89 protein-coding genes and 1 tRNA gene (1 of these 90 running past the window's edge) are annotated in these 115,343 nt (G+C 72.6%); 42 read left to right on the plus strand and 48 right to left on the minus strand.

From position 1 onward, the window contains the following. Positions 1-11,639 (minus strand): type I polyketide synthase (locus ACIP4X_RS28395; RefSeq protein WP_401351223.1); only part of this gene is annotated, 11,639 nt, incomplete at its 3' end. Positions 11,640-11,807: 168 nt separating this feature from the next. Further along, positions 11,808-12,842 (minus strand): GDP-mannose 4,6-dehydratase, encoded by a 1,035-nt coding sequence (locus tag ACIP4X_RS28400; RefSeq protein ID WP_358730161.1) that lies wholly within the window; start codon positions 12,840-12,842, stop codon positions 11,808-11,810. 285 nt (positions 12,843-13,127) lie between these two features. Here ACIP4X_RS28400 and ACIP4X_RS28405 point away from each other — a divergent pair, with 285 nt between their 5' ends. Further along, positions 13,128-14,876: an ABC transporter transmembrane domain-containing protein gene (locus ACIP4X_RS28405; RefSeq protein WP_391454925.1), complete on the plus strand. Its 1,749-nt coding sequence runs from the start codon at positions 13,128-13,130 to the stop codon at positions 14,874-14,876. Beyond that, positions 14,857-16,734, plus strand: a complete 1,878-nt coding sequence (locus tag ACIP4X_RS28410; RefSeq protein WP_401351226.1) for an ABC transporter ATP-binding protein — start codon at positions 14,857-14,859, stop codon at positions 16,732-16,734. Before ACIP4X_RS28405 ends, ACIP4X_RS28410 begins: the two co-directional genes overlap by 20 nt. 69 nt (positions 16,735-16,803) lie before the next feature. Here ACIP4X_RS28410 and ACIP4X_RS28415 read toward each other — a convergent pair whose 3' ends face one another. After that, entirely contained in the window at positions 16,804-18,321 is a 1,518-nt protein-coding gene (locus tag ACIP4X_RS28415; RefSeq protein ID WP_401351228.1) for a PucR family transcriptional regulator, read from the minus strand. A gap of 134 nt (positions 18,322-18,455) precedes the next feature. On the opposite strand from ACIP4X_RS28415, the gene ACIP4X_RS28420 reads away from it, so the two are divergent. Together ACIP4X_RS28420 and ACIP4X_RS28425 are read left to right on the plus strand one after the other, a co-directional pair. Then, positions 18,456-19,946, plus strand: a complete 1,491-nt coding sequence (locus ACIP4X_RS28420; RefSeq protein WP_401351230.1) for a purine-cytosine permease family protein — start codon at positions 18,456-18,458, stop codon at positions 19,944-19,946. Next, complete coding sequence (locus ACIP4X_RS28425) at positions 19,927-20,802, plus strand: polysaccharide deacetylase (RefSeq protein ID WP_358730156.1); 876 nt, start codon at positions 19,927-19,929, stop codon at positions 20,800-20,802. The genes ACIP4X_RS28420 and ACIP4X_RS28425 overlap by 20 nt, the downstream gene beginning before the upstream one ends. 73 nt (positions 20,803-20,875) lie before the next feature. Here ACIP4X_RS28425 and ACIP4X_RS28430 read toward each other — a convergent pair whose 3' ends face one another. The 4 genes from ACIP4X_RS28430 to ACIP4X_RS28445 all read right to left on the minus strand — a co-directional run bounded on the left by ACIP4X_RS28430 (position 20,876) and on the right by ACIP4X_RS28445 (position 25,455). After that, a complete protein-coding gene (locus ACIP4X_RS28430) occupies positions 20,876-21,709 on the minus strand; it encodes an IclR family transcriptional regulator (protein WP_401351231.1) in 834 nt (277 codons plus the stop codon). A gap of 92 nt (positions 21,710-21,801) precedes the next feature. Continuing rightward, positions 21,802-23,031 carry an aminopeptidase P family protein gene (locus tag ACIP4X_RS28435; protein WP_401351233.1) on the minus strand — a complete coding sequence of 410 codons (1,230 nt, stop codon included), beginning with the start codon at positions 23,029-23,031 and terminating at the stop codon, positions 21,802-21,804. 75 nt (positions 23,032-23,106) lie between these two features. Next, positions 23,107-24,480 (minus strand): MFS transporter, encoded by a 1,374-nt coding sequence (locus ACIP4X_RS28440; protein WP_401351235.1) that lies wholly within the window; start codon positions 24,478-24,480, stop codon positions 23,107-23,109. Positions 24,481-24,774: 294 nt separating this feature from the next. Further along, a complete protein-coding gene (locus tag ACIP4X_RS28445; protein WP_401351236.1) occupies positions 24,775-25,455 on the minus strand; it encodes a GntR family transcriptional regulator in 681 nt (226 codons plus the stop codon). Positions 25,456-25,554: 99 nt separating this feature from the next. Here ACIP4X_RS28445 and glyA point away from each other — a divergent pair, with 99 nt between their 5' ends. From glyA to ACIP4X_RS28550, 21 genes are all read left to right on the plus strand, one after another. Continuing rightward, positions 25,555-26,907: a serine hydroxymethyltransferase gene (glyA, locus tag ACIP4X_RS28450; protein WP_401351238.1), complete on the plus strand. Its 1,353-nt coding sequence runs from the start codon at positions 25,555-25,557 to the stop codon at positions 26,905-26,907. After that, entirely contained in the window at positions 26,904-28,124 is a 1,221-nt protein-coding gene (locus ACIP4X_RS28455; protein WP_401351240.1) for a sarcosine oxidase subunit beta family protein, read from the plus strand. The genes glyA and ACIP4X_RS28455 overlap by 4 nt, the downstream gene beginning before the upstream one ends. Before the next feature lie 12 nt (positions 28,125-28,136). Further along, complete coding sequence (locus tag ACIP4X_RS28460) at positions 28,137-28,472, plus strand: sarcosine oxidase subunit delta (protein WP_358730149.1); 336 nt, start codon at positions 28,137-28,139, stop codon at positions 28,470-28,472. Further along, positions 28,469-31,372 carry a sarcosine oxidase subunit alpha family protein gene (locus tag ACIP4X_RS28465; RefSeq protein WP_401351243.1) on the plus strand — a complete coding sequence of 968 codons (2,904 nt, stop codon included), beginning with the start codon at positions 28,469-28,471 and terminating at the stop codon, positions 31,370-31,372. The genes ACIP4X_RS28460 and ACIP4X_RS28465 overlap by 4 nt, the downstream gene beginning before the upstream one ends. Further along, a complete protein-coding gene (locus ACIP4X_RS28470) occupies positions 31,365-31,982 on the plus strand; it encodes a sarcosine oxidase subunit gamma (protein WP_401351244.1) in 618 nt (205 codons plus the stop codon). Before ACIP4X_RS28465 ends, ACIP4X_RS28470 begins: the two co-directional genes overlap by 8 nt. Then, positions 31,982-33,358, plus strand: coding sequence for an L-serine ammonia-lyase (locus tag ACIP4X_RS28475; RefSeq protein WP_401351246.1), 1,377 nt, complete (start codon positions 31,982-31,984; stop codon positions 33,356-33,358). Before ACIP4X_RS28470 ends, ACIP4X_RS28475 begins: the two co-directional genes overlap by 1 nt. 199 nt (positions 33,359-33,557) lie before the next feature. After that, entirely contained in the window at positions 33,558-34,613 is a 1,056-nt protein-coding gene (locus tag ACIP4X_RS28480) for an ABC transporter substrate-binding protein (protein WP_401351248.1), read from the plus strand. 103 nt (positions 34,614-34,716) lie between these two features. Beyond that, positions 34,717-35,505, plus strand: coding sequence for an amidohydrolase family protein (locus ACIP4X_RS28485; RefSeq protein ID WP_358730144.1), 789 nt, complete (start codon positions 34,717-34,719; stop codon positions 35,503-35,505). Then, complete coding sequence (locus ACIP4X_RS28490) at positions 35,502-36,359, plus strand: ABC transporter ATP-binding protein (RefSeq protein WP_358730143.1); 858 nt, start codon at positions 35,502-35,504, stop codon at positions 36,357-36,359. Before ACIP4X_RS28485 ends, ACIP4X_RS28490 begins: the two co-directional genes overlap by 4 nt. Continuing rightward, positions 36,356-37,177, plus strand: coding sequence for an ABC transporter permease subunit (locus ACIP4X_RS28495; RefSeq protein ID WP_358730142.1), 822 nt, complete (start codon positions 36,356-36,358; stop codon positions 37,175-37,177). Before ACIP4X_RS28490 ends, ACIP4X_RS28495 begins: the two co-directional genes overlap by 4 nt. Then, positions 37,177-38,052 carry an ABC transporter permease subunit gene (locus tag ACIP4X_RS28500; protein ID WP_391454935.1) on the plus strand — a complete coding sequence of 292 codons (876 nt, stop codon included), beginning with the start codon at positions 37,177-37,179 and terminating at the stop codon, positions 38,050-38,052. The genes ACIP4X_RS28495 and ACIP4X_RS28500 overlap by 1 nt, the downstream gene beginning before the upstream one ends. Then, complete coding sequence (locus tag ACIP4X_RS28505) at positions 38,049-39,506, plus strand: amidohydrolase family protein (RefSeq protein ID WP_391454936.1); 1,458 nt, start codon at positions 38,049-38,051, stop codon at positions 39,504-39,506. The genes ACIP4X_RS28500 and ACIP4X_RS28505 overlap by 4 nt, the downstream gene beginning before the upstream one ends. Further along, entirely contained in the window at positions 39,503-40,390 is an 888-nt protein-coding gene (locus ACIP4X_RS28510) for an SMP-30/gluconolactonase/LRE family protein (protein WP_391454937.1), read from the plus strand. The genes ACIP4X_RS28505 and ACIP4X_RS28510 overlap by 4 nt, the downstream gene beginning before the upstream one ends. Before the next feature lie 71 nt (positions 40,391-40,461). Further along, positions 40,462-42,246 (plus strand): gamma-glutamyltransferase family protein, encoded by a 1,785-nt coding sequence (locus ACIP4X_RS28515; RefSeq protein WP_401351252.1) that lies wholly within the window; start codon positions 40,462-40,464, stop codon positions 42,244-42,246. 36 nt (positions 42,247-42,282) lie between these two features. Further along, entirely contained in the window at positions 42,283-43,161 is an 879-nt protein-coding gene (locus ACIP4X_RS28520; protein ID WP_358730137.1) for a gamma-glutamylcyclotransferase, read from the plus strand. A 46-nt stretch (positions 43,162-43,207) separates the two neighbouring features. Next, a complete protein-coding gene (locus tag ACIP4X_RS28525; RefSeq protein WP_391454939.1) occupies positions 43,208-44,176 on the plus strand; it encodes a thiamine pyrophosphate-dependent enzyme in 969 nt (322 codons plus the stop codon). Then, entirely contained in the window at positions 44,173-45,213 is a 1,041-nt protein-coding gene (locus ACIP4X_RS28530) for an alpha-ketoacid dehydrogenase subunit beta (protein ID WP_358730135.1), read from the plus strand. Before ACIP4X_RS28525 ends, ACIP4X_RS28530 begins: the two co-directional genes overlap by 4 nt. Further along, a complete protein-coding gene (locus ACIP4X_RS28535) occupies positions 45,210-45,980 on the plus strand; it encodes an SDR family oxidoreductase (RefSeq protein ID WP_358730134.1) in 771 nt (256 codons plus the stop codon). The genes ACIP4X_RS28530 and ACIP4X_RS28535 overlap by 4 nt, the downstream gene beginning before the upstream one ends. 159 nt (positions 45,981-46,139) lie before the next feature. Then, positions 46,140-47,315: a M20 family metallopeptidase gene (locus tag ACIP4X_RS28540; RefSeq protein ID WP_358730133.1), complete on the plus strand. Its 1,176-nt coding sequence runs from the start codon at positions 46,140-46,142 to the stop codon at positions 47,313-47,315. 26 nt (positions 47,316-47,341) lie between these two features. Next, the gene (locus ACIP4X_RS28545) at positions 47,342-49,048 is read left to right on the plus strand and encodes a PucR family transcriptional regulator (RefSeq protein ID WP_401351255.1); all 1,707 of its coding nucleotides are present in this window, start codon (positions 47,342-47,344) and stop codon (positions 49,046-49,048) included. 131 nt (positions 49,049-49,179) lie between these two features. Then, entirely contained in the window at positions 49,180-49,428 is a 249-nt protein-coding gene (locus ACIP4X_RS28550; protein ID WP_391454943.1) for a helicase-related protein, read from the plus strand. 465 nt (positions 49,429-49,893) lie between these two features. Here ACIP4X_RS28550 and ACIP4X_RS28555 read toward each other — a convergent pair whose 3' ends face one another. The 19 genes from ACIP4X_RS28555 to ACIP4X_RS28645 form a co-directional block, all read right to left on the minus strand. Next, positions 49,894-50,379 carry a hypothetical protein gene (locus ACIP4X_RS28555; RefSeq protein ID WP_401351257.1) on the minus strand — a complete coding sequence of 162 codons (486 nt, stop codon included), beginning with the start codon at positions 50,377-50,379 and terminating at the stop codon, positions 49,894-49,896. Next, a complete protein-coding gene (locus ACIP4X_RS28560; protein ID WP_358730129.1) occupies positions 50,376-50,705 on the minus strand; it encodes a plasmid mobilization protein in 330 nt (109 codons plus the stop codon). The genes ACIP4X_RS28555 and ACIP4X_RS28560 overlap by 4 nt, the downstream gene beginning before the upstream one ends. Positions 50,706-50,917: 212 nt before the next feature. Continuing rightward, positions 50,918-51,002: transfer RNA gene (locus tag ACIP4X_RS28565), tRNA-Leu, on the minus strand. Positions 51,003-51,142: 140 nt separating this feature from the next. Continuing rightward, positions 51,143-52,300, minus strand: a complete 1,158-nt coding sequence (locus ACIP4X_RS28570; RefSeq protein WP_401351259.1) for a sugar phosphate isomerase/epimerase family protein — start codon at positions 52,298-52,300, stop codon at positions 51,143-51,145. Beyond that, on the minus strand, positions 52,297-53,718 hold the full coding sequence (locus ACIP4X_RS28575) for a nucleotide pyrophosphatase/phosphodiesterase family protein (RefSeq protein WP_401351261.1): 1,422 nt from the start codon (positions 53,716-53,718) through the stop codon (positions 52,297-52,299). Before ACIP4X_RS28575 ends, ACIP4X_RS28570 begins: the two co-directional genes overlap by 4 nt. Then, complete coding sequence (gene eboE, locus ACIP4X_RS28580) at positions 53,715-54,884, minus strand: metabolite traffic protein EboE (RefSeq protein ID WP_401351263.1); 1,170 nt, start codon at positions 54,882-54,884, stop codon at positions 53,715-53,717. The genes ACIP4X_RS28575 and eboE overlap by 4 nt, the downstream gene beginning before the upstream one ends. 3 nt (positions 54,885-54,887) lie before the next feature. Continuing rightward, complete coding sequence (locus ACIP4X_RS28585) at positions 54,888-55,736, minus strand: TatD family hydrolase (RefSeq protein ID WP_391454947.1); 849 nt, start codon at positions 55,734-55,736, stop codon at positions 54,888-54,890. After that, the gene (locus ACIP4X_RS28590) at positions 55,736-56,446 is read right to left on the minus strand and encodes an EboA domain-containing protein (RefSeq protein WP_358730125.1); all 711 of its coding nucleotides are present in this window, start codon (positions 56,444-56,446) and stop codon (positions 55,736-55,738) included. Before ACIP4X_RS28590 ends, ACIP4X_RS28585 begins: the two co-directional genes overlap by 1 nt. Continuing rightward, positions 56,443-57,540 (minus strand): TIM barrel protein, encoded by a 1,098-nt coding sequence (locus tag ACIP4X_RS28595; protein WP_391454949.1) that lies wholly within the window; start codon positions 57,538-57,540, stop codon positions 56,443-56,445. The genes ACIP4X_RS28590 and ACIP4X_RS28595 overlap by 4 nt, the downstream gene beginning before the upstream one ends. Continuing rightward, on the minus strand, positions 57,537-58,679 hold the full coding sequence (locus ACIP4X_RS28600; RefSeq protein WP_401351266.1) for an SCO3242 family prenyltransferase: 1,143 nt from the start codon (positions 58,677-58,679) through the stop codon (positions 57,537-57,539). The genes ACIP4X_RS28595 and ACIP4X_RS28600 overlap by 4 nt, the downstream gene beginning before the upstream one ends. Next, positions 58,679-59,803 carry an inositol-3-phosphate synthase gene (locus ACIP4X_RS28605; protein ID WP_401351268.1) on the minus strand — a complete coding sequence of 375 codons (1,125 nt, stop codon included), beginning with the start codon at positions 59,801-59,803 and terminating at the stop codon, positions 58,679-58,681. Before ACIP4X_RS28605 ends, ACIP4X_RS28600 begins: the two co-directional genes overlap by 1 nt. Before the next feature lie 1,311 nt (positions 59,804-61,114). Continuing rightward, positions 61,115-64,270, minus strand: coding sequence for a ThuA domain-containing protein (locus ACIP4X_RS28610; RefSeq protein WP_401351270.1), 3,156 nt, complete (start codon positions 64,268-64,270; stop codon positions 61,115-61,117). A 262-nt stretch (positions 64,271-64,532) separates the two neighbouring features. Next, the gene (locus ACIP4X_RS28615) at positions 64,533-65,534 is read right to left on the minus strand and encodes a TIM barrel protein (protein WP_391454951.1); all 1,002 of its coding nucleotides are present in this window, start codon (positions 65,532-65,534) and stop codon (positions 64,533-64,535) included. A gap of 12 nt (positions 65,535-65,546) precedes the next feature. Beyond that, positions 65,547-66,767: a Gfo/Idh/MocA family protein gene (locus ACIP4X_RS28620; RefSeq protein WP_401351272.1), complete on the minus strand. Its 1,221-nt coding sequence runs from the start codon at positions 66,765-66,767 to the stop codon at positions 65,547-65,549. A 79-nt stretch (positions 66,768-66,846) separates the two neighbouring features. After that, entirely contained in the window at positions 66,847-67,887 is a 1,041-nt protein-coding gene (locus tag ACIP4X_RS28625) for a substrate-binding domain-containing protein (protein WP_391454952.1), read from the minus strand. Positions 67,888-67,937: 50 nt separating this feature from the next. Beyond that, the gene (locus ACIP4X_RS28630) at positions 67,938-68,984 is read right to left on the minus strand and encodes an ABC transporter permease (protein ID WP_358730117.1); all 1,047 of its coding nucleotides are present in this window, start codon (positions 68,982-68,984) and stop codon (positions 67,938-67,940) included. Beyond that, positions 68,981-70,537 (minus strand): sugar ABC transporter ATP-binding protein, encoded by a 1,557-nt coding sequence (locus tag ACIP4X_RS28635; RefSeq protein ID WP_358730116.1) that lies wholly within the window; start codon positions 70,535-70,537, stop codon positions 68,981-68,983. Before ACIP4X_RS28635 ends, ACIP4X_RS28630 begins: the two co-directional genes overlap by 4 nt. A 211-nt stretch (positions 70,538-70,748) precedes the next feature. Beyond that, positions 70,749-71,930 carry an ROK family transcriptional regulator gene (locus tag ACIP4X_RS28640; protein WP_358730115.1) on the minus strand — a complete coding sequence of 394 codons (1,182 nt, stop codon included), beginning with the start codon at positions 71,928-71,930 and terminating at the stop codon, positions 70,749-70,751. Between the two features lie 235 nt (positions 71,931-72,165). Continuing rightward, positions 72,166-73,113, minus strand: a complete 948-nt coding sequence (locus ACIP4X_RS28645) for a beta-ketoacyl-ACP synthase III (RefSeq protein WP_358730114.1) — start codon at positions 73,111-73,113, stop codon at positions 72,166-72,168. Between the two features lie 222 nt (positions 73,114-73,335). On the opposite strand from ACIP4X_RS28645, the gene fdhD reads away from it, so the two are divergent. Continuing rightward, positions 73,336-74,184, plus strand: a complete 849-nt coding sequence (fdhD, locus tag ACIP4X_RS28650; protein WP_358730113.1) for a formate dehydrogenase accessory sulfurtransferase FdhD — start codon at positions 73,336-73,338, stop codon at positions 74,182-74,184. 35 nt (positions 74,185-74,219) lie between these two features. Here the strand turns inward: fdhD and ACIP4X_RS28655 are convergent, their stop codons facing one another. Beyond that, entirely contained in the window at positions 74,220-75,266 is a 1,047-nt protein-coding gene (locus ACIP4X_RS28655; RefSeq protein WP_358730112.1) for a bile acid:sodium symporter family protein, read from the minus strand. Positions 75,267-75,435: 169 nt separating this feature from the next. Here ACIP4X_RS28655 and ACIP4X_RS28660 point away from each other — a divergent pair, with 169 nt between their 5' ends. The 4 genes from ACIP4X_RS28660 (at position 75,436) to ACIP4X_RS28675 (ending at position 80,150) form a co-directional block, all read left to right on the plus strand. Continuing rightward, positions 75,436-76,308 carry a LysR substrate-binding domain-containing protein gene (locus tag ACIP4X_RS28660; RefSeq protein WP_358730111.1) on the plus strand — a complete coding sequence of 291 codons (873 nt, stop codon included), beginning with the start codon at positions 75,436-75,438 and terminating at the stop codon, positions 76,306-76,308. Positions 76,309-76,549: 241 nt separating this feature from the next. Further along, a complete protein-coding gene (locus tag ACIP4X_RS28665) occupies positions 76,550-78,376 on the plus strand; it encodes an AMP-dependent synthetase/ligase (protein WP_401351277.1) in 1,827 nt (608 codons plus the stop codon). Positions 78,377-78,495: 119 nt separating this feature from the next. Beyond that, entirely contained in the window at positions 78,496-79,332 is an 837-nt protein-coding gene (locus ACIP4X_RS28670; protein WP_358730109.1) for an aldo/keto reductase, read from the plus strand. Between the two features lie 122 nt (positions 79,333-79,454). After that, positions 79,455-80,150 (plus strand): glycoside hydrolase family 75 protein, encoded by a 696-nt coding sequence (locus tag ACIP4X_RS28675; RefSeq protein ID WP_391454959.1) that lies wholly within the window; start codon positions 79,455-79,457, stop codon positions 80,148-80,150. Positions 80,151-80,190: 40 nt separating this feature from the next. Here the strand turns inward: ACIP4X_RS28675 and ACIP4X_RS28680 are convergent, their stop codons facing one another. From ACIP4X_RS28680 to ACIP4X_RS28690, 3 genes are all read right to left on the minus strand, one after another. Further along, positions 80,191-81,111, minus strand: coding sequence for a class I SAM-dependent methyltransferase (locus ACIP4X_RS28680; protein WP_401351280.1), 921 nt, complete (start codon positions 81,109-81,111; stop codon positions 80,191-80,193). A 227-nt stretch (positions 81,112-81,338) separates the two neighbouring features. Further along, the gene (locus ACIP4X_RS28685; protein ID WP_358730106.1) at positions 81,339-83,072 is read right to left on the minus strand and encodes a glycoside hydrolase family 6 protein; all 1,734 of its coding nucleotides are present in this window, start codon (positions 83,070-83,072) and stop codon (positions 81,339-81,341) included. A gap of 88 nt (positions 83,073-83,160) precedes the next feature. After that, positions 83,161-84,636 (minus strand): cellulose binding domain-containing protein, encoded by a 1,476-nt coding sequence (locus tag ACIP4X_RS28690; protein ID WP_401351281.1) that lies wholly within the window; start codon positions 84,634-84,636, stop codon positions 83,161-83,163. Between the two features lie 296 nt (positions 84,637-84,932). Here ACIP4X_RS28690 and ACIP4X_RS28695 point away from each other — a divergent pair, with 296 nt between their 5' ends. Together ACIP4X_RS28695 and ACIP4X_RS28700 are read left to right on the plus strand one after the other, a co-directional pair. After that, positions 84,933-87,851 (plus strand): glycoside hydrolase family 48 protein, encoded by a 2,919-nt coding sequence (locus ACIP4X_RS28695; RefSeq protein ID WP_358730104.1) that lies wholly within the window; start codon positions 84,933-84,935, stop codon positions 87,849-87,851. A gap of 160 nt (positions 87,852-88,011) precedes the next feature. Continuing rightward, positions 88,012-90,693 carry a cellulose binding domain-containing protein gene (locus tag ACIP4X_RS28700; RefSeq protein WP_391454963.1) on the plus strand — a complete coding sequence of 894 codons (2,682 nt, stop codon included), beginning with the start codon at positions 88,012-88,014 and terminating at the stop codon, positions 90,691-90,693. Positions 90,694-90,738: 45 nt separating this feature from the next. Here ACIP4X_RS28700 and ACIP4X_RS28705 read toward each other — a convergent pair whose 3' ends face one another. Together ACIP4X_RS28705 and ACIP4X_RS28710 are read right to left on the minus strand one after the other, a co-directional pair. Further along, complete coding sequence (locus ACIP4X_RS28705) at positions 90,739-91,482, minus strand: class I SAM-dependent methyltransferase (RefSeq protein WP_358730102.1); 744 nt, start codon at positions 91,480-91,482, stop codon at positions 90,739-90,741. A 30-nt stretch (positions 91,483-91,512) separates the two neighbouring features. Next, the gene (locus ACIP4X_RS28710; RefSeq protein WP_358730101.1) at positions 91,513-91,818 is read right to left on the minus strand and encodes a 4a-hydroxytetrahydrobiopterin dehydratase; all 306 of its coding nucleotides are present in this window, start codon (positions 91,816-91,818) and stop codon (positions 91,513-91,515) included. A gap of 200 nt (positions 91,819-92,018) precedes the next feature. Between ACIP4X_RS28710 and ACIP4X_RS28715 the strand changes: the two genes are divergently transcribed. Together ACIP4X_RS28715 and ACIP4X_RS28720 are read left to right on the plus strand one after the other, a co-directional pair. Then, positions 92,019-92,879, plus strand: coding sequence for a helix-turn-helix transcriptional regulator (locus ACIP4X_RS28715; protein WP_358730100.1), 861 nt, complete (start codon positions 92,019-92,021; stop codon positions 92,877-92,879). After that, positions 92,872-93,735 carry a helix-turn-helix transcriptional regulator gene (locus ACIP4X_RS28720; RefSeq protein ID WP_358730099.1) on the plus strand — a complete coding sequence of 288 codons (864 nt, stop codon included), beginning with the start codon at positions 92,872-92,874 and terminating at the stop codon, positions 93,733-93,735. The genes ACIP4X_RS28715 and ACIP4X_RS28720 overlap by 8 nt, the downstream gene beginning before the upstream one ends. A 34-nt stretch (positions 93,736-93,769) precedes the next feature. Here the strand turns inward: ACIP4X_RS28720 and dnaK are convergent, their stop codons facing one another. From dnaK to ACIP4X_RS28740, 4 genes are all read right to left on the minus strand, one after another. Then, on the minus strand, positions 93,770-95,629 hold the full coding sequence (dnaK, locus tag ACIP4X_RS28725; RefSeq protein ID WP_358730098.1) for a molecular chaperone DnaK: 1,860 nt from the start codon (positions 95,627-95,629) through the stop codon (positions 93,770-93,772). A gap of 152 nt (positions 95,630-95,781) precedes the next feature. Then, positions 95,782-96,207 carry an OsmC family protein gene (locus ACIP4X_RS28730; RefSeq protein WP_358730097.1) on the minus strand — a complete coding sequence of 142 codons (426 nt, stop codon included), beginning with the start codon at positions 96,205-96,207 and terminating at the stop codon, positions 95,782-95,784. Positions 96,208-96,351: 144 nt separating this feature from the next. Next, complete coding sequence (locus tag ACIP4X_RS28735) at positions 96,352-98,430, minus strand: phage holin family protein (RefSeq protein WP_391454964.1); 2,079 nt, start codon at positions 98,428-98,430, stop codon at positions 96,352-96,354. A gap of 152 nt (positions 98,431-98,582) precedes the next feature. Then, positions 98,583-99,020, minus strand: coding sequence for a hypothetical protein (locus ACIP4X_RS28740; RefSeq protein ID WP_358730095.1), 438 nt, complete (start codon positions 99,018-99,020; stop codon positions 98,583-98,585). Between the two features lie 86 nt (positions 99,021-99,106). Between ACIP4X_RS28740 and ACIP4X_RS28745 the strand changes: the two genes are divergently transcribed. The 3 genes from ACIP4X_RS28745 to ACIP4X_RS28755 all read left to right on the plus strand — a co-directional run bounded on the left by ACIP4X_RS28745 (position 99,107) and on the right by ACIP4X_RS28755 (position 100,898). Further along, complete coding sequence (locus tag ACIP4X_RS28745) at positions 99,107-99,880, plus strand: MBL fold metallo-hydrolase (protein ID WP_391454965.1); 774 nt, start codon at positions 99,107-99,109, stop codon at positions 99,878-99,880. Continuing rightward, on the plus strand, positions 99,877-100,518 hold the full coding sequence (locus ACIP4X_RS28750; protein WP_358730093.1) for a DedA family protein: 642 nt from the start codon (positions 99,877-99,879) through the stop codon (positions 100,516-100,518). The genes ACIP4X_RS28745 and ACIP4X_RS28750 overlap by 4 nt, the downstream gene beginning before the upstream one ends. A 134-nt stretch (positions 100,519-100,652) precedes the next feature. Next, positions 100,653-100,898 (plus strand): hypothetical protein, encoded by a 246-nt coding sequence (locus tag ACIP4X_RS28755; protein ID WP_358730092.1) that lies wholly within the window; start codon positions 100,653-100,655, stop codon positions 100,896-100,898. Here ACIP4X_RS28755 and ACIP4X_RS28760 read toward each other — a convergent pair. The 5 genes from ACIP4X_RS28760 to ACIP4X_RS28780 form a co-directional block, all read right to left on the minus strand. Next, complete coding sequence (locus ACIP4X_RS28760) at positions 100,873-101,253, minus strand: VOC family protein (protein ID WP_391454966.1); 381 nt, start codon at positions 101,251-101,253, stop codon at positions 100,873-100,875. The genes ACIP4X_RS28755 and ACIP4X_RS28760 overlap by 26 nt on opposite strands. A gap of 163 nt (positions 101,254-101,416) precedes the next feature. After that, a complete protein-coding gene (locus ACIP4X_RS28765) occupies positions 101,417-102,493 on the minus strand; it encodes an MBL fold metallo-hydrolase (protein ID WP_391454967.1) in 1,077 nt (358 codons plus the stop codon). Then, on the minus strand, positions 102,490-103,740 hold the full coding sequence (locus ACIP4X_RS28770; RefSeq protein WP_391454968.1) for an aminotransferase class I/II-fold pyridoxal phosphate-dependent enzyme: 1,251 nt from the start codon (positions 103,738-103,740) through the stop codon (positions 102,490-102,492). The genes ACIP4X_RS28765 and ACIP4X_RS28770 overlap by 4 nt, the downstream gene beginning before the upstream one ends. A 153-nt stretch (positions 103,741-103,893) precedes the next feature. Then, positions 103,894-104,670: a hypothetical protein gene (locus ACIP4X_RS28775; protein WP_391454969.1), complete on the minus strand. Its 777-nt coding sequence runs from the start codon at positions 104,668-104,670 to the stop codon at positions 103,894-103,896. A gap of 243 nt (positions 104,671-104,913) precedes the next feature. Further along, positions 104,914-105,708: an RNA polymerase sigma factor SigF gene (locus ACIP4X_RS28780; protein ID WP_358730087.1), complete on the minus strand. Its 795-nt coding sequence runs from the start codon at positions 105,706-105,708 to the stop codon at positions 104,914-104,916. A gap of 313 nt (positions 105,709-106,021) precedes the next feature. On the opposite strand from ACIP4X_RS28780, the gene ACIP4X_RS28785 reads away from it, so the two are divergent. Together ACIP4X_RS28785 and ACIP4X_RS28790 are read left to right on the plus strand one after the other, a co-directional pair. Next, complete coding sequence (locus ACIP4X_RS28785; protein WP_358730086.1) at positions 106,022-106,423, plus strand: DUF2795 domain-containing protein; 402 nt, start codon at positions 106,022-106,024, stop codon at positions 106,421-106,423. A gap of 589 nt (positions 106,424-107,012) precedes the next feature. Further along, a complete protein-coding gene (locus ACIP4X_RS28790) occupies positions 107,013-107,555 on the plus strand; it encodes a type 1 glutamine amidotransferase domain-containing protein (RefSeq protein WP_358730085.1) in 543 nt (180 codons plus the stop codon). Between the two features lie 24 nt (positions 107,556-107,579). Here ACIP4X_RS28790 and ACIP4X_RS28795 read toward each other — a convergent pair whose 3' ends face one another. Further along, positions 107,580-107,828: a DUF6158 family protein gene (locus ACIP4X_RS28795; RefSeq protein WP_358730170.1), complete on the minus strand. Its 249-nt coding sequence runs from the start codon at positions 107,826-107,828 to the stop codon at positions 107,580-107,582. Between the two features lie 87 nt (positions 107,829-107,915). Between ACIP4X_RS28795 and ACIP4X_RS28800 the strand changes: the two genes are divergently transcribed. Next, entirely contained in the window at positions 107,916-109,031 is a 1,116-nt protein-coding gene (locus ACIP4X_RS28800) for a Vms1/Ankzf1 family peptidyl-tRNA hydrolase (RefSeq protein WP_358730084.1), read from the plus strand. 25 nt (positions 109,032-109,056) lie between these two features. On the opposite strand, the gene ACIP4X_RS28805 is transcribed toward ACIP4X_RS28800, so the two are convergent. Beyond that, positions 109,057-110,676, minus strand: coding sequence for an ATP-binding cassette domain-containing protein (locus ACIP4X_RS28805; protein WP_358730083.1), 1,620 nt, complete (start codon positions 110,674-110,676; stop codon positions 109,057-109,059). Positions 110,677-110,718: 42 nt separating this feature from the next. Next, positions 110,719-111,372 carry a histidine phosphatase family protein gene (locus tag ACIP4X_RS28810; RefSeq protein ID WP_358730082.1) on the minus strand — a complete coding sequence of 218 codons (654 nt, stop codon included), beginning with the start codon at positions 111,370-111,372 and terminating at the stop codon, positions 110,719-110,721. A 111-nt stretch (positions 111,373-111,483) separates the two neighbouring features. Between ACIP4X_RS28810 and ACIP4X_RS28815 the strand changes: the two genes are divergently transcribed. Both ACIP4X_RS28815 and ACIP4X_RS28820 read left to right on the plus strand, forming a co-directional pair. Further along, positions 111,484-112,977 carry a phosphatase PAP2 family protein gene (locus ACIP4X_RS28815; protein WP_358730081.1) on the plus strand — a complete coding sequence of 498 codons (1,494 nt, stop codon included), beginning with the start codon at positions 111,484-111,486 and terminating at the stop codon, positions 112,975-112,977. Between the two features lie 128 nt (positions 112,978-113,105). Continuing rightward, entirely contained in the window at positions 113,106-113,924 is an 819-nt protein-coding gene (locus tag ACIP4X_RS28820; RefSeq protein ID WP_358730080.1) for a class I SAM-dependent methyltransferase, read from the plus strand. A gap of 6 nt (positions 113,925-113,930) precedes the next feature. Here the strand turns inward: ACIP4X_RS28820 and ACIP4X_RS28825 are convergent, their stop codons facing one another. The 4 genes in view from ACIP4X_RS28825 to ACIP4X_RS28840 are tightly spaced (at most 17 nt apart) and all read right to left on the minus strand, a layout consistent with a single transcriptional unit that may run on beyond the window. Beyond that, the gene (locus ACIP4X_RS28825; protein WP_263638605.1) at positions 113,931-114,194 is read right to left on the minus strand and encodes a gas vesicle protein K; all 264 of its coding nucleotides are present in this window, start codon (positions 114,192-114,194) and stop codon (positions 113,931-113,933) included. 17 nt (positions 114,195-114,211) lie between these two features. Continuing rightward, positions 114,212-114,397, minus strand: coding sequence for a gas vesicle protein (locus ACIP4X_RS28830; protein WP_100566620.1), 186 nt, complete (start codon positions 114,395-114,397; stop codon positions 114,212-114,214). Continuing rightward, entirely contained in the window at positions 114,394-115,152 is a 759-nt protein-coding gene (locus ACIP4X_RS28835) for a GvpL/GvpF family gas vesicle protein (protein ID WP_358730078.1), read from the minus strand. Before ACIP4X_RS28835 ends, ACIP4X_RS28830 begins: the two co-directional genes overlap by 4 nt. Continuing rightward, positions 115,149-115,343, minus strand: partial view of a gas vesicle protein GvpJ gene (locus ACIP4X_RS28840; RefSeq protein WP_391454970.1) — the 3' portion only. It continues 219 nt past the right edge of the window; the window shows 195 of its 414 coding nt (coding positions 220-414); its start codon lies beyond the right edge, outside the window — the gene reads right to left on this strand; it ends in the stop codon at positions 115,149-115,151. Before ACIP4X_RS28840 ends, ACIP4X_RS28835 begins: the two co-directional genes overlap by 4 nt.

The following is a 115,343-nucleotide window of genomic DNA, read 5'->3' on the forward strand; positions in this document are numbered from 1 at the left end:
ATCCGCTCCGCGAACACCGGCGACTCGTCCAGCAGTTGGGCACCCATGCCCACCCACTGCGAGCCCTGGCCGGGGAACACGAAGACGGTACGGCCCTCGACGTCGGCGACACCGCGGGCGACCACGCCCGAGGGTCCGTCCGCGGCGACGGCGCGCAGCGCCTGGAGCGGGTCGCCGCCGGCGGGCGGCACGACCACGGCGCGGTGCTCGAAGGTCGCGCGGGAGGTGGCCAGGGACAGACCGATGTCGATCGGACGGGCCGCCGGGTCGGCGGTCACGAGGTGGGTGAGGAGCCGGTCGGCCTGCTCGCGCAGCGCGGCGGCGCCGCGTGCGGACAGGGCCCACGGCACGACACCGGCGGCGACCGGCACGGGCGCCACGGCGGGCTGCTCGTCGTCGGCGGGCGCCTCGGTCTCCTGCTCCAGGATGATGTGGGCGTTGGTGCCGCTGATGCCGAACGAGGACACGGCGGCCCGGCGCGGACGACCGGTCTCCGGCCAGTCGGTGTTCTCGTCGAGCAGCCGTACGGTGCCCGGGCTCCAGTCGACGTGGCTGGAGGGCTCGTCGGCGTGCAGGGTCTGGGGCATCACACCGTGGCGCAGCGCCATGACCATCTTGATGATGCTCGCGACACCGGCGGCGGACTGGGTGTGCCCGATGTTCGACTTCACCGAGCCGAGGAGCAGCGCGGTCTCGGGCGTACGGGTGCGGCCGTAGGTGGCGAACAGGGCCTGCGCCTCGATGGGGTCGCCGAGCGGGGTGCCGGTGCCGTGGGCCTCCAGGAGGTCGATCTCCCCCGGGGCGACGCGGGCGTTGGCGAGGGCCTGGCGGATGACGCGCTGCTGGGAGGGGCCGTTGGGGGCGCTGAGGCCGTTGGAGGCGCCGTCCTGGTTGATGGCGGAGCCGCGGATGACGGCGAGCACCGGGTGGCCGTTGCGGCGGGCGTCCGAGAGCCGCTCGACGAGGACGATGCCGACACCCTCGGCGAGGGTCATGCCGTCGGCGCTGTCGGAGAACGCCTTGCAGCGGCCGTCCTGGGCGAGGGCCCGCTGCCGGCTGAACGCCACGAACGCGTTGGGGGTGGTCATGACCGTGGCGCCGCCCGCGACCGCGAGGTTGCTCTCGCCGTTGCGCAGCGACTGGCAGGCCAGGTGCAGCGCGACCAGCGAGGACGAGCAGGCGGTGTCGACGGTGACCGCCGGGCCTTCGAGGCCGAAGACGTAGGCGAGGCGGCCGGAGAGCACGCTGGGGCTGGTGCCGGTGACCAGGTGGCCCTCGGTGCCCTCGCCGGCGCCCATGCCGTATTCCTGGTAGCTGGAGCCGATGAAGGTGCCGGTCAGGCTGGAGCGGAGGGTTTCGGGGGTGAGTCCGGCGCGCTCGAACGCCTCCCAGGTGGTCTCCAGGAGAAGCCGCTGCTGCGGGTCCATGACCAGCGCCTCGCGGGGCGAGATGCCGAAGAACATGGGGTCGAACTCGTCGGCCTCGTGCAGGAAGCCGCCCTGGGTGGAGTAGGTGGTGCCGGGGTGGTCCGGGTCGGGGTCGTAGAGCCCTGCGGTGTTCCAGCCGCGGTTGACCGGGAAGTCGGTGATGGCGTCGGTGCCTTCGAGGACCAGTCGCCACAGGTCCTCGGGCGAGGCGACCCCGCCCGGGTAGCGGCAGCTCATGCCGATGATGGCGATGGGCTCGTCGTCGGCGCCGCCGGTGGCGACGGGGCCCGCGACCTCCAGTACGGAGCCGACGATCTCGGCCCGCAGGTACTGGGCCAGTTCCAGCGGGGTCGGGTAGTCGAACACCATGGTGCTCGGCAGGGAGAGGCCGGTGGCGGCGCCGAGGTGCTTGCGCAGCTCGACGGCGGTCAGCGAGTCGAAGCCGATGTCGCGGAAGGCACGGCCCTCCGGTACGGCGTCTGCGGAGGCGTGGCCGAGCACCGTCGCGGCCTCGGTGCGCACCAGCTCGGTGAGCAGGCGCAGTTGCTCCGGCTCGGACAGCGAGCGGACCCGCTGGACGATCTCGGACGCGTCGCCGGCGCCGGCGGGGGTGTTCTCGGCGGCCAGGGCGCGGACCTCGGGCAGGTCGCTGATGAGGGCGCTGGGCCGGGCGGAGGTGAACAGCGGGGCGTAGCGGGTCCAGTCGACGTCCGCGACGGCGACGGCGACGTCCTGGCGGACGACGGCGCGGCGCATCTCGGTGAGGGCGGGCGCGGGGTCGAGCAGGCGCAGGCCCTGGCGGCGCAGGGTGCCGGAGACGGCGTCGTCGGCGGCCATGCCGGTGCCGCCCCACGGACCCCAGGCGATGGAGGTCGCGGCGAGGCCGCGGGCGCGGCGGGCCAGGGCGAGGGCGTCGAGGTAGGCGTTGGCGGCGCCGTAGGCGCTCTGGTCGCCGCTGCCCCAGACGCCGGCGATGGAGCCGAACAGGATGAAGAAGTCCAGTTCGCGGTCGCCGAGGAGGTCGTCGAGGTGGGCGGCGCCCGCCAGCTTGGCGGCGGTGAGGCCGGCGAACTCGGCGGGCGTCAGCGCGTCCAGCGGGCCGTAGTGGCCGACGCCCGCGGTGTGGACGACACCGGTGAGGGGCTGGTCGGCGGGCAGTCCTTCGAGGACGGCGGCGAGGGCGTCGCGGTCGGCGACGTCGCAGGCCACGAGGGAGACGCTTGCGCCCAACTGCTCCAGCTCGGCGCGGAGTTCGGCGGCGCCGGGGGCGTCGGGGCCGCGGCGGCTGGTGAGGACGAGGTGGCCGGCGCCGGAGCGGGCCAGCCAGCGGGCGGTCTCGGCGCCGAGGCCGCCGGTGCCGCCGGTGATCAGAACGCTTCCGGAGACGCTGAACTGGTCGGCGGACGGCAGCTCGTCGACGGTGTGGCGGACCAGGCGGCGGCCGTGCACGCCGGTGGCGCGCAGGGCGACCTGGTCCTCGCCGTCGGGGGCGTCCTTGACCGCGAGGACTTCGGCGAGGCGCTGTCCGGCACGGCGGTCGAAGTCGGCCGGGAGGTCGACCAGGCCGCCCCACAGGCGGGGGTGCTCCAGGGCGACACCGCGGCCCATGCCCCAGGCGGTGGCCTGGGCGGGGCGGGTGACCGGGTCGGCGGGGCCGGTGGAGACGGCGCCGCGGGTGGCGGTCCACAGCCGGCCCCGGGCGCCGGTGTCGGCGAGGGCCTGGACGAGGGCGATGGTCAGGGCGAGGCCCTGGGTGAAGCCGGCGGTGCCGTCGGCGGGGCGCTCGTCGAGCGGCAGCACGGACAGCACGTGGGTGGTGGTGGCGGTGGTGTCGGCGTTCTCGGTGCCGGCGAGGCGGGCGCCGAGCACGGCCCGGTCGGCGCAGCCGGCGTCCAGGACGAGGCGGCGGACCCGGGCGCCGTGCGCGCCGAGCGCCTCGGCGAGGCCGTCGAGCAGCCCGGCCTCCTCGTCGGCGGTGGCGTCGGAGGCGACGAGCAGCCAGGTGCCGTCGAGGACGGGCGCGGCGGGCTTGTGCAGCCGGGTCCACTCGACGCGGTAGCGCAGCGTGTCGAGGAGCGCCTTCTCCTGGTTGCCGCGGCGCCAGGAGCTGAGCGCGGGCAGCAGGGAGTCGAGCGGGGTGAGGCTGTCCTCGTCGAGGCCGAGGACGGCGGCGAGTTCGGCGGCGTCGCCGCGCTCGACGGCGGCCCACAGCTTCTGGTCGGCCGGATCACCGGCCGGGGAGTGCGCGGCGGAGGGCAGCTGCGGCCAGTAGTGGGCGTGCTGGAAGGCGTAGGTCGGCAGGTCGGTGCGGCGGGCGCCGGTGCCGGCGAGGTACGCGGTCCAGTCGAGGTCGACGCCGTGGATCTGGAGGCGGGCCGCGGCGGTGGCGGCGGAGGTCTCCTCGGGGCGGCCGGCGCGCAGCATCGGGACGAGCGCAGTGTTGTGGTCGTAGCGCTCGTCGCCGAGGGTGTCCTCGGCCATGGCGGTCAGCAGTCCGTCGGGGCCGAGTTCGAGGAAGAGGGTGGCTCCGGCGTCGCGCAGGGTGCGGACGCAGTCGGCGAACCGGACGGCCTCGCGGACGTGGCGCACCCAGTAGTCGGCGGTGCGCACCTCGGCGTCGTCGGCCCTGCGGCCCGTCAGGTCGGAGACCAGCGGGATGCGGGGGGCGGCGTAGGACAGCGTCTCGGCGACCGTGCGGAACGCGTCGAGCATGGCGTCCATGTGCGGCGAGTGGAAGGCATGGCTCACCCGCAGACGCTTGGTGCGGCGCCCCCGGCCGGAGAACTCGGCGGCGAGCTCCTCGGCGGCGTCCTCGTCGCCGGAGACGACGACGGAGGTGGGGCCGTTGGCGGCGGCGACGGACAGGCGGTCGCCGAGCAGCGGGGCGACCTCGTCCTCGGTGGCCTGGACGGCGATCATGGCGCCGCCGGACGGCAGCGCCTCCATGAGGGTGGCGCGGGCGGCGACCAGTCGGGCGGCGTCCTGGAGGGTGAACACCCCGGCGACGTGCGCGGCGGCGATCTCGCCGATGGAGTGGCCGGTGACGAGGTCGGCGCGGACGCCCCAGCTCTCGACGAGGCGGTAGAGGGCGACCTCGACGGCGAACAGCGCGGGCTGGGTCCAGCCGGTACGGTCGAGCAGGGCGGCCTCTTCGCTGCCCTCGGCGGCGAACACGACCTCGCGCAGCGGCCGGTCGAGCAGCGGGTCGAGGACGGCGCACACCTCGTCGAACGCGGCGGCGAACCGGGGCTGGGTCTCGTACAGTTCGCGGCCCATGGCGGCACGCTGGCTGCCCTGGCCGGAGAACATCACGGCGACCCGGGCACGCCCGGCGGCCTCGCCCTCGATGACGGCCGGGTCGGGACGGCCGGCGGCGAGGGCGGCCAGGGAGGCGAGCAGTCCGTCGCGGTCCTGCGCGATCACCGCGGCGCGGCGCTCGAAGCGGGCGCGGGTGGTGGCCAGGGAGTGGCCGAGGTCGGCGAGGGACGGCTCGGGGTGGTTCTGGAGGTGGGTGAGCAGGCGGGCGGCCTGGGCGCGCAGGGCGTCGCGGGTGCGGCCGGACAGCAGCAGCGGGACAGCACCGGCGGTGCGCTCGGGGACGGCCGGGGCGGGCGCGGCGAGGGCGGGCGGCTGCTCCAGGACGGTGTGGACGTTGGTGCCGCTGATGCCGAAGGAGGAGACGGCGGCGCGGCGCGGGCGGCCGGTCTCGGGCCACGCGGTCTGCTCGGTGAGCAGTTCGACCGCGCCCTCGGTCCAGTCGACGTGCGAGGAAGGGGCGTCGACGTGCAGGGTGCGCGGGAGCACACCGTGGCGCATCGCCATGACCATCTTGATGACACCGGCGACACCGGCTGCGGCCTGGGTGTGACCGATGTTGGACTTCACCGAACCCAGCAGCAGGGGCTGCTCCGGGTCACGGTCCCGGCCGTAGGTCGCAAGCAGCGCCTGCGCCTCGATCGGGTCGCCCAGAGTGGTGCCGGTGCCGTGCGCCTCGACAACATCCACATCACCGGCCGACAGCCCGCCGCTGGCGAGCGCCTGGCGGATGACGCGCTGCTGCGACGGACCGTTGGGGGCCGTGAGGCCGTTGGAGGCACCGTCCTGGTTCACGGCCGAGCCGCGGACGACGGCGAGGATCTGGTGACCGTTGCGGATCGCATCGGACTGGCGCTCAAGGACCAGCATGCCCACGCCCTCGGACCAGCCGACACCGTCGGCCGAGTCGGAGAACGCCTTGCACCGGCCGTCGGGCGACAGACCCCGCTGACGGGCGAAGTCCACGAACACGGCGGGCGTCGACATGACGGTCACACCACCCGCCAGGGCGAGCGAGATCTCGCCCGAGCGCAACGCCTGCATCGCCCAGTGCATCGCCACCAGGGAGGACGAGCACGCCGTGTCGACCGTGACCGCAGGACCCTCCAGGCCCAGCGTGTAGGAGACGCGGCCCGAGGCGAGGCTCGGGGAGCTGCCGCTGCCCTGGAAGCCCTCGAACTCGGGGCTGCCCAGCATCGCGCTGTAGTCGCTGTACATCACACCGGCGAACACACCGGTCGCGCTGCCCCGCAGACCGACCGGATCGATACCGGCCCGCTCTATCGCCTCCCACGACGCCTCAAGAAGCAGCCGCTGCTGCGAGTCCGTCGCCAGCGCCTCACGCGGGCTCATCCCGAAGAAGCCGGGGTCGAACTCCCCCGCGTCGTGCAGGAATCCACCGGAACGCGTGTAGGCGGTGCCGGGGTGGTCGGGGTCCGGGTGGTACAGGTTCTCGACGTCCCAGCCGCGGTTGGTGGGGAAGCCGGAGACGGCGTCGGTGCCCTCGGTGACCAGGCGCCACAGATCCTCGGGCGAGGCGACCCCGCCCGGGTAGCGGCAGGCCATGCCCACGATGACGATCGGGTCGTCCGCCACGGCCGCCGTACCTCGCAGCACGACCTCCGCCTCGACCTCGGTGCCGAGGAGTTCGTCGAGGATGTACGTCGCGAGGTGGCTGACCGTCGGGTAGTCGAAGACGAGGGTGGCGGGCAGGCGCAGTCCGGTGACCGTGTTCAGGCGGTTGCGCAGCTCGACGGCGGTGAGGGAGTCGAAGCCCAGCTCGCGGAAGGCGCGGCCGGCGTCGATGTCGGCGCCGGTGGCGTGGCCGAGTACGACGGCGACCTGACCGCGGACGAGGTCCAGGACCAGTTCGTCGCGGCTCTCGCGGTCCAGGCGGGCCAGGCGCTGGGCGAGACCGCCCGCGGTGGCGGACCCGGCGACGGCGGCACGGCGCGAGCGGCCCCGGATCAGCGAACGGAGCAGCGGCGGCACGTCACCCGCGGCGCGCAGGACGGAGAGGTCCAGGCGGACGGGGGCGAGCGCGGCGTCGTCGCCGTCGAGGGCGGCGTCGAAGAGGGCGAGGCCCTGCTCGACGGTGAGGGCGGGGGTGCCGATGCGGGCCAGCCGGCGCAGGTCGTCCTCGGAGAGGTCGCCGGTCATGCCGCCGGTCCGCTCCCAGGGGCCCCAGGCGAGGGACAGGCCCGGCAGGCCGGCCGCACGGCGGTGCTCCATCAGGGCGTCCAGGAAGGCGTTGCCCGCCGCGTAGTTGGCCTGACCCGCATTGCCGAAGACACCGGCGACGGACGAGAACACCACGAACGCGTCCAGGTCCAGGTCGCGGGTGGCCTCGTGCAGGTTCCAGGCCGCGTCCACCTTCGGACGCAGCACGCCGGAGAGTCGTTCCGGGGTGAGGGAGGCGATCAGGCCGTCGTCCAGCACACCGGCGGAGTGCACCACCGCCGACACCGGATGCGCGGCCACCAGCTCGGCCACCGCCGCAGGATCCGTCACATCACACGCCACCACCGTGGCCCGCGCACCCGACTCCGCCAGCTCCGCGACCAGCTCGGCCGCACCGGCGGCCTCACCACCACGACGACTGACCAGAACCAGCTCACGCACACCGTGCTCGGCCACCAGATGACGCGCCAGCACCGCACCCAGACCACCGGTACCACCCGTCACCAGCACCGCACCCTCGCCACCGAACGCAGAGACCGACTCGGCGGAAGCAGGACGGCGGACCAGACGGGCCGCACGCAGTTCCTCGCCGCGCACCGCGAGCTGCGGCTCATCGCCCAGAAGGGCAGCGAGCGGCAGATCGGGCGTGATCTGCTCGGCGTCGAGGTCGACGAGGAAGAAGCGGCCCGGGTTCTCGGACTGCGCGGAGCGCACCAGGCCCCAGACGGCGGCCGCCGCCGGGTCGTGGCCGGTGGTCGCGCCCCGGGTGACCAGGACGAGCCGGGACGTGGCGAACCGCTCGTCCTGGTCGAGCCAGGTCTGCACGGCGGCGAGCGCGCCGGTGGCGGCGCGGTGCGCCGCGGTGACCGGGTCGGTGTCCGCGCCGGTGCCGGCGAGCGGCAGCAGGACGGTGTCCGGGACGGCTCCGTCGGCGGCGGCGAGGGCCGCGAGGTCCGGGTGGACGGCGAGGTCGCCGAACTGGGGCAGGGCGCGCAGGCCGAAGGCGTCCTCACCGACGAGGGCGGCGGTGTCGGAGGCTGCGGTCGCGGCCGTGACGGTCACCCAGTCCAGGCGGAACAGGGCGTCGCGGACGAGCGCGGCGGCGGCGTCGATCTCGTGGGCCGCGACCGCGCGCAGGATCAGTGAGTCGGCGGACAGGACGGGCTGTCCGGCGTCGTCGGCGACGGCGATCGCGACGGCGTCACCGGCCGCCGGGGCCAGGCGCACCCGCAGCGTGGTGGCGCCGCCGGCGTGCAGGCTCACGCCCTCCCAGGAGAAGGGCAGTCCGCCGGCGGCGCGCTCGTCGAGGTCGACGAACGAGGCCGCGTGCAGGGCGGAGTCGAGGAGCGCGGGGTGCAGTCCGAAGGACTGGGCGTCGGTGTGGCCGGACTCGGGCAGGACGACCTCGGCGAACACCTCGTCGCCTCGGCGCCAGGCGGCGCGCAGGCCCTGGAAGAGCGGGCCGTAGCCGAAGCCGCCGTCGGCGAGCCGCTCGTAGAGGCCGTCCACGGGGAGTGCCTCGGCGTCGGCCGGGGGCCAGACGGTGGCGTCGAAGTCGGTGGCGGCGCGGGAGGGCGAGAGCACACCGGTGGCGTGGGACGTCCAGGGGGCGTCCTCGTCGGTGTCGGGGCGGCCGTAGACGGTGACGCTGCGGCGGCCGGACTCGTCCGGGTTGCCGATCCACAGCTGCACCTGGACGCCGCCCTGCTCGGGCAGGACGAGGGGCGCGGCCAGGGTCAGTTCGTCGACGCGGTCGCAGCCGACCTCGTCGCCGGCGCGGACGGCCAGTTCCAGGAAGGCGGTGCCGGGCAGCAGGGTGGTGCCGCGGACGGTGTGGTCGGCGAGCCACGGGTGGCTGAGCAGGGAGATCCGGCCGGTCAGCAGGGCGCCCTCGGAGTCGGCGAGGGAGACCGCGGCGGACAGCAGGGGGTGGTGGGCGGCGCCGAGTCCGACGGAGCGCAGGTCGGCGGCGCTGCCCTGGACGGCGCGCGGCCAGTAGCGGCGGCGCTGGAAGGTGTACGTGGGCAGGTCGGTGCGGCGGGCTCCGGTGCCGGTGAAGCAGGCGTCCCAGCGCAGCGTGGTGCCGTGGGTGTGCAGCGCGGCGAGCGCGGCGGTGAAGGTGTGCTCCTCGGGGCGTCCCTCGCGCAGCGCGGGCACGGTGACGGCGTCGGAGCCGGCGGCGTCCAGGCAGTTCTGTGCCATGGCGGACAGGACGCTGTCGGGGCCGAGTTCGAGGAAGGCGGTGACGTCGTGCCGGGCGAGCCAGTCGATGCCGTCGGCGAACCGGACGGCCTGGCGGACGTGGTCGACCCAGTAGTCGGGCGAGGTGAGCTGGGCGACGGTGGCCGGCTCGCCGGTCACGTTGGACACGACGGGCAGCAGCGGGCTGTGCAGCGTGAGGCCTTCGACGACGCCGCGGAACTCGTCGAGCATCGGGGCCATGAGCGGCGAGTGGAAGGCGTGCGAGACGCGCAGCCTGCTCGTCCTGCGTCCGTCGGCCGCGAGGCGGGCCGCCAGTTCGGTGACGGTGGTCTCGTCGCCGGAGAGGACGACGGCGGAGGGTCCGTTGACGGCGGCGAGGGACACCAGGTCCTCGTGGCCGGCGAGCAGCGGGGCGACCTCGTCCTCGCTCGCCTGCACGGCGACCATCGCGCCGCCCTCGGGCAGCGCCTGCATGAGGCGGCCGCGGGCGGCGACCAGGGTGGCCGCGTCGTCGAGGGAAAGCACGCCGGCGACGTGCGCGGCGGCGATCTCGCCGACGGAGTGGCCGGCCAGGTGGTCCGGCTTGACCTCGAAGGACTCCAGCAGGCGGTAGAGGGCGACCTCGATCGCGAAGAGTGCGGGCTGCGCGTACTCGGTGCGGTCGAGGCGGGCGGCGTCCTCGCCCCACAGCACCTCGCGCAGCGGCACGTCCAGGTGGGGCGTGAAGGCGTCGAGGGCGGCGTCGAGGGCGGTGGCGAACACCGGGAAGCGGGCGGCGAGTTCGCGGCCGGCGCCGAGGCGCTGGGCACCCTGTCCGGTGAACAGGACGGCGAGGCGGGTCTCGGTGCGGGCGGTGCCGGTGACGGTGTCGGCGAGGGCGGCCGGGTCGGTGCCGTCGGCGATCGCGGTGAGCCGTTCGGTCAGCTCGGGCAGGCTCGCGGCGAGCAGGACGGCCCGGTGCTCGAAGGCGGTGCGGGTGGTGGCGAGCGAGTAGGCGGTGTCGAGGAGCGCGGGCGGGGTGCCGGTGCCGAGGGTGGTGAGCAGTGCGGCGGCCTGGGCGCGCAGCACCTCGGGGCCGCGCCCGGACAGCGGTACGGGCACCACGCCGGTGACGGCGGCCGGGGTGCTCGGGGTGTCGTCCTCGGGGTCGGCGGGCTCCGGTTCGGGGGCCTGCTCGACGATGGTGTGGGCGTTGGTGCCGCTGATGCCGAAGGAGGAGACGGCGGCGCGTCTGGGGGCGCCGGTGGCGGGCCAGTCGGTGTTCTCGGTGAGGACGCGGACGGCGCCCTGGGACCAGTCGACGTGGCGGGTGGGCTCGTCGGCGAGGAGAGTGCGGGGCAGTACGCCGTGCCGCATCGCCATGACCATCTTGATGACGCCGGCGACACCGGCGGCGGCCTGGGTGTGGCTGATGTTGGACTTCACCGAGCCGAGCAGCAGCGGCTTGTCCTCGTCGCGGTGCCGGCCGTAGGTGGCGAGCAGCGCCTGAGCCTCGACGGGGTCGCCGAGGGTGGTGCCGGTGCCGTGCGCCTCGACGACGTCGATGTCGCTCGCGGCGAGGCGGGCGTTGACGAGGGCCTGCTCGATGACCGCCTGCTGCGAGGGGCCGTTGGGGGCGGTGAGGCCGTTGGAGGCGCCGTCCTGGTTGACGGCGGTGCCGCGGACGACGGCGAGGATCTCGCGGCCGTTGCGGACGGCGTCGGAGAGGCGTTCCAGGACGAGGATGCCGACGCCCTCGGCCCAGCCGGTGCCGTCGGCGGTGTCGCCGAAGGAGCGGCAGCGGCCGTCCGCGGACAGTCCGCCCTGGCGGCCCATCTCGATGAAGGTGCCGGGGCCGGACATGACGGTGACGCCGCCCGCGAGGGCGAGGGTGCACTCGCCCGCGCGCAGCGCCTGGGTGGCGAGGTGGACGGCGACCAGGGAGGAGGAGCAGGCGGTGTCGACGGTGACGGCGGGACCCACCGTGCCGAAGGTGTACGAGATGCGGCCGGACAGCACGCTGCCGGTGTTGCCGGTGAGCTGGAAGCCCTCGGCGCCGTCGGCGGGGCCGACCCGGTAGTCCTGGGCCATGGCGCCGATGAAGACGCCGGTGCGGCTGCCCTTGACGGAGGTGGGGTCGATGCCGGCGCGTTCGAACGCCTCCCAGGCGGACTCCAGGACGACCCGCTGCTGCGGGTCCATGGCGACCGCCTCGCGCGGTGAGATGCCGAAGAAGTCCGCGTCGAAGTCGGTCGCGTCGTGGAGGAAGCCGCCCCGGGTGGTCGACGAGGAGGCGAGCGCCTCCATGTCCCAGCCGCGGTCGGTGGGGAACGACGTGACGCCGTTCTCGCCGGCCTCCAGCATCCGCCACAGGTCCTCGGGGCTGGTGACACCGCCGGGGTAGCGGCACGTCATACCGACGATGGCGATCGGTTCCTGGGCTGCCGACTCCAGCTCGCTCACGCGCCGCCGTGTGCGTCGGAGGTCGGCGGTGGCAAGCTTGAGGTAATCCCGGAGCTTCTGTTCGTTGTCCATCTCAACCCATCCCGACGGCCGACGGCCGTACACGCATCGCCGAAATTTCTGCGCCGTGCTGCAGAACACCGACTCGCCACATGGCTCTCCCCGGCGGGAGATGCCATGAGGCGAGTGTGGCCGGAAGTCCGGCAGGAAATCCCTAGTTGTTGGAGGGCCTTTCGCCCGTTACCAGCTGTGGGTCAGCAGGAGGTCGTCGAGTTCGTTCTGCCGGGAAACCATCGCGAGGTCGGCGTCGACCATCATTCGCATGAGTTCGGGGAAATCGACACTCGGCTTCCAGCCCAGCTGGGCCTGCGCCTTGCCGCTGTCGGCGCACAGCACCTCGACCTCGGCGGGCCGTACGAGGTCGGGGTCGATGACCACGTAGTCCTCCCAGTCGAGGTCCACGTGCTCGAAGGCGTAGCGGACCGCGTCGCGCACGGTGTGCATCTCCCCGGTGCCGATCACGTAGTCGTCGCCGGCGTCCTGCTGGAGCATCAGGTGCATGGCGCGGACGTAGTCACCGGCGTAACCCCAGTCACGGACCGCGTCCATGTTGCCGAGGGCCAGCTTGTCCTGGAGTCCCAGCTTGATGCGGGCCACCGCGAGGGAGATCTTGCGGGTCACGAACTCCTGGCCGCGGCGCGGGGACTCGTGGTTGAACAGCATTCCGGAGACCGCGTACATACCGAACGACTCACGGTAGTTGCGGGTGATGAAGTGGCCGTACGCCTTGGCCGCGCCGTAGGGGCTGCGCGGGTGGAAGATCGTGGTCTCCCGCTGCGGCGTCTCGGCGACCTTGCCGAACATCTCGGAGGAGGAGGCCTGGTAGAAGCGGATCTGGCCCTCGGCGCCCGCGGTGCGGGACATGCTCAGTCCGCTCACCATGCGGATGGCTTCGAGAACCCGCAGCACGCCCATGCCGTTCACCTCGGTGACCAGCTCGGCCTGCTGCCAGGACATCGGCACGAACGAGATCGCGCCGAGGTTGTACACCTCGTCCGGCTGTACTTTGTCGACCGCCGAGACCAGGCTGCCCTGGTCCATGAGGTCACCGTCCACGAAGGACAGTTCGGAAACGAGCCGGCTCACCCGGGACTTGCGCGGGTTGGCCTGGCCGCGGATGAGGCCCCATACCTGGTACCCCTGCGACAGCAGGTGCTCCGCCAGATAGGAGCCGTCCTGGCCGGTAATTCCGGTGATCAGTGCGCGCTTGGGCATGTCATCCCCATCTCGACCGCGAAGAGACCGTCCAAACGCTGCGCTCGGTCGACGACCTTGGCGGGAGAAAGCTGTCCGGACGATAGACACCGGCACGTTCCCAAGGGGCGGAAGTCAATGTCAACGCTTCACGAACTTACTAGGGAATTCCCGGCGGGAGGCCGGGGGCGATGCGAACACTAGGGAAATCCGGGTGCGTTGTGGGTTCGAATGACCGGGTCGGCGTGCCGGCCGACTCCGTTCCAACGGGCGGCTCCTGTCCGCCGTCAACCGGGGTGTCATTCCGTGCTGTTGAGACTCATGCGCACACGACTGCGCCCCTATGCCGGGTCCGTTGTCGTTCTGGTGGTGCTGCACCTTGTGCAGATCCTCGGCACGCTGCTCCTGCCGACGCTGGGCGCCGCACTCATCGACCAGGGAGTCGTCCGCGAGGACAGCGACCGCATCGGCGCCATCGGCGCGGCGATGGCCGTGGTGGCGCTGGTGCAGATCGCCGCGGCGCTGGGTGCCGCGGCGCTGGGCGCACGCACCTCCACCGCACTCGGGCGGGACCTGCGGTCCGCGGTCTTCCGCCGTGTGCTGGACTTCTCCGCGCGTGAGATGGGCCGTTTCGGCACCCCGTCCCTGCTGACCCGCTCGGTGAACGACGTGCAGCAGGTGCAGAACCTCGCCCAGTCCGGGCTCGGCATCTTCGTCGCGGCCCCCCTGATGTGCCTGGGCAGTGTGGCGCTCGCGCTGCGCCAGGACGTGGCGCTGGCCTCGATCCTGGTCCCGATGGTGCTGGTGGTGGCCGTCTGCTTCGGTCTGCTGCTGTCCCGCATGGCCGCGCTGTACGCCCGGCTCCAGCTCACCCTGGACCGGATCGGGCGGCTGCTGCGGGAGCGGATCACCGGGGTGCGCGTGGTGCGCTCCTTCGCCCGCGACTCCTACGAGGGCGAGCGCTTCACCCGCACCAACGAGGAACTCTTCGGCCTGTCCATGGGGGTGGGCCGGCTCATCGCGGTGATGCTGCCCTCGGTCCTGCTGCTGATGAACCTCTTCACCCTGGCGCTGCTGTGGGTGGGGGCGCGGCGGATCGACTCGGGCAGCATGCAGATCGGCTCGCTCAGCGCCTTCCTCAGCTATCTGTCGCTCATCCTGATGTCCGTGGTGATGCTCGCCTTCGTGTTCCTGAACGTGCCGCGGGCCCGGGTGTGCGCGGAGCGGATCGCGGAGGTCCTCGACGCGGAGACGGACGTCGTCCCGCCCACGACGCCGCGGCCCATGACGGCTCCGGCCGGTCAGGTCGAGCTGGTGGGCGCCGAGTTCCGCTACCCGGGCGCCGAGAACGCCGTGCTGCGGGACCTGTCGCTGACGCTGCGCCCCGGCGAGCGGGTCGCGGTCCTCGGCAGCACGGGCGCCGGCAAGACCACGCTGCTGCACCTGGTCCTGCGGCTGGTCGACGCGACCGCGGGCGAGGTGCGGATCGGCGGCACGGACGTGCGCGACCTGGACCCGTCGGTACTCGCCGGCGCCGTGGGCTACGTGCCGCAGCGGCCGTACCTGTTCGCCGGGACCGTCGCGACCAATCTGCGCTTCGGCCGCCCGGACGCCACGGACGAGGAGCTGTGGGAGGCGCTGCGGGTCGCCCAGGCGGACGACTTCGTGACCCGGCTCGGCGGCCTCGACGCGGAGATCGCCCAGGGCGGCACCACCGTCTCCGGCGGCCAGCGCCAGCGGCTCGCGATCGCGCGGGCGCTGCTGCGCCGCCCCGCCGTCTACCTCTTCGACGACTCCTTCTCGGCGCTCGACCAGAGCACGGAGGCGGCCCTGCGCAAGGCCCTCGTGCCCTGGACGGCGGACGCCACCGTGATCACCGTGGCCCAGCGTGTGGCCTCCGTCCGCGACGCCGACCGGATCGTCGTCCTGGACCAGGGTGGCATCGCCGCCACCGGCACCCATGACGCGCTGCTGCGCGACAGTCCCACCTACCGCGAGATCGCGCTCTCGCAGCGCACCCGAGAGGAAGCCGCTCATGGCGCCGGACGTCCCTGAGGAGCGCGCGGAGGCGCACGAAGAACACCAGGAAAACCAGGAAAACCAGGAACACCAGGAACACAAGGAAGCGGAGCGCGAGGCGGACCGGCCGGTCCGCCGGCTCGCCGGCCTGCTGCGCCCGCACCGCCGCTCCGTGGGCATCGCCCTGGTGGCGGGTGTCGTCGGCATCCTCCTCAACGCCTTCGGCCCGCTGCTGCTGGGCCGCGTCACCGACCTGATCGCCGACGGCGTCCTCGGAAAGGGCGGGCCGGCCCCGGGCGTCGACTTCGGGGAACTCGGCAGGCTCCTGCTGATCCTGCTGGCCCTGTACGTGCTGGCCTCGGCGTTCATGCTGGTCCAGAACTGGCGGGTGGCCTCGGTGGTCCGCCTGCTCATCCACGACCTGCGGCACCGGGCCCAGGAGAAGCTGGCGCGGCTGCCGCTGCGCCACTTCGACCGCAAGCCGGCCGGCGAGACGCTCAGCCGCACCACGGACGACGTCGACAACCTCCAGCAGACGCTCCAGCAGACCCTGACCGATCTGATCAGCTCGGTGTTCTCGCTGGTCATCATGTTGTCCCTGATGCTGATCATCTCCCCTTCGCTGGCCGGGGTGATGCTGCTGAGCGTGCCGGTGTCGGGGCTGCTCGCCACCTGGATCGCCAAGCGGGCCCAGCCGCGGTACGCCGCCCAGTGGTCCGCGAGCGGCAGTCTGACCGCGCACGTCGAGGAGATGTGCGCCGGGCACGCGCTGGTGAAGGCGTTCGACCGGCGGGCGGAGGCCGAGCGGCGCTTCGACGAGCGCAACGAGGCGGTGTACCGGGCCGGTGCCGGGGCGCAGTTCGCGTCCGGCGCGATCGAGCCCGTGATGATGTTCGTCGCCAACCTCGGCTATGTCGCGGTCGCCGTGGTCGGTGCCTGGAAGGTCGTGGACGGCTCACTGACCCTGGGCGACGTGCAGGCGTTCATCCTGTACGCACGGCAGTTCAGCCAGCCGATCGTGGAGATCGCCTCGGTCGCGGGCCGCCTCCAGTCCGGAGTGGCCTCGGCGCAGCGGGTGTTCACGCTGCTCGACGCGCCGGAGCAGGATCCCGAACCGCGCAGCCCGCTCGCCCCGGAACGCTCCGAGGGCCGGGTGGAGTTCCAGGACGTGTCGTTCCGCTACTCCCCCGACGTGCCGCTCATCGAGGGGCTGTCCCTGTCCGTGGAACCCGGCAGCACGGTCGCGATCGTCGGACAGAGCGGCGCCGGGAAGACCACGGTCGCCAACCTGCTGATGCGCTTCTACGAGATCGACTCGGGCCGCATCCTCCTGGACGGCACCGACATCGCCGAGATGAACCGCGACGACCTGCGCTCCCGCTTCGGCCTCGTCCTCCAGGACACCTGGCTGTTCAAGGGCACGATCGCCGAGAACATCGCCTACGGGACCCCGGGCGCGACCCGCGCCGACGTCGTCGAGGCGGCCCGCGCGACCTGCGCCGACCGTTTCATCCGCACCCTGTCGCAGGGCTACGACACGGTCCTGGACGACGAGTCCGGCAGTGTCAGCGCCGGGGAGAAGCAGCTGATCACGGTCGCGAGGGCGTTCCTCGCCCGGCCCGCCGTGCTCGTCCTGGACGAGGCGACCAGCTCCGTGGACACGCGTACCGAGCTGCTGATCCAGCGGGCCATGAACACCCTGCGGGCGGGCCGGACGAGCTTCGTGATCGCCCACCGCCTGTCGACCGTCCGCGACGCCGACGTCATCGTCGTCATGGACTCCGGCCGCATCGTCGAACAGGGCACCCACGACGAACTCCTCGCCGCGCAGGGCGCGTACGCCCGCCTGCACGCGTCCCGCGCCAACGCCCCGACGGCCGAGGCGACGGTCTGACCGGGGGCGGACGACCGGGCGGACGACCGGTCGGCTCGCAGTGGTGCCGCAGGCCGAAGGGGGCCGCGGTCAGACGAGTCGGCGGTGCGCGCGCAGCGCCAGGTGCACGGCGAGTGCCCGCGGTGTTCCCACCGGGTCGCCGCCCAGGAGGTCGAACGCGCGCTGCAGCCGCGCGTAGAGCGACTGGCGCTGCAGATGCAGTCTGCTCGCCGTGCGGGTCTTGTTGAAGCCGGTCTCGAAATACGTCTCAAGGGTGGTGAGCAGGAGATCGCGTTCCTCGTCGCGCAGGGTGAGCAGGAGTCCGAGCTGCTCCCGTACGAGTCTTTCCGCCGGGACACGCAGTTCGTTGTCGAGCAGCAGCCGCTCGGCGCTCAGCTCGGCGGCGTCGACCACTCCGGCCCTGAACGCGCGGGTGGGGCGCCGCAGGCACTCCAGCGCCGCGCCCAGTGAGACGGCGGCGTCCTCCAGGGACGGCATCACCGGGCCGACCGCGATCGCCGTCCGGTCGGACGTGCGCCAGGCGGTGAGGTCGGCGACGAGCCGGGTCCGGAGGTTGGCGGCCCCGTCGCGCTCACGCAGTGACACGAGCGTGTGCACGGCGAGCGGGGAAGGCACGTCGACCGCGGTGCGGCCGTAGCGGGACAACAGGTCGTCCAGGCGGCGGAGTTCGTGCGAAGGGCCGGTGGCGCGGGCGGCCACCCCGATGACCGGCGCGTCGGCGCGGAGGCCGATCGACATGCCGAGCCGGCGGATCCGCGGCGGGTGGGTGCCGTCGGCCGCGGCCAGCCGGACGAGTTCACTGGAGGCGAACTCGCGCGGGCCCGGCGGCCTGAAGCGCAGCAGCGCCAGTTTCAGGGCCTCGATCGTCCGGTCCTGCGCCAGTTCCAGCGTCTCGACATCCGCGTCGGCGTCCGGGTAGAGCACGAGGGTGGCGGCGGGGACCCCGCGGATCGTCAGACCCGTCCCCATGCCGTCGAACGGAGTCGGCGCCTCACCGGCGGCGCCGCCCCCGGGGCTGTCCGCCGGCCTGCTGGCGGCGATGAGCCGGTCGGTGGCGTCGAAGACGGCGGCCGCGGTCGACGTGTGCCGTACGAGCGCGTCCAGCACCTCCTGTACGCCGCCGCCCTCGGCGAGCGCCTCGGACTGCTCGTGGGAGAGGTCGCCCACCGAGCGCAGTCGTGTCACGGACGCGTTGACCAGGGCGCCGTTGATCACCTCGGCGACCTCGACGAACGGGACGACCCGCCGCAGCTCGACGACCGGGAAGTCCGTCGCGGCCGCTTCCTCGACCAGAGGTGCCGGTACCTCCAGGAGCTCGCCGCCGGTTTCGATCGCGACGCCCGCGACTCCCCGCAGGGCCAGGCTGCGGACGTAGGCGCGCTGCTCGTCCTCGTTCGCGCGGGCCAGCATGGTGCCGCCGGTCAGCAGCAGCTCGCCGCCGCGCAACAGCGGTGCCACATCGAGGACTTCGCTGGAGTGGAGCCACCGCACGGTCCGCCGCTCCAGACCTCGCGATCCGGTCAGGACGCGTGGCTCGGCCGGGGCGAGGCTCGGGTGGGCGAGGACCCGTTCCAGCGACATCAGCATGACGATTTGTGTAGCACAGAAGGACAACTGTATGACAGTTCGTTTCTTGTTCTGTGTGACCGCGGCCACCAGGATTGCCGGTCAAGCGGCCCGTCTCCGTGCGCGAAAGGCCGTCCCAACCTGGGGGTCCACCCATGTCAGCTTCCTCCGCACCCTCTTCCCCACCACCTTCCACCGTCCCGGAGGTCGAGGCCGCGCTGCAGCCCGTCCCGGAATCCGCCCGGTCCCACAGCGTTTCCGGCCAGTTCTGGATCTGGTGCGGCGCCAACATCGCCCCCATCAACTGGGTACTGGGGGCGCTCGGCGTCAAACTCGGCCTGGGCCTGTCCGACACACTCATCGTGCTGGTCGTCGGCAACCTCATCGGCATGGCCTTCTTCGGCGTCTTCGTCCTCATGGGCCAGCGCACCGGCGTGACCGGCATGGTCCTGGGGCGCGCCGCCTTCGGGCGTCGCGGCAACTATCTGCCGGCCGCCATCCAGGCGTGCCTGGCGATCGGCTGGAGCTCCGTCAACACCTGGATCGTCCTGGACCTGGTCATGGCCCTGCTGGGCAAGATCGGCGTGGTCGATCCGCACGGCGCCAACCATGTGTGGAAGATCGCGGTCGCGGCCGTGATCATGGTGATCCAGGTGGGCATCTCCTGGATCGGCTACCGCGCGATCTCCGCCTTCGAACGCTGGACGGTGCCGCCCACCATCGTGGTCCTGGTGGTGATGTCGGTGGTGGCCTGGTTCTTCCTCCACATCGACTGGTCGTACGCGGGCCCGCCCGGACAGGTGCTCACCGGCGGCGCGCGGCTGGCCGCGATGACCGGCGTGATGACCGCCATCGGCATCGGCTGGGGCATCACCTGGTTCACCTACGCCGCGGACTACTCACGCTTCGTCAGCAACGACATGCCCCGGCGCAGGCTCTACCTCGCCAGCACCCTGGGCCAGTTCATCCCCGTGGTGTGGCTGGGTGTCCTCGGCGCCACCCTCGCCACCAAGAACGGCTCCGTCGACCCGGGCCGCCTCATCGTCGACAACTTCGGGGCGCTCGCCATCCCCGTGCTCCTGCTCGTCCTGCACGGTCCGGTCGCGACCAACATCCTGAACATCTACACCTTCACCGTCGCCACCCAGGCCCTCGACGTCCGGGTGCCGAGGCGCACGCTGAGCAGTGTGGTGGGTGTGCTGTCCATGGCCGCCGTGGTCTTCTTCATCTACCAGGAGGACTTCGCCTCCGTCCTCGACACCTGGCTGGTCGGCCTCGTGGCGTGGGTTTCCACCTGGGGCGGCATCATGCTCGTCCACTACTACCGCGTCGAGCGCGGCGCGATCCGGGTCGACCGGCTCTTCGACCCCGTCGGCACCCGGCGGCTGCCCGACGTCAACTGGGCCGGTTACACCGCCTTCTTCACCGGCGTCTTCGCCACGTGGCTGTTCATGTACGGGCTGATCCCGTTCTTCCAGGGCCCGATCGCCGTCGCCCTCGGCGGTGTGGACCTCTCGTGGCTGGCCGGCGGGCTCACCAGCGCGGCGGTCTACGCGGTGCTCGGACCGCGCGCCGCCCGGCCGGCCCGGGTCTCTGCCCTCCCCTCCGCAGCGGAAAGGACCGACGATGAACTTCCCCTGGCCTGACGGCGTTCGCGCCGCCGCGGCGTTCACCTTCGACGTCGACGCCGAGTCGTGCGTCCTCGCCCACGACCCCTCGGCCTCGTCGCGGATGTCGCTGATGACCCATCAGGCCTACGGTCCGCGGGTCGGCGTGCCCAGGCTGCTGCGGTTGCTGCGGCGGCAGGAGGTGAGGGCCACCTTCTTCGTCCCGGGGTTCACCGCCGACACCTATCCGGACATGGTGCGGAGCATCGTCGCCGAAGGTCACGAGGTGGCGCACCACGGCTATCTCCACGAGCCGATGCAGGGGATCGACGCGGCGCGGGAGGCCGAGTACCTCGACCGCGGCCTGGAAGCGCTGGACCGGCTCGGCATCCGCCCGACCGGCTACCGCGCCCCGTGGTGGGAGATGAACTGGCACACCCCGGACCTGCTCATCGAACGCGGCTTCCAGTACGACTCCAGCCTGCTCGACGGCGACACCCCGTACCGGCTGCACGGCACCGGCACGGCGGGCGACCTGGTCGAGATCCCCGTCGACTGGGGCCTCGACGACTGGGAGCAGTACGCCTTCTACCCCGGCTGGACCGGCAGCGGGGTGATCGAGAGCCCGCGCAAGGTGCACGAGATGTGGCTGCTGGAGGCGCAGGCGCACCACGCCGAGAGCGGCTGCTTCGTCCTGACCAACCACCCCTTCATCTCCGGCCGCCCCTCCCGGGCGGCGGCGCTGGAGCGGCTGATCGAGGATGTGCGCGCCCTGGACGGCATGTGGGTCACCACGCTGGGGGAGATCGCGGCCCACACCGCCGGGGCCGTCGAGGAGATCCGGCGCATCGACCGGATCGAGGCACCCGGCGCACTCGCGACGAACCGCGAGTAGCGCGGGCCGGACACCGCCACGCGTGCGCGCCGGGCTCCCGCGGAACCGCGGGAGCCCGGCGCGTACGGCCGTCTCAGGCGGGACCGTCCTCAAGGGTTCCCGGGCCGTGGCCGCCGAGGCGCCGGGTCACTTGGTCGGCGGCGGCGCGTACCGCCTCGCCGAGTACCGGCAGTTGCTCGGGGGAGACCCGGAAGCGGGGTGCCGAGGCGAGCACGGCCGCGGCCACCTCACCGCGGTGGTCGAAGACCGGCGCCGCCACGCCGACCTCCTGCAACGAGGTCTCCCCGTAGTTGGTGGCGTAGCCCCGCTGGTGGGTCTCGCCGAGCCGGCTCAGGTACGCGTCGAGCGCCTCGTCGTCGAGTCCGGGGAAGACCAGCGTGCCGTTGGTCAGCAGGGCACGCGCGGTGTAGGCGGGCAGCTGGGCCAGGAACACCTGCACCGACGAGCTGGCCGCGGTGTTGTAGCGGGTGCCCAGAGGAGTGGTGTGCTTGACCTCGTGGCGGCTGGGCACCTGCTCGACGCACACGGACTCGGAGCCGTTCCACAGCATCAGCGCCGCGGTCTCCTCGGTGCGCCTGCTGAGCTCCCGCAGCACCGGGTGGGCGACGCGGCGTACGTCGAGGTCCGCGAGCAGCGGTCCGGCCATGGCGATGACGCCCAGGCCCAGTTGGAAACGCCGGGAGTCCTCGGCCCGTTCCACCAGGCCGGCCTGCTGCAGCGTGGCGAGGATGCGCGAGACGGTGCTCTTGTGCAGTCCGACCCGGGCGGCGATGTCGGTGACCCCGAGCCGGGGCTCTTCGGCGCTGAAGCTGAGCAGTACGGAGATGCCGTTCTGCAGGACGGAGATCCCGCGGTTCTCGCCCGCGCCCGTGTCGTCGCCGTTCTTGTCCGGCTGGTTGTCTGCCATGGTGCTCCCATCGTGCCGCATGGACGGCGACGGCACGGTGCCGCTCCGGCCCAAGTGGCCGGAGCGGCACCGTGTGGCGTCGGGTTCCCCGGTCAGACGCCCAGGATGTTGTGCTCCGGGCCGAAGGGGAACCCGGTGATGTTCTCGGCGCCGTTCTCGGTCACCACCAGGATGTCGTGCTCACGATAACCGCCGGCGCCCGGCTCACCCTCGGGCACCATGATCATCGGCTCCATGGACACCACCATGTTCGGTTCGAGCACGGTGTCGATGTCCTCACGGAGTTCGAGCCCGGCCTCCCGGCCGTAGTAGTGGGACAGCACGCCGAACGAGTGGCCGTAGCCGAAGGTCCGGTTGGGCAGCAGACCGTGACCGATGTAGATCTCGTTGAGGGTGTGGGCGATCTCGGCGCAGCTGATGCCGGGCTTGATCAGTTCCAGACCACGGCGGTGCACCTCGACGTTGATCTCCCACAGCTGAAGGGACCGGGCGTCGGGCTCGCCGTAGAAGAGGGTCCGCTCCAGGGCGGTGTAGTAGCCGGAGATCATCGGGAAGCAGTTGAGGCTGAGGATGTCGCCGCGTCCCACCTTGCGTGTGGTCGGCCAGTTGTGGGCGCCGTCGGTGTTGATGCCCGACTGGAACCACACCCAGGTGTCGCGGATCTCGGTGTGCGGGTGGGCACGGGCGATCTCGCGGACCATGGCGTTGGTGCCCGCGAGCGCGACCTCGTACTCCGAGACGCCCTCGTGGATGGCCTCGCGGATGGCCTCGCCGCCCAGGTCGCCGACGCGTGCGCCCTCCTTGATGAGGGCGATCTCCTCGTCCGACTTGACCATCCGCTGCCGCATGGCGGCCTGTGCGATGTCGGTGAACTCGGCGCCGGGGAAGGCGGCTTCGAACTTCCGCAGGGTGTCCAGCGGCAGGCTGTCGTGCTCGACGCCGATCCGGCGCGGAGCGACGCCCCGCCCCTTCAGCGTCTCCTGGATGACGTGGATGTAGTTGTCGCGGTGCCAGTCGGTGTACACGACGTTGTCGCCGAAGGTGCGCCGCCACGGCATGCCGGCGTCGATGTTGGCGGAGACGGTGACCTGGTCGTCTCCGGTGACGATCAGCGCGTAGGGGCGGCCGAAGGAGGTGTACAGGAAGTCGGAGTAGTACTTGATGTTGTGGTACGAGGTGAACAGGACGACGTCGACGCCGGCTTCGGCCATCGCCTTGCGGAGCAGCGACAGCCGGCGCCCCATCTCCGCGTCGGAGAAGGTCAGCCGCTCCTTCTCACCGTTGTGGATCAGCTTCAGGCGCTCGAGCTCGGCAGCGGACATGGTGACTCCTTTTCATGGGTTCGGTCTCTCCTCCCCGGCGGGCGAGGAGGAGTGGTGCGAGGGAGGGGCCGGTCCTCAGTCCTCGCGCAGCGGCTCGCGTGAGGTCTCCCGCGAGCGCAGGACGGCCCACAGCGAGCACAGCGCGGCGGCGACGAGGTACCAGGCGGGGGCGAGGGGGCTTCCGGTCCAGGAGATGAGCAGCGTGGCGACGAACGCCGCGGTGCCGCCGAAGAGGGCGTTGGCCAGGTTGAAGCTGATGGCGAAGCCGCTGTAGCGCACCCGGGTCGGGAACAGCTCGGCGAGGAAGCTGGGCAGTGTCCCGTCGTTGAGCGTGAGCATCCCGCCGAGCAGCACCTGGACGGCGATCACGGTCAGCAGTCCGGCGCCGTCCAGCAGCATGAACGCGGGGACGGTGCACAGCGTGAACAGGACGGACGCCGTGATCAGCATCCTCTTCCGGCCGAACCGGTCCGAGGCCAGGCCGGTGAGGAAGATGAAGGCGATGTACGTCGCGAGCGAGACGGTGGTGGCCAGGAACGACTCGGTGGCGCCGAAGTGCAGCTCCTCCGACAGGTACGTCGGCATGTAGCTGAGCACCGTGTAGAAGGCGACCGCGTTGAGCACGGTGGCGCCCATCGCGAGTACCAGCGGGCGCCGGTTGGCGCGCAGCATCTGCTTGGCGGGGGGCGGTGCGACCTCCTGGTCCTCCAGCGCGCGGAACGCCGGGGTGTCCTCCAGGCGCAGCCGGATGTAGCGGCCGATCAGCCCCATCGGAGCGGCGAGGAGAAAGGGCAGGCGCCAGCCCCAGCCGTGCATCTGCCCGTCGGAGAGGACTCCGGTGAGCAACGCCGCGAGCAGGGATCCGAGCAGCAGGCCGGACGCGGTGCTCGCCGGGACCACGGAGGCGTACAGTCCGCGCCGGCCGGGCGGGGCGTACTCGACCAGGAAGGCGGAGGCGCCCGCGTACTCGCCGGAGGCGGAGAAGCCCTGGACGACCCGGACCACCAGGAGCAGGGCCGGTGCGAGCAGGCCGACCGCGCGATAGGTGGGCAGCAGGGCGATGCAGAAGGTCGCCACTGACATGATCACGATGGACAGTGACAGGGCGCTGCGGCGGCCGACCTTGTCGCCGATGTGCCCCCAGACGAAGCCGCCGAAGGGGCGGACGAAGAAGGAGACGGCGAAGACGCTGAACGTCGCCAGCAGGGCCGTCGTGCGGTTGGTGTCGGGGAAGAAGACCGTGGAGATGGTCGCTGCCAGGTATCCGTAGGCGGCGTAGTCGAACCACTCCACGAAATTGCCGATGAAGCTGGCCGCCACCACGCGGCGGCGCGTGGCGGGATCGATGCCGGCGTCCGGCGGACCGGAGACGGTGGGTGCGGACGTGACGGACGGAACGGAGGTGAGGGGCGGGGCTTGCTGCCCGGAGAGGCTCGGCTGGTCGCTCATGGAACGGGCTCCCAAGCATGTGGTTGCGCGTACCGCAACGGTGTTGCACACCATAGGAGTGTGTACGGGAGTCGACAAGACGTGGCGGGCGGCTTCTTTTTTGTTTTGCCCGTCGACAACGTCGGTTGACCGACCAAAAACCGTGCGGCGACGTGTTGAGTTCGCCCCGTTGCACCGCGCGCATTCGGGTTGCAACAGGACTGACATCAGGCGGTGCCGGAGACAGACGAGCAGAGCCGCCGCAGCGAGGCTACGACGGCTCCACGAGGGGGCCGGCCGCCACCCTCCGGCGGCTCAGATCGCCTCGCGGATCGCCCGCTCGAAGCCCACGACATGGCTGAGCGCGAGCTCCGAGGCCTTCTCGGGGTCGCCGTCGACGATGGCCCGCAGCAGCGGTCCGTGCTCGACGACGTGTCCCGCCATGCCCGGCACCCGGTCCACGAACAGGCACCAGATCCGGGTGGCCAGGTTGTCGTAGCGGATGAGGGTGTCCTCGAAGTACGGGTTGTGGGTGGCGGCGTAGATGGCCCGGTGCACGCGCAGGTCGAGGCGCATGAGGGCGTCCGCGCCCTGCGCGGAAGTGCCCTCGCCCTCCAGGCCGCGCAGCAGCGCGCCCAACGCCTGGCGGTCGGCGGCGGTGGCGCGGTCGGCCGCGCGGCCCGCCGCCATCGGCTCCAGCTGACGCCGGACCTCGGAGATGTGGGCGAGGTCGGTGATGTTGACCTCAGTGGCGAAGGTGCCGCGCCGGGGGTAGGCCATGATCAGCCGCTCGTGCTGCAGGCGCTTGAGGGCTTCGCGCACCGGCGTGCGCCCGAAGCCGACGCTCTGCGCGAGCAGGTCCTCGTTCACCGGTGCGCCGGGCGGGATCTCCAGCATGATCAGGCGGTCGCGGATGTCGCGGTACGCGCGCTCGGCGAGAGTGAGCGTCTCCTCCTCGCCGGTTCTCCGCGAAGCCGAAGCCTCCACCTGCTTCATTCCGCCACCCCCTTGACCCTCTCCGTCAGTCTGTCCTACGTTACCGCACACACTGATATATCAGTGTTGGAGCAGTCGCATATTAAGGTGGTGCTCACTATGGCAGCGAGTCCGTCCACGACGGAGAACAGCGGCCCCCTCTCCCTCCCCCTGGCTGCACTGGACCCCGAGATCGCCGCCGCCGTCGAGGCGGAGCTCAGGCGCCAGCGGACGACACTCGAGATGATCGCGTCGGAGAACTTCGCCCCGGCGGCCGTGATGCAGGCCCAGGGCTCGGTCCTGACGAACAAGTACGCCGAGGGATACCCCGGCCGCCGCTACTACGGCGGCTGTGAGCACGTCGACGTCGTGGAAAAGCTCGCGATCGACCGGGTCAAGGCCCTCTTCGGCGCCGAGGCCGCCAACGTCCAGCCGCACTCGGGCGCCCAGGCCAACGCCGCCGCGATGTTCGCCCTGCTCGACCCCGGGGACACCATCCTCGGTCTCGACCTGGCGCACGGCGGGCACCTCACGCACGGCATGCGCATCAACTTCTCCGGCAAGCTCTACAACGTCGTGCCGTACCACGTCCGCGAGTCCGACCTGCGCGTCGACATGGACGAGGTGGCCGAGCTGGCCCGCGCGCACCGGCCGAAGCTGATCGTCGCCGGCTGGTCGGCCTATCCCCGCCAACTGGACTTCGCCGCCTTCCGGCGCATCGCCGACGAGGTGGGCGCGTACCTCATGGTCGACATGGCGCACTTCGCGGGACTGGTCGCGGCGGGCCTCCACCCGAGCCCCGTGCCGTACGCGGACGTCGTGACGACCACCACCCACAAGACCCTCGGCGGTCCCCGCGGCGGTGTGATCCTCAGCCGGGCCGCCCTAGCCAAGAAGATCAACTCCGCGGTCTTCCCCGGCCAGCAGGGCGGGCCGCTGGAGCACGTGATCGCCGCGAAGGCGGTCGCCTTCAAGGTCGCGGCGGGCGAGGAGTTCAGGGAGCGCCAGCAGCGCACCCTGGACGGCGCCCGGATCCTCGCCGGCCGGCTGCTCGCCGACGATGTCGCCGAGGCTGGGATCTCCGTCCTCACCGGCGGCACCGAGGTCCACCTCGTCCTCGTCGATCTGCGCGACTCCGCGCTCGACGGGCAGCAGGCCGAGGACCGCCTCCACCGCGTCGGCATCACCGTCAACCGCAACGCGGTGCCCTTCGACCCCCGCCCGCCGATGGTCTCCTCCGGCCTGCGGATCGGCACCCCCGCCCTGGCCACCCGGGGCTTCGGGGCCGAGGAGTTCCGCGAGGTCGCCGACATCATCGCCTGCGCCCTGAAGGAGGAGGAACTCACCGACGAGAGCGCCCTGCTGCTGCGCGACCGGGTCACCGCACTCGCCGAGAAGTTCCCGCTCTATGCCGAGCCGACCGACCCCGCCGAGCCGGCCGACCCCGCCGACCGGAACGGAGCCGCCGGATGACCGCCGCACCGCTCCCGGAGCACCCCGACTGGCTCTGGCGCACCCCCGAGCCGCGCTCCTCCTACGACGTCGTCATCGTCGGCGCGGGAGGGCACGGCCTGGCCACCGCCTACTACCTCGCCAAGAACCACGGCATCACCAACGTGGCCGTACTGGAGAAGGGCTGGCTGGCCGGCGGCAACATGGCCCGCAACACCACCATCATCCGCTCCAACTACCTGTGGGACGAGAGCGCGGCCATCTACGAGCACGCCCTCAAGCTGTGGGAGCGGCTGCCCGAGGAGCTGGACTACGACTTCCTGTTCAGCCAGCGCGGCGTGCTCAACCTCGCACACACCCTGCAGGACGTCCGCGAGGGTGTGCGCCGCGTCAACGCCAACCGCCTCAACGGAGTCGACGCCGAGTGGCTCGAGACGGACGAGGTCGCCAAGGTCTGCCCGATCGTCAACGTCTCGCCCCACACCCGCTATCCGGTGCTCGGCGGCACCTACCAGCCCCGTGCCGGCATCGCCAAGCACGACCACGTCGCCTGGGCGCTCGCCCGCCGGGCCGACGAGATGGGCGTCGACCTGATCCAGGGCTGCGAGGTCACCGGGTTCGTCAAGGACGGCGACCGGGTCGTCGGCGTCGAGACCAGCCGGGGCCGTGTCCTGGCCGGCCGGGTGGGTCTGGCGGCCGCCGGGCACAGCAGCGTGCTGGCCGAACTGGCCGGGTTCCGGCTGCCGGTGCAGTCGCACCCGCTGCAGGCACTGGTCTCCGAACTGCACCAGCCGGTGCACCCCACCGTGGTCATGTCGAACCACGTGCACGTCTATGTGTCGCAGGCGCACAAGGGCGAGCTGGTGATGGGCGCGGGCGTCGACGCGTACAACGGCTACGGCCAGCGCGGCTCGTTCCACGTGATCGAGCACCAGATGGCCGCCGCCGTCGAGCTGTTCCCCATCTTCGCCCGCGCCCATGTGCTGCGGACCTGGGGCGGCATCGTCGACGTCACCCCGGACGCCTCCCCGATCATCGGCACCACGCCGGTGGAGAACCTCTACGTCAACTGCGGCTGGGGCACCGGCGGTTTCAAGGCCACCCCGGCCGCCGGCTGGGCCTTCGCCCACACCATCGCCACCGGCGAACCGCACGGCCTGAACAAGCCGTTCGCCCTGGAACGCTTCACCACGGGCGCCCTGATCGACGAGCACGGCGCCGCGGCCGTGGCCCACTGAGAGGAGGACACCGTGCTGCTGCTGAACTGCCCATGGTGCGGTCCGCGCGACGAGACCGAGTACCGCTACGGCGGACAGGCCCACATCCCCTTCCCCGAGAGCGCCGGGGAGCTCACCGACGAGCAGTGGGCCGAGTACGTCTTCTACCGGGACAACCCCAAGGGCCCCTTCGCCGAGCGGTGGGTGCACTCCACGGGCTGCCGCCGCTGGTTCAACGTCGTGCGGGACACCGTCAGCTACGACGTGCTCGCCGTCTACCGGCTCGACGAGCCCCGTCCCGGGATCCCCGGGCTGTCCGGGCCCGACGACCGTCGCCAGTCCGCCGATCCGGCCGGAGGGAACCGATGACCCACCAGGAATTCCGTCTGCCGCACGGCGGCCGTGTCGACCGCGGCACCGTGCTGCGGTTCACCGTCGACGGACGGGAGCTGACCGGCCATCCCGGTGACACCGTCGCCTCCGCGATGCTGGCCGGTGGTGTCGTCCAGGCCGGACCGTCCCTCTACCGGGGCCGGCCGCGCGGCATCGTCTCCGCCGGCGTCGAGGAGCCCAACGCGCTGCTCCAGATCGACGGGCCGTGCTCGGAGGGCATGCTGCCCGCCACCACCGTGGAGCTGTACGACGGGCTGTGCGCCACGACCCTGTCCGGGATGGGCGTCCTCGACCCGACCCCGGACCCGGCCGTCTACGACAAGAAGTACGTGCACACCGACGTCCTGGTCGTCGGCGCGGGCCCGGCCGGACTCGCGGCCGCCGCCGCGGCGGCCGGCTCCGGCGCCCGCGTGATGCTCGTCGACGACCAGCCCGAACCCGGCGGTTCGCTGCTGTCCGGGCGCGCCGAGACGGTCGGCGGGCAGACCGCCCTGGAGTGGGTGGCCGGGGTCCGCGCGACCCTGGAGGCGGCCCCCGAGACCGTCGTCCTGTCCCGCACCACCGTCTTCGGCTCCTACGACGACAACTACGTCCTGGCGGTGCAGCGGCGCACCGACCACCTCGGCGCCGACGCCCCCGCCCCGGCCGAGGGCGTCTCGCGCCAGCGGCTGTGGCACATCCGGGCCCGCCAGGTGGTCCTGGCGACCGGCGCCCACGAGCGGCCACTGGTGTTCGCGGGCAACGACCGCCCCGGCGTGATGCTCGCCTCCGCCGTCCGCTCCTACGTCAACCGCTACGCGGTGGCGCCCGGCTCGCGCACCGTCGTGAGCACCACCAACGACAGCGCCTACGACACGGTCGCCGACCTGCACGCGGCCGGCGTGGAGATCGCCGCCGTCGTCGACGCCCGGCCCGAGCTGTCCCGGCGGGCGGCCGAGGTCGCCGCGGCCACCGGCGTCGAGGTGCTGACCGGCAGCGCGGTGACCGGCACCGCGGGCGAGAGGCGCCTCACCGGCGTCACCGTCCAGGGCCTCGACGACGGCGGCGAACTCACCGGCGGACCCGTCTCGTTCGACTGCGACCTGCTCGCCGTCTCGGGCGGCTGGAGCCCGGTGGTGCACCTGCACAGCCAGCGCCAGGGCACACTGCGCTGGGACGACGATCTCGCCGCCTTCGTGCCCGACGGCGGTGTGCGCGACCAGCGGATCGCCGGTGCGGCCCGGGGCACGTACGCCCTCGACGGCGCGCTCGCCGAGGGCGCGTGGGCCGGTGCGCGGGCCGCGACGGACGCCGGGTTCCCGGTGCCCGTCCCCGCCGAGCCCGAAGCCACCGCACACGGGCCGGTGCGCGCGGTGTGGCTGGTACCCGCCCCCGACGACGGCTCCGGTCAAGGTCCCGGCGCCTGGGACACCCACTTCGTCGACCTGCAGCGCGATGTCACGGTCGCCGACGTGTGGCGGTCCGTCGGCGCCGGCATGCGCAGCGTCGAGCACGTCAAGCGCTACACCTCGCTCGGCACCGCCAACGACCAGGGCAAGACCTCGGGCGTCAACGCGATCGGCGTGATCGCCGCCGCCCTCGGCGACGGCTCCGCACCGGGCGGGATCGGCACCACGGCCTACCGGGCGCCGTACTCCCCGGTGGCGTTCGCGGCACTCGCCGGACGCGAGCGCGGCGAGTTGTTCGACCCGGAGCGCACGACGCCGGTCCACGGGTGGCACGTCGCCCACGGCGCGCGGTTCGAGAACGTCGGGCAGTGGAAGCGGCCGTGGTACTACCCCCGGGAGGGGGAGGACATGGACGCCGCCGTGGCCCGCGAGTGCCGCGCGGCCCGCGAGGGTGTCGCTTTCATGGACGCCTCGACCCTCGGCAAGATCGAGATCTGGGGCAGGGACGCCGGGGAGTTCCTCAACCGCGTCTACACCAACGCCTTCAAGAAGCTCAAGCCCGGCTCCGCCCGCTACGGCGTGATGTGCAGGCCCGACGGCATGATCTTCGACGACGGCGTGACCCTGCGCCTGGACGAGGGCCGCTACTTCATGACCACCACGACGGGCGGCGCGGCCGGCGTACTGGACTGGCTGGAGGAGTGGCTGCAGACCGAGTGGCCCGAACTCGACGTCCACTGCACCTCGGTGACCGAGCAGTGGACCACGATCGCGGTCGTAGGACCCGAGTCCCGCGAGGTGGTCGCCCGGCTCGCCCCGGACCTCGACCTGTCGAACGACGCCTTCCCCTTCATGACCTTCCGTGAGACGACGCTGGCCTCCGGTGTCCCCGCCCGCGTCTGCCGGATCTCGTTCTCCGGCGAACTCGCCTACGAGATCAACGTCTCCGCCTGGTACGGGCTCGCCGTCTGGGAGCAGGTGTACGCGGCCGGCCGGCCGCACGGCATCACCCCCTACGGCACCGAGACCATGCACGTCCTGCGCGCCGAGAAGGGGTACGTCATCGTCGGCCAGGACACCGACGGGACGGTCACCCCTCAGGACGCGGGCATGTCCTGGGTGGTCTCCAAGCAGAAGGACTTCATCGGGAAACGCTCCTTCAGCCGCCCCGACACCGCGCGCACCGACCGCAAGCACCTGGTCGGTCTGCTGCCCGCCGACGGCACCACCCGGCTGCCGGAGGGCTCCCAGATCGTCGCGCCCGACGTCCCCGTCACCCCGCAGGCGGGTCCCGTGCCGATGCTCGGCCATGTCACCTCCAGCTACCACAGCCAGGCGCTGGGCAGGCCGTTCGCCCTCGCGCTCGTCGCCGACGGGCGCAACCGCATCGGCGAGACCCTGATCGCCCCCGTCGGCGACACCCTGGTGCCCGTCCTCGTGGCCGAACCCGTGCTCTACGACCCCGAAGGGACCAAGCGAGATGGCTGAGCCGATCGAAGCGGGACCAGCGGCGCTGCGCCGCAGCCCCCTCGCACACCTCCAGGAACGAATGCGCGGCGCCACCGTCACCGGCGCCCGGGGCGTGTCGCTCACCGAGTGGCCCTTCGTCACCATGGTGAGCCTGCGCGTGGACCCCGCGTCGGACGCGGCCGCCCGCGTCGGCCCGGTGCTCGGCGCGCCGCTGCCGGACCGGTGCGGCGCGACCGCGCAGGCCGGCCCGCACACCGCGATCTGGCTCGGCCCCGACGAATGGCTCGTGCTCTCCCGCAGCGACGGGCCCGCGCTCGCCGCCGAGTTGCTGGAGGCGCTCGCCGGGGACCCGGGCTCGGTCGTCGACGTGTCGGCGAACCGGACCACGCTGGAGCTGACCGGCCCCTCGGCCCGGGCGGTGCTGGAAAAGGGCTGCTCCCTGGACCTGCACCCCCGCTCCTTCGGCCCCGGCCGGGCGGTGTCCACGCAGGTCGGACCGGTTCCGGTGGTGCTCTGGCAGACCGGCGAGGCGACGTACCGGCTCCTGCCGCGGTCCTCGTTCGCCGACCACCTGGCCCGCTGGCTCATGGACGCGATGAGCGAGTACCGGGCCGCCGAGGTGCCCTGATGACCCTCAGCGTCTTCGATCTGTACTCGGTCGGCATCGGCCCCTCCTCCTCCCACACGGTGGGGCCGATGCGGGCGGCCGGGCGCTTCGTCGAGGGACTGGAGCGGGACGGGCTGCTGGACGACGTGGTGGGCGTCCGGGCGGAGCTGTACGGCTCGCTCGGCGCCACCGGCCGGGGACACGGCTCCGACAAGGCCGTCGTCCTCGGCCTGGAGGGCGAGGACCCGGCCACCGTCGACACCGACCGGTCCGACGACCGGGTCGCGCAGGTCCGCGCCGACGGCGGCCTGCTGCTCGGCGGCAAGCACCGGATCCGCTTCGACAGCGACAAGGACCTGGTGCTGCACCGGCGCAAGTCCCTGCCCGCCCACCCCAACGGCATGACGTTCCGGGCCCTGGCGGCGGACGGGCGGGAACTGTCGGCCCGCACCTACTACTCGGTCGGCGGCGGTTTCGTCGTCGACGAGGAGGCCACCGGCGCCGACCGGGTCGTCGCGGACGCCACGCCCGTGCGGTTCCCCTTCCGCTCGGGTGCCGAACTGCTCGGGATCTGCGCCCGCGAGAACCTGGCGATCAGTGAGGTGATGCTCGCCAACGAGCGGGCGTGGCGCTCCGAGGCCGAGGTGCGCACCGGGCTGCTCGAACTGTGGGCGGTCATGCGGGCGTGCGTCGACCGCGGCTGCCGGCGCGAGGGCGTGCTGCCGGGCGGCCTGAAGGTCCCCCGGCGCGCGCCGGCGCTCCACCGCGAGCTGAACGCCGCCGGCCACGACAGCACGGACCCGCTGCGGGGCATGGACTGGGTGAACCTGTTCGCCCTCGCCGTGAACGAGGAGAACGCCTCGGGCGGCCGTGTCGTCACCGCCCCCACCAACGGGGCGGCCGGGATCGTACCGGCCGTGCTCCACTACTACGCGCGCTTCGTGCCCGGCGCCGACGACGACGGCGTCGTCCGCTTCCTGCTGACGGCCGCCGCCATCGGCATCCTGTTCAAGGAGAACGCCTCCATCTCCGGTGCCGAGGTCGGCTGCCAGGGCGAGGTCGGATCGGCGTGCGCGATGGCCGCCGGGGCGCTGTGCGAAGTCCTCAGCGGCAGCCCCGCACAGGTGGAGAACGCCGCCGAGGTCGGCATCGAGCACAACCTGGGCCTCACCTGCGACCCGGTGGGCGGTCTGGTGCAGATCCCCTGCATCGAACGGAACGCCGTCGCGAGCGTCAAGGCCATCAACGCGGCACGGCTGGCCCTGGCCGGCGACGGCACCCACAAGGTCAGCCTGGACAAGGCGATCAGGACGATGCGGGACACCGGCCGCGACATGAAGACCAAGTACAAGGAGACCGCCCGCGGCGGCCTCGCCGTCAACGTCATCGAGTGCTGACATTTTCAGCCATGAACGCGGACACCGCGTGGCGTGGACGGTTCGTTGAGTGATCCCTTCATCCGCAGACATTCTGTTCATTGAGGACCACCCGGGCGTTCGCCAGGATGACGTCACGGAACAGCGGATTTCTTCCGTCTGACCTGCACCGATCCCTGGCCTTACCGCACTGTTCGTTGACGCCCCGTGGAGGATTCGGATGGACCCAGCACGCGCATTTCCCGGAGCCCCCGCGCGCCGTGACGTTCTCAGGCTCTTCGGGGCCGGCGCCGGCCTGATGGCCGCAGGCGGACTGCTGACGGCCTGCTCAGGAAGCTCTTCCGGCGGAACGTCCGCCGACGGGCTGCTGAAGATCAACGACCAGCTCGGCTGGCTGAAACTCACCCAGTTCGGCGGTTTCTACGCCGCCGAGGCGAAGGGGTACTACAAGGCGGAGAAGATCAGTACGTCGTTCACCGCCGGCGGCCCCAACATCCTGGCCTGGCAGCAGGTGGCCTCCGGCCGGTCCTTCACCGGAGACGACGACAACACCAACGTGCTCGTGGCCATCGCCAAGGGCCAGCCCCTCGTGATCTACGGCGCGATCTTCCAGACCTCACCCTTCTCGATCATCAGCAAGGCGGACGACCCGATCAAGTCGATCCAGGACTTCGCCGGCCGGACGATCGCCGTCACCGAGGCGTCACGACAGCAGTTCGAGTCGCTGGTGAAGAAGGCCGGCGTCAAGAACGTGCGGTTCATACCCGCCGGAACCGACCCGACCCAGCTCACCACCGGTCAGGCGTCCGGCTACTCCGGCTACGCCACCTCCCAGGCGGTGGCACTCCAGCGGCAGGGCGTCGACGTCCACGTGCTGTACCTGGAGGACCTCGGCGTCCCCAGCTACGGAAACGTGCTGATCACGACCCGGGACCACCTGGAGAAGCAGCACGACGAGCTGGTGCGGTTCCTCCGCGCGACGATCAAGGGCTACGAGTACATGAACGCCCACCCCGACGAGATCGGGCGGCTCGTGGCGACGAAGTGGAACAACAACGGCCTCAAGCCCGAGGAGGAGGCCGCCACCGCCAGGTTCCAGAAGGGCCTCATCACCTCTCCCAAGGGTGTGCTCCAGGTCGACCCGGCCAAGATGCAGAAGATCATCGACCAGTTGGTCGACGTCGGCACGATCGGCAAGAAGCTGAAGGCCGAGGACGTGGTGGACACCTCCGTCCTCGAAGCCGCCTACGGCGGGCGTACCTCCCTGCTGGCCTGAGCCCGACCCCGTCCGGCCGTACCCGGCCCGTCCGGTCCCGGCCCGCGGTGTCCCGGCGGGCCGGCCGGTACCCGACAACCAACCGAAGCGGAGTGGAACACCCGTGATCATCGACGCGTACAACAACGTGTGGCAGGCCGGGGGGACTTCGGACTACCTCACGGCCGAGTCCTACACCCCCGAGAACATGATCGCGTCGATGGACGCGGCGGGCGTCGACATGGCCGTGGGGTGCTCCCTCGGCCAGATGATCGACAACGACTTCATCGCCAGGACGGTCGCCGAACACCCGGACCGGATCGTCGGCTTCGGCCAGGTGGACCCCCGGCGCCCTGACGCGGTCGACACCGTCCTCAAGTGCGGGCAGGAGTACGGGCTCAAGGGCCTCAAGCTCCACCCGACCATGCACGGCTACCACTTCGCCGACCACGGGCTGCTCGACCCGGTCTTCTCGGCCGCCCGCGAGGCCGGGCTGGTGATCCTGGTGAACGCGCTGGACGACCCGTTCTGCGCGCCGCTGTCCATCGAGGAGATCTCCAAGGGCTTCCCCGAAGTGCCCCTGCTGATCGCCCACATGGGCACGATCTGGAACGTCAACGAGGCGATCCTGGTCGCCGAACGCAACGAGCACATCTACCTGGAGACGTCCGGCACCCAGCTCATCGAGGTGCAGATGGCCTACGGACGGCTCGGGGCCTCCCGTCTGGTGATGGGCACCGACTGGCCGGGAAGCCACTTCGACCTGGAACGGGCCAAGATAGCCCGGGCCGTCCCGGACGAGGCCGACCGGGCCCTGGTCGAGGGCGCCAACCTCGCCCGCCTCCTGAGCCTGGACGGCGGCACCGGCACGACCGGCGCCGGCACCCCGGCGGACGACGGAGTCCGGGCATGAGGGCCGCGGGCCGGGACCCCGGTCCGGCCCTCGCGGCCCCGAAAGCGGCGGCGGAGTCGGCGGAAGGCGACAGCGGCGCCGTGGTACGCGCCGAGGGCATCGGCAAGCGCTTCGACGTCGGGGGCTCGCCCTTCACCGCGCTGGAAGGCATCGACCTGACCATCCGCGAGGGCGCCTTCGCCACGCTCATCGGCCCGTCCGGATGCGGCAAGTCCACCCTGCTGCGGATCCTCGCCGACGTCGTCCAGCCGACCACCGGCACCGTCGAGGTGTTCGGCCGGACCCCGACGCAGGCCCGCAGGGCGGCGGAGTTCGGCTTCGTCTTCCAGGACCCGGTGCTGCTCCCCTGGCGCAGCGCGCTGGCCAACGTCGAACTGCCCTTGCAGGTCGCCGGAGTACCGAAGGACGAACGCCGCGAGCAGGCCCGCGACCTGCTGCGCCTGGTCGGCCTGGAAGGCTTCGAGAAGGCGCTGCCGGCGAAGCTGTCCGGCGGCATGGCCCGGCGGGTGGCCATCGCCCGCGCGTTGATCCTGCGTCCGCGGCTGCTCTTCCTCGACGAGCCGTTCAACGGCCTGGACGAGATCCGGCGCCGGCAGATGAACGACGAGTTGCAGCGGATCTGGCTGGAGACCGGGACGACCGCGATCCTCGTCACGCACAACGTGTCCGAGGCCGTCTTCCTCTCCGACCAGGTGTTCGTCCTGGGCCGCGGACCGGGCCGGATCATCGCCGAACTGGAGATCGACCTGCCCCGCCCGCGCACGGCGGAGACCATGCTGCTTCCGGAGTTCACGGCCTACGAGCAGCGGCTCACCGACCTGCTGACCGAGGTGTACCGGGAGATCGAACCGTGAGCCGGAACGCCGCGGCGGCTTCGGGCGCCCTCGGGCGGCAGCCGCTGAACCGCCGCACCTCGGCCCTGATCGCCGCCGCCGTCTACTGCGCGCTCCTAGCCGCCTGGGAGGTGTACGGCCGGACCGAGTACCGCCCCGGCGGGGTGCTGCCGCCCCCGTCGCGGATCCTCGGTGTGCTGTGGGACGGCCGCACCGCCTACTGGAGCAACACACTGACCACCGTCGGGGAGGCCGCGGCCGGGTTCGTCGGTGGGGTGGCTCTCGCCGTGGTGCTGGCCCTGGTCATGGACCGGTTGCCGCTGATCGGGGACGGTGTGTACCGCCTCTCCCTGATGATCTACAGCATCCCGGTGGTGGCGCTCGCCCCCGCGCTGGTCGCCTGGCTCGGCCTCGGCTTCACCTCCAAGGCCGCGGTGGCGCTGCTGGCCGCGTTCTTCCCGGTACTGGTCAACCTCACCGGCGCGCTGCGCTCGACCGACCGCCGGGTGCGCGAACTCGGCGAGGTGCTGAACACGGGCTGGGTGGGCTCGCTGCGCCACCTGCGGCTGCCGTACGCGCTCCCGGCCTTCACCGCCTCCCTGAAGATCGCCGCTCCGGCGGCGTTCATCGCGGCGATGATCGCCGAGTGGGTGGGCGCCGACCAGGGTCTCGGACTGGCCCTGCTGTACGCGATGTTCGGCTATCAGATGCCCCAACTGTGGGCCGCCCTGGTGCTGTCCAGCGCCATCACCGGCCTGCTGGCGGCGGCGTTCGGATGGGTGGCCCGGATCGCCACCCCGTGGCATGCGTCGGTCGACGCGGGAAGCGAGCGCCGCTGATGAGGATTCAGACACCCTTCCGGCCGGGCGGCGCCCCCTCCCCCGGTGAGGCCGCGGCCTCGCCCGGTGCCGTCGCCCCGGCCGGCCAGGCGGATGCCATGAGTACGGGGAAGCGCCGTGGGCGGTCCCTGCCCGGTCTCCGCGGCCCGGTCACCTCCGCCGCGGTGCTGGCGGCGGCGCTCGCCGTGTGGGAGATCGGCGTACGGGTGACCGGCACGCCGTCGTACGCCCTGCCCGCGCCCAGCGAGATCGTCACCTCCGCCGACTGGGGCGCGGTACTGGAGGCCGTGAAGTCCACCGTGCTCGCGGTCCTGGGCGGCTTCGCCGCGGGCAACGCGGCCGGATTCGCGCTGGCGCTGCTCATCTCGGCGTCGCCGGTCCTCGCCTCCGTGCTGTACCCGCTCGCGCTCACCCTGCGGGCGATCCCGGTGGTGGCGCTGGCGCCGTTCATCACGCTGGCGTTCGGCCGGGGCGCGACGCTCACCGTCGTGGTGGCCGCGCTGATCGTGTTCTTCCCCACCCTGATCAACGTGCTCCTCGGGCTGCGTTCGGTCGAACGGGAGGCGCTGGAGCTGATGCATGTGCTCAACTGCCGGCCGGTCACGGTCTATCGCCGGGTGAGACTGCCCGCGGCGATGCCCGCCTTCTTCGACGCGATGCGGATCGCGGCGCCTTCGGCCGTGCTCGGTGTGATGACCGCCGAGTGGATCATCGGCGGCCGGGGACTCGGCAAGCTGGTGATCACCGCGGCGCTGTCGCTGGAGACCGCGACGATGTGGGCGGCGATCCTCGCCTCGTCGGTCGTCGCCGGGCTGCTGTTCTCCCTGGTCACGCCGGCCGAACGGCTGCTGCTGCCCTGGGCGGAGCGGCGATGAGCACCTTCCAGCCTCCCGCCGGCCCGCTGCTGCTGCGCTGCCGGACCCTGGTGACCCACGCGCGGGCCGTCCCGCTCCGGGACGCCGGTGTCCTGGTCGAGAACGGCACGGTGGTGGCCGTCGCCCCGTTCGCCGAACTGAACGGCGCCGCACCCGCCGAACGCACGACCGGACTCGACGGCGTGGTGCTCCCGGCCTTCACCGACGCCCACTCGCACCTGCGTGCCCTGCCGCTCGGCGAACAGGGCGTGGCCGACGCCGACTTGGAGACCTGGGTCGTACGGCTCACCGGAACCACCGCCCTCGACCCGTACGACGACGCGTTGGCGGCGGCCGTGGCCCTGGTGGCCACCGGGGTGACCACCGTGCAGGCGATCCACCACACCTTCGCCGAGGCGGACACCTACGCGGCCGGGGTGCGCGCGGTCGCCTCCGCGCTCACCGAGGCCGGGCTGCGGGCCGAACTCGCGGTCGGGATCACCGACCGGGCCGAGTTCCTGCCCGAGCCGCTGCCGGCGTCCTGGCCCGGACCGGCACCGGAACCGCGGTCACTGGCCACGCCCCAACGGGGCGTCCCTCCGGAGGACCTGCCGGCCCTGGCGGCCTCGTTGGCCCCCTCGTGCCCCGGAGTGCGCGTCGGGGTGGCACCGGTGGCGCCGCAGTGGTGCTCCGACGAGGCGCTGGACATGCTGCGTCGGTGCGCAGGCGGCGGAACGCGGCTCCACACCCATCTGCTGGAGAGCCGCCACCAGCGCACCTGGCTCGGTGGCGGCGACGGCGATCCGGTGAGCAGGCTCGACCGTCACGGGCTGCTGGGTCCGGGGCTCTCCGCCGCGCACGGTGTCTGGCTGACCGGTCCCGAGATCGCGCTGCTGGCGCGGCGCGGTGCCGCGCTCGTGCACTGCCCGGTCTCGAACGCGCGGCTCGGCTCCGGCGACGCCCCGGTGCGGTCCTGGCTGGACGCCGGGGTGACCGTGGCGCTGGGGATGGACAGCCAGCACACGGCGGCACCGGACATGTTCGCGGAGATGCGCGCGGCACTGGCCGCCGCCGAGCGCGCGGGCGGCCCGCTGACCCCGTACGAGGTGCTGGCGATGGCCACCGAGGGAGGGGCCGCCGCGACCGGGCACGGCGGGCGGCTCGGCCGGATCGCCCCCGGTTTCCGCGCCGACCTGATCTGTGTCGCCGCCGGAACCACGGGCGCGAAGGCCGACCCGGGCCTTGTGGAGCGGATCGTGTGCGGCGCGGAAGCGACCGACGTCACCGACGTGTTCCGCTCCGGCCGCCCGCTGGTGGCGGCGGGAGAGGTGCACGGACGCCCCGCGGCCGATGCCGCGCTGGCCCGTCTGCGGGCGGTCCTGGATGCGGACCGGGAGGCGCGCACGCGCCGGCTGGACGCCCTGGCGGCGTACGAGGAGCCGCTGCGCGGCCTGCTCGCGGGGACGGAGCCGTGATCCGCGTCCTGCCCGCGCCGGCGGAACCCGTCCTGCGCGCCCGCGACCAGCTCGGCGAAGGTCCCGCCTGGGACGGCTCCCGGGGCGAACTGCTCTGGGTCGACATCCTGCGCGGCCGGCTCCACCGGTACGCGCCCGCGACCGGCGAGGTCTCGCACCGGACGTTCGGGCACGCGGTGAGCGCGGTGCTGCCCAGGGCCGGGGGCGGCCTGGCCGTGGCCGCACGCCACGGTGTGCTGCTGCTCGGCGCCGACGGCGAGGTCGAGCGGACGATCACCGTTCCGGGCGAGCCCGAGAGCAACCGTCTGGGCGACGCCGGGGTGGACCCGGCAGGGCGCCTGTGGTTCGGCACCCTCGACGCGGAGATGCTCCCCGGGCGCGGCGCCCTCCACCGGCTGGCGCCGGGCTCCCCGGCTCCGGAGCGGGTGCTGGACCGCACCAGCGTGGCCAACGGGCTCGGCTGGTCACCGGACGGCAGCCGGATGTACTTCGTGGACAGCGCGACCCGGCGCGTCGACGTGCTCGACTTCGACCCGGCGACGGGCGAGGCCCGCGACCGCCGCCCCTGGGTGAGCGTCGAGGACGAGGCCGGGGTGCCGGACGGGCTCGCCGTGGACGCCGAGGGCGGGGTGTGGGTCGCGCTCTGGCGGGGCGGCCAGATCCGCAGGTACGACGCCGACGGGCGCCATGACGCGACGCTGCCGTTGCCCGTACGCCAGGTGACCAGTTGCGCGTTCGGCGGTCCCGGGCTCGACCGGCTGTACGTCACCACCGGCCGGGTCGAGATGGAGGGCCGGTGGCTGGCCGCCGAACCCGACGCGGGAGCGGTGTTCGCGGCGGACGTCGGAGTGTGCGGGCTTCCGGTCCCGCCGTACCCGGGCTGAGGCCCACGCCGGAGTCGTACGAGGAGACCCACGTACGAGCAGACCACGAGACAGCACGAAAGGAGAACGCGATGACCATCGCACAGGGATTCGAACCCGTGGGCGCAGGCGGGGAGCAGGGCGCGGGCATGGGCGGCGGCATCGTGCCCGGCGCCTTCCCCGGCCCCGAGTCGATGCGCCCCACACTGCTCGGTGAACGCTGGGCGGTCGTCGGGGGGCATCCCCTGGTGAGCCAGGTCGCGGCGGAGGTGCTGGGCCGTGGCGGCAACGCGGTGGACGCCGGCGTCGCGGCCGGGCTCGCCTCCAACGTGGTCCAGGTCGACATGGCGAACTTCGGCGGTATCGCCCCCATCCTGATCCGCCCGGCCGGGTCGGACACGGTGCACAGCGTCGCGGGGGTCGGGGTGTGGGGCCGGGAGGCGACCCTTGACGCGATGCTCGCCCGGCACGGCGGGGCGCTCCCGCTGGGCGGGGCCCCGTCGATCGTGCCCGGTGCGCCCTCCGGCTGGATCACGGCGCTGCGCGACTTCGGCACGATCGGCTTCGCGGAGGCCGCCGCTCCCGCGATCGCCCTTGCCGAAGAGGGCTTCCCCGTCGATGTGCGCACCGCGAGCAGTCTGGCCGTGATGGGCCGGGGGTTCGCGGCCTGGGAGTCCAGCCGTCAGGTGTACTGCCCGCTGGGACGGACTCCCCGGCCGGGCGAACGGCTGGTCCAGCAGGACCTCGCCGCGCTGCTGCGTTCGCTGGCCGACGCCGAGGGTGCGGCGCTGCGGGCCGGGGCGGACCGGCGCGGCGGGCTGACGGCCGCGCACGACGCGTTCTACCGGGGCGAACCGGCCGTCCGGATCGCCGAGTTCGTACGGGCGGCCGGCGGGTTCCTGGAGACGGAGGACCTCGCCGGGTTCTCCGCGGAGGTCGCCGTCGCGCCGTCCGTGCGTTTCGGGGACCGCACCGTGCACGTCACCCCGACCTGGAGCCAGGGCCTGATCGTCGCCCAGGCGCTGGGCGTTCTGGACCGCTGCGGCCTCCCGGCCGACGGGCACAACGGCGAGGAGTACCTGCACCTGGTCACCGAGGCCCTCAAGCTCGCCTTCTCCGAACGCGAGCGGACCTTCGGGGACCCCCGGCACACCCCGGCGGACCCGCGGGCACTGCTCGCCCCCGGCCATCTCGACGAACTGCGGGCCAGAATCGGAGACCGGGCGCTGCCCAACCTGCCGACGCTGCCCGACGGCAGGCCGCGGCTCGGCAGCACCACGGCGGTCGTGGTCATGGACGGCGAGGGCACCGCGTTCGCCACCTCCCCCAGCGACACGCTCGACGGCGCCCCGATCATTCCCGGCCTCGGCATCCTGTGCTCCCCGCGCGGTGTGCAGAGCCGCCTGGTCGCGGGGCATCCGAATGTGATCGCCCCGGGCAAGCGCCCCTGTGTGACACCCGCCGCGCTGATCGCCCTCCAGGACACGGGCGGGGAACCGGCGGTCACCGCGATGGGCTGCCCGGGCGGCGACGTCATCGTGCAGGCGATGCTCCAGGCGTATCTGAACCAGACGGTCTTCGGGATGACCGCCCAGCAGGCCGTCGAGGCGCCACGGGTCTTCGGCTCCAGCTATCCCGGGGGCTTCCACCCGCACCCGTCGGGCGACGGGCTGCTGCTGGTCGAGGACCGGATCCCGCAGGCCGTACGGGACGGCCTCACGGCCCGGGGCCACGACGTGCGGCCGTGGCCCGCGTACGAGTTCGACGCCGGGTCGGTGCAGACCGTGGGCGATCTCGTGCCGCCTCCCCCGGACGGCCCCCGGGTCCTCGCGGCGGGCGCCGACCCCCGGCGCAGCGCGTACGCCATGGCCCGCTAGCCGATGCCCTCCGACGACCTCCGGGAGAAGAACCCCGTGAACACTGAACCGACGACCGAACCGACGACCGACCTGTTCGTCAACGGAACCCTGATGCGCGGGCTCGCGCTGCACCCCAACCTCGCGGGCGCCGAATTCCTCGGTGAGGCCCGCACCGTGCCCCGCTACCGGCTGCACTCCATCGGCGATGCGCATCCCGGGATGTACCGGCTGGACCCGAAGGAGGAGGACGGCGGGCGGGGCGTCTCGGTGGCCGGCGAGGTGTACCGGGTCCCGGCCGACGTACTGCGCCGCGTGGAGGCCGGGGAGCCCCCGGGCCTCCACCGGGGACCGGTCGAACTGACCGACGGCCGCACCCTGGACGGCATCCTGTACTCGCGGGAACTGGCCGAGGGACACCATCTGGACATCTCCGCGTACGGGGGCTGGCGGGCCTACACCGCGGCCCGTCCCCGGCCGGCCCACGCGGGCACGGCCGGGACCTGGGCCTGGCACCACAGTGGTGTGGTCGTACCGGACCTGGGCGCGGCGGTCGACTTCCACCGGCGGGTGCTGGGCTTCGAAGTGGCCTTCGAGGCCCTCGGCATGACGGATCTGATCAGCGGTCTGCTCGGCATCCCGGGCCTCGGCTGCGACCTGGTCCAGTGCGTGTCCCCGGTGAGCGGGGCGCGTCTTGAGCTGCTGTCCTTCCGGGATGTGCCCGCGGGCACCGACCCCCGGCTGCCGGTGTGGCCCGGCGTCGCCCACACGGCCCACCTGGTGGACGACCTCGACGCCGCGCTCGACGGGCTCGCCGAGGCGGGCGGGGAGCTGATCGGGCAGGTCACCGAGTTCGCCGAGGGCCGGGCCGCCTACTGCTGGACGCCCTCGCGCACCGTCGTCGAACTGGAGGAGCAGCCGTGCCCGGACCACTAGCGCCGACGAGCCCCACGAGCCCGACCAGGAATGAGGAGTGAAGAGCATGGACGGACCCACCCTTGTGGCCCGCTACACCGAGATGGTGCGCATGCGCCGCTTCGAGGAGGCGTGCCTGGAAGGCGTGCCCACCCGGGAGATCCACGGCGAACTCCACACCGGGATCGGGCAGGAGGCCGTGGCTGCGGGACTCATCGGCACACTCCGGGACGACGACGCGCTGGTCAGCACGCACCGCAGCCATCTGCACGGACTGGCCAAGGGAGTTCCGGCGAGGCCGATGCTGGCGGAGATCTACGAGCGGGCGACCGGGCTGTGCGGTGGCCACGGCGGCCATATGCATCTGTTCGACCTGGAGCGCCGCTTCTCCACCACGGGCATCGTCGGTGCGACGCTGCCGGTCGCGCTCGGACACGCCTGGGCCGCGCGGATGGAGGGGCGGGACTCGGTGGCGGTCGGCGTGACCGGTGACGGCGGCGCCAACACCGGCGGCTTCCACGAGAGCCTCAACATGGCCGGTGCCTGGAACCTGCCGCTGGTGGTTCTCATCGAGAACAACGAGTGGGCGATCTCCGTACCGTTCACCGAGTCGACGTCCACCGCCACGCTGGCCGAGCGGGCCGCCGCGTACGGGGCGTGGGGGAAACGGGTGGACGGCCTGGACGTCGAGGCCGTCGCGGAGGCCTTCGCCGAGGCGGTCGCGCACGCGCGGGCGGGGAACGGGCCCGCCGTCCTTGAGGCCACCTGCTACCGGTTCCGCGGCCACTTCGAGGGCGATCTCGACCTGTACCGGCCCGCCGGTGAGAAGGACCGCCGCCGCCAGGAGCACGATCCGCTGCCCCTGACCCGGGCGCGGATCCTCGAACGCGGCGCGGCGACCGAGGCTCAACTCGACGCGGCGGAGGCGGCGGTGACCGCCGAGATCGCCGCCGCCCTCGCCGCGGTGCGCGCCGACCCGATGCCCGACCCCGCCACTGCCCGTGACCACGTCTTCGCGAAAGGCCCGAGCGCATGACCACCACGACCGGGGGGCCGGCCCGAGCCGGCACCGACGTACGGAACATCAATGTCTCCCAGTGCGTCGCGGAGTCGCTGCGCCTGGAGATGGAGCGCGACGACCGCGTCGTGGTGTTCGGGGAGGACGTCGGCCTGCAGGGCGGCGTCTTCGGCAGCACCCGCGGATTGCAGAAGGCGTTCGGCCGGGACCGGGTGCGGGACACCCCGATCTCCGAGATGGCGTTCACCGGCGCGGCCGTGGGTCTGGCCATGGAGGGCTACCGGCCGGTGGTCGAGATCATGTTCGTGGACTTCATCGGCGTCTGCCTCGAACAGGTGTACAACGCGGCGGCGAAGATCCGGTACATGACCGGCGGCCGGGTGGGCATGCCCATGGTGATCAAGACCGCGGGCGGCTGCATCGGCTCGGCCGCGCAGCACTCGCAGTGCCTGTGGGGCACCTTCGCGCACCTGCCCGGACTCCAGGTGGTCGCGCCGTCCTCGCCGTACGACAGCAAGGGCCTGATGGCCGCGGCGGTGCGCAGCGACGACCCGGTGGTGTTCATCGAGCACAAGGGCCTGCTGCTGCAGAAGGCGGGCACCTTCACCCACGGTGCGCAGGTGCCCAAGGAGTCCTACACGGTGCCGCTCGGCCAGGCCTCGGTGGTCCGTCCCGGCTCCGATCTGACACTCGTCACCATCAGCGCCACCGTGGGCGAGAGCCTGCACGCCGCGGAGGAACTGGCCCGCGAGGGCGTCGACGTCGAGGTGATCGACCTGCGCAGCGTCGTCCCGCTCGACCTGGACACGGTGTGCGCCTCGGTGGCACGGACCGGGCGGCTCCTGGTCGTGGACGAGGACTACCTGGGGTTCGGGCTCAGCGGCGAGGTCGTCACCGGGGTGGTCGAACGGCTGGGGACGCGGGCGCTGAGCCAGGTCGCCCGGCACGGCACACCCGACGTGCCCGTGCCCGCCGCGCTGAGTCTCGAACAGGCCGTCGTCCCGCGCCGGGCCTCGATCGCCCAGGCCGTACGGGACATGGGGAGGGCGTCGTGACCGGGCAGCCGGGGTCCGTGGTGGCCGTCGTCGGCGCCGCCGGCGCGCTGGGCCGCGCGGTGTGCGAGGCGGTCGCGCGACGCGGCCACACGGTGTGGGCGGTGGACACCGTCGATCCGTCGGGCGCCCTGACGGACCTGCCCGGCTCCGGCCACCGGGCCGGACCGGTCGACGTGACCGACCAGGGATCGGTCGAGCGGATGCTGCGGGACGCCGCAGGCGACGGCGAGCGTCTTGACGGGCTCGTGTACGCCGCGGGCGTCAACTACACGGGCCCGGTGGCGACCACCGACTGGTCGCAGTACGACCGGCTGATGGAGGTCAACCTGCGCGGGGCGTTCCGCACCGGGCAGGCCGTGGCGCGCTCGCTGGCCGCGGACCCGCGCCCGTTCGGCGCGGTGTTCCTCTCCTCCACCGCGGGTCTGCGCGGTGAGGCGGGCGGGGCGGTGTACTGCGCGTCGAAGTTCGGCCTGATCGGCTTCGTCCAGTCCTTCGCGGCGGAGATCGCCGCGCACGGCGGACGGGCGAACGCGGTCTGTCCCGGCAACGTGGACAGCCCCATGCTGCGGCGGCTGGCCGCACAGGTGGCGGAGCGCGAGGACACGACCGAGGCCGAAGTCCTGGCCCGGTTCGCGGACGCCTCGGCGTTCCGCCGTCTGATCGACCCGGCGGAGGTGGCGCGGACCTGCGCCTGGCTCGTGTCGGCCGACAGCTCCGGGATCAGCGGCCAGACCCTCGTCGTCGACGGCCCGCCCCCGGCCGGCTGACCCCCTCCGGCCCAGCCGGCCCGTGACCCACCGGGCCGGTCGTCCGCCGGACACCGGCCCCCACACCCCCGCGGCTCAGCGTCCCGCGCCCACCCGACACCAGGCCGCCGACCGGCCACCGGTCCTCGGCGCCCGCCGCACCGAACCAAGGAGAACGCGATGATCTCTCCGGACGTCGTCCTCAGCGACACCCGCACCCTGATCGGGATCGACAGCCAGAACCCCGGACCGCTCGAAGGCAAGTGCGCCGAGTGGGTCGGCAACCGGCTCTCCGACGCGGGCGTGGCCACCGAGCGCATGCCGGTGGCGGAGGGCCGCGACAACGTCGTGGCCCGCGTGCCCGGCGAGGGGTCCGCCCCCCGGCTCGTGCTGCTCAGCCACATGGACACCGTGCCCGTGGGAGAGGGCTGGACCTTCCCGCCGCTCGGCGGGGCCGTGGCCGACGGCCGCCTGTACGGGCGCGGAGCCTGCGACATGAAGGCGGGTCTGGCGCTGTCGATCAACCTCCTCGACGCGCTCACCGCGAGCGGCCGTCCGCCCGCCGGGGACGTCCTCCTGGTGGCGACCGTGGACGAGGAGGCCCCGGACATGGCCGGTGCGCACCGCCTGGTCGAGAGCGGTCTGCTGCGCCCCGACGACCAGGTACTCGCCCTGGAGCCGACCGGGATGCGGCTGCGGATCGCCCAGATGGGCCTGCGCTGGCTGACCCTGCGTGTACACGGCCGGATGGCGCACGCGGGCCGGGCGAACCTCGGCATCGACGCCAACCACCTGATGGCCAAGATCGTGGACCGGCTGAAGACGGTGTTCGCCGCGCTGCCCTACGAGGATCCCCTGCTCGGCCGGCCGCGCTTCACCTGCGGCACCGTGCACGGCGGGGTCGCGACGAATGTCGTCCCCCCGGTGTGCGAAGCCGGTCTGGACATCCGGATCGTCCCCCCGATGACTCCCGCGCACGCCGTGGAGCTGGTCGAGCGGGTCGCCGCGGCCGTGACCGAGGAGCACCCGGGAGCCCGGTACGAGATCGATCCGCTCGGCGCCGAACGCCCGCCGGTCCGCGCCGCCGACGACTCACGGATCGTGCGGGGCATCAGAGCCGCCTACCGGGAGCACACCGGACACCCGGTGCCGGTCGGAGGGGCCGACGGGCACGAGGCGTACACCGACGCCTCCATGGTGGCGGCGCTCACCGGCAGCACCTCGTGCACCGTCTTCGGACCGGGCGCCACCGACCAGGCCCACACCGCCGACGAGTACGTCCCGCTCGCCGACCTGGACCTCGGCGCCCGGGTGCTCTGGACCCTCGTGGACAATTGGCGGAACAACCCGGGATAAGAACACCGAGAAGGGGTGCCAGGGGCATGGCCGACACAGGAGAGGAAGCACACCACCGCGCCGAGCCCCAGGGAAGCCCTGACGGCGGGGCCGACGGCGGTCCGGGCGGCTGCCTCCCCACTTCCGGGGGGCTGCCCACCCTGGCCCAGGTGCTGGAGTTCCCCTCGCTGCGGGAGGGACGGCCCGAGGTCGTGGCGGGTGCGGACGGACTGACCGCACCCGTGCGCTGGGTGCATGTCAGCGAGCTGCCGACGATCGCGCCGATGCTGCGCGGTGGTGAACTGATCCTCACGACCGGTATCGCGCTGCCCTCCGGCGACTCGTCCCTGGCCCGCTTCATCGACGACCTCGCCGACGTCGGAGCCGCCGGGGTGGTGGTGGGCCTCGGGCCGCGGTTCCACGACGCGCTGCCCGAGGAGATGCGGGCCGCCGCCGAGCGGCGGGGCCTGCCGCTGGTCGTCCTGCTGCGCACCACCCGGTTCGTGGAGATCACCGAGGATGTGCACCGCAGGATCCTCGAGAACCGGATCGAGGAGTTGCAGGCGTCCGAACGCATCCACCAGACGTTCAACGAACTCGCGGTGGAGGGGGCCGGACCGGGTGACGTGCTGCGGCAGGCGGCCCGGATGTCCGGCCGCCCGGCCGTCCTGGAGAACCTCTCCCACCAGGTGCTCGCCTTCAACACCGCCGGACTCCCCGCGCAGGAGGTGCTCAGCCAGTGGGAGGCCCGGTCCCGCAGCGTCCAGGTCGCCACCCGCACCGCCCACGACCAGCACAGCGGCTGGCTGGTCAGCACCGTGGGCGCACGCGGCGAGGACTGGGGCCGGCTCGTCCTGATGTCGGTGCCGGCCGTCTCGCCCCGGCTGACGATGCTCATCGAGCGGGCCGCCTCCACGCTCGCCCTGGGCCGGCTGGTCGCCCGCGACCAGGAGACCCTGGCCCTGCATACGCACCGCACCCTGCTGTCCGGACTGCTGTCGCCCCAGCGGACGAGCGCGGAGATCGCCCTGGAGGCGCGGGCCATCGGTGTGCCGCTCGACGGCCGCCGGCTCCTTCCGATGGTCCTGCGCACCCGCGCGACCCTGCCCGGCAACGCGTTCGACCGGCAGTCCGTCCTGCGCACCACCGCACAGGTGGCCACCGACGCGGTCCGCGAGCTCGGGCTGCTGGCGCTGGTCGGCCCGGTCGAGGAGACCGTGATCGGCGTACTGGTCTCCCTCGGGCCCCGCGAGGACCCCACGACGACGATCGAACGGCTCGCGGCCCGGGTCCACCAAGGCATACCGCAGAATCGTTACATCATGGCCGTGGGCGACTACGTCTCCTCCGTCTCCGAGGTACGGCGCGCCCTCCTGAGCACGCTCCAGGTCGCCGACGCCGCGACCCGCCTCCCGGACCGGCGGCTGTACTACCGCCTCCCGGATCTGCGGTTGCGCGGCCTCCTCCAGCTCCTGCGCGACGACGCGCGACTGCAGACCTTCGCGGAACGCGAGCTGCGGCCCCTGCTGGTGTACGACGAGAAGAACGGCACGTCGCTGGTGCCGCTGCTGCACGCCTACCTGGAATCCGGCCGGAACAAGACCGCCGCGGCCGAGGCGGCCCATGTCTCACGCGCCTGGATGTACGAGAGCCTCACCCGCATCGGCCGCATCCTCGACGTCGACCTGGACTCCGAGGACGTCTGCGTCTCACTGGAGGTGGCCCTGATGGCCCTGGACGCCATCCGCGACTGAACCCGCGCCGCAGCGCGACCACCGTCTGCCACCTCGCCAAGGGCGCCCGGCCGTCCAACATCGCCGAGTTCCTGGACCCGCGCCTGCTTCCCGACCGCCCGGTCCAGGCCGCTGCTCAGTACGCCGACACCATGGACTACGTCCGCGAGCGCCTCCTGGCCGCCGGCCATACCCGGCTCGGCTGCTACTCCGGCCGGGGCGGCGAGATCTACGATCCCCTGGCAGGGAAGTGGAGCCCAGTCACCAAGGCCGAGATCAAGACCCGATTCCGCAACGGCGACATGGAGGTCTTGATCGGCACCGACTCGATGAGCGAGGGCCTCAACCTGCAGACTTCGGGCCGCCTGATCAACTACGACATGCCCTGGAATCCGCAATGAGCCCGTAGGCACCGACGACCTCGGCGCCCCCGACGATGACATCACCATGAAAGCACCGCCGGACCTGACGGGAGACATCACTCCGTCAGGCCTTGCCCATAAGCTCACGAACAATCTTCTCTCAGGCCGCCGGCTCACCCCAGATCGCGGACGCCCCGGGGTCTACAGCCTCTTCGTTCCGCGTGACGACGCCCGCGTGTCCTTCGAACGTTCCGATGGCGTGACGTCCGTCGAGTGCTACTCGGGTCAGTCGCCCACGGCTTGAGTTCCCGTCACATTCGACCGCGAGATCCGGGATGCCGGCAGCGACAGCAGTCTGGTCTTCCTGACCTATGGGACACCCGAGTTGGGCGCTCTCCTACCCGCTGAACCCGATGAGTGACCGACAGGGAGTTGAGATACGTCCTCGGCAAACGTCGTGTCCCTGATGCGGTGCACAGAACGGGCGCGCGTGAGCGTCGGTCGTCAGACGGCGACCACGTGCACGTCCGAAGGTGCGAGGACCGTCAGGTAGGCCTGGATGTCAGCGGGGTCGGTGGTGAAGATCACCGCGCTGCCGTGGCGGGCCGCTGCCAGGGCCACCCAGGCGTCCACCGCGTCCGGCCGCTTCTTCGCCGGCAGGGCCGCCCGGCCCAGAGCGGTGCCGACGCGCCGCCAGTCCACGAGGTCCGGGCCCGTCACACAGGCCAGACACTCCGGACGGCCCGCCCTCGTCTCGCGCAGGGGCGGCTCGGACGTACGGGCCTGGGGGACCGTGCAGTCCTTCAGTACCCCGGACAGGGCATGCACAAGCGCCGGCTGGGGGCGCCACACCTGGGCGAGGACCGGTCCGAGCACCAGCGCCCGGTGCGGGACCGTGCGCAGTCCCTCATGGAGAGCCACTGCCTTCGCCTTGCGGTCGGCGAGGGCGATGAGCATGCCGGTGTCGTAGACCGGTACTCGTGCGCTCACGCGGCGTGTCCCGGACGGCGGCCCTGTCGGTCCCGGCCCCGAACGAGGCCCAGAGCCTCCTCGACCTCGCGGCGTTCCTGCTCCGTCAGTTCCGCGGCCGGTTCCGGGGCGGCCTCGACGGGCAGCCCGTCCGCGGCCCGCTCCGCCCGGGCGATGAGCGCGTCCACCTCGGCGAACTGTTCCTCTATGGCATCGCTCTCGGCCATCTGGCGCGTTGCCGCATGCACCAGGTACGCCGAGACGTCCATGCCAGCCCGTTCCGCATGCTGCCTGATGCGTTCGGCCTGGTCCTGCTCCAAGCTGATACTGATACGCGTCTTAGCCACGAGGACATCGTAATACGCGTATGACGGCTGTGCGAGTGCGATGGCCGGAGGAGGCCCCGGGCCCGCCTCCTCTTCCTTCGCGGCGGCGCACTGGAGCCCCAATAGTCGTCCGAGGCCTCAGCCGACGGGACCCCAAAGATCGCCATCACCCACCAATGCACGACGAGGACCGCGACCGTAAGGTCGTGGTCCTCGCTTCTCGTTACAGAGAGTGTCCGAGGGGGGACTTGAACCCCCACGCCCGATAAAGGGCACTAGCACCTCAAGCTAGCGCGTCTGCCATTCCGCCACCCGGACCAGGTGTCTGCCGCCTGGCCGGGGGTGTTCCCCGCGGCGACATGGACAACAATACCAAGCTTTCGGAGTGCGTTTCACCTGCGTATCCACCCCCGGAAGGGGCCCTCCGCGCGGCTGCGGGGAGGGCCCCTTCACGTTGGTCACTTGCGGCGGAGCGCGGCCATGTTCCGGTAGCCGATCCGTGCGTGTTCCAGCGACTGGGCCGGGTCGGTGGAGCTCGGGGCGTTGTCCTGCTCGACCATCGGGTGGTGGTGGTTCGGGTCGCCGACCCGGGTGAAGAAGGTGGTGTAGTCGATGACGCCGGTGCCGAACGGGACCATGTCGTAGCCCTGTCCGCTGGTGTTGTTGATGACGCCGTCCTTGGCGTGGAACAGCGGGTAGCGCTTGTTGTGGCGGGTGACCAGCCCGGCCGGGTCGAAGATGTTCTGCCGGGTGGCCCCGTCGTGGTCGGTGTAGGTGCGGAACTTGTACTGGGCCACGTGCGCCCAGAAGATGTCCATCTCCAGCCAGATCAGCTTCGGGTCGGTGATGGACAGGAAGTACTCCAGCTTGCGGATGCCGGAGCTGCGGGTCGGACGGCCCTGCGCGTCGAGCGGGCCGCCGTCGAGCAGGAAGCCGTAGGCGGCGTCGTGGTTGTGGGTGTAGAGCTTGAGCCCGGCGCGGCGGGCGATCTCGCCGAGGGCGTGCCACTTCTCCGCCGCGGCGTCCCAGTCGGCCTTGTAGTTGCTGCCGGTGGGGTCGTTGCCGGTCCCCACGTGCTGCATGCCGAGGATGTTGGCGATCTCCAGGTGCTTCTTGAACGTGTCCAGGTCGCCCGTGGTCAGCGGCCAGGAGCCGGGGATGAAGCCGTGGTTGCCCTGCGCCCGCAGCCCGTACTCGTCCAGCCAGCGGCGCAGCAGCCGGGCGCCCTCGACGTTCTCCAGGTTGGCGCCGCCGGGGGCGTTGGCGTGCTGGCCGTAGCCGGCGAACTCCACCTGCCGGTAGCCGAACCGGGCCAGTTGCTCGAACACGGCGCGGAAGCCGGAGGGCAGGCTGGTGGAGTACGGGTCGCGGCCGGTGGCGTCGCGCACGGTGTAGAGGATGATGCCGCGCTTGTCCTCGGGGACGAGCAGGTGGCCCTTGGCCTTGCCGTTCGACTCCGCGGGGGCCGCCTGCACGGGGGCCGCGCCGAGGACGGGCGCGGCGATGGCCCCGGCCGCAACGGCGGTGCAGGTGCTGAGGAAGCCGCGGCGGCCGATGCCCAGGCTGCGGCGCAGCTGTTCGTCGGTGCCGTGGTCGGTCGCTTGGATGTCGTTCACGGGTGCCTCTCTTCGGACTTGGGGTCTGCGTGGCCGAGACCGGCGAGGTGGAGCAGGAGGGACTTCACGTCGGTGGCCGCGATGCGGTCGCCGACGGCGCGGGGGGTGGAGCACAGGAGGAGCGGACCGTCGTCGTCGCTCGCGGGCAGGCGGCCGTGGCTGCCGCGGATGGGTGAGGCGTCGAGGGGCACGACCGCCATGCGGTAGCGCAGGCCGAGTTTCTTGCGGGCCACGGCGGTCGCGGCCTTGACCTTCACATACGGGTCGTGCGGATCCATGAAGAGCTCGACCGGGTCGTAGCCGGGTTTGCGGTGGATCTCGACGAGCTGCGCGAAGTCGGGCGCGCGCTCGTCGTCGAGCCAGTAGTAGTACGTGAACCAGGCGTCCGGCTCGGCGACGGCGACGAGTTCGCCGGAGCGCGGGTGGTCGAGGTGGTGGGCCTTCTTGCCCTCGTCGTCGAGGAGTTTCTCGATGCCGGGCAGCCCGTGGAGGGCGGCCCGGGTGGCGTCCAGGTCCTCGGGGCGGCGCACGTAGACGTGCGCGATCTGGTGGTCGGCGACGGCGAAGGCGCGGGAGGCCATCGGGTCGAGGTACTCCATGCCGTCCTGGGTGTGCACTTCGAGCAGGCCGGCCCGGCGCAGGGCGCGGTTGATGTCGACGGGGCGGTCGGCGCGGGTGATGCCGTACTCGGACAGCACGACGACGGTGCGGCCCTCGGCGCGGGCGTCGTCCAGGAGCGGGGCCACGGCCGCGTCGAGGTCGGCCGCCGCTTTCAGGGAGCGCGGGTCGTCGGGTCCGTACCGCTGCAGGTCGTAGTCGAGGTGGGGCAGGTAGCACAGGGTCAGGTCGGGGCGGCGGGTGCGCAGGATGTGGCGGGTGGCGTCGATGATCCACTGGCTGGAGACGAGGTCGGCGCCGGGGCCCCAGAAGTGGAACAGGGGGAACGTGCCGAGTTTGCCGGTGAGTTCGTCGTGCAGGGCCGGGGGACGGGTGTAGCAGTCGGGTTCCTTGCGGCCGTCGGCGTAGTAGACGGGCCGTGGGGTGACGGTGATGTCGGTGTCGGCGCCCATGGCGTACCACCAGCAGATGTTGGCGACCGTGTAGCCGGGGTGGGCGCGGCGGGCGGCGTCCCACAGCTTGTCGCCGGCGACGAGGCCGTTGTGCTGCCGCCACAGCAGGACGTCGCCGAGTTCGCGGAAGTACCAGCCGTTGCCGACGATTCCGTGCTCGGCGGGCATGGTGCCGGTGAGGAAGGTGGACTGGGCGGCGCAGGTGACGGCGGGCAGGACGGTGCCGAGCGCGGCGCGCGAGCCCGCCTGGCCGAGCGCCTTGAGGTGGGGCATGTGGTCGAGGATGCGCGGGGTGAGACCGACGACGTCCAGGACGAGCAGGGGTGTGGGTCCCTGGGGCCGGGTCATGGCAGTTCCTTCAGGCCGAGGTCGGTCAGCAGGTCGCGGGCGAGGGCGAGTTCGGCGGCGATGCCGTCGGCGAGCCGGCCGCGGTCGCGGGGGCGCAGCTCGGGCGGGAGCGCCTGCCAGGTGTAGGTCTCGACCTCCAGGTGGCGGGTGAGCGGCCGCGGGCCGCCGACGAGCCGTGTGAGGGCGGCCTTGAGGACCGGGAGGGTGGAGGTGAGGGGTTCGGCGGGGGCCGCGTGCAGGGGGACGTGGAAGTGGGCGCGCCAGGGGGCCGAGTCCGGCAGTGCGTCGCCGCCGAGTGCGGTGCCGAGGTCGTCGGTGCCGCGCAGACCGGCGGCGGTGACGGTACGGGTCTGGTGGAGGAAGCGGGGTTCGTCGAAGGCGGCGAGGGTCTCGCGGACCTCGGGCAGATGGGGCTGCTCGGCGTGCAGGGCGGCGGACAGCTGGGACTTGACGACGGGAACGCCGGCCGCGGTGAGGGCGTCCAGGGCGGTGTGCGGGTCCTCGAAGGAGGTGGCGAGGTGGCAGGTGTCGACGCAGATCCCGATGCGCTCGTGGCCGATCGCGGTGAGCGGGGCGATGGCGTCGTGCGTGGTCTCGACGACGCAGCCGGGCTCGGGTTCCAGGCCCACCCGGATGGAGCGTCCAGTCAACTCCTGAAGTGCGTCGAGGCGTTGGGCGAGGGTGCGCAGCGCGGTGCGGGCCTGTTCGGCGCGGGTGCCGTCGTACGCGGTGCGCCAGGCCAGCGGCAGGGTGGAGATGCTGCCCTCGTTGACGTCGTCGGGGAGGAGGCCGGCGAGGATGCGGGCGAGCGCGGTGGTGTGGTCGAGGCGTGCGGGGTCGGCCCAGTCCGGCTGGTAGACGCGGTACTTGACCTCTTCGGCGCCGAAGCCCTGGTAGGGGAAGCCGTTGAGGGTGACCACCTCGAGGCCGTGCCGGTCGAGTTCGGCGCGCAGGGCGCGCAGCGCGGACGGGTCGGTGTCGAGGGTGCGGGCGGCGTCCCGGGCGAGCCACAGGCCGATGCCGAGGCGGTCGCGGCCCAGGCGGCGGCGGACGGGCTCGCAGTGGTCGCGCAGTTGGGCCACGACGCCGTCGAGGGTCTCGGCGGGGTGGACGTTGGTGCAGTAGGCGAGGTGGACGGTGGAGCCGTCGGGGTGCCGGAAGCGCATCGTTCACTCCCCGCCGCGCAGGATGCTGTTGCCCTCGTGGGTGACGCCGGGCGCGGCGACGTCGAGGCTCAGCCGTCCGCTGAGGCCGTAGAACTCGACGGGGTTGCGCCACAGCACGCGGTCCACCTCGTCCTCGGTGAAGCCCGCGGCGAGCATCAGGTCGCCCACCTTGCGGGTCTTCAGGGGGTCGCTTCTGCCCCAGTCGGCGGCGGAGTTGACGAGAACCCGTTCGGGGCCGTGGGCGCGCAGGATCGCGACCATCCGCTCCTCGTCCATCTTGGTGTCGGGGTAGACGGAGAAGCCGAGCCAGCAGCCGCTGTCCTTGGCCTCCTTGACGGTCGTCTCGTTGAGGTGGTCGACCAGGACGCGGTCCATGGGCAGCGCCGACTCCCGTACGACGTCGAGGGTGCGGCGCAGCCCGGCGAGCTTGTCGCGGTGCGGGGTGTGGACGAGGGCGGGCAGCCCGTGGTCGGCGGCGAGCTGCAACTGAGCGGTGAGGGCGGCGTCCTCCTCGGGCGTCATCGAGTCGTAGCCGATCTCGCCCACGGCGACGACCTGGTCCTTGACGAGATAGCGGGGCAGTTCACCGAGGACGGGCAGGCAGCGCGGGTCGTTGGCCTCCTTGGGGTTCAGGGCGATGGTGCAGTGGTGGGCGATGCCGTACTGGGCGGCGCGGAAGGGTTCCCAGCCGATCAGGGAGTCGAAGTAGTCGAGGAAGGAGGCGACGGAGGTGCGGGGCTGGCCGAGCCAGAAGGCCGGTTCCACGAGGGCGCGGACGCCTGCGGCGTGCATGGCCTCGTAGTCGTCGGTGGTCCTGGACGTCATGTGGATGTGGGGATCGAAGATGCGCATCAGGACTCCTTGCCGTGGGGGTCGACCGGGCCGTGCGGCGCGGTGCCGGGCTCGGTCAGGGCCAGGACGCGGTGCAGGTCCTCGGGGACCTGGCGGCCCGCCGCGGTGCGTTCGGCGGCGTAGTCGCCGAGCATGCGGGCGAGTTCGGCGTCGCCGTGGGCGCGGCGGCCCAGGTCGGCGACGCTGTCCACGGGCACGCCGGTGAACAGGCACTTGAGAACGGCGTGCCGCCATGCGTGCGGCGCCAGGTGCCGGGCGGCGTACGGGCCGACGGCGGCGGCGAGCAGCCGGGTGTCGTTGGTGCGCAGCGCGTCCTCGACGAGCGGGAGGGCGTCGGGGCCGGGCACGAGGTGGGACAGGGCGCGCAGGACGGCGCGGCGTTCGTCGGCGGTGCCCTGGCGGTAGACGCGGGTGAGGGCGTCCAGGTCGGCGTGGGCCGCGTGCAGGATGAGGACGCGGGCGGCGTCGGCGTGGGCGGGACCGCAGCGGCGGCCGGCCTCGGCGAGGCGCAGCTCCCACACGGAGATCGGGCCGTGGGTGCCGGGGTGGGCGGCGGCCTCGTCGAGCGCCTGCCCGAGCCAGGCCCGTGCGGCCGGGGCGAGCGCGGCGTCCGTACGCTCGCGCAACTCGCCCACCGGCTCGGGCGCGGGGACGGTACCGGCCGCGGGGGTGCCCGCGGCACCGGTGCCGATGTCGTACGGCTGGGTCATCGGGTGCTCCCTTCTGGGGTGACCGGATGCTCGGGGGCGGAGGAGCCCGGGGGCTCGGTGGCCGGGGGCGCAGGTGTCGCAGGCACGACGGCTGCGGGTTCGGCGGCCGGACGCTCAGCCTCCCTGGGCACAGGCGCCGGGGGCGAGGCGGCCGCAGGCGCGGCGGCCTGGGACGCGGGCGCCGCAGGCGCGACGGCCGGTGGCTCGGCGGCCAGGGGCTTGCTCGTGGCCGCCGCGGTGGCGGCCGCCCGGCGGAGGTACGGCAGGGACAGCTCGGCGTGGTGCGGGCCGGCGTGGGAGTGCCGGGGCAGTTCCACGACGGTCAGGCCCCGGTAGCCGGTGGCGGCCAGGGCGGCGAGTACGGGCGGGAAGTCGATGTCGCCGTCCCCGAACGGGAGGTGTTCGTGCACGCCGCGGCGCATGTCCTCGATCTGGACGTGACGCAGCCAGGGCGCGGCGGCGCGGACGCACTCGGCCGGAGGGAGGGGTTCGAGGCACTGGCAGTGGCCGATGTCGAGGGTGAGGCCCAGGTTCTCGGGGTCGCCGAGGGTGCGGCGCAGCTGGTGGAAGTCGGCGAGGGTGGCGAGGAGATGACCGGGCTCGGGTTCCAAGGCGAGGGGCACGCCGGAGGCGCCGGCGGCCTCCAGGACGGGCATCAGGGACTCGGCGAGCCGTTTCCACGCCGTGTCCCGGTCGGTGCCGGGCGGGGTGATGCCGCTGAAGCAGTGCACGGCGTGCGCGCCGAGGTCGGCGGCCACCCGTACGGCCCGCAGCAGCAGGTCGGCGCGCCGGGCGCGGTCCTCCGGGTCCTCGTCCAGGAGGGAGGGGCCGTGCTTGCGGCGCGGGTCGAGCACATAGCGGGCGCCCGTCTCCACGGTCACGCCCAGGGCCAGCGCGTCCAGCCGGCGGGCGACCCGGCGGGTGCGGGCGGGCAGGTCGGGGGCGAGCGGGTCGAGGTGCATGTGGTCGAGGGTCAGGCCGACACCGTCGTAGCCGAGGTCGGCGAGCAGGCCGAGGGCGTCGTCGAGGCGCAGGTCCGCGAGGCCGTTGGTGCCGTAGCCGAAGCGGAGGCCCGCGGCGGGCTCGGGGCTCATGTGACGCTCACCTTCTTCCCGAACCGTCGGGCCAGGGGTGCCAGGGCTGCCGTGCACACGGCGGTGACCGGTGCGCCCGCGCGGGCGGACAGCGCGGCCTGGAGCGGGATCATGGCGCGGATGCCGCCGCCGACGGCCCGCTGGGTGAGTGGCGGCGAGGGGTTGAGGACGGCGTGGGCGAGAGGCCGGGCGACGGTGGCGGCGTAGCCGAGCGCGAGGGCTGCGCGGAGCGCACCGCCCGCTGCCCGGGTGAGGCCCGGCGGACCGAGGGGGGCTGCTCCACCTCGGTCCGCCGGGAGCCGGAGGGCCGCGGCGGGCGGGGCCAGTGCGTACGCGACGCAGGAGGTGACCGCGAGGGCCGCGAGCGGTACGACGGCGGAACCGCCCTGGGTCTCGCGGCGGGAGACGGCCGTGACGGCCAGGGTGTGGACGCCGAGGGCGGCGGCGGACGGTACGGCGTCGCGGACCCGGCCGCCGCTCGCGGCGGCGCCGAGCGCGAGGTCGAGGCTGCGGGCCGCCGCCATCGCGGGCGGCCCCGCCCAGTTCCGCTTCAGTCCGAGGTCGTACGCCCAGACCGTGGCGGCGAGCGGTACGGCGACGGTGAGCGCGGGCCGGCCGGCTCGGGCGGCGAGCGCGAGGCCCAGGGCGGTGAGTGCGCCGGCCGCGGCGAGCGCGGCGCCGGGGGCGATCCGCCCGGAGGGCAGCGGTCGGTGCGGGCGCTCGACGGCGTCCTCGGCGCGGTCCGCCCAGTCGTTGAGCGCCATGCCCGCCTGGTACAGGCACAGGGACGAGCCGATGGCGAGGAGCGTACGGGTCCCGGGGGCGCGCCCCGCTGCCGCGGCTCCGGCGAGGGCGTCGCCGGGGACGGTGAACAGGGCGGGCAGCCGCAGCAGTTCGACCCAGTCGGCGGGGGTGCCGAGGGCGGGTAGGGCGGGACCGCCGTCCTCCGGTGCCGGCCGTTCGGCGGCGGCCGGGCCGGCCGTGGGTGTGGCGCTCTCCCCCGCCGGGGTGGCCGGGTCCGGTGGTCCGGCATCGGGGCGTGGGCGGCGGCGACGGGCGGATGAGGTCCCGCGTGCTCCGACGACGGCGGCGACGGTCACCGCCAGGGCGGCGGCCACCAGGCGGCCGTGGCGGGACATCACCGGTCCCCCAGCCGTCGGCCGAAGTCCAGGAGGGCGGCGTACTGCTCCCCCAGCGCGGCGGGGGCGCCCGGGTCGGGATCCTTGAAGTAGAAGCCGAGTTCGGGGCGGGGTCCGGTCAGTCCGCGCTCGTGGGCGCGGGCCAGCAGCCGGGCCAGGTCGAGGACCAGGGGTGCGGCGAGCGCCGAGTCGCATCCCTGCCAGGTGGTCTGGAGGGTCATCCGGGAGCCGAGGAAGCCCTCGAAGGCGATGTGGTCCCAGGCGGTCTTCCAGTCGCCGAGGGCGGGCACGTCGTCGATGTGCACCTCTCCCTGGGGGACCGTGCCCAGGGTGTCCGCGAGGACGCGTTCCTTGCCGGAGTTCTTGGCCGCGGCGGCGGCGGGGTCGGCGAGGGCGGCGCCGTCGCCGCCGCCGAGGAGGTTCGTTCCGGACCAGGCCAGCACGCGCAGCGCGCGCTGCGCGAACATCGGGCCGAGCACGGACCGCAGCAGGGTCTGCCCGGTTTTGCCGTCGCGGCCCGCGTAGGGGAGGGCGGAGGCGTGGGCCTCGGCGGCGAGCGCGGGGTGGTGCAGCCCGGTCGACGGGGTGAAGTTGACGTACGGGCAGCCCGCGCGCAGGGCGGCCGCCGCGTACAGCGAGCTGGCGGGCAGGGTGTTGCCGTCGGGGGCGGGTTCGGTGGAGGCGACGTTGACGACGACGGTGCGGGCGAGGGCGTTGCGGCGGGTGAAGTCGCGGATGTCGGCGGCGAGGGCGTCGATGAGGGCGTCCTCGCTCCGGGTGTCTCCGGGGAGCGGGCCGCCAGGTCTGATCTCCCCTTCCGCGGCGGCCAGTTCACTGTGGACGGCGGAGGGCAGACCGTGCGGCAGGACGCCGCCGGCGGCGAGGGTCTCAGCACGTTTGGGCAGCGGGCAGTCCACGGTGTCGTGCCCGCCGAAGACGAGGGAGGACAGGGCGGGCAGGCCGCTCGCGGCGAAGGGCTCCGTCTCGGTGACGAGGCCGGCGGTGGGATGCAGCCCGGCGGAGACGGCGGCGCATCCGGTGACGGCGGTGGTGGCGACGGATCCCCGCGCACCGATCAGCCAGACGCCGGTGCGGGAGGGGGTAACGGAAGGTTCGGCGGACATGGGCAGCCTCCTTGTCGTACGCGAACCGAATGCCGGACAAGTGATCGAGCATCGACGGCCCCGGAACCGGTCCGGCGCCTTGAACCGGCCCCGGTTTCGGTGCCGGCCTCCGGAGCCTGCTCGGCGCCCGGTCCCGGAACCGGAACCAAGACCGACCCGAACCCGGCCCTCCGACCGAGCCGGCCCCCACGGACCGAGCCCGGCCCGGACTGAGCCCGGCCCGGACCGAGTCCTCGGCCTCGGGACCAGCACCGGAACCGGAACCGGAGCCCGGACCGAGGTCCGAGACCGGGGCCAGATGCCAGCGCCGGACTGCCGGACGAACACGGCCTCGGCTTGGACCGAAACCGAGCCTGGAACCGGATCCAGGACCGGAGTCCAGGTCCGGAACCGGGTCCCCGACCGGGCAAGACCCCGGCCTGGGCCGGACCGGCGACCGGAACCCGGACCTGGCCCCAGGCCCGGATCCAGGACCAGCGCCAGGCTTCCCCGGCCGGGCACGGCCCCGCCGGTTACCCGGCCGGGCACGTCCTCGGCCTGAGTCGAGAACCAGGCTCGGTCCGGATCCAGGGCCGGGCCCCGGACCGGAGCCGGAGCCAAGCTCGGGACCGGTTCCAGAGCCGAGCCCGGGGCCGGGGCCGGGGCCAAGCCTGGAACCGGATCGAGAACCGGGCCCGAGCCGGAGCCGGAACCGAGATCGGACTCGGAGTCCGACACCGGCACCGCGTTCCGGTCCAGTCCGGCCCTCGGCCGGGGCCGAGACTCGGCCGGGGCCATGGCCCGACCTGGGCCGGGGCTTGGCCTGAGCCGGGGCCTCGGCCTGACCCGGATCGCCGGGTCGCCGGGTCGCCGGGTCGCCGGGTCGCCGGGTCCAGCCAGGTTCCGGGGGCGGAGTCCCAGGCCACCGTCGAGAGCCTGCGGCACCGGTCGGCGGGGTCTACGGGCCCCGGCCGGTGGGACCTGCGAGCCCGGTCGATCGGACCTGCAGGTCCCGGCCGGTGGAGCCTGCGAGCCCCGGCCGGTGGAGCCTCCGGGCCCGGTCGGTCGGACCTGCGAGCCCCTGTCGGTCGGACCTGCAAGCCTCGGCCGGTGGGACCTGCGGGCCCCGTGGACCGGACCTGCGGGCCCCGTGGGCCGGACCTGCGGGCCCCGGCCGGTGGGACCTGCGGGCCCCGTGGGCCGGACCTGCGGGCCTCCGCCGGGGGGCCTGTGGCCCCGGTCGGTGGGACCGGCAAGCTCCGGTGGGTGGGGGCGGCGGGCGGGAGTCCGGCGTCTCTCGCCCGCCGCCGGTTCGGGCGGCCTCGGCGGCGGTCAGGCCTTGCGCGGCTTGCAGTCCGCCTTCTCCTGGCCGGTGACGTACTTCAGGCCACCGAGCAGATGACTGCGGAAGCCGTCCTCGGCGTAGGACTCCTTGGTGTGGCCGAGGCCGGTGTAGAAGGAGCGCCCGCCCTGGTAGGCCTGGCACCAGGCGATCGGGTGGTCGCCGTTCATCGTGCCGCCCTGGTAGGTGCTCTCGTCCAGGGTGGCCAGCACGCGGGCGTGGTCACGCGGGTTGGAGCGGTAGTTGTACCACTCGTCCGTGCGGTCCCACGCGTCGTCGAGGCCCTTGGTCGCCGGGTGGTCGTGCGCGGGCACCCGGACGGTGGCCTGCTGGATCTGCGGGTGCGAGTCGAAGTACGCGCCGACCAGGCCGCCGTAGAACGGCCACTCGTACTCGGTGTCGGCCGCCGCGTGGATGCCCAGGTAACCGCCGCCGCCGGCGATGTACTTCTCGAACGCCTTCTTCTGGTCGGCGTTCAGCACGGTGCCGGTGGTGGAGAGGAAGACGACGGCGTCGTAGCGGGCGAGGTTGGCGGTGGTGAACTGCTGCGCCTCCTCCGTGGAGTCGACGGTGATGCCGCTCTGCCCGCCGAGGTCCTTCAGGGCCCGCACGCCGGTCTCGATGGAGTCGTGCCGGAAGCCGGCCGTCTTGGAGAAGACCAGGACGCGCTTGTCGTTCTTCGCGGGCTTCTTGTCGGAGATCATGAAGTCGTCGACGTCGAAGAGCGCTCCGTCACCGCCCTTGAAGACCAGGTACAGCTCGGTGGTCTTCTTCGGCAGCTTGCTGAGCGGGATGTCGATGTCCTGGAAGGTCTCCCAGCCGCCGGTCACCGGGACGACCCCGGAGCCGTGCAGGGTTCCGTTCGGACCTCCGGTGCGGACCTCCAGGTACCCGCCGGCACCGCCGGAGGACACCCGCGCGGTGAGCGTCCGGGCACCGCTCAGGTTGTACGGCTTGAACGAGATCCAGTCACCGTTGTCGATGTCGCCGACGGTCCTGCCGCCGTGCGCCTCGGTCTTGTCGTAGGTGCGGATGCCGCTCTGGTTGCTGAAGTGCTCGGCCTGCCGGTGGCGGGGCTGGAGCACGATCCGCGCGTGGGTGGTCAGCGCTTCCTGGCCACCGCCGCCGTTGTCGGTGTACTCGGCGTCCAGGACGCCGAAGATGTTGGCGTTGGGGTCGTGCTCGCCGTCGGCCGGCACGGCGAGGGTGCCCTGGCAGCCGTTGGCCGAGGTGATCGGGTGGCCGTGGCTGTCGTGTCCGAGGATGTAGCGGACGGTGACCTTGGAGCAGTCGATCTTCCTGTCCTCGGCGTCGGTGACCTTCACCTTGAACGGGATGGTGTCACCGAACTCGAACAGGGCGCCGTCCGCCGGGGTCTCGAAGGTGACGACGGGCGCGGTGTTGCCGACGACCACGTGGACGTTGGCGGTGGCGGTGTAGCCGGTCGGGTCCGTCACGGTGACGGTGGCCGTGTACGTGCCGTTGGTGCGGTACGTGTGCTGGGGCGACTGACCGATGCCGGTGGTCCCGTCACCGAAGTCCCAGCCGTAGGTGAGCGCGTCGCCGTCGGCGTCCTTGCCGGTCGCGGAGAAGGACACCTTCAGGGGCGCCTTGCCCGACGTCCTGTCCGAGGTGGCGGTCACGGTCGGCGCGTGGCCGTTGGTGACGTTCTCGATGCGGTACAGCGCGGAGTTCTCGTCGCCGCCGAACCAGGACAGGCCGTAGTCCAGGACGTACAGGGCGCCGTCCGGGCCGAAGGCCATGTCCATCACCTGGGTGCCTGACCAGGGGAAGGGGTTGATGGACTTGACGGTGCCGTCGTCGTCCTGCTCGATCCGCTTGATCCACCGGCGGCCGAACTCACCGGCGAAGAAGTCCCCGTCGTAGGCCTCGGGGAACTTGGCGGGCGATTTCAGGTCGGGGTCGTAGCGGTAGACCGGGCCGCCCATCGGGGACTCGGAGCCGTTGCCGAACTCGGGGATGGAGCCGCCGTCGTAGTCGATCCAGGCCGGCTGGGCCGGCGGGAGGTCGACCAGGCCGGTGTTGTTCGGGGAGGTGTTCTTCGGCGCCGAGCAGTCGAAGGCCGCACCGGACTGCTTGGTGGCGAAGTCGTACTTGATGTACGCCTCGTTCTTGCCGACGCAGTAGGGCCAGCCGTAGTTGCCGGGCTTGGTCACGCGGTTGAACTCGACCATCCCGGAGGGACCGCGGTTGGGGTTCGCGGCGCCGGCGTCCGGCCCGTACTCGCCGATGTAGATGGTGCCGGTGGGCTTGTCGACGCTGAACCGGAACGGGTTGCGGAAGCCCATACCGTAGATCTCGGGACGGGTCTTCGGGGTGCCGGGGGCGAAGAGGTTGCCCTCGGGGATGTCGTAGGAGCCGTCCGGCTTGACCTTGATCCGCAGGATCTTGCCCCGCAGGTCGTTGGTGTTGCCGGAGGTGCGCTGGGCGTCGAACGCCGGGTTCCGGGTCGACCGCTCGTCGATGGGCGTGTAGCCGTCGGAGGAGAAGGGGTTGGAGTCGTCGCCGGTCGACAGGTAGAGGTTGCCGTCCTTGTCGAAGTCGATGTCGCCGCCGACGTGGCAGCACATGCCGCGGGACGTCTTGACCTCGAGGACGTTCTTCTCGCTGGCCAGATCCAGCGTGCCGTCCTGCTTCAGCACGAAGCGGGAGAGCCGGTTGACGCCGTCGAAGGGGGCGAAGTCGGCGGCTGTGCCGTTCTCGGGGGCGTCGCCGGGCGGGGTGTTCAGCGGCGGCGCGTAGTAGAGGAAGACGAAGCGGTTCTCGGCGAAGTCGGGGTCGATCCCGATGCCCTGGAGCCCTTCCTCGTCGTGGTCGTAGACGGCCAGCTTGCCGGCGACGGACGTGTTGCCCTGGGCGTCGGTCAGCCGCAGGGTGCCGTCGCGGGAGGTGTGCAGGACGCTGCGGTCCGGGAGCACGGCCAGCGACATCGGTTCGCCGACCTCGGCGGCGCCCTTGGCGAGGGTGATCTGCTGGAAGTCCTCGGCGGCCGCCGCGGCCGGTCTGGTGTCGCCGGGGCCGTGGGCGCTCGCCGGCGGCGCGGCGAGCGCGAGCGAGCTGCCCGCGAGGAGTGAGCCGGTGAGAAGTGCGAGTGCCTTGCGGAATCTGGGACGTTTCCTGTGCACGAAGATCCCTCCGGGAGGGTGGGGGTCGTACGGGGCGATTGCGATGCGCCGGGGTGCGCCGTCACCCCGGAGATGTGCGGGACCTGTACAACTCCGGGACCGTAGCTGTCTTTGTCGGAGTCGGGTAGTCCTTGCGCAGAAGAGAAGTTGGTCTTTTTCCAGCATCAGGACAAAGCGGTTTCCGGGCAGGCCGGAGCGCCGGGTCGGCACCCCGCGCCCCCAAGGGGCGGGGCCGTGCACCCGGCGGAGCCGACCGGCGGGGCTACTCCCTGCCGAATGCCGCGTCGAACGACGCGCTCGGCGGGTCGAAGTCGAACGCCTTGAGGTGCCGCAGCGCCTCGGGGGCGCCCTGGAGCCGGTCCATGCCGGCGTCCTCCCACTCCACCGACACGGGGCCGGTGTAGTCGATGGACCGCAGCATCCGGAAGACGTCCTCCCACGGGACGTCACCGTGCCCGGCGGAGACGAAGTCCCAGCCGCGCCGGGGGTCGCCCCACGGCAGGTGGGAGCCGAGGCGGCCGTTGCGCCCGTCGAGGCGCTTGCGGGCCTCCTTGCAGTCCACGTGGTAGATCCGGTCCCGGAAGTCCCACAGGAAGCCGACGGGGTCGAGGTCCTGCCAGACGAAGTGGCTCGGGTCGAAGTTCAGCCCGAACGCGGGCCGGTTGTCCACCGCGTCCAGGGCCTGCCGGGTGGTCCAGTAGTCGTACGCGATCTCGCCGGGGTGGACCTCGTGCGCGAAGCGGACGCCCTCCGCGTCGAACACGTCGAGGATCGGGTTCCAGCGCTCGGCGAAGTCCTCGTAGCCGCGTTCGATCATGCCCGGCGGCACGGGCGGGAACATGGCGACCAGGTGCCAGATCGAGGAGCCGGTGAAGCCGATGACGGTGTCGACGCCGAACGCGGCCGCCGCCCGCGCCGTGTCCTTCAACTCCGCGGCGGCCCGTTGCCGTACGCCCTCGGGCTCCCCGTCGCCCCAGATCCGGGCCGGCAGGATGCCCCGGTGGCGCTCGTCGATCGGGTGGTCGCAGACCCCCTGGCCGACCAGGTGGTTGGAGATCGCCCAGCACTTGAGGCCGTACTTGTCGAGCAACGCGCGCCGGCCGTCGAGATAGGCGGGGTCGGCCAGCGCCTTGTCGACCTCGAAGTGGTCGCCCCAGCAGGCCAGTTCGAGTCCGTCGTAGCCGAAGTCGCGGGCCAGCCGGCAGACCTCCTCCAGTGGGAGGTCGGCCCACTGGCCGGTGAACAGGGTGAACGAGCGTGGCATGACCGGGCCTCCCTAGACCGGGACGGGCGTGTAGAGGGAACTCTTCGCCGCGCTCTCCTCGACGGCGGCCAGGACGCGCTGGACCTGGAGCCCGTCGGCGAAGGACGGTTCGGGCGCGGTGCCCGCGGCGATCGCGAGCACCAGGTCGCGGGCCTGGTGGACGAAGCTGTGCTCGTAGCCGAGGCCGTGGCCCGGCGGCCACCAGGCCGCGAGGTAGGGGTGGTCGGGTTCGGTGACGAGGATCCGCCGGAAGCCGGCGCTCACCCCGGGTTCGGTGTGGTCGTGGTACGAGAGCTCGTTGAGCCGTTCCAGGTCGAACGCGAGCGATCCGTGGGACCCGTTGAGCTCGATGCGCAGCGCGTTCTTGCGGCCGGAGGCGAACCGCGTCGCCTCGAAGGAGGCGAGCGCGCCGGAGCCGAACCGGGCGGTGAACAGGGCCGCGTCGTCGACGGTGACCTCCCCCCGGCCGCCGCCGCCGACGCCGCTGAGCCCGGCCGCCGCCCCGGCCGGCAGCGGGCGCTGCCGGACGAAGGTCTCGGTGACCGCGGACACCCCGCTGATCGGCTCGCCCGCGAGGTACTGGGCGAGGTCGACGATGTGGGCGCCCAGGTCGCCGAGGGCGCCGGAGCCCGCCGCGTCCTTGCGCAGCCGCCAGGTCAGCGGGAACTCCGGGTCGACGAGCCAGTCCTGGAGGTAGGTGACACGTACGTGCCGCAGGGTGCCGAGGCGGCCCTCGGCGACCATGCGGCGGGCCAGGGCGGTCGCGGGCAGCCGCCGGTAGTTGAAGCCGACCATGGCGACCTGGCCGCGGGCCCGCGCCCGCTCGGCCGCCTCGGTCATCGCCCGCGCCTCCTCGACCGAGTTGGCGAGGGGTTTCTCGCACAGCACGTGCTTGCCCGCCTCCAGGGCGGCCACGGCGATCTCCGCATGGCTGTCGCCCGGGGTGCAGATGTCGACGAGGTCGACGTCGTCGCGGGCGATCAGAGCGCGCCAGTCGGTCTCGGCGTCGGCCCAGCCGAGCCGGGCGGCCGCGCCCCGCACGGCCGCCCCGTCACGCCCGGCGACGACGGCCAGTACGGGCCGGTGCGGCAGGTCGAAGACGCGGCCCACGGTGCGCCAGCCCTGGGAGTGGGCGGCGCCCATGAAGGCGTAGCCGACCATGCCGACGCGCAGCGGAGGCTTCCCGGCCGCGGGATCGCTCTCGGCCTGCTCCGACTGTCCCTTCAGGCCCATACCGATAACTCCTTCTCGTCAACGTTCGCAGCGGCGTTCCCGACGCCGTGATTGCGAGGTGGGGGGTTGGCGGCGCCCATCACTTGAAGCCGGTGGGCATGTACTGGTCCACGTTGGTCTTGTCGACCACGGCGGAGTACAGGGTGATGGACGCCGGGATCTCGAACTCCGCCATGCCGGACACGCCCTTGCCCTGGCCCAGCGCGCGGGCCAGGTCGATCGCGGACGCGGCCATCGTGGGCGGATACAGCACGGTGGCCTTCAGGACGCCCTTGTCCTGCTTGATCTGTTCGAACGCGGAGAGCGCGCCGGCGCCGCCGACCATGAAGAACTCGTCGCGGCCGGCCTGCTCGATGGCGCGCAGCGCGCCGACGCCCTGGTCGTCGTCGTGGTTCCACAGCGCGTCGATGTGCTTCTGCGCCTGGAGGAGCTGGGACATCTTCGACTGGCCGGACTCGACGGTGAACTCGGCCGCCTGGCGCGCCACTTTGGTGATGTTGGAGTAGTTCTTCAGCGCGTCGTCGAAGCCCTGGGTGCGCTGCTTGGTCAGCTCCAGGTTGTCCAGGCCGGCGAGTTCGACGACCTTCGCGTTCGCCTTGCCCTTGAGCTGCTCGCCGATGTACTGCCCGGCGTTGAAGCCCATCCCGTAGTTGTCGCCGCCGATCCAGCAGCGGTACGCCTGCGGGGAGTTGAAGACCCGGTCGAGGTTGACGACGGGGATGCCCGCTCGCATCGCCTTCAGCCCGACCTGGGTGAGTGCCTTGCCGTCGGCGGGCAGGATCACCAGGACGTCGACCTTCTTGTTGATGAGGGTCTCGATCTGCCCGATCTGCGCGGCGGTGTCGTTGGACCCCTCGGTGATCTCCAGGGTCACGTCGGAGTACTTCTTGGCACGGCTCTTGGCGTTCTCGTTGATCGCGTTGAGCCAGCCGTGGTCGGCCTGCGGGCCGGCGAAGCCGATGGTGACCGCCTTGCCGGGCTGGTCGTCGGCGGCGGGCTGGTCGTTCGCCGTCGGCTTGTCGTTCTTGGGCTCGTTGCTGGTGCAGGCGGCGAGGAGGGCGGTGGCGCCGACGGCGGCGCCGCCGAAGAGCAGTCCTCTGCGGCTCGGTGTCTGGGACATGGCGATGGCCTTTCCGTTGAGGGCCGTACGGAGCGGGCGACTCGGCCGGGCTACGTGGTGGAGGCGGTGCGCCGCTGGACGAGGACGGCGGCGACGATGATGGCGCCCTTGGCGATCTGCTGGACGTCGCTCTGGAGGTTGTTCAGGGCGAAGATGTTGGTGATCGTGGTGAAGATCAGGACGCCGAGGACGGAGCCGACGATGGTGCCCCGGCCCCCGCTCAGCAGGGTCCCGCCGATGATCGCGGCGGCGATGGCGTCGAGCTCGTACAGGTTGCCGTTGGTGTTCTGGCCCGAGCCGGCCAGGACGATCAGCAGGAAGGCCGCGATGCCGCAGCACAGTCCGGACAGCAGGTAGAGGTAGAGGCGCTGGCGGCGGACGTCGATGCCGGCGAGGCGGGCCGCCTCCGCGTTGCCGCCGACGGCGACGGTGCGCCGGCCGAACGTGGTGCGGTTCAGCACGAGCCAGCCGATGACGGTGACGGCGGCGAAGACCAGGACCAGCGGCGGTACGCCGAGGACGTAGGAGTCGCGTTCGCCGAGCTTCAGGATGCCGTCGATGGTGACGATCTGGGTCTTGCCGCCGGTGATCTGCAGGGCGAGTCCGCGCGCGGAGGCGAGCATGGCGAGGGTCGCGATGAACGGGACCATGCCGCCGTACGCGATGAGGACGCCGTTGACGAGTCCGCAGCCCACGCCGACGAGCACCGCGGTGAACAGCACGCCGACGAAGCCGTACTCCTGGGTGGCGACGGTGGTGGCCCACACGGAGGCGAGGGCGACGATCGCGCCGACGGACAGGTCGATGCCGCCGCTCATGATGACGAAGGTCATCCCGACGGTGACGACGCCGATGATGGACGACTGGGTGAGTACCAGTTGCAGATTGCGGGTGTCCAGGAACTCGTCGGGTTTGGTGACGCCGCCGATGAGGACGAGGGCGGCGAGCACACCGAGCAGCGACAGGGTGCGCACGTCGGCGCGCGCCCACAGGACGCGCAGCGGACCGGCGCCGCCGGCCGGGGTGTCCGCGCGGGCGGCGGGCGGCGGCCCGGCGTCGGGTCCGCCGTGCTGGGCCGGGGTGGCGGGCTGCGTCATGACGTCGCGCTCCCTTCCTCGGTTACGGACTGCGTGGACACGGGGGTTCCTTCCATGGCCAGGTCGAGTACGCGGTGTTCGTCCAGCTCGCGGGCGGGTGCCGTGTGGACGACGACCCCCTCGCGGAGCACCAGGACGCGGTCGGCGAGGCCGAGGACCTCGGGTATCTCGCTGGAGACGAGCAGCACAGCCAGGCCCTCGTCGGCGAGTCGGCGCACGACCGCGTACAGCTCGGCGCGGGCGCCGACGTCGACGCCGCGGGTGGGTTCGTCCAGGAGCAGGACGCGGCAGCCGCGCAGCAGCCAGCGGGCGAGGACCGCCTTCTGCTGGTTGCCGCCGGAGAGGGTGCGCACCGGGGTGTCGGGGTTGTCGGGGCGCAGGGAGAGTTCGCGGGTGGCCTGCCGGGCGGCGTTCCGTTCCGCGCGCCGGTCGAGCCAGCCGCCGCGGGCGAAGCGGGACAGTGTGGAGACGCTGACGTTGCGGGTGACGGACTCCAGCATCAGCAGGCCCTGGGCCTTGCGTTCCTCGGGGGCGAGCCCGAGTCCGGCGCGGACGGCGGAGCGCACGCTGCCGGGGCGCAGCGGTGTGCCGTCGACGAGGACGCGGCCGGCGCTGGGTCTGCGGGCGCCGTAGACGGTTTCCAGGATCTCGGAGCGGCCGGAGCCGACGAGTCCGGCGAGGCCGACGATCTCGCCGGGCCGCACTTCGAGGTCGAGGGGGGCGAACTCGCCGTCGCGGGCGAGTCCTTCGACGGTGAGGACGGGCGGGAGGTGATGGGTGTCGGCCGGCGGGCGCGGCGGGAAGACGTACTCGACGTTGCGGCCCGTCATCAGGGAGACGATCTCGCGGGTCGGGGTGGATTCGGCGGGCAGTCCGCCGGCGACGGCGCGGCCGTCCTTGAGGACGGTGACCCGGTCGCCGATGCGGCGGATCTCCTCCAGGCGGTGCGAGATGTAGACGACGGCGACGCCGTCGGCGGTGAGGTCGCCGACGATGCGGAAGAGGTTGTCGACCTCGTCCGGGTCGAGGGCGGCGGACGGTTCGTCCATCACGATGAGCCGGACGTCGTGGGAGAGGGCCCGGGCCATGGAGACGACCTGCTGCTGGGCGGCGGAGAGGTCGCCGACGAGCCGGCCCGGGTCGATCTCGGGGTGGCCGAGCCGTTTGAGGAGGACGGTGGTGGCGGAGCGGGCCTCGCGGCCGCGGACGACGAATCCGGCGGTGGTGGGTTCGTGGCCGAGGAAGACGTTCTCGGCCACGGACAGGTGTCCCACCAGGTCGAGTTCCTGGTAGATGGTGGCGATGCCCAGACTCATGGCGGCGATCGGGGACTTGAGGGTGGTGGGCTCGCCCCGCCAGACGATCGTCCCGTCGTCGGGCTGGTGGGCCCCGGCGAGGACCTTGATGAGGGTGGACTTCCCGGCGCCGTTCTGGCCGAGCAGGCAGTGCACCTCTCCGGCCTGTACCTCCAGGTCGACTCCGTCCAGGGCGCGGACTCCGGGGAACGACTTGGTGATGCCGGACATGCTGAGCAGGGGTGGTTCTGGAGCCATGGTGGTTCCCCTCGGCGGATACGGCCGGTCTCAGGGCAGGGCTGACGTACGCGTGGCTGGTGTACGCGGGGTTGATGTGCGCGTGCTGATGTACGCGGGGCGGGCTGATGTACGCGGGGCGTGCCGGTGGTGGTGCGTGCTGTGTGCGGGTGGTGCGGGGCGTACCGGTGGTGCGGGATGGTGCCGGACGGTGCGAGGTGGTGCGCGCCGGTCAGGCCGGCGAGAACAAGTGGTCGCTGATGAGCCGGGCCGCGCCGATGACTCCGGCGGCGGGCCCCAACTCGCCTAGGACGATGGGCAGGTTGCCGGTCGCCAGGGGCAGCGACTGGCGGTAGACCTGGGTGCGGATCGCGGCGAGCAGGGTGTGGCCGAGGCCCGTGACCCCGCCGCCGATCACCACGAGCCCGGGGTTGAAGAAGGAGACGAGTCCGGCGATGACCTGGCCGGTGCGGGTGCCGCCCTCCCGGATCAGACCGAGGGAGGTGGCGTCGCCCGCGGCGGCCGCGGCGGCCACGTCGACGGCGGTGAGGGCGCCGTTGGCCTCCAGCCGCGTCGCGAGTTCGGCCGACAGGCCCTGCTGGGCCGCCTCCAGCGCGTCGCGGGCCAGGGCGGCGCCGCTGAAGTGGGCCTCCAGGCAGCCCTGGTTGCCGCAGACGCACGGACGTCCGTCGGGCACGGCCTGGATGTGCCCGATGTCGCCCGCGCTGCCGGTCGTACCGCGGTGGACCTCGCCGCCGACGACGATGCCGCAGCCGATGCCGGTGCCGATCTTGACGCAGAGGAAGTCCCCCACGGAGCGGGCGACGCCCGCGTGCTGCTCCCCCATCGCCATGAGGTTCACGTCGTTGTCGACCATGACCGGGCAGCCGAGTTCCTGGCTGAGCGCCTCCCGTACGGGGAAGCCGTCCCAGCCCGGCATGATCGGAGGCGCCACGGGGACGCCCTGGGGGAAGCGGACGGGACCGGGGACGCCGATGCCGGCGCCGTCGTAGCCCTCCGCGAGTCCCGAGGCCCGCAGCTTGGCGGCCATCGCGAGGACCTGCTCGAAGACCGCGACGGGTCCCTCGCGCACGTCCAGCGGCTGGTTGAGGTGTCCGAGCACCTCCAGTTCGGCGTTGGTGACCGCGACGTCGACGGAGGTCGCGCCGATGTCGACGCCCAGGAAGCGCAGTTCGGGGGCGAGCCGGACGTTGTGGGAGCGGCGGCCGCCGCGCGAGGCGGCGAGTCCGTCGGCGACGACCAGTCCCGTCTCCAGGAGCCGGTCCACCTCCACGGCCAGCTTCGACCGGGACAGCTCGACGCGGTCGCCGAGCTGGGCCCGGGAGCTGGGTCCCCCGTCGCGCAGCAGCTTCAGCAGCCGGGCCTGATGGGTGTTGGCGGGTCGTGCCGTCATACGTCTCACGTGCCCCTCCCCGCCTCAATTCGGCCTGCACACACGGGAATTCCGGCCACCTGGCCGCCTGCTTGAGAGAGGAACGTAGCAGCGACTGCCGGAACTGGGAAGAAGTTGCGCATGGATTGCCGCCAACTTTTCCCACCGACAGGACAAAGTTGGCGGCGCCGGCCATACAGGAGGGTGGCGCGCCGGGCCGCGTCGCCGGACTCGCGCCCACCCCGGCGGCCTCCGCTCAGGGGCAGCGCACGACCTGCCCGGCGTACGAGAGATTGCCGCCGAAGCCGAACAGCAGCACCGGGTCGCCGGTGGTCACCTCGCCCCGCTCGATGAGCTTGGACAGCGCCAGCGGGATGCTCGCGGCCGAGGTGTTGCCGGACTCGCTGACGTCACGGGCGATGACGGCGTTGACGGCTCCGAGCTTCGCGGCGAGCGGCTCGATGATGCGCAGGTTGGCCTGGTGCAGGACGACCGCGGCGAGCTGCTCGGGCACGAGTCCGGCCCGCTCGCAGGCCTGCCGGGCCAGCGGCGGCAGCCGCGTGGTGGCCCACCGGTAGACGCTCTGTCCCTCCTGCGCGAACCGCGGGGGCGTGCCCTCGATCCGCACCGCGTGCCCCATCTCGGGCACCGAGCCCCACAGCACCGGCCCGATCCCGGGCTCCTCGCCCGGCCGGCAGGCCTCGACCACGGCGGCCCCGGCTCCGTCACCGACGAGCACGCAGGTCGTGCGGTCGGTCCAGTCGGTCACGTCGGACATCTTGTCGGCGCCGACGACCAGGGCGCGGGTCGCGGCGCCCGCCCGCACGGTGTGGTCGGCGGTGGCCAGGGCGTGGGTGAACCCCGCGCACACGACGTTGACGTCCATCGCGGCCGGCCGCGGCACGCCGAGCCGGGCGGCGACACGGGCTGCGGTGTTCGGGGAGCGGTCCGTGGCCGTGGAGGTGGCGACCAGCACCAGGTCGATGTCGCCGGGCGTGAGCCCGGCCGCCGCGAGGGCCTTGCCGGCGGCGTGCGCGGCGAGCTCGTCGACCGGCTCGTCGGGCCCGGCGATGTGCCGGGTCCGGATGCCCACCCGGCTCCTGATCCACTCGTCGCTGGTCGCCACGATGCCCTCCAGGTCCTCGTTGGTGAGTACCTTGGCGGGCTGGTAGTGACCGACGGCGGTGATGCGCGAGCCGTTCATGGGTGATCCCCCTCATGGCCGTGGGTAGCGGGAATTCCCCAGTCTGATCAGTGACTCACGGGTAGGGCGGCAGGTGAAGTCACAGGATTGACGGGCCCCGCTTGTCGGCTTCCGTCAGACGGGGGCGGCCCTGACCACCCGGAACCGCCGCACGTGCAGGACAATTGACGCCGTCGGGGCCGCTTCGGCCGAAGAGCGCACAGAACCGGGGCTGATCAGGACATGGGACGAGTCACGGAACGACGCAAGGTGATCCGCATCCGGGACGGAGCCGTCTCGTCCCGCCCCGACACGCTGGTCGCCGAGGAGCCGCTGGAGATCCGGCTGAACGGCAAGCCGCTCGCGATCACCATGCGCACCCCGGGTGACGACTTCGCGCTCGCGGCCGGTTTCCTGGTGAGCGAAGGCGTGCTGGGCGCCGCGTCCGACCTGCTGAACATCGTGTACTGCGCGGGCGCGACCGTGGACGGCTCGAACACCTACAACGTGGTGGATGTGCGGACCGCGCCGGACGTCGTCCTGCCCGACATCACCCTCGAACGCAATGTGTACACGACCTCGTCGTGCGGCCTGTGCGGCAAGGCGAGTCTGGACGCGGTCCGTACGACGGCCCGCTGGCCGATCTCCGACGCGCCCCCGCTGCGGGTCGGGCCCGAACTGCTCGCGAGCCTGCCCGACCGGCTGCGGGCCGCCCAGCGCGTCTTCGACCGCACCGGGGGGCTGCACGCGGCGGCCCTGTTCGACGAGGACGGTGAGCTGCTGGACATACGGGAGGACGTGGGCCGGCACAACGCGGTCGACAAGCTGGTCGGCCGCGCCCTGCAGCAGGGCGGCCTGCCGCTGTCCCGCAGCATCCTGCTGGTCTCCGGCCGCGCGTCCTTCGAACTGGCGCAGAAGGCCGTCATGGCGGGCATCCCCGTCCTGGCGGCCGTCTCGGCGCCGTCGTCCCTGGCGGTGGACCTGGCCGCGGAGACGGGACTGACGCTGGTCGGCTTCCTGCGGGGCAGCTCCATGAACGTGTACGCGGGCGAGAAGCGGATCACCCTGCGGGAAGCGGCCGCCCAGGGCTGAGCCCGGGGCCGTCGCATCCGGCGGCGCGGCGGGTGTCAGCCGGGCGGGTTCGCCGTACCGGCCGCCGCCGCGCGTGACGCCGCGGCCGGTGCCTGCCCGGCGGTCTCCTGCCGCGCCTCGGGGTCGCGCGCCCGGCGCTTGGCGATCACCGCGCACACCATGAGCTGCATCTGGTGGAAGACCATCAGCGGCAGCACGGCGAGCGAGGCGTGGGCGCCGAACAGGACGCTCGCCATGGGCAGTCCGGAGGCCAGTGACTTCTTCGAGCCGGCGAACTGCACGGCGATGCGGTCCTCGCGGGAGAAGCCGAGGGCCCGGGCGCCGTACCAGGTCAGGGCGAGCATCACGGCCAGCAGCAGGGCCTCGACGACCAGCAGCCCGCCGAGCCGGGCGGGACTGACCTGGTGCCAGATGCCGCGCACCACGCCCTCGCTGAACGCGGTGTAGACGACGAGCAGGATCGAGCCGCGGTCGACCAGCCCGAGCACCTTCTTGTGCCGGGCGACGAAGCCTCCGATCCACGGCCTGAGCAGTTGCCCGGCGACGAACGGCACGAGCAGTTGCAGCACGATCGTGACCAGCGAGTGCCCGGAGAAGCCGCCGCCGCCGTTGCCGAGCAGCACGGCCGCGAGCAGCGGGGTGAGGATGATGCCGACCAGCGAGGAGAAGGAGCCGGCGCAGATCGCGGCGGGCACGTTGCCGCGGGCGATGGAGGTGAACGCGATCGACGACTGGATGGTCGACGGGACCAGGGTGAGGAAGAGCAGGCCCTGGTAGAGAGGCTGGTTCAGCAGCATCGGGACGAGTCCGCGGGCGGCGAGGCCGAGCAGCGGGAACGCCACGAAGGTGCAGGCCAGGACCGTGACGTGCAGCCGCCAGTGCTTCAGGCCGTCCAGTGCCTCGCGGGTGGAGAGACGGACGCCGTAGAGGAAGAACAGCAGGGCGATCGCGGCGGTCGAGGCGCCCGAGGCCACATGGGCGGCCGCGCCGCTTGCGGGGAGGAGCGCCGCGATGCCCACCGTCGCCAGCAGCAGGAGGATGTACGGGTCGATCGGCAGGTTCGTGCGGCGCAGACGTTTCACGGTGCTCCACTTGCTCGTGCTGTGCGGGTCGGTACGGGCAGCGACAAGCCCGTCGGCTACGGGACCACGGGTCCCCGGTTCATCGTGCTCCTCACCGCGCTGATCGGGAAACCGTCATACGGCTCTAACTGTCATCACGTCTCGTGATGGCCGGTGTACCGTGGGCCTCGTGTACGACCCCGCCCAGCTGCGCACCTTCCTGACCGTGGCCCAGACCCTCAGCTTCACGGGAGCCGCCCGGCGGCTCGGGCTGCGTCAGTCGACCGTCAGCCAGCACGTACGCCGACTGGAGGACGCGACCGGCAGGCCGCTGTTCGCCCGGGACACCCACTCGGTGGAGCTGACCGAGGACGGCGAGGCGATGCTGGGCTTCGCGCGCCGGATCCTCCAGGTGCACGAGCAGGCGACGGCGTTCTTCACGGGCGCCCGGGTGCGCGGCCGACTGCGGTTCGGCGCTTCGGAGGACTTCGTGCTGACCCGGCTGCCGGAGGTCCTGGCGGGCTTCCGCTCGGAGCATCCCGAGGTCGACCTGGAGCTGACGGTGGAACTGTCGGGCATCCTGCACGAGCGGCTCGCCGCCGGAAAGCTCGACCTGGTGCTGGCCAAGCGGCGCCCCGAGGACCCGGCCGGCGAACCGGTCTGGCACGACCGGATGGTCTGGATCGGCGCCGAGCGGCTGCGCCTGGACCCCGACCGGCCGGTGCCGCTGATCGTCTACCCGCCGCCCGGCATCTCCCGCGCCCTCGCCCTGGAGGCCCTGGAGCGCCAGGGCCGGCCGTGGCGCGTCGCCTGCACCAGCGGCAGCCTCAACGGCCTGATCGCCGCCGCCCGCGCGGGCCTGGGCGTGATGGCGCACTCCCGCGGCCTGATCCCGCCGGGTCTGGTACGCGTCCCGGACCGCGCGGACCTGCCGGAACTGGGCGGGGTCGACTTCGTCCTCGTCCACGGCCGCCGCCACGACACGCCCCACCACGCCGCCGACGCCCTGGCCACGGCCATCCTCTCCAGCGGCGACCGCCTCCACCGGCACGGCGTCGGCTGAAACGCGCCCCTGGCCGGACCGGCTCGCCCCGGGGGCCGTAAGCGGGCAGTACAGATTCGGTGGAGAAAACGGCACCGAACCTTACTCATCCGTAGGAAAACCTGTCCGACCCTTCCCCTTGTGAGCGCATTTTCCGGCGTCCGCGGGGGCGCCGGAGGCCTTCGCGGGCCCTGTCGCCCCCGCCACGCTGGGGTAGCTTTCACGGCGCTGTGCGGAGCGTCACAAGGAACGGGAGCGTGGTTTGCGCGAGTTCACCAGCCCTCCGTCGACGTTGCCACCGCCGGTGGGCGGACTGGCCGACGTCGTCTTCCAGCATGCCCAGGACGACCCGCTCCACATCGCGCTCGGCCGCAAGGACGAGTTCGGCGGATGGCGGGACGTGACCTCCGCCGAGTTCCGCGACGAGGTACTGGCCCTCGCCAAGGGGATGCTGTCGCAGGGCATCCGCTTCGGCGACCGCGTCGCGATCATGTCCCGTACCCGGTACGAGTGGACGCTGTTCGACTTCGCGCTGTGGACGATCGGCGCCCAGGTGGTGCCCCTCTACCCCACCTCCTCGGCGGAGCAGTGTTTCTGGGCGCTGTACGACGCGGAGGTCACGGCGGCGGTCGTGGAGCACGAGGAGCACGCGATGACGATCGCCACCGTCATCGACCGGCTGCCGCGGCTGCGCCTGCTGTGGCAGCTCGACACCGGCGTCGTGCAGCGGCTCTACGACGCGGGCGCGCACATCGACGACGCCGTGGTGCACCGGCACCGTGAGGCGGTCACCCCGGACTCCGTCGCGACCGTCGTCTACACCTCCGGCACCACCGGCCGGCCCAAGGGCTGCGTCCTGTCGCACGGCAACTTCATGTACGAGTCGGACACGGTGATCGAACGCTGGGAGCCGGTGTTCCACAGCAGGAAGGGCGACGAGGCGGCGACGCTGCTGTTCCTGCCGCTCGCCCATGTCTTCGGCCGGATGGTGGAGGTCGCCGCGATCCGCGGCAAGGTCCGTTTCGGCCATCAGCCGCAGCTCAGCGCCTCCGCGCTGCTGCCCGACCTCCAGGCGTTCCGGCCGACTTTCATCCTGGCGGTGCCGTACATCTTCGAGAAGGTGTTCGGCGCGGCCCGCCGCAAGGCGGAGAAGGAGGGCAGGGACGGGCCGTTCGAGAAGGCCGTCGAGGTCGCGGTGAAGTACGCGGACGCCGTCGAGGCCAAGGCGTGGGGCATCGGCCCGGGGCCCTCGGCCGGCCTGCGGATGCAGCACCAGTTCTTCGACACGTTCGTGTACTCCAAGGTCCGCGCCGCGATGGGCGGCAGGATCCGCAACGCGATGTCCGGCGGCTCGGCGATGGACCGCCGGCTCGGCCTGTTCTTCGCGGGCGCCGGCGTGCAGATCTACGAGGGCTACGGGCTGACCGAGTCCACCGCGGCGGCCACCGCCAACCCGCCCGGACTCACCCGCTACGGCACGGTCGGGCAGCCCGTCCCGGGCGCCACCGTGCACATCGCCGGCGACGGCGAGATCTGGCTGCGCGGCGCCAACGTCTTCCAGGGCTACCTCAACAACGAGAAGGCCACCGACGAGGCCCTGCACGACGGCTGGCTGGCCACCGGCGACCTCGGCTCCCTCGACGAGGACGGCTATCTGACGATCACCGGCCGCAAGAAGGAGATCCTGGTGACCTCCGGCGGCAAGAGCGTGGCGCCGGGACTGCTGGAGGAGCGGGTGCGCGACCATCCGCTGATCTCCCAGTGCATCGTCGTCGGCAACGACCGCCCCTACGTCGCCGCGCTGGTCACCCTCGACCAGGAGGCCGTCGAGCACTGGCTCCGGATGCGCGGGAAACCGCGGATGCCGGCGGCCCGGCTGGTGCACGACCCCGATCTGGAGACCGAGGTCCGCCGTGCGGTGGTCGCCGCCAACACACTGGTCTCCCAGGCGGAGTCGATCCGCACCTTCCGCGTCCTCGCCCAGCCGTTCACCGAGGAGCACGGTCTGCTGACCCCGTCCCTGAAGCTCAAGCGCAAGGCCATCGAGAACGCGTACGCCGCCGAGGTGGAGGCGTTGTACCAGGTCTGAGCGGGGCCCGCACCGCCCGGGCCGGTTCCGGCCGGAACGGGCGACCAGGAATGCGGTACGGCTCGTGATCGTTGACGATGGGTGCAACACCGGACGACAAACGAAGGATCGAGAAGCTCGTGAGCAGCAAGGTCCCCCCGATCATCCTCAACAACGGCGTCGAGATGCCCCAGCTGGGCTTCGGAGTCTGGCAGGTGCCGGACGACGAGGCGGAGCGGGCCGTCGCCACCGCACTGGAGGCCGGGTACCGAAGCGTCGACACAGCGGCGATCTACGGCAACGAGGAGGGCACCGGCAAGGCCATCGCCGCCTCCGGGATCCCCCGCGAGGAGGTCTTCGTCACCACCAAGCTCTGGAACAGCGACCACGGATACGACTCCACGCTGCGCGCCTTCGACGCGTCGCTCGCCAAGCTCGGCCTGGAGTACGTGGACCTGTACCTGATCCACTGGCCGACGCCGGCCCGGGGGAAGTTCACCGACTCGTACAAGGCGTTCGAGGAGCTGCTCGCCGACGGGCGCGTCCGGGCGATCGGCACCTCCAACTTCCTTCCCGAGCACCTGGACCGCCTGATCGCCGAGACCTCGGTGATCCCGGCGGTCAACCAGATCGAGCTGCACCCGCACCTCCAGCAGCACGCCGCCCGCGCGTACCACGCGGAGCAGGGCATCGCCACGGAGGCCTGGTCGCCGCTCGGCCAGGGCAAGGGCCTGCTGGAGGTTCCGGCGATCGTGGCGATCGCGCAGAAGCACAACCGCACGCCCGCGCAGATCGTGCTGCGCTGGCATCTCCAGCTCGGCAACATCGTGATCCCGAAGTCGGTGACCCCCTCCCGGATCCGGGAGAACATCGACGTCTTCGGCTTCAGTCTGGACGACGAGGACCTCGCGGCGATCAGCGCCCTGAACGAGGACCGGCGCCTGGGCCCGGACCCGGCGACGTTCGGCGTGGTCTGACCGCACCGGGCGCGGTGCGTCCCGGTCCGCCGCCCGGCGGTTCGGGACGCACCGCGCGTCGTCACCGGGACGCGCCGCAGGCAAGGAACTTTCCTGACAGACCTGACAGAAGGGCCTCCCCCGTGCGCATACGAAGACCGCCGCTCGCCGCGGCCATGAGCGCCGCCCTGCTCACCACCGGAACGGCGCCCGCACACGCCTCCGGCGGCGGGGAGCCGCGGCCTGTCAGGGAGGGCTCGGTCGGCGCCGCCGAGCTGCTCGCCAAGGTGACGGCCTGCCGGCAGATCTCCCACGGCAAGTACCGCACGGACGAGGGGGCTCCGGCCACGGTCCCGGTGTGCGACGCGGACGGCGCGGTGTTCTGGAAGGCCGACATGGACATCGACTGCGACGGCGTGCGCACCACCCACTGCAACGAGACCAGCGATCCCTGGTTCCACGACGACACGGCCTTCCACCGGTCCGACGGCCGGCCGCTGGAGGCGGAGTCGCTGCCGTACGTGGTGGTGCCGAGCGCGAGCGCCGTCTGGGACTACGCCGAGGCCGGCATCAAGGGCGGCGGCGTGGTGGCCGTGATCCACGGCGACCGGGTCGCGTACGCGGTCGTCGGCGACACCGGCCCCTCGAACATCATCGGCGAGGCCTCGTACGCCACCGCCGAGGCCCTCGGCATCAACCCGGACCCGGCCACCGGCGGCGTGGACTCCGGGGTGACCTACATCCTGTTCAAGAACTCCCGGGTCTCGCCGATCGAGAGCCACAGCGCGGCCGTCGCCCTGGGCGAGAAACTGGCGAAGGAGTTCGTCGCCGGCGACTGAGTCGGGGCCCGGCAGCGCGCGGTCGCCGGGCCCGTCCTGCTCAGGCGGCCCGTACCGCCGTGTACACGGTGTACGCCTTGAGCACGAAGACGTCGCTCCTGCGGTGCACGCTCGCCTCGTCCGCGGGGTCGAGGAGCCGGTCGAGGGTGGCACGGTCCTCGGCGCCGATGCCGCCCTCCAGGGCCTCGCGGAGCCGGTCCAGTTCGGCGGCCACATAGGCGCGGACCGGGTCGGAGACCGGGGCGGGCAGGTCGAGCAGGAAGCTGCGGGTGCCGGCGGGCCGGAGGCCCGCGGACCCCAGCAGCGCCGGCCAGTCCTCGGTCTCGGCTACCGAGTCCGGCAGTTCGGCCCGCATGCGCGCGAACCAGTCCTCCTGCACCACGTCGATCCGGGCCTGGAGGCCGGGCCGGCCGATGCCGATGTCACGGGCCAGGAACCGGGTGGGCAGGCCGCCCTCCAGCAGGGCGAGCGTGCCGCCGGGCGCAAGCCGCTCGGCGAACGCGGCGAGGGCGGCCCGCTGGTCGCCCAGGTGGTGCAGGCTGTTGCCGGCCCACAGCAGATCCGCCGGATACTCCAACTCGTCCAGTACGCCGGGGAGTTCACCGGTGAGCGTGCGGAGCCGGTCGGCCAGGCCGAGGCGGGCGGCACGGGCCCGGGCCCGCTCGAGGAGCGGTTCGGAGCCGTCCACCGCGACGACCCGCGCACCCGGGAACGCCTCGGCGAAGAGGCAGGAGACCACGCCCGGCCCGCTGCCGGCGTCGACGACCAGGCCGGGCTCGGGCACCTTCTCCCCCAGCCACTCCATGACCGTCCGGTACAGGGGCGTGAACAGCTCCGCCTGGGCCTCCAGGTGCGGAGCCATGACGCCCCAGTCGATGTCGGTCGAACCGTGGCCGTGATGGCCGTGCCCGCCGGGGTGGGCCTCCTGGTGGCCGTGGTGTTCGTGGGGTAGGTGCGCCATGCGATCAGCCTCTCTCGTCCGGTGCGGTCAGCCTGCGCCGACGCACCTGGAGAGGGCCACTCCTGTTGCCGAGGCCGCAAAAGGGAGAGCTGGAGAAGAGGGGGAAGGGAGCCGGACGGAAAGGTGCGGCCGGGGGGCGGGTGCCCCCCGGCCGCGGGGAGGGAGCCGTCCGCCGGGACCGGCCGGCAGGACCGGCCCCGGTGGATCGACGGCTCATGAGCGGGTCACTACAGCGCCGGGTAGGCGTTCTTCATCAGCTCCTGGAACTGGGCGGAGAACCAGTGCCCGGACACCGGAGCGTTCGGCAGCGCGCCCGACATGCTGTTGTTGTTGCGGGCGTTGCCGCCGTAGGTCGGGTCGCACATGCGGTCGAAGCCCTTGCCCTCGTCGTTCGCGATGGCCGAGCTGGAACCGTCGGACTCCCCCGGGGGCTTCATCCACACGTAGGCGTCGATGCCCGCGGCCGGTGCCGCCTTCGGACGCTCGCCGAGACCGGCTCCCGCCTGGTTGCACCAGTTGCCCGTGTTGATGCGCCGGTCGTAGCGCCCGCCGTCGACGTAGGTGTCCACGCTGGTCTTGGCACCCGGACCGGCCGGACGCGCCGATCCTCCCCAGCCGTTCCTGGAGGTGTCGATCAGCATGCCGATGTTGGAGCTGAAGCCGACCGAGACGAGCTTGTTGCGGAAGGCCTGCGCGAACGACAGCTCGTCGACGTACTGGTTCCAGTCCACCCACTTGGACTGGCGCACCGAGACGCCGTTGACCTGGTCGGTGATCGAGAAGTTGTTCTCCTTCAGGGCACTGTAGTTGGCCGTGTTGGTGATGAAGCCGGCCACGTCGTTGACGGACGCGCCCTCACTGGTGGCCGCCTGCTTGAAGATGTCGGCCGACGGACCGAAGTTGTCGTCCCAGCCGATCCAGCCGTGGTGCCCGGCGTCGATGTAGTTGTAGACGTTCGGGATCTTGCCGAGCTTGGCCAGTGCGTAGCCGACGCCCTTGACGTAGTTGCCGTTGGCCTTCATGGTGTCGCACTGCGGTGTGGCGGTGGCGCGGCCGCTGGTGTTGGTGACCAGGTTCGGCAGCGAGTCGATCTCGATGGTGGTGACGATCCGCAGCGAGGAGTACTTGGAGTCGCCGAGGATGGCCGCGATCGGGTCGATGAACTGCGTCTTGTACTTGTCGATCTCCGTCGGGCCGAGCTCGCCGTTGGAGGCGAGGGCCGCGCAGTCGCGTCCCGGCAGGTCGTAGACGACGACCTGGATGACCTCTTCGCCGGTGCCCTTCTGCTTCAGGGCCTCGTCGAGGTGGGCGCGCAGGCCCATGCCGCCGTTCACGCCGTTGATCGCGGCGATGCGGTCGAGCCAGACGCCGGTGGGCTGGTTGGAGACCCTGGTGCCGCCGGGCTCGGCGGCGGCCTTCTTGGACCACTCCGGGTTCACGTACACCTTGGCGCCGACGTACGGGTTGTCGACGCGGCTTCCGTTGCCGCCGCCGGGGTTGCCGCCACCGGGGTCGCCGCCGCCCGGGTCACCTCCGCCGGGGTTGCCACCGCCGTTGTCGACGTTGCAGGTGACGCCGTCGAGGCTGAAGGAGGCCGGGATCGCGTTGGTGCCGCTGTAGGTGCCCTGGAAGCCGAAGTTGACGGAACCGCCGCTCGGCAGGCTGGCGTTGTAGGTCTCGTTGGCCGCGGTGACGTTGGCGCCGCTCTGGCTGACCTTCGCGTTCCAGAAGCTGGTGACCTTCTGGTTACCGGCGTAGGTCCACTTCAGTGACCAACTCGACTTGGCGGCACCGTTGTTCTTGACGGTGACATCGGCGGTGAAGCCGCTGTCCCACTGGTTGACCTTGTAGTCGACGGTACAGGGGACCGCGGCGCTGGCGGGTGCGGCGGTCAGCGCCGTTCCCGTGGCGCCGGCCACCAGTGCCATGGCGGCGAGTATCGATGTTCTGGTACGGCTCATGAGTGCGAGTTGCTCCTTCTGTCGAACCTGATGTGCGGTTGCGGGACTTTCGGACAGGGACGTGCGGACTGGGGCTCGCGAAGAGGGCTCACGGACTGAGGGCGCGCAGATGGTCGCGCAGCCCGGCGCCGAACGCCGTGGGCGTGCCGTCGAAGGCGGAGATGAGGGACGGCCCGGAGGCGCAGTCCCAGGTGTTCCAGGTCCAGCCCAGATAGGACAGGCCGCGGTCGTCGAACCACTTCATGACCTGGTCGATGAACCCGTGCGAGCAGGTGTTCTCGCCGATCTCCCCGGCCACCAGCGGCACCTGGGCCGCGACCGGGACGAGGGTGGAGTTCCAGCAGCTCGCGCTGGAACAGGTGTTGAAGTTGTAGACGTGGTAGGAAGCGCCCAGATTGCCCGCCGGGTCGCTGGGCCGGTAGGTGAGCCACTGGCCGAGGTCGTTGGAGTACGCGAGACCGCCGGCGAGGACGACGTTCTTCGCCCCGGCGCCGCGGATCGCGTCGACCAGGCTCTGCATGCCGGCGACCTTGTACCCGATGCCGGGGCAGGTGCCGCCGTCGCGCCAGCACTTCCAGGCGTCCGTGAGGCTGGAGGTCGCCCGGTCCGGATAGGGCTCGTTGAACAGGTCGAAGACGACGGCCTGGTCACCCTTGAAGGTACTGGCGACCGAGGACCAGAACGACGGCGTGTACTGGGCGTCGGGCATCGGCTTCTGGCAGGTGGCGTGCACGTCGGAGCAGCCCGCCGAGTTGCCGGTGTACTGGCCGTAGGTCCAGTGCAGCTCGACGATCGGCGTCATGCCGTGCGCCTCGACGCGGGCCACCAGCTCCTTGACCGCGTTGATGTAGTTGGCACCCGCGTACTCGGGTTTGATGTTGGAAAGACCCAGCCAGCACTCCTCGTTGAGCGGGATGCGGACGACGTTCGCCTTCCAGTCGGCGATCGCCTTGATCGCGGCGTCGTCCACGGGACCGTCCCAGATGCCGTAGCCCTGGACGCACATGAACTCGCCGCCGGAGCGGTTGACGCCCAGCAGCCGGCGGTTGTTCCCGGCGGCGTCGACCAGCTTGGTGCCGGAGACGTGCAGGGCGGGTGCCTTGCCGTCACCGGTCGGCGGCGGGTCCGTCGGAGGTGTGGACGGGCCCGAGTCGACGTTGCAGGTGGTGCCGTTGAGCTTGAACGTCGTCGGCACGGGGTTGCTCCCCGACTTGGAGCCGAGGAAGCCCGCGCTGACGCTCGCGCCGGTGCCGAGAGAGCCGTTGTAGCTCTCGTTGGCGGCGGTCACCTTCGTGCCGGACTGGGACCACTTGGCGTTCCAGCCCTGCGTGACCTTCTGCCCGCCGGCGAAGTCGAAGGTCAGACTCCAACTGCTCAGCGGAGCCTGGTTGTTGGTGATCTTCACGTCGCCCTGGAAGCCGGCGTCCCACTGATTGGTGACGGTGTACTCCACCGTGCACGCGGGTGCGGCTCCGTGCGCCGTGACCGCCGGCACGACCACGCTCCCGACGAGCGCGACCGCACCGGCGATGCCTAAAAGGACTGAACGCGGGGGGTGTCGCATGAGCGACTCCTTGCAGCTCTGGCGCGCCGTGACGGCCGCGTCGACTGATGGAATCGCTCCCACTGGTTCGAGTGAAGGTAGCGGCAAGTGACGGCGAAGGACAGAGGGTGTGCGAACTTTTGTCGAACTTCCTCAACTCAGCATCTATTGAAGGGGGTTGAGCTGCGTCGAATCTTTTCGACTCTTCAAGGACCTTGACCCCCTGGACACCCTTCCGCACTATGGGAGCGCTCCCACTGGTTCACGGCTTGACGCTCCTCCCCCACCTCCCCCGAGCCGCAAGGAGGAACCAGCACATGCATCCCCGACGCAGACGCCGCGGCGTGCGGCGGCTGTGGACCGCCACCGTGGCGGCCCTCGCGCTTCCACTCACCATGCTGGCTACGGGGTCGACCACCGCGCACGCGGCGGCCCTGCAGTGCAGCGTTGACTACAAGACCAACGACTGGGGCTCCGGCTTCACCGCGGACCTGACCATCACCAACCGCGGCACGGACACCATCAACGGCTGGACCCTCACCTACGGCTACTCGGGCAACCAGAAGCTCAGCAACGGCTGGAACGGCATCTGGTCGCAGTCCGGCCAGACGGTCACCGTGAAGAACGAGTCGTACAACGGGACGGTCGCCGCCGGCGCCGCCGTGAACACCGGTGCCCAGTTCAGCTACAGCGGCACCAACGCGGCCCCGACGAGCTTCGCGGTCAACGGCACCACCTGCGCCGGCGCGCACCAGCCCCCGGTGACGGTGCTGACCAGCCCGGCCCCGGGCGCGGTCTACACCCAGGGTGCCGCGGTGCCGCTCGCGGCGACCGCCGCGGCGGCCGACAAGGCGAGCATCACCAAGGTCGAGTTCTACGACGACACGACGCTGCTGGGGACCGCCACCACGGCGCCGTACACGCTCTCCGTCTCGAACCTGGCCGCGGGCAGTCACTCCCTGGTGGCCAAGGCCTACGACAGCCTCGGCGCCTCCGCGCCGTCCACACCGGTCGGCATCACGGTCGCCTCGGGCCCCGCCGTGGTCGTCTCGCCCACCCAGCTGGGCGTCCAGCAGGGCAAGACGGGCACCTTCGACGTCAAGCTGTCGAACCAGCCCAGCGCCAACGTGACGGTGAGCACCTCCCGCACCTCCGGCAACACGGGCCTGTCCGTGACCGGCGGCTCCTCACTCACCTTCACGACGTCCAACTGGAACACCGCGCAGAAGGTGACCATCACCGCGGACTCCAGCGGCACCGGCTCGGCGGTCTTCACCGCCTCGGCGACCGGCTACACCAAGGCCACGGTCACCGTGACGGAGCTGGCGGGCTCGAAGGCGTACGACGCCCGCTTCCTGGACCTGTACGGGAAGATCACCAACCCGGCGAACGGCTACTTCTCCCCCGACGGCATCCCCTACCACTCGGTGGAGACGCTGATCGTGGAGGCGCCCGACCACGGTCACGAGACCACGTCGGAGGCGTACAGCTACCTTCTCTGGCTGCAGGCCATGTACGGCAAGGTGACGGGCGACTGGTCGAAGTTCAACGGCGCCTGGGGAATCATGGAGAAGTACATGATCCCCACCCACGCCGACCAGGCGACCAACTCCTTCTACACGGCCTCGAAGCCGGCGACGTACGCGCCCGAGTACGACACGCCCAACGAGTACCCGGCGAAGCTGGACACCGGTGTGTCGGTGGGCTCCGACCCGATCGCGGGTGAGCTGAAGTCCGCGTACGGCACGGACGACATCTACGGCATGCACTGGATCGAGGACGTCGACAACGTCTACGGCTACGGCAACACGCCGGGCGGCCAGTGCGAGGCCGGCCCCACGGCCAAGGGCCCGTCGTACATCAACACCTTCCAGCGCGGCCCCGAGGAGTCGGTCTGGGAGACGGTGCCGCAGCCCACCTGCGACGCCTTCAAGTACGGCGGCAAGAACGGCTACCTGGACCTGTTCACCGGGGACTCCTCCTACGCCAAGCAGTGGAAGTTCACCGACGCCCCCGACGCCGACGCACGTGCCGTCCAGGCGGCGTACTGGGCGGACCTGTGGGCCAAGGCGCAGGGCAAGAGCGCCGATGTGTCGGCCACCGTCGCCAAGGCGGCGAAGATGGGCGACTACCTGCGGTACTCGATGTACGACAAGTACTTCAAGAAGATCGGCAACTGTGTCGGGGCCTCCTCCTGCCCGGCCGGCACCGGCAAGGACGCCTCGCACTACCTGCTCTCCTGGTACTACGCCTGGGGCGGCGCCACCGACACCTCGGCGGGCTGGGCCTGGCGCATCGGCTCCAGCCACGTCCACGGCGGCTACCAGAACCCGCTCGCGGCGTACGCCCTGAGCAGCAACGCCGACCTGAAGCCCAAGTCCTCGACGGGCGCGGCCGACTGGAGCAAGTCGCTCACGCGGCAACTGGAGTTCTACCGGTGGCTCCAGTCCTCCGAGGGCGCCATCGCGGGCGGCGCGACCAACAGCTGGCAGGGCCGTTACGCGACCCCGCCGGCCGGCACGCCGACCTTCTACGGCATGTACTACGACTGGCAGCCCGTCTACCACGACCCGCCGTCCAACCAGTGGTTCGGCTTCCAGACCTGGTCGATGGAGCGGGTCGCCGAGTACTACCAGCAGACGGGTGACGCCGCCGCCAAGACGGTGCTCGACAAGTGGGTCAAGTGGGCGCTGTCCAAGACCACGGTCAACCCGAACGGCACCTTCCAGATCCCCTCCACCCTCAAGTGGTCGGGGCAGCCGGACACCTGGAACGCCTCCTCCCCCGGCGCGAACAACTCGCTGCACGTCACCGTCGCCGACTACACCAACGACGTCGGTGTGGCGGCCTCGTACGCCAAGACCCTGACGTACTACGCCGCCAGGTCCGGTGACGCGAACGCGAAGTCGACGGCGAAGGCGCTGCTGGACGGCATGTGGAACAACAACCAGGACAGCCTGGGCATCGCCGTCCCGGAGACCCGCACCGACTACAGCCGCTTCGGCGACAAGGTGTACGTGCCCAGCGGCTGGACCGGCACCATGCCGAACGGCGACAAGATCGACTCCTCGTCGACGTTCAGCTCCCTCCGTTCCTTCTACAAGAACGACCCGGCCTGGTCGAAGATCGAGGCCTATCTGAAGGGCGGCGCGGCCCCCAGCTTCACCTACCACCGGTTCTGGGCGCAGGCGGACATCGCGCTCGCCATGGGTTCGTACGCGGAGCTCCTCGAATAAGTCCCCGCTGAACGCTCCGTGTACCGGGTCCCGTCATCCGCCGACGGGCCCCCGACCGGGCGGCTCCCTCACGGGGGGAGCCGCCCGGTCGTCACATCCTCCCGCTCCCCCTCCCGCTCCGGTTTCCCGCCTTCCGCCCTCCGTCGAGAGGAGCCCCACCGTGCGAAGAACGCCCCGCACCGGACGTGTGCTCACGGCCGTGTTCGCCCTCGCCGCCGGACTGCTCGCCGGCGCCCCGTCCGCGGTGGCCCGGCCCGCCGCACCGGCCGCGGTCGCGGCCGACACGTACACCTGGAAGAACGCCCGTATCGACGGGGGCGGCTTCGTCCCCGGCATCGTCTTCAACCGCAGCGAGAAGAACCTGGTCTACGCCCGCACCGACATCGGCGGCGCCTACCGCTGGCAGCAGTCGACGAAGACCTGGACCCCGCTGCTCGACTCGGTCGGCTGGGACGACTGGGGGCACACCGGCGTCGTCTCCCTCGCCTCCGACTCCGCCGCCCCCGACCGGGTGTACGCGGCCGTCGGCACGTACACCAACAGCTGGGACCCGGGCAACGGCGCCGTGCTGCGCTCCACCGACCGGGGCGCGAGCTGGAAGAAGGCCGACCTGCCGTTCAAGCTCGGCGGCAACATGCCCGGCCGCGGCATGGGCGAGCGGCTGGCGATCGACCCGAACAAGAACAGCGTGCTGTACCTGGGCGCGCCCAGCGGCAAGGGCCTGTGGCGTTCGACGGACTCGGGGGCGACCTGGTCGCGGGTCACGAGCTTCACCAACCCGGGCAACTACGCGCAGGACCCGAGCGACACGTCCGGATACGCCAGCGACAACCAGGGCGTCGTCTGGGTCACCTTCGACGAGTCCACCGGCACCTCCGGCAACGCGACGAAGACCGTCTACGCCGGGGTCGCCGACAAGGACAACGCGGTGTACCGCTCCACGGACGCGGGCGCGACCTGGCAGCGGCTGCCGGGGCAGCCGACCGGGTACCTGGCCCACAAGGGCGTCCTGGACGCGAAGAACGGCTACCTGTACCTCGCCTACAGCGACACGGGCGGACCCTACGACGGCGGCAAGGGCCAGTTGTGGCGGTACGCGACCGCGACCGGCACCTGGACGAACATCAGCCCGGTCGCCGTGGCCGACACCTACTACGGCTTCAGCGGTCTGACGCTCGACCGGCAGCACCCGGGCACGGTGATGGCGACGGCCTACAGCTCCTGGTGGCCGGACACGCAGATCTTCCGCTCCACCAACAACGGCGCGAGCTGGACGCAGGCGTGGGACTACACGTCGTACCCGAACCGCGCCAACCGCTACACGATGGACGTGTCGTCCACGCCCTGGCTGAGCTTCGGCGCCAACCCCTCACCGCCCGAACAGGCCCCGAAACTCGGGTGGATGACGGAGGCGCTGGAGATCGACCCGTTCGACTCCAACCGGATGATGTACGGCACGGGCGCGACGATCTACGGCACCGAGAACCTCACCAAGTGGGACAGCGGCGGCCAGTTCGCCGTGCGCCCGATGGTGCAGGGCCTGGAGGAGACGGCGGTGAACGACCTGGCCTCCCCGCCCTCCGGAGCACCGCTGCTCAGCGCGCTGGGCGACCTCGGCGGCTTCCGGCACACGGACCTGACGAAGGTCCCGTCGATGATGTTCACCTCCCCCACCTTCACCACGAGCACCAGTCTGGACTTCGCCGAGACCAACCCGAACACGGTGGTGCGGGTCGGCGACACGGACTCGGGCGCGCACGTCGCCTTCTCGACCGACAACGGCGCCAACTGGTTCGCCGGCACGGATCCGTCGGGCGTGAGCGGCGGCGGGACGGTCGCGGCCGCCGCGGACGGCAGCCGGTTCGTGTGGAGTCCGGCGGGGACGGGCGTGCGGTACTCGACGGGCTTCGGGTCCTCGTGGTCGGCGTCGGCCGGGATCCCGGCGGGCGCCGTCGTGGAGTCGGACCGGGTCGACCCGAAGACCTTCTACGGCTTCAAGTCCGGCAAGTTCTACGTGAGTTCGGACGGCGGTGCCACCTTCACCGCCTCCTCGGCCACGGGTCTGCCCAGCGGTGACAGCGTGCGCTTCAAGGCGCTGCCCGGTACTAAGGGCGACGTCTGGCTGGCGGGCGGAGCGAGCGACGGCGCGTACGGGCTGTGGCACTCGACCAACGGGGGCACGTCCTTCACCAAGCTGGCGGGCGTCGAGCAGGCCGACACCATCGGCTTCGGCAAGGCGGCGAGCGGCGCGTCGTACCAGACGCTGTTCACGAGCGCGAAGATCGGCGGGGCGCGGGGCATCTTCCGCTCCACCGACAAGGGCGCGAGCTGGACCCGGATCAACGACGACGCCCACCAGTGGGGCTGGACAGGCGCGGCGATCACGGGCGACCCGCGGGTCTACGGCCGCGTGTACGTCTCGACCAACGGCCGCGGCGTGATCTACGGCGACACCTCCGGCACCGGCGGCGGGGACACGGGCGGAGGCGACCCGGGCGGCGGTACGACACCGCCGCCGGCCGGTGCCTGCGCGGTGACGTACCAGGTCACCAACCAGTGGGCCGACGGCTTTCAGGCCGACGTGCAGCTCACCAACACCGGCTCCACGGCCTGGAACGGCTGGTCGCTCACCTGGTCCTTCCCGAACGGGCAGAAGGTCACCCAGCTGTGGAACGCCGACTACTCCCAGTCGGGCGCGTCGGTGACCGCGCGGAACGTGACCTGGAACGGCACCGTGGCAGCCGGTTCCTCGGTGGGCTTCGGCTTCACGGGGAGCTGGTCGGGGACCAATGGCAGACCGGCCGCCTTCACGGTCGGCGGCCAGAGCTGCAAGGTCTCCTGACGGGGGGAGGGGCGCGTGCCGGACGCGGCACGCGCCCCCGCTTGCTCACTCCGCCTTGCGGAACGCCCTCAGGGTGAAGACCGGGTCCGGGCGGCGGCGGTCCTGGTCGGGCAGGGCCGCCAGCCGCTCGGCGAAGGACTCGGCGAGGGGTGCGCCCGGCGGCAGCGTGACGAACCAGCCGCGGAGCAGGTCGGCGATGGTGCGACGGGGGCTGCGGCCCTGATCGCGGCCCGGGAAGAGGGCCTGCCCGGCCGGGACGAGACCGTGCGCGGCCGCGTACTCGGTGACCAGGCCGGCGTCGTCGCGGGCCGGGCTGCGGGGCCGGGAGGCGAGGACGGCGTCGATGTCGCTGCCGACGTTGTGCGCGGCGGCCTTGTCGACCGTGGTGACGTACACCCCGCCGGGCCTGAGCACCCGGGCGCACTCGGCGACCATCGCCCGCGCCTCCCCGGGGCCGGGCGCCAGGTGCAGCAGCCACACACTGGTGACGGCGTCGAACCGCCCGTCCGGGAAGGGCAGGCTGCGGCTGTCGGCGAGCACGACGGCGCCCGGCAGCCGTGCCCCGGCGTGCCGGGCCATCGCGGGCGCCCGGTCGACGCCGGTCACCCGCGCGCCGGGGCGGGCGGCGGCGATGCGGCGGGTCACGATGCCGGTGCCGCAGCCCACGTCGAGCAGTTCGCGCGTCCGGTCCGGTATGAAGCCGAGGACCGCCTCCGCCGCGGCCTCCGCTCTCGGCTCGCCGCCGCGCGAGGCGTCGTAGCGCTCGGCTTCCTCGTCGTAGTCCAGCACGCGGATCCCCCCTCCCCGTCCGGGCGCGGCTCAGCTCGCGCCGTGTCCCGGCGCGAGGTCCCCGACCCGGCGGGCCAGTTCGAAGTCCTTCTCGGTGACGGCGCCGCCCGCGCTGTGGGTGTGCACCGCGAGCGAGACCGTGTTGTAGCCCAGGGTGAGGTCGGAGTGGTGGTTGAGCTCCTCCTGCACCTGTGCGATGTGCACGACCATCGCCACCGCCGCGAAGTGCGAGCCGAGCCGGAAGGAACGGGTGAGGCGGCCCCCCTCGACGGACCAGCCGGGCAGCTCCGCCAACCGGTCCTCGACCTCCTTGTGCGACAGCGGTGCGACGGGCATGGGACCGGCTCCCTTCCTGGGCTTCTCCTGGACTGCCGCTGGACCTCTGCTGGGTCTCGCGCTCCTGTTCAGACTGCCACAGGAGGGCCGCCGCGTCCCCGGACCGGAACGGACCCGCGGCCCGTCCGGCCCCGCGCGCGGCCGGGGGCCGGGGGCCCGCGACTCGGTCGTGGGCCCGGTCCTCGACTACCGTCGTGCGTATGGCCCTTGTCGCGTCCGGCACCACCGCGCCCCCCGCAGCCTCCGCAGCCCGGGGCGTGGGCCCGCTGCTGCGGTCCTGGCGGGAGCGGCGGCGGATCAGTCAGCTCGAACTGGCGCTGCGCGCCGACTCCTCCGCCCGGCACATCAGCTTCGTCGAGACGGGGCGGTCCCGGCCGAGCGAGGAGATGGTGCTGCGCCTCGCCGAGCACCTGGAGGTGCCGGTACGGGAGCGCAACGCCCTGCTGGTGGCCGCCGGTTACGCCCCCAGGTACCGGCAGACCCCGCTGGACGACCCGGCGCTCGGCCCGCTGCGCGAGGGCCTGGAGCGGCTGATCCGGGGGTACGAGCCGTATCCGGCGCTGGTGGTCGACGCGACGTACGACGTGGTGAGCGCGAACCGGGGCATCACGATGCTCCTCTCGGGCGTCCCCGAGCGGCTGCTCGCCCCGCCGCTGAACGCGATGCGGCTGACCCTGCACCCGGAGGGTCTGGCGCCGCGCATCCGCAATCTGCGCGAGTGGCGCGGGCATCTGCTGGCCCAGATGGAGCGGCAGCTCGCTCTGCACCGCTCGGCCGCGCTGCGCGAGCTGTATGAGGAGGTGGCGGCCTACCCGCTGCCGTGCGGCGCGCGGGAGGCGGTCCGGGCTCCCGGGCAGGTGCCGTACTTCGCGCTGCCGATGCGGATCGAGCACGACGGGCGGGTGCTGTCGTTCGTCTCCTCCATCTCCACCTTCAACACGCCCATGGACGTGACGGTGGCGGAACTGGCGATCGAGACGTTCCTGCCCGCCGATCCGGCCACCGTCGAGTACCTTCACTCGTCGTGGGCGGGAGAGAGCCGGGAGGCAGGGCGTGAGTGAGCGGCGGGCCGCGCCCACCGTCGGCCAGGTGGTGCTCGGCAGAAGACTCCAGGAACTGCGGGAGAAGGCCGGACTGGGCCGCGAGGAGGCCGCGCGCGTCCTGCGGGTGGCGCCCGCGACCGTACGGCGGATGGAGACGGCCGAGGTCGCGCTGAAGATCCCGTACGTGCAGATACTGCTGACCGCGTACGGGGTGGGCGACGAGGCGGCGGCCGCGTTCGTCGCGCTGGCCGAGGAGGCCAACGCGCCGGGCTGGTGGCAGCGGTTCCACGACGTGCTGCCGGAGTGGTTCAGCCTGTACGTGAGCCTGGAGGGCGCCGCCCGGCTGATCCGCTCCTACGAGCCGCACTTCGTGCCGGGGCTGCTCCAGACGGAAGGCTACGCGCGTGCGGTGCTGGAGACGGGGACGGTCGGTCAGCGCAGGCCGGACGCGGTCGAGCGGCACGTGTCGCTGCGGATGGCCCGGCAGCAACTGCTGGAGCGGGCCGATCCGCCGCACCTGTGGGTGATCCTCGACGAGACGGTGCTGCGGCGGCCGGTGAGCGACCGCCCCGAGGTGATGCGCGACCAGCTCGACAAGCTGCTCCGCTACACCGAGCGGGACCGGGTGACGGTGCAGGTCGCCGAGTTCGCGAGGGGGCCGCACGCGGGGACGTACGCGCCGTTCTCGCTGTTCCGCTTCGCCGAACCGGAGCTGCCCGACCTGGTCTACACCGAGTACCTGACCGGCGCCCTGTACCTGGACTCCCGCACGGAGATCTCCGCGCACCTGGAGGTCCTGGACCGTATGACGGCGGCCGCCGCCACCGCCGAGCAGACCCGCGAGCTGCTGCGGAAGTACCGCGACAACCTGTGAGCCCGCCCGGCGGCCGACAGCATGGCGCGGCCGACTAGGCGGCGCCGCCCTTCGTGTCGCGTTCGTCGTCGACGATCTCCGCGTCCACCACCGTGTCCTCGTCCGGCGGCGTCTGCTGTCCGGTGCTCTCGGTGCCGCTCTGCTGGGCCTGGGCGTACATCGCCTGGCCCATCCGCTGGCTGACCGAGGCCAGTTTGTCGATGGCCGTGCGCAGCGCGGGGGTCTCCGCCTGCTGCTCCAGGAGCGCCTTCACCTCGGCGGCGGCGGCCTCGACCTCCGACCTGGTGTCGGCGGGGACGCGGTCGCCGTTGTCGCGCAGGAAGTTCTCCGTCTGGTAGACGAGCTGCTCGCCCTGGTTGCGGGTCTCGGCGGTCTCCCGGCGCCTGCGGTCCTCCTCGGCGTACTGCTCGGCCTCCCGCATCATGCGGTCGATGTCGTCCTTGGGCAGCGCCGAGCCGCCGGTCACGGTCATCTTCTGCTCGCGGCCGGTGGCGAGGTCCTTGGCCGAGACGTGCATGATCCCGTTGGCGTCGATGTCGAAGGCGACCTCGATCTGCGGCACCCCGCGCGGGGCGGGCGGCAGACCGGTGAGGTCGAAGACGCCGAGCTTCTTGTTGTACGCGGCGATCTCGCGTTCGCCCTGGTACACCTGGATGCCGACCGAGGGCTGGTTGTCGGTGGCGGTGGTGAAGATCTCCGAACGCCGGGTCGGGATCGTGGTGTTGCGCTCGATGAGCTTGGTCATGATCCCGCCCTTGGTCTCGATGCCGAGGGACAGCGGGGTGACGTCGAGGAGGAGGACGTCCTTGACGTCGCCGCGGATCACGCCCGCCTGGAGGGCGGCGCCCACGGCCACCACCTCGTCCGGGTTGACGCCCTTGTGCGGGTCCTTGCCGGTCAGTTCCCGCACCAGGTCGGTCACGGCCGGCATCCGGGTGGAGCCGCCGACGAGGATCACGTGGTCGACGGCCGACAGCTTGATGCCCGCGTCCTTGACGGCCTGGTGGAAGGGTGTGCGGCAGCGGTCCAGGAGGTCGGCGGTGAGCTCCTGGAACTGGGCGCGGGTGAGCTTCTCGTCCATGTGCAGCGGGCCCTCGGCGGACGCCGTGATGTAGGGCAGGTTGATCGTCGTCTCCGTGGAGGACGACAGCTCGATCTTGGCCTTCTCGGCGGCCTCGCGCAGCCGCTGCACCGCCATCTTGTCGTTGCCGAGGTCGACGCCGTACTGCCCCTTGAACCGCTTGACCAGGTGCTCGACGACCCGCTGGTCCCAGTCGTCGCCGCCCAGGTGGGTGTCGCCGTTGGTGGCCTTCACCTCGATGACGCCGTCGCCGATCTCCAGCAGCGACACGTCGAAGGTGCCGCCACCGAGGTCGAAGACGAGCACGGTCTGCTCCTCGCCCCGGTCCAGGCCGTAGGCGAGCGCGGCGGCCGTCGGCTCGTTGATGATCCTGAGGACCTTCAGACCGGCGATCTCCCCGGCCTCCTTCGTCGCCTGACGCTGGGCGTCGTCGAAGTACGCGGGCACGGTGATCACCGCGTCCGTGACGTCCTCACCGAGGTAGGACTCCGCGTCCCGCTTCAGCTTCTGCAGGACACGCGCGGACAGCTCCTGCGCCGTGAAGCGGGTGCCGTCGACGGAGCCCTTGTCCGGGAAGCGCCAGTTCGCGTCCCCCATGTGCCGCTTGACCGAGCGTGCGGTGCGCTCCACGTTCGTCACCGCCTGCCGCTTGGCCACCTCACCGACGAGCACCTCGCCGTTCTTGGCGAACGCCACGACCGACGGCGTGGTGCGCGCGCCCTCGGCGTTGGCGACGACGGTGGGCTCACCGCCTTCCAGCAGCGCCACCACCGAGTTCGTGGTCCCGAGATCGATCCCGACCGCACGTGCCATCTTCGTCCCCTTCCGGGCGCCTCCTGCCCTCCAGCTCAGAACTTGAGTGCGCTGTTGTCAATGCCGCGTACCCGCCGCCTGCCGCTCTACCCGGGAACAGCGATGCCGCGCCCCGGAGGAGGGGCGCGGCATCGTCGGACGTGCGTCTCGCGTCAGGCGAGCTTGGCGTCCAGGGTGATCGTCGTACCGGTCAGGGCCTGGCTGACCGGGCAGTTCTTCTTGGCCTCCTCGGCGGCGGCGACGAACGCGTCGTTGTCGATGCCGGGGACCGTGCCCTCGACGCTGAGGTGGATGCCCGTGATGCCCTCGCCCGGCTGGAAGGTGACGTCCGCCTTCGTGCGCAGGGTGGTGGGCGGGGTGCCGGCGCCGGCCAGGCCGTGCGACAGCGCCATGGAGAAGCAGCTCGAGTGGGCGGCGGCGATCAGCTCCTCGGGGCTGGTCTTCCCGTTCGCCTGCTCGGCGCGCGACGGCCACGACACCGGCTGCTCGCCGATGCCGGAGGAGTCGAAGGTGACGACTCCGTTGCCCTCGAGCAGGTTGCCTTCCCAGACGGTGTGAGCGGTTCGCGTGGTTGCCACGGTGGTTCCATACCTTTCGCCTGCGTTCCCGTTGCCGGGATCCCGTGACGCCATCCGATCACATCCGCAACTCGTACATCCACAGAACCGGGCCACGACCTGCCGGAGAAGCTGCGCGAACCGCTGGGGCGCCTCCTTCCGGGGTCAGGCGGCGCGCTCCTCCGGTTCGGCGGTGAGCGGTGCCCCGGTTCCGGCGGCCTCGTGCAGCCAGCGCCGCAGCACGCGGTGGACGTGCTCCGCGCCGACGAGTTCCTCGCCCTCCGCGACCGGCGGGGAGCAGTCGAGCGGCGACAGCAGGAACGGGCGGCCCTGCGCGCCGCCGAGGCCGCCGTGGGAGCCGATCTGCTCCTCGAAGGCGAGGACCTCCCCGTCGGCCGGGTCGTGACTGGAGTTGACCATGATGTCGGCGGTGTGCGGGAAGGAGTGGGTGCGGCGTACCGCGCCGACCGCGCCGGGGCCGAAGACGGCCAGCGGGCCCGGGTCGGTGTCCAGCTCGGCCAGCGGTACGCGTACGCCGCGCGGGCCGAGGACGACACCGCCGTGCTCCTCGCTGCGCACGAGCAGGAAGCCGACGCCCGGGTGGCCGGCGAGCGTGGACAGCAGCGCGGGGTGGCGGGCGTCGATCTCCTCCTGGCTCATGCGGTGCGGCACGTCCGGGAAGGAGACCAGGCCCAGGTTGCCGGAGGCCAGTACGACGGGCTCGGAGCGGCGGGAGGGTGGCCGGTCCTCGCCGCCCTCCTCGACCGGGCGGCCCAGCGCGGCCCGTACGGCGGCCCGCGCCTCGGCTCCGCTGCGCGTCCCCTCCGCCCGGCGCGGCACCGGCAGTCCGCAGCCGGCGCGCACCAGGTCGCCCAGGGTCAGGCCGTAGCGGGAGCGGAAGGTCTCGCCGGGGCTCTGGCCGTGGTCGGACAGGAGGACGAACCGGTACGGGCGCGGGGCGTGCTCGGCGACCTTCTCGATCAGCGCCAGCGAGCGGTCGAGGCGCCGCAGCACCCGCGCCGCGTCCCGGCTGTGCGGCCCGGAGTGGTGGGCCACCTCGTCGTACGCCACCAGGTCGGCGTAGACGGCGGTGCGCCCGGCGAGCAGGTCGCCCATCACCGCGGCCACGACGACGTCCCGTTCGACGACCGTCGCGAAGGCGCGCACCAGCGGGTACAGCCCCCCGCGGGAGACGCGCGGGCGCTCCCCGCGGAGCCGGGCGCGCAGGGACTGGCCGATCTCGCGGCCGGTCTCGGCGACGAAGGACAGGAAGGTGCGGACGGCGTTGGCGGGGTCGGAGAAGTAGGCGAAGTAGCCCGCGCGGGAGCGGCTGCCGCGGTCGCGGCGGACCGCCACCGACAGGACGAGGGCGAGTTCGCCGGCGCCGCCGCCGAAGAGGTTGCCGCGGCTGGCCCCGTCGGCGGTGAGCAGCCCGCCGTCGCCGGTGCGCCGTACGGCGCGGCGCTGGAGTTCAGCGGCGCTGCTGGGACGGTTGCAGACCATCACCTCGCCGGTGTCCTTCTCGTACCAGCGGAAGGCGGGGACGTCGTGGTTGGACCCGTGCAGGATGCCGAGCTGGCTGGCACCGGTCTGGCTGGACCAGTCGGTGCGCCAGGGGGTGAGCCGGTGGGTGGGCCCCGGATCCCCCTCGCCGGCGCCGAGCCAGCGGGCCACGGTCGGCATCAGGCCATCGTCGACCGCGTTCCGCAGCACGTCGTGGCCGACGCCGTCGAGCTGGACGACGACGGTGCCGGGGGTCGGCGAGCAGGGCCGCAGCCGTCCGCGGCGGCGGTCGGCGAGCCGGTGGAGCCGGCGCCGGTAGGCGTCGTCGTCGCGCACGGCGAGGGCGGCGCCGGTGGCCGAGGCGACCGCGGACATCACCGCCGCCACGATGACGGCGGTCTCGGGGGCCGCCTCCGCCTGGCCGGAGGGGGTGATCCGCAGGGCGAGCAGGAGCAGGGAGCCGTTGAGGAAGAACACCAGCAGCCCGAGGACCAGGGCGGGCACGAGCAGCAGCAGCCGGACGAGCAGCGGCCACACCACGGCCGACAGCACGCCGAAGGCGCCCGCGCCGAGTGCGGCGGTCACGGCGACCGTGGTGGCGCTGTCGCCGTCGGGCGACTGCAACCGGAAGTCCGGCAGGATCCCGGCGAGCACCAGCAGGGTGACCGTGGAGACGGCCCACACCGCGACACTGCGCCCGACCTGACTGGCGGCCCGCCGCCACCGCCGCCCGCCACCCATGCCCGGCACAACCTCCGCTTCCGCCCCGCCCGGTGCCTCCGCACGGACGTACCCCAGCTTGTCATACACCCGCACAAATCGCCGTGACCTGCGGTAACACCCACAAAGCGGTGGGGACGAAGGGGGTGGGTCAGGGTCAGGAGGTCGGCCGGTCAGCGGCCGTCGTAGCCGGCGGTCGGCATGGAGAGGCGGCGGTGCACGCGGGCCTTCATCTGCGCGTCGTACGAGGGCTCGGCCTGGCCCACCGTCTCGACGCGGACCCCGCGTCGCGCGCACTCCTCGGTGAACTCCTCGACGGAGGACAGCGCCCGCTCCAGCACCCGCCGGCTGGGCGCGACGAACAGGTCCATGCCGGGGCGCACGCCCTCCCACAGGGCGCCGTGGTCGGCGCGCAGCCCCCGGACGAGCAGTTCCCGCGCGATGACGTAACCGTGCTCGGCCGCCCAGCGGGCGCACATCGCGTACTGGCTGCGGGAGTCCACCAGGAAGGGCTCGTCGTGCAGCTCCTCCAGGGGTGTCAGGCTCGCGATCGCCGTGACGCGGACGACCGCCGGGGCGCCCCCGCCGGGGGCATCCCGCACTTCTCCCATGGCGTCCCCCTCACCTCCGGGTTTCCGCCGCCGACCCTACTCCTGCCCGTAGGCTCAGGGGGAGTCGCACGAAGGGGGGCAAAGGAGTGCCGGTGGAGATCACCTGGTGGGGTCATGCCACCTGCACGGTCGAGGACTCGGACGTGCGCGTGCTGACCGATCCCCTGTTCGCACGCCGGCTCGCGCACCTGCGGCGCCGGCGCGGCGCGCCGCCGCCGCCCGCCGCCCGGCACGCGGACGTGGCCCTGGTCTCCCATCTGCACGCCGACCATCTGCACGTGCCCTCGCTGGCCCGGCTGGAGCCGGGCACGCGCCTGCTGGTGCCCCGGGGCGCACTCGGGGTGGTCGCGGGACTGCGCCGGCTCGCCCATCTGCGGATCAGCGAGGTGACGCCCGGTGACCGGGTCGAGGTCGGCGGCGTCGTCGTACGGGCGGTGCCGGCCCGGCACGATGGGCGTCGGCTGCCGGTCGGACGGCACCGCTCGCCCGCGCTCGGCTACGTCGTCGAGGGCGAGGCGCGGACGTACTTCGCCGGGGACACCGGCCTGTTCGAGACGATGGCCGAGGAGGTCGGGCCGGTCGACGCGGCGCTGCTGCCGGTGGGCGGCTGGGGGCCGTACCTCGGCGCGGGGCATCTGGACGCGGGGCGGGCGGCGCAGGCGCTGGCCCGGCTGGCGCCGGGGAGCGCGGTGCCGGTGCACTACGGCACGTACTGGCCGATCGGGATGGACGCCGTGCGCCCCCATGAGTTCTATGCGCCGGGTGATGATTTCGCGCGCCTGGCCGCCGAGCGTGCGCCGGGGGTCGCGGTGCACCGGCTCGGGCACGGGGAGAGCGTGCGCCTGGAGGGCGCCCGGTGATACGGATCGCCGCCGCCGTGACCTCGGTGGTGCCGCCGGAGTCCACCCAGCAGGCGCTGGGGTATCCCTCGCTGTTCCTGCTGGTGCTGATCGGGGCGCTGGTGCCGGTGGTGCCGACGGGCGCGCTGGTCAGTTCGGCGGCGGTGGTCGCGCTGCACCAGACGGCGCCGTTCTCGCTGGCGCTGGTGTTCCTGACGGCGTCACTGGCCGCGTTCCTCGGGGACGCGGCGCTGTACTGGCTGGGACGGCGCGGGCTCGGGTCGCGGAACGGGTCGCGGTGGCTGGAGGCGATCCGTACGCGCGCGCCGGAGGACCGGCTCGCGCAGGCGCAGGAGAAGCTGAGCGAGCACGGGGTCGCGGTGCTGGTCCTGTCCCGCCTGGTCCCGGCGGGCCGCATCCCGGTGATGCTGGCCTGCCTGCTGGCGAAGTGGCCGCTGCGCCGCTTCTCCCGCGGCAACCTCCCCGCGTGCCTGGCCTGGGCGGTCACGTACCAGTTGATCGGCATCCTCGGCGGCTCCCTGTTCGAGGAGCCCTGGGAGGGCGTGGCCACGGCCATCGGACTGACCGTCCTCCTGAGCACGGCCCCCGCAGCCTGGCGCCGCCTGCGCCGCCTCCTCCCGGCCCAACGCCCACAGTGACCGGGGCAGGGCTCCGGACGCGGGGGTGCACCCGCGCGCCGGCCGTCCTCCGGCGACGCGACGCCACCGCGCCGGCCGCGGACCGGGTGCCGCTCGCCGCGGGCAGCGGCCGGTGGGCGCAAGGCCGCCGCCGCATGACCGGCCCAGCTCGCCGGCTGCGCGGCCCGGCCGACTTCTTCACCTCGGCCGACGAGCACGTCGACCAGGCGGTCGACGACCGCTACGGCTTCGACACCGTGATCGACTGGATCATCTGCTCGCTGGAGCACCAAGCCGACGCCTTGACCTGGCCGTCCGGCACGCCGCCTCGCGGGTGGGCGCCATCATCCGGCGTCCACCCGGCCCATCCGGCCGTCACAGTGGGTCGAGGCGGCGCCTGAGCAGGCAGAACTCGTTGCCTTCCGGATCGGCAAGGACATGCCAGGATGCCTCTGCGGGCTGACCGATGTCGACCAGTTCGGCCCCGGCGGCCAGGAGGCGCTCGAGCTCGGCGTCCTGATCGCGATCGGTGGGATTGACGTCGATGTGCAGCCGGGCACGCCCGTTCCTCGGCTCGTCGTTGCGGATGAGGAAGATCGTCGGCTGCGGGCCGCCGAACCCTTCGCGCGGACCTATCTCGATGCAGCCCTCGGCCGCGCGATCGATCTCCGCGAAGTCCAAGACCTCACACCAGAACCGCGCCAGGACCTCGGGGTCGCGGCACTTGATCACGAGCTCACTGAAACGGCATGCCATGGACGAAACCCACTCTCAGGTGTGGAGAACTGCCGGGGCGGCCGACACGCGGATCTCGTGGGCTCCCTACAGCGAGAACAAGATCGCGACCGTACCGGGGGAGGCGAGCGGGGGCGATTGATTTCACGGCACGCCGGACGACGCTTGGGTCACTTGAAAACATTCAGGGGTGTTCCAGGACTCCGGAGGCGCCCACCGGGAGGTCCCAGAGGTGTTCCCGGGGGAGGCCGGCCTCCTTCCAGGCTCTGCGGACCCGGGTCAGGGGTTCCAGGAGGGGTTCGGCGGAGAGGACGAAGGTGCCCCAGTGCATGGGCGCCATGTGCCGGGCGCCGAGGTCCTGGACGGCCCGGACGGCCTCCTCCGGGTCGCAGTGGACGTCGCTGAGCCACCAGCGGGGGTCGTAGGCGCCGATGGGGAGCAGGGCGAGGTCGATACCGGGATAGCGGCGGCCGATGCGGGAGAACCAGTGGCCATAACCCGTGTCCCCGGCGAAGTACACGCGCTGCCCGTCCGGGTCGGTGAGCACCCAGCCGCCCCACAGGCTGCGGCAGGTGTCGGTGAGGGTGCGCTTGGACCAGTGGTGGGCGGGGACGAAGTCGAAGCGGACACCGGACAGTTCGGCCGCCTCCCACCAGTCCAGCTCGGTGACGCGGGTGAACCGGCGCCGCTGGAACCAGCGGCCGAGTCCGGCCGGCACGAACACCGGGGTGTCGCGCGGGAGTCGGCGCAGGGTGGGCGCGTCCAGGTGGTCGTAGTGGTTGTGGCTGAGGACGACCGCGTCGACGGGCGGCAGCGCCTCCCAGGCGACACCGACGGGCGTGACCCGGGCCGGGGTGCCGATGATGCGGCGGGACCACACCGGGTCGGTCAGCACGGTCAGCCCGCCGATCCGCACCACCCAGCTGGCGTGCCCCGCCCAGGTGACGGCGACGGTACGGGTGTCCACGCGGGGCAGTCCGGCGGGCCGGTACGGCAGCAGCGGGATGTCGGCGAGGGCCTCCTTGTCCGGCCGCAGAGCGCCCTCACGGGCGAACCGGGCAAAGGCCTTCAGGCCGGGCAGCGGGGCGGTCAGGCGGTCGTGGAAGGTACGCGGCCACACTCGCCGCTCCCCCAGCGGCCGGGGTTCGGCCGGCGGCGGGAACGGGGCGGACGGAGAGGTCAGAAGGGACGAGATCGCGGGATCAGCGGTCTCCTGAGGGGTCGTGCTCGGGGACGTGGTCGACTCGGACTGCTGCGTCATCGAGGAGGCTCCCATCGCTGAGCGTCGTCACGGAGATCGTCGAGTACCGAACTCAAGGAGAGCAACGCGCGTTGCGGGTGTGGCAGTTCCAACGGCGTGGTGGACAGGAGGCATTCCGCACGCTCCTCGTCGGTGCGGCCGAGGAGTTCCGTGGTGGACAGCCGTACGCGCAGCTCGCCGAGGTCGTCGCCGAAGCGGTGGCCGCCGGGCACGGGCAGTCCCAGGCGTGCGGTGAGGAAGTCCTCCAACTCTTGCGCGTCGCCCACCGCGTGGGCGTCGAGCGCGGGGCGCAGCGGGCCGAGGTCGGCGTACAGGTGGCGGCCGGACTGCGGCGGCCGGGCGAGCGCGCCGGCGGCGACCACGGCCGCGTGGACGGCCCGCGCCATGCTCGCGTGCAGGCTGACCGATGCCGTCCGGCGCGCGGTGACGGGACCGGGTTCGCCGAGGACGTAGGCGGCCGCGGCGGCGACCGGTTCGGCGATACGGGCGTCCAGCGCGGTCAGGATGTCGAGCACGCGCGCGTGCAGTGCCTCGCCGGTGGCTCCGGCGGGGAAGCGGGCGATCGCGGCGGGCCAGCCGGCGGGCAGGAACGCGCCGGCCAGGTCGGTGACGACGGTGACCCGGTCGGGCAGCATCTCGGCGGGGCTGAGCAGCACCGTCCCGTGCGGTGCGTGCACGGTGTCGCGCCAGGTCTCGTCGCTGACCAGGTGCAGTCCCTCGGCGGTGGCGGCCTCGACGGTCTCGTGCAGCACCTCCGGCGGTGCCACGGTGGCGGTGGGGTCGTCGGCGACGGACAGGACGAGCAGCCGGGGGTCGCCGCCCTCGGCGCGGACTCTGCGGACGGTCTCCAGCAGGGCGTACGGGTCGGGAACGCCGCCGCACTCGGCGGGCGTGGCCACGTGGAAGGCGGGGCTGCCCAGCAGGCGTGCGTACGGCGCCCACCAGGCCGCGCAGGGCCGGGGCACCAGGACGTCGCCGCCGAGCGCGGCGGTCAGCGCGAGCAGCAGGGCGGGGGCGCCGGGTGCGGCCGCGACCCGGCCGGGCGTGGTGGGCAGTCCGCGTCGCTGCCAGTAGCCGCAGGCGGCGTCCAGCAGTTCCGTGCCGCCGCCGATCGGTCTGCGCCGGGTCTGCTGCGCGGCCCCGGCGAGCGCGGCGGCCACCTCCGGCAGGACGGGCAGTCCGTCGTCGGGGAGGGCCGACGGTCCGTAGCGGACGGGGCCGTGGCCTTCCGGTTCCGTCCGCCGCATGGGTACCTCCGCGAAGTCCCTGATGCCGTGTGGTGCCGCCGCTCCGTCGCCCGGCGCGGGCCGTGCCTTCGGGCCTCCGTGTACCCCGGGTGACACGGTCCCAAGGCCACCGGCCGGGCCGGGAAGCACCCCGTACGGAGACCGCCCGGCCGGTCAGCCGCCGGTCCGGCCGCGCCGCCACGCCCGGTGAACCGCTCCGCCGAGCGCCGCGAGGATCAGCGCGCCGCCGCCGATCAGCGCGGGCAGGGACGCGGTGAACGACCCGCCCGAACCGGCCTGCACCCCGTGCTGGGCCGGGTCCCGGTCCACGTCGGCGGCGGACGGCCCCCGGGACGGCTCCCGTGACTCCTGCGGGCGGGAGGGTTCGGGGGAGGCACCCCCATTGAGATCGGGCGCGACCTGGGCCCGGGACGGGTCGTAGGACGGGACGTCACGAGCGGTGTTGCGCGAGGCGGGTCCGGGTCCTGGCTCACGGGGAGAGCCCTGCGCGGACAGCCCGGGGGCGGGGTCACGGGGCGGGGTCCGCGCGGACCGGCCCGCACCCGGGTCGAGGGGCGGAGTCCGCGCGGCCTGGGGACGGGAAGGATCATTGGCCGACGCGTCCGCCAGAACCGGATCCTGCGACGCTTCCACGGGCGCCGCCGCCCTCGCTTCACGGACCGCGCCGGGGGCGGACGGAGCCACGGTGGACCGGGGTACGGACCTCGCACCGTATCGGCTCGTGCCGGACACGGAAGCCGGTGCGCAGGTCTCCGCAGTGGCGCGAGAGGTGGCGGCGTCGGCCGGGGCGCACGCCATGGTGGCGACGGCGCCCTCGGCGGGCGGGTGGGGCTGTGCCGCCGGGCTCGCCAGAGCGGCCGATGCGGCCCCGCCCGCGATGACTCCGGCCAGGACGGCGACGGGCAGGGCGCGGGTGACGGTACGGCGCATGAGCGGGGCTCCTCGGACCGGCGGCTGCTGACGGCACGGGTTCGCGCCCTCGCTGCCATCACAGCCGCTGGGGCCGCGGGTCGCGCGCGGCCGAGCCCCATTAGCGGGACACCAACGGCCTATCGGGTGACGCCCGAGGTCGGCGCGGGCGCCGAGGCCATGGCCCGACGACGACGGCACGACACGCGTCCGGCCGCTGCCGCCGCCCAGCCCCGCCTGCCCGCCCCGGACGGCGGCCCCCGTCTACACGCCCTCCCGCATCACCTGCTCCCGCAACCGGTCGCAGCACCGGCTGATCAGGCGGGACACATGCATCTGCGAGATGCCGAGCTGTTCGGCGATGCTGCTCTGGGTCATGTCGCTGAAGAACCGCATGTACAGGATGGCCCGCTCCCGTTCGGGCAGCGCCGCCAGCCGCGGCTTGACGGACTCGCGGTCCACGACGGTGTCCAGGGCGGGGTCGGAGGAGCCCAGGCAGTCGCCCAGGGAGTACCCGTCCTCGCTGCCGGACAGCTCCGCGTCCAGCGAGAGGGCGGTGAAGCTCTCCAGCGCCTCGAGGCCGACCCGCACCTCCTCCTCGCTGAGGTGGGCGTGCTCGGCGATCTCCGCGAGAGTGGGGCCGCGGCCGGAGATCGTCCGGGACAGGTCCTGGGAGGCGAAGCGGACCCGGTTGCGCAGTTCCTGCACCCGGCGCGGTACGTGCACGGTCCACATGTGGTCGCGGAAGTGCCGTTTGATCTCACCGGTGATGGTGGGCACGGCGTAGCTCTCGAAGGCGTTCCCGCGGTCGGGGTCGTAGCGGTCGACGGCCTTGACCAGGCCGAGCGCGGCGACCTGGCGCAGGTCCTCGGAGCTCTCGCCGCGGCTGCGGAACCGGCCGGCCAGCCGTTCGGCCATCGGCAGCCAGGCTTCCACTATCTCGTCGCGCAGCTCGTTGCGCCGCGGGCCAGGCGGAAGCGTGGCGAGCCGGCGGAAGGCTTCCTCGGTGTCGGGGGCGTCGTCGTGGGGGTGGTGCCTGGCGCTCGCTCGCGTTGCCATGGGCGTCGCAGCTCCCTCGCAGTCCTCTCGGGTGGGCGGTCACCGTGGGAGTGCGGGCACGTGAACCGGGCAGGCCGCGCCCCGGCGGCGCGTTGCGCCGCTCCCACGGGCGTGCCTACGGTCCGAAGCACTGGGTCCGCGCCTGCCCCCGGTGCCGGGCGCCCAAACACGGCGCCCGCGCGCCGCACCCGGACGGCCCTGCGCGGCGGCCGACGCACCGGCCGCATCCGGCCTTCATCCCGTCCCGGAAAAGCGGTGTCGGCTCGCCGCGCACGGGTACGCGGTGGCCACCCCCGACGATCTGGAGGGAGACATGCAGCGAGGCAGTGACCGGCTGAGTGTCCACCGTGACGACGAGATGAAGCACGAGCTGCAGGGGCTGCTCAGGTCCGGCCATCCCACGCGGAGCGAGGAGTGGCACGACCCGGAGCCGACCGCCGAGGACGACCCGGAGGTGTGGGGCGGACCGGTGGCGCCGGGCGGCTCCCGGGCGTCCCTGGAGACCGTGCGTCTGGAACTGGCCAGGATCCTGGGCCGCAGCGCCTTTCCCGCGGGTCCGGGCGAACTGGCCCGCGAGCTGCGGCGCAAGAACGCCCCCGACACGCTGATCGAGGCGCTCCAGCGACTGCCGAACAAGGCGCGCTACGCCAATGTGCAGGAGCTGGCCCGGGAACTGACGCACAACGAGCGGCCCACACGGGAGGACCGCCCCTAGCCGGGCCCAGGCCGCCGCGCCCGGGGCCACGTGCCCAGGCCGACACGCCGGGGCTCACGCACCGGACCCGAGCCGGCGGACGCCGCGACAGGCACGCCTCGGGGCCCGACCCGGACCCTGGCGCCCAGGCCGCCCCGTCCGGGCCTACGCGTCCAGGCCGGGCACGCCCGGGCTCGCGCACAGGGCCCGAGCCGGCGGGCGCCACGACGGGCCCCGCATGTCACACCGGCGTCCGGCCACGGCGCTCCCCGCCGCGACCGGCCCACATCTGGCGTGACGGGCAGACGCCCGGCGTGACAGGCCGACACCTGGCAACACGGGCCGACGCCCGGCGTGACGGACAGACGCCCGGTCACGGGCAGACGCCCGGTCACGGGCAGACGCCCAGCGTCACGGGCAGACGCCCAGCGCGGCGGCCGGATCGCACGCAGCGCGGACCGGGCGGACGCAGCGCGGACCGGGCGGACGCAGCGCGGACCGGGCGGACGGCGGTGCGGACGCCTCCGTGTGGCGGGCGAGGCGAAGAGAGAAGAGCGTTCCGAGGACGGCAACGCCCGTCCCCGGGACGGCGAAAGGACGTTGAGGCATCATGCGCATCGCATTTCTGACCGCGCCCGAGGGTGTGGAACAGGTCGAGCTCACCGAACCCTGGAAGGCGGCGAAGGACGCCGGTCACGAGCCCGTGCTCGTCTCGACGAAGTCCGGGCGGATCCAGGCCTTCGACCACCTGGACAAGGCCGACACCTTCCCCGTGGACGCGGTCGTCGGCGAGACCTCCCCGGACTCCTTCGACGCGCTGGTCCTGCCGGGCGGCGTGGCCAACCCGGACTTCCTGCGGACGGACGAGAAGGCGGTGGCCTTCGTGGGCGCGTTCTTCGAGCAGGGGCGCCCGGTGGCCGCGATCTGCCACGCGCCGTGGACGCTGGTGGAGGCGGACGTCGTACGGGGCCGGGTGCTGACCTCGTGGCCGAGTCTGCGCACGGACATCCGCAACGCGGGCGGCATCTGGGTCGACGCGCAGGTGAAGGTCTGCGACCACGGCCCGAACAAGCTGGTCACCAGCCGCAAGCCGGACGATCTGAAGGCGTTCTGCGAGACGTTCCTCGACGTCCTCACCGAGAAGGCGGGCTGAACCCGAACGCGTCCGGGACGTTCTTCAGGTGCGGGGAGTCGGCGACTCCCCGCACCCGCGTTCCCGGGCCCCCTCGCGGGTGCGGCCGGCGGCGACCGGGCGGCGCGGATTGCGGCGCAGGTACTCGCCCTCGAGCTGCGCCATGCGCTCGTTGTGGGCGCGCAGCGCGTCGTTCGAGCCGTACAGCAGCGTGTCGTGGCGCGTGCGGTGGATCGTCTCCAGCTCCTTCATGAGCTGCTGGTCGTCCAGCCGTCCCGGGTCGACTCCGGTCATGGTGGTGCCCCGTTCGTCGTGTTCGTACCTGCGGTCCGGGTACCCGCCCGGCGTGCGGCACCACCGAACGGTCTCCGGGAGGGAGCCATGGATCTCGCCTTTCTGCATCCACTGTACGAACACCCTGGTCCATGGGCCTCCGTGTACGTCGACACCTCGCGGCACGCGGAGGACACGGCGCACCAGCTGGAGCTGACGGCCCGGGCCATGGGGCGCGAGCTGGCCCGGCAGGGGGCGGACGAGGCCACCTGCCGTGCGGTGGAGGCGGCGGTGCGGGAGATGCGCCACGCGCCCGATCCGCACGGGCGGGTGCTGTTCGCGCGGGCCGGCAGGGTGGTGCTCGACCCCCTGCTGGCCCGTCCGCCGCGGGGCGGCAGCCGGGCGGAGTGGGCGCCGTTGCCGCGCGTGGCGCCGCTCCTCGACCTGGCGGGCGAGGATCCGGTCGCGATCGTCGCCTATCTCGACCGCAGGGGCGCGGACTTCGAGCTGCGCAGCTCGCTGGGCCGGGAGGACGCGGGGGAAGTGGTGGGGCAGGAGTGGCCCATCCACCGGACGGCGAGCGCGGACTGGTCGGAGCGGCACTTCCAGCTCAAGGTGGAGAACACCTGGGAGCACAACGCGGTGGAGATCGCCGACGCGCTCAGTGTCTGCCAGGAGGAGACGGACGCGGACCTGCTGATCCTGGTCGGGGAGGACCGGGAGCGGCGCGAGGTGCGCGAGCGGCTGCCGAAGCGGCTGCACGACCGGGTGGCGGAGGCCGCGCACGGCACCGGCAGCCGGCTGCTGGACGAGGACGTGGAGCGGCTCCGCGCCGAGCACGTGCACCGGCGGGTGGAGTCCGGGCTGGACCGCTTCCGGGCGGCCCGTACACCCGACGACGAGGGCCGGTCGGCGGCCGCCGAGGGGGTGTCCGCGCTGGTCGAGGCGGCCCGCGAGCACCGTCTTGAGGAACTGCTGATCCGCCCGGACGGCGCCGACGCCCACCGCGAGGTGTGGATCGGCGAGGACCCCGACCAGCTCGCCGTGCGGCGCACGGAGCTGAGGACGCTCGGGGAGCGGGACTCCTGGCCGGCCCGGGCCGACGACGCGCTGCTGCGTTCGGCGGTCTGCCAGGACGCCACGGCCCTGTCGCTCGACCCGGCGGTGCCCGCCGGCGAGGACGTGCCGACGGGCGGCCTGGGCGCCGTCCTGCGCTGGAGGTGAGGGGTCCGGGGGCAGCGGCAGTGCGTCACCTCGCCCGCCGCACCCGCCGTTCGTCCCAGACCGGCTCCGGGGTCTCGCGGACCTGGCCGTCGCTGCCGAAGACCAGGTACCGGTCGAAGGAGCGGGCGAACCAGCGGTCGTGGGTGACCGCGACGACGGTGCCCTCGAAGGCCTCCAGACCTTCCTGGAGGGCCTCGGCGGAGTCCAGGTCGAGGTTGTCGGTCGGCTCGTCCAGGAGCAGTGCGGTGGCGCCCGCCAGTTCGAGCAGCAGGATCTGGAACCGGGCCTGCTGCCCGCCGGAGAGCCGGTCGAAGGTCTGCTCGGCCTGGCCGGTCAGTTCGTAGCGGCGCAGCCGGGACATGGCGGCCCCGCGGTCCTGGGAGTGCTCCTTCCACAGGATGTCCAGCAAGGTGCGGCCCATCAGCTCGGGGTGGGCGTGGGTCTGGGCGAAGTGCCCGGGTACCACGCGCGCGCCGAGCTTCCACATGCCGGTGTGCGCGACGTCCTCACCGGCCAGCAGCCGCAGGAAGTGCGACTTGCCGGAGCCGTTGGAGCCGAGCACCGCGACGCGTTCGCCGTAGAAGACCTCCAGGTCGAAGGGGTGCATCAGGCCGGTCAGCTCCAGGCCCTGGCAGGTGACGGCACGGACGCCGGTGCGGCCGCCCTTCAGGCGCATCCGGATGTCCTGCTCGCGCGGCGGCTCCGGCGGCGGCCCGGCCTCCTCGAACTTGCGCAGCCGGGTCTGGGCGGCCTGGTAGCGGGAGGCCAGTTCATGGCTGACGGTGGCGGCCTGCCGCAGGTTCAGCACCAGCTTCTTCAGCTGCGCGTGCTTCTCGTCCCAGCGCCTGCGCAGCTCCTCGAAGCGGGCGAAGCGCTCGCGGCGGGCCTCGTGGTAGGTGGCGAAGCCGCCGCCGTGCACCCAGGCGTCCGCGCCGGCCGGGCCGGGTTCGAGGGAGACGATCCGGTCGGCGGCGCGGGCGAGCAGTTCACGGTCGTGGGAGACGAACAGGACCGTCTTGCGGGTCTCCTTCAGCCGCTCCTCCAGCCAGCGCTTGCCGGGCACGTCGAGGTAGTTGTCCGGCTCGTCGAGCAGCAGCACCTCCTCGGTGCCGCGCAGCAGCGCCTCCAGGACCAGCCGCTTCTGCTCGCCGCCCGACAGGGTGCGCACCAGCCGCCACTGCGCCTTGTCGTAGGGCACGCCGAGCGCGGCCGTGGTGCACATGTCCCACAGGGTCTCGGCCTCGTAGCCGCGCGCCTCCGCCCAGTCGGCGAGCGCCTGGGCGTACTGGAGCTGGGCGGCCTCGTCGTCGGACGTCATGATGGCGTGCTCGGCCTCGTCGACGGCCCGCGCCGTCTCCCTCACCCGCGGCGCCGCGACCGACACGAGCAGGTCGCGCACGGTCGTCTCGTCCCGCACCGACCCCACGAACTGCCGCATCACACCGAGGCCGCCGCTGACGGTCACGGTGCCGCCGTGCGGCTTCAGCTCGCCGGAGACCATGCGCAGCAGGGTGGTCTTGCCCGCGCCGTTGGGTCCGACGAGGGCCACGGCGGCCCCCTCTCCCACACGGAAGGACACGTCGCCGAGCAGCGTCCTCCCGTCGGGGAGGACGTACTCCAGGTGCGCGGCTTCCAGATGTCCCATGGTCAGGCATTCTGACCTCGGCCGCGGGGGCCGGGCAAACTCTTATCCGAAGTCGACGGGCCGTCCGGTCGGGCCGCTCTCCCGAGCCGGGGTGACGAGGGCGTCCGCCCACGTCAGGGCGGTCCATCCGGTGCGGGCCGAGCCCTGGAGGACCACCACGCCGGTGTTCTCCAGGGGGTGGGTGGCGGCGAACTCCGCGTCGAGGTTGCGGACGCGGACCGCGGTCCACAGGCGGATGGCCGCGCCGTGACTGACCAGGGCGACGGTTCCGGCGCCGTCCGCGGTGGCCTCGGCGACGACGGCGTCGTAGCGGGCCAGCACCTCGGTGCCGCTCTCGCCCCCGGGGATGCGGGTCCGGGTGTCACCGGCGGCCCAGCCGAGCAGTGTCCGCATGTATGTCCAACCGCGCTCTGAGTCGCCCGGCTCCGTCTCCAGGTCGCCGGCGGACACCTCGCGGATGCCGTCGCGGACGTTCACGTCGAGTCCGCGTTCGGCGGCCAGCGGCCGGGCGGTGAGCTGGGTGCGGACCAGCGTGGAGGCGTAGAGCGCCTCGATGTCCTCCCCGGCGAGCGCCCGCGGCAGCGCTGCGGCCTGCTGTTCGCCGAGCGCGGTCAGGCCCGGCCCGGGGATCCGCGTGTCCAGCAGACTGCCCACGTTGGAGGGGGTCTGGGCGTGACGGATGAGGAGCAGACGCATGCGGGGTCCCTACGACGGCCTGTGCCACCCCGCGCACACCGGGCCACTGGCGCACGGCCCACCGGAAACGACGCACGCAGGAAACGGCCACTTCAGGGTAAGCGGTCCCCCATGAGCCCAGACGTCGACCTGACCGCCGCGAAGACCGGCGCCCATGCCCTCCTGAACCGTCTTACGGCCCTGGACGGCCGGTTGTTCGAGTTCGCGGCCGAGCGCCGCTGGCCCGGCGCGGGGCCGGTGCTGCCAAGGCTGAGCCGGGCCGCGAACCACGGCGTGCTGTGGTGCGCGGTGGCGGCCGCCGTCGCCGCGAGCCGCACCCCGAGGGGCCGCCGCGCGGCGGCCCGCGGCCTGGCCTCGCTGGGCCTGGCGTCCCTGACCGTCAACACGATCGGCAAGCGCTCGGTGCGCCGCGACCGGCCGGCCCTGGACCCCGTCCCGCTCATGCGCCGGCTCAAGCGGCAGCCGTTCACCACGTCCTTCCCGTCCGGGCACGCGGCGTCCGCGGCCGCCTTCGCGACGGGCGTCGCCCTGGAGTCCCCGGCCTGGGGGGCTGCGGTGGCCCCGGTCGCCGCGTCGGTCGCGCTCTCGCGTGTCTACACCGGCGTCCACTTCCCGAGCGATGTGCTGGCGGGCGCCGCGCTGGGGGCGGGCGTCGCGTTCGCGGCCCGGGCCCTGGTGCCCACCCGCGCGCAGACGGACCCGCCTGCCCGCTCCCGCGCCGACCTGCCGCCGCTGCCCGGCGGCAAGGGCCTGGTCCTCGTGGCCAACCGGGCCTCGGGCACCGCGGACCGCGCCGGTGCGCTCGGGGACCTACTGCCCGAGGCGGAGGTCGTCGAGTGCGGGCCGGAGGATGTCCGGGCCGAGCTGGAGAAGGCGGCGGACCGCGCCCGGGTGCTCGGGGTGTGCGGCGGCGACGGCACCGTCAACACGGCCGCCGAGGTCGCCCTGGGCCGCGGCCTGCCGCTCGCGGTGCTGCCCGGCGGCACCCTGAACCACTTCGCCCTCGATCTGGGCGTGGAGGACGCGCGGGCCCTGGCCCGGGCCGTGGAGCAAGGTCACGGAGTCCGCGTCGACGTGGGCCGCTTCCGCTCCGGGAACAAGCGGGGCGTCTTCCTCAACACCTTCAGCCTCGGTGTGTACCCGGAGCTGGTACGCCGGCGCGACCGCCTGGCGGGCCGGATCGGCACCTGGCCGGCCGGGGTGCTGGCGGCGCTGAAGGTGCTGCGCGCCGACCGCCATCCGCTGCGGGCGGTGGTGGAGGGCCACACCCACCCGCTGTGGCTGCTGTTCGCCGGGAACGGCACCTACCACCGCAGAGGGCTCGCGCTGGGCCGCCGGCTCGACCTGACGGACGGAAAGCTCGACGTCCGGGTGGTGCACGGGGGCCGCAGGCCGGCCCTGCGCCTGCTGTCCGCGGCCCTGGCCGGCCCCCTGACGCGGTCCCCGGCCCACGCGGCGGTCCAGGTGGCCCGGCTGCGTCTGACCGGTGTCGCGCCCGGCACCCTGCTCGCCCACGACGGCGAGGTGATGGAGGTGGCGGACGAACTGTGGCTGGAGAAGCTGCCCGAGGCGCTGGCGGTGTACCGGCCGCTCCCCCGCGGCTGACCGCCCACCCAGCATCCGTCTCGGATCCTGAAACCTGGGTCTCACCATCCGGCACGGAGGCGTACCGTGATCCGTGCCGCCCGGGGCCGCGGGCCCCACGGGATCAGGGGACGAGAAGGGGTACAGCCATGCCGAAGCGGGAGACGGCCGTCTACACGCACGGTCACCACGAGTCCGTGCTGCGTTCGCACACCTGGCGCACCGCCGCCAACTCCGCGGCCTACCTGCTCGGCTCGCTGCGGCCCCACATGCGGATCCTCGACATCGGCTGCGGCCCCGGCACCATCACCGCCGACCTGGCGGCCCTGGTCCCCCAGGGGCACGTCACGGGTGTCGACCGGGCGCCCGGCGTCCTGGAGCAGGCCCGGGCCACGGCCGCCGGGCGGGGTCTGACCAACGTCGACTTCGCGGTGGCCGACGTCCACGCCCTCGACCATCCCGACGACACGTTCTGCGTGGTCCACGCCCACCAGGTGCTCCAGCACGTGGGCGACCCCGTGCAGGCGCTGCGCGAGATGCGGCGGGTGACGAAGCCGGGCGGGTACGTCGCCGTGCGCGACGCGGACTACGCGGCCATGAGCTGGTACCCGCGGGTCGAAGGCCTGGACGACTGGCTCGACCTGTACCGGCGGGTCGCCCGCGCCAACGGCGGTGAGCCGGACGCCGGACGCCGGCTGCGGTCCTGGGCGCTGGAGGCCGGCTTCACCGACGTCACGGCGGGCTCCAGCACCTGGACCTACGCCACCGAGGACGAGCGCGCCTGGTGGAGCGGGCTCTGGGCCGACCGCACCCTGGCGTCGGCGTACGCCGGGCGCGCCGTCGACGGCGGACACGCGACCGAGGACCGGCTGCGGACCGTTTCGGCGGCGTGGCGGGAGTGGGGCGGGCGGCACGACGGCTGGTTCGCGGTCCTGCACGGGGAGATCCTGTGCCGCAAGGAGGCCTGACCCCCACTACTCCCGGGGAAGCAGGGGTCCCAGCGGTCCGAGGTCGAGGTTCAGGTCCTCGGGCCGCAGCCCGTAGCGGTCGCGCAGCTCGGCCATGCGGTCCTCCAGGAGCATGAGCGTGAGGCCGATCCGCTCCTCCTGCTCCTCGCTCAGGTCCCCCTCGTCGAAGCGGCGCAGCGCCTGCCGCTCCATGAGCTGGCGCAGCAGTTCCACGACGGTGAGCACGAGTTTCACGAGGTCACGCTCGACGGTGTCGGGTTCCAGGTCCATGTGCTTGCGCGGGGCCACTACTGCTCCTCGAAGGGCGACGGCACTTGGGCGTTCACCGAGCTGATCAGCGCGTTCAGGTCGATGCGGACGAGGTCCACGTCGGCGATGCGCAGGGTGATGTCCCCGGTGATGACGACACCGCCGGCCAGCAGCCGGTCGAGCAGGTCGACCAGGGCGATCTCCCGGCGTTCGACGACCGTCATGTCTCCTCCCCCGCGAAGGAGTACGCCGCCCACGGTCCGGTGAGTTCCACGCGCAGCCCCGGTACGTCGTCCTTGGCGCGGTCCACGAGTTCCACGAACTCCTCGGATTCCCCGCGCGGCACCAGGTAGGCGGCGTTCAGCACGTTGCGCCCCGCCGCGCCGGAGAGGGCGGGGTTCTGGGGGGCGTGCAGCCGGGACTCCTCGGCGAAGGCGGAGAGCTGCTCGTGCAGCTGGGTGGCGAAGGCCTCCGCCTTCTGCCACAGGTCCTCCCCGGCCCGCGTCTGCTGCCGCCGCTGCCTCAGGTAGTCCCGGCCGGAGGCCGCCTTCGACGCGGGCTGCGCGGCCCGCTCGGGCTGCTCGGTCTCGGCGTAGATCTTCACGCCCCACTCCACGCGCCCCTCCAGCCGGTCCAGAGTGCGGCGGATGTGCTCCTCGCGGGCCTCGATCATCGAGCGTACGGCGCTGTCGTCGCGGAAGACGGTGGCGAGCCTGAGCGGCAGCGGTGTGGTGACGACGGTCAGCGCGTCGACGACGCCCTGGTGGGCGCGGGCGGTGGCGGCGAGCCAGTCGAGGTCCTCCAGATGGGCGTGCAGCGGCTCCTCGGCGAAGTCGCGCTCGGGCACCTCGCTGACGACGGCGACCAGGCCGTGGTGGTTGAGCTGCTTCGCCGGAGCGCCCGCCACCCCGGTGAGCTGCGCCTGGAGGGGTGCGCCGAGGGGCCGGCAGACGGCGTAGACGTACCGCAGTCCGGTCATCGTTCCTCCTTGCGGGCGCGATCCTGATCCGCGCGGCCCCGGTCACGGTCCCGGTCCGCCCGGCCGCGGTCCAGGTGGTCCGGTTCGCGGCGGCCGCGGTCCAGCTCCAGTTCCTCCAGTCGCGCCAGCCGCTCGCGCAGCTCGGCGTTCTCCCGGGCGAGCTCGTCGCGACGGGCGCGGGAGGAGAGCGC

The organism is Streptomyces sp. NPDC088817, assembly GCF_044750345.1.
GTDB lineage: Bacteria > Actinomycetota > Actinomycetes > Streptomycetales > Streptomycetaceae > Streptomyces.

Bases quoted from the DNA above. Each gene is read 5' to 3' on its own strand.
- ACIP4X_RS28400 (WP_358730161.1), bottom strand. From the start codon at position 12,842: ATGCCCAAGCGCGCACTGATCACCGGAATTACCGGCCAGGACGGCTCC.
- ACIP4X_RS28410 (WP_401351226.1), top strand. From the start codon at position 14,857: ATGGCGCCGGACGTCCCTGAGGAGCGCGCGGAGGCGCACGAAGAACAC.
- ACIP4X_RS28415 (WP_401351228.1), bottom strand. From the start codon at position 18,321: ATGCTGATGTCGCTGGAACGGGTCCTCGCCCACCCGAGCCTCGCCCCG.
- ACIP4X_RS28420 (WP_401351230.1), top strand. From the start codon at position 18,456: ATGTCAGCTTCCTCCGCACCCTCTTCCCCACCACCTTCCACCGTCCCG.
- ACIP4X_RS28425 (WP_358730156.1), top strand. From the start codon at position 19,927: ATGAACTTCCCCTGGCCTGACGGCGTTCGCGCCGCCGCGGCGTTCACC.
- ACIP4X_RS28430 (WP_401351231.1), bottom strand. From the start codon at position 21,709: ATGGCAGACAACCAGCCGGACAAGAACGGCGACGACACGGGCGCGGGC.
- ACIP4X_RS28435 (WP_401351233.1), bottom strand. From the start codon at position 23,031: ATGTCCGCTGCCGAGCTCGAGCGCCTGAAGCTGATCCACAACGGTGAG.
- ACIP4X_RS28440 (WP_401351235.1), bottom strand. From the start codon at position 24,480: ATGAGCGACCAGCCGAGCCTCTCCGGGCAGCAAGCCCCGCCCCTCACC.
- ACIP4X_RS28445 (WP_401351236.1), bottom strand. From the start codon at position 25,455: ATGAAGCAGGTGGAGGCTTCGGCTTCGCGGAGAACCGGCGAGGAGGAG.
- glyA (WP_401351238.1), top strand. From the start codon at position 25,555: ATGGCAGCGAGTCCGTCCACGACGGAGAACAGCGGCCCCCTCTCCCTC.
- ACIP4X_RS28455 (WP_401351240.1), top strand. From the start codon at position 26,904: ATGACCGCCGCACCGCTCCCGGAGCACCCCGACTGGCTCTGGCGCACC.
- ACIP4X_RS28465 (WP_401351243.1), top strand. From the start codon at position 28,469: ATGACCCACCAGGAATTCCGTCTGCCGCACGGCGGCCGTGTCGACCGC.
- ACIP4X_RS28470 (WP_401351244.1), top strand. From the start codon at position 31,365: ATGGCTGAGCCGATCGAAGCGGGACCAGCGGCGCTGCGCCGCAGCCCC.
- ACIP4X_RS28475 (WP_401351246.1), top strand. From the start codon at position 31,982: ATGACCCTCAGCGTCTTCGATCTGTACTCGGTCGGCATCGGCCCCTCC.
- ACIP4X_RS28480 (WP_401351248.1), top strand. From the start codon at position 33,558: ATGGACCCAGCACGCGCATTTCCCGGAGCCCCCGCGCGCCGTGACGTT.
- ACIP4X_RS28490 (WP_358730143.1), top strand. From the start codon at position 35,502: ATGAGGGCCGCGGGCCGGGACCCCGGTCCGGCCCTCGCGGCCCCGAAA.
- ACIP4X_RS28500 (WP_391454935.1), top strand. From the start codon at position 37,177: ATGAGGATTCAGACACCCTTCCGGCCGGGCGGCGCCCCCTCCCCCGGT.
- ACIP4X_RS28505 (WP_391454936.1), top strand. From the start codon at position 38,049: ATGAGCACCTTCCAGCCTCCCGCCGGCCCGCTGCTGCTGCGCTGCCGG.
- ACIP4X_RS28515 (WP_401351252.1), top strand. From the start codon at position 40,462: ATGACCATCGCACAGGGATTCGAACCCGTGGGCGCAGGCGGGGAGCAG.
- ACIP4X_RS28525 (WP_391454939.1), top strand. From the start codon at position 43,208: ATGGACGGACCCACCCTTGTGGCCCGCTACACCGAGATGGTGCGCATG.
- ACIP4X_RS28530 (WP_358730135.1), top strand. From the start codon at position 44,173: ATGACCACCACGACCGGGGGGCCGGCCCGAGCCGGCACCGACGTACGG.
- ACIP4X_RS28540 (WP_358730133.1), top strand. From the start codon at position 46,140: ATGATCTCTCCGGACGTCGTCCTCAGCGACACCCGCACCCTGATCGGG.
- ACIP4X_RS28545 (WP_401351255.1), top strand. From the start codon at position 47,342: ATGGCCGACACAGGAGAGGAAGCACACCACCGCGCCGAGCCCCAGGGA.
- ACIP4X_RS28550 (WP_391454943.1), top strand. From the start codon at position 49,180: ATGGACTACGTCCGCGAGCGCCTCCTGGCCGCCGGCCATACCCGGCTC.
- ACIP4X_RS28575 (WP_401351261.1), bottom strand. From the start codon at position 53,718: ATGACCCGGCCCCAGGGACCCACACCCCTGCTCGTCCTGGACGTCGTC.
- eboE (WP_401351263.1), bottom strand. From the start codon at position 54,884: ATGCGCTTCCGGCACCCCGACGGCTCCACCGTCCACCTCGCCTACTGC.
- ACIP4X_RS28585 (WP_391454947.1), bottom strand. From the start codon at position 55,736: ATGCGCATCTTCGATCCCCACATCCACATGACGTCCAGGACCACCGAC.
- ACIP4X_RS28590 (WP_358730125.1), bottom strand. From the start codon at position 56,446: ATGACCCAGCCGTACGACATCGGCACCGGTGCCGCGGGCACCCCCGCG.
- ACIP4X_RS28595 (WP_391454949.1), bottom strand. From the start codon at position 57,540: ATGAGCCCCGAGCCCGCCGCGGGCCTCCGCTTCGGCTACGGCACCAAC.
- ACIP4X_RS28600 (WP_401351266.1), bottom strand. From the start codon at position 58,679: ATGTCCCGCCACGGCCGCCTGGTGGCCGCCGCCCTGGCGGTGACCGTC.
- ACIP4X_RS28605 (WP_401351268.1), bottom strand. From the start codon at position 59,803: ATGTCCGCCGAACCTTCCGTTACCCCCTCCCGCACCGGCGTCTGGCTG.
- ACIP4X_RS28615 (WP_391454951.1), bottom strand. From the start codon at position 65,534: ATGCCACGCTCGTTCACCCTGTTCACCGGCCAGTGGGCCGACCTCCCA.
- ACIP4X_RS28620 (WP_401351272.1), bottom strand. From the start codon at position 66,767: ATGGGCCTGAAGGGACAGTCGGAGCAGGCCGAGAGCGATCCCGCGGCC.
- ACIP4X_RS28625 (WP_391454952.1), bottom strand. From the start codon at position 67,887: ATGTCCCAGACACCGAGCCGCAGAGGACTGCTCTTCGGCGGCGCCGCC.
- ACIP4X_RS28630 (WP_358730117.1), bottom strand. From the start codon at position 68,984: ATGACGCAGCCCGCCACCCCGGCCCAGCACGGCGGACCCGACGCCGGG.
- ACIP4X_RS28635 (WP_358730116.1), bottom strand. From the start codon at position 70,537: ATGGCTCCAGAACCACCCCTGCTCAGCATGTCCGGCATCACCAAGTCG.
- ACIP4X_RS28640 (WP_358730115.1), bottom strand. From the start codon at position 71,930: ATGACGGCACGACCCGCCAACACCCATCAGGCCCGGCTGCTGAAGCTG.
- ACIP4X_RS28645 (WP_358730114.1), bottom strand. From the start codon at position 73,113: ATGAACGGCTCGCGCATCACCGCCGTCGGTCACTACCAGCCCGCCAAG.
- fdhD (WP_358730113.1), top strand. From the start codon at position 73,336: ATGGGACGAGTCACGGAACGACGCAAGGTGATCCGCATCCGGGACGGA.
- ACIP4X_RS28680 (WP_401351280.1), bottom strand. From the start codon at position 81,111: ATGGCGCACCTACCCCACGAACACCACGGCCACCAGGAGGCCCACCCC.
- ACIP4X_RS28685 (WP_358730106.1), bottom strand. From the start codon at position 83,072: ATGAGCCGTACCAGAACATCGATACTCGCCGCCATGGCACTGGTGGCC.
- ACIP4X_RS28690 (WP_401351281.1), bottom strand. From the start codon at position 84,636: ATGCGACACCCCCCGCGTTCAGTCCTTTTAGGCATCGCCGGTGCGGTC.
- ACIP4X_RS28695 (WP_358730104.1), top strand. From the start codon at position 84,933: ATGCATCCCCGACGCAGACGCCGCGGCGTGCGGCGGCTGTGGACCGCC.
- ACIP4X_RS28710 (WP_358730101.1), bottom strand. From the start codon at position 91,818: ATGCCCGTCGCACCGCTGTCGCACAAGGAGGTCGAGGACCGGTTGGCG.
- ACIP4X_RS28715 (WP_358730100.1), top strand. From the start codon at position 92,019: ATGGCCCTTGTCGCGTCCGGCACCACCGCGCCCCCCGCAGCCTCCGCA.
- dnaK (WP_358730098.1), bottom strand. From the start codon at position 95,629: ATGGCACGTGCGGTCGGGATCGATCTCGGGACCACGAACTCGGTGGTG.
- ACIP4X_RS28735 (WP_391454964.1), bottom strand. From the start codon at position 98,430: ATGGGTGGCGGGCGGCGGTGGCGGCGGGCCGCCAGTCAGGTCGGGCGC.
- ACIP4X_RS28740 (WP_358730095.1), bottom strand. From the start codon at position 99,020: ATGGGAGAAGTGCGGGATGCCCCCGGCGGGGGCGCCCCGGCGGTCGTC.
- ACIP4X_RS28755 (WP_358730092.1), top strand. From the start codon at position 100,653: ATGACCGGCCCAGCTCGCCGGCTGCGCGGCCCGGCCGACTTCTTCACC.
- ACIP4X_RS28760 (WP_391454966.1), bottom strand. From the start codon at position 101,253: ATGGCATGCCGTTTCAGTGAGCTCGTGATCAAGTGCCGCGACCCCGAG.
- ACIP4X_RS28765 (WP_391454967.1), bottom strand. From the start codon at position 102,493: ATGACGCAGCAGTCCGAGTCGACCACGTCCCCGAGCACGACCCCTCAG.
- ACIP4X_RS28770 (WP_391454968.1), bottom strand. From the start codon at position 103,740: ATGCGGCGGACGGAACCGGAAGGCCACGGCCCCGTCCGCTACGGACCG.
- ACIP4X_RS28775 (WP_391454969.1), bottom strand. From the start codon at position 104,670: ATGCGCCGTACCGTCACCCGCGCCCTGCCCGTCGCCGTCCTGGCCGGA.
- ACIP4X_RS28780 (WP_358730087.1), bottom strand. From the start codon at position 105,708: ATGGCAACGCGAGCGAGCGCCAGGCACCACCCCCACGACGACGCCCCC.
- ACIP4X_RS28785 (WP_358730086.1), top strand. From the start codon at position 106,022: ATGCAGCGAGGCAGTGACCGGCTGAGTGTCCACCGTGACGACGAGATG.
- ACIP4X_RS28790 (WP_358730085.1), top strand. From the start codon at position 107,013: ATGCGCATCGCATTTCTGACCGCGCCCGAGGGTGTGGAACAGGTCGAG.
- ACIP4X_RS28795 (WP_358730170.1), bottom strand. From the start codon at position 107,828: ATGACCGGAGTCGACCCGGGACGGCTGGACGACCAGCAGCTCATGAAG.
- ACIP4X_RS28800 (WP_358730084.1), top strand. From the start codon at position 107,916: ATGGATCTCGCCTTTCTGCATCCACTGTACGAACACCCTGGTCCATGG.
- ACIP4X_RS28805 (WP_358730083.1), bottom strand. From the start codon at position 110,676: ATGGGACATCTGGAAGCCGCGCACCTGGAGTACGTCCTCCCCGACGGG.
- ACIP4X_RS28810 (WP_358730082.1), bottom strand. From the start codon at position 111,372: ATGCGTCTGCTCCTCATCCGTCACGCCCAGACCCCCTCCAACGTGGGC.
- ACIP4X_RS28815 (WP_358730081.1), top strand. From the start codon at position 111,484: ATGAGCCCAGACGTCGACCTGACCGCCGCGAAGACCGGCGCCCATGCC.
- ACIP4X_RS28820 (WP_358730080.1), top strand. From the start codon at position 113,106: ATGCCGAAGCGGGAGACGGCCGTCTACACGCACGGTCACCACGAGTCC.
- ACIP4X_RS28825 (WP_263638605.1), bottom strand. From the start codon at position 114,194: ATGGACCTGGAACCCGACACCGTCGAGCGTGACCTCGTGAAACTCGTG.
- ACIP4X_RS28830 (WP_100566620.1), bottom strand. From the start codon at position 114,397: ATGACGGTCGTCGAACGCCGGGAGATCGCCCTGGTCGACCTGCTCGAC.
- ACIP4X_RS28835 (WP_358730078.1), bottom strand. From the start codon at position 115,152: ATGACCGGACTGCGGTACGTCTACGCCGTCTGCCGGCCCCTCGGCGCA.